Origin of the sequence: Nonomuraea sp. NPDC050478, from assembly GCF_044458265.1 — a bacterium.
Classification (GTDB): Bacteria; Actinomycetota; Actinomycetes; order Streptosporangiales; family Streptosporangiaceae; genus Nonomuraea; species Nonomuraea ferruginea.
This window is the reverse complement of sequence record NZ_JBITHT010000001.1, coordinates 364,121-479,463: the sequence shown is the minus strand read 5'-3', so window position 1 is coordinate 479,463 and position 115,343 is coordinate 364,121. Positions and strand designations below refer to the sequence as shown.

Annotated in this window: 99 protein-coding genes (1 of these 99 cut by a window edge); 52 read left to right on the top strand and 47 right to left on the bottom strand. The window is 71.2% G+C overall.

Going from position 1 to position 115,343, the window contains the following annotated elements; translation table 11 throughout:
* A protein-coding gene (locus ACIBF7_RS02255; protein ID WP_271275992.1) for a glycoside hydrolase family 6 protein crosses the window boundary here: on the bottom strand, window positions 1-1,322 show its 5' portion. Its footprint begins 1,030 nt before the window's first position; only the first 1,322 of its 2,352 coding nucleotides appear in the window; the start codon lies at window positions 1,320-1,322; the stop codon falls past the left edge of the window.
* Between the two features lie 296 nt (window positions 1,323-1,618).
* On the opposite strand from ACIBF7_RS02255, the gene ACIBF7_RS02250 reads away from it, so the two are divergent.
* Genes ACIBF7_RS02250 through ACIBF7_RS02240 form a run of 3 tightly spaced genes read left to right on the top strand, consistent with a single transcriptional unit; the run spans window position 1,619 to window position 8,651 of the window.
* On the top strand, window positions 1,619-4,549 hold the full coding sequence (locus tag ACIBF7_RS02250; protein WP_397196703.1) for a glycoside hydrolase family 48 protein: 2,931 nt from the start codon (window positions 1,619-1,621) through the stop codon (window positions 4,547-4,549).
* A complete protein-coding gene (locus ACIBF7_RS02245; RefSeq protein ID WP_397196173.1) occupies window positions 4,546-7,071 on the top strand; it encodes a glycoside hydrolase family 9 protein in 2,526 nt (841 codons plus the stop codon). Before ACIBF7_RS02250 ends, ACIBF7_RS02245 begins: the two co-directional genes overlap by 4 nt.
* Window positions 7,068-8,651, top strand: coding sequence for a cellulase family glycosylhydrolase (locus ACIBF7_RS02240; protein WP_397196172.1), 1,584 nt, complete (start codon window positions 7,068-7,070; stop codon window positions 8,649-8,651). The genes ACIBF7_RS02245 and ACIBF7_RS02240 overlap by 4 nt, the downstream gene beginning before the upstream one ends.
* A gap of 192 nt (window positions 8,652-8,843) precedes the next feature.
* On the opposite strand, the gene ACIBF7_RS02235 is transcribed toward ACIBF7_RS02240, so the two are convergent.
* Both ACIBF7_RS02235 and ACIBF7_RS02230 read right to left on the bottom strand, forming a co-directional pair.
* Window positions 8,844-9,380 carry a hypothetical protein gene (locus tag ACIBF7_RS02235; RefSeq protein WP_148035557.1) on the bottom strand — a complete coding sequence of 179 codons (537 nt, stop codon included), beginning with the start codon at window positions 9,378-9,380 and terminating at the stop codon, window positions 8,844-8,846.
* A gap of 22 nt (window positions 9,381-9,402) precedes the next feature.
* Complete coding sequence (locus ACIBF7_RS02230; protein ID WP_219542788.1) at window positions 9,403-10,473, bottom strand: lytic polysaccharide monooxygenase; 1,071 nt, start codon at window positions 10,471-10,473, stop codon at window positions 9,403-9,405.
* Between the two features lie 225 nt (window positions 10,474-10,698).
* Between ACIBF7_RS02230 and ACIBF7_RS02225 the strand changes: the two genes are divergently transcribed.
* Complete coding sequence (locus ACIBF7_RS02225) at window positions 10,699-11,778, top strand: cellulose binding domain-containing protein (protein WP_397196171.1); 1,080 nt, start codon at window positions 10,699-10,701, stop codon at window positions 11,776-11,778.
* Here ACIBF7_RS02225 and ACIBF7_RS02220 read toward each other — a convergent pair whose 3' ends face one another.
* The 5 genes from ACIBF7_RS02220 to ACIBF7_RS02200 form a co-directional block, all read right to left on the bottom strand.
* On the bottom strand, window positions 11,779-13,050 hold the full coding sequence (locus ACIBF7_RS02220) for a serine/threonine-protein kinase (protein ID WP_148035554.1): 1,272 nt from the start codon (window positions 13,048-13,050) through the stop codon (window positions 11,779-11,781). It abuts the gene before it with no gap.
* Window positions 13,037-14,008 carry a LacI family DNA-binding transcriptional regulator gene (locus tag ACIBF7_RS02215; RefSeq protein ID WP_148035553.1) on the bottom strand — a complete coding sequence of 324 codons (972 nt, stop codon included), beginning with the start codon at window positions 14,006-14,008 and terminating at the stop codon, window positions 13,037-13,039. The genes ACIBF7_RS02220 and ACIBF7_RS02215 overlap by 14 nt, the downstream gene beginning before the upstream one ends.
* 192 nt (window positions 14,009-14,200) lie before the next feature.
* On the bottom strand, window positions 14,201-16,351 hold the full coding sequence (locus ACIBF7_RS02210) for a transglycosylase domain-containing protein (protein ID WP_271278484.1): 2,151 nt from the start codon (window positions 16,349-16,351) through the stop codon (window positions 14,201-14,203).
* 100 nt (window positions 16,352-16,451) lie between these two features.
* The gene (locus tag ACIBF7_RS02205; RefSeq protein ID WP_187281515.1) at window positions 16,452-17,111 is read right to left on the bottom strand and encodes a TrkA family potassium uptake protein; all 660 of its coding nucleotides are present in this window, start codon (window positions 17,109-17,111) and stop codon (window positions 16,452-16,454) included.
* Window positions 17,104-18,462 carry a TrkH family potassium uptake protein gene (locus ACIBF7_RS02200; protein WP_397196170.1) on the bottom strand — a complete coding sequence of 453 codons (1,359 nt, stop codon included), beginning with the start codon at window positions 18,460-18,462 and terminating at the stop codon, window positions 17,104-17,106. Before ACIBF7_RS02200 ends, ACIBF7_RS02205 begins: the two co-directional genes overlap by 8 nt.
* A gap of 182 nt (window positions 18,463-18,644) precedes the next feature.
* Between ACIBF7_RS02200 and ACIBF7_RS02195 the strand changes: the two genes are divergently transcribed.
* Entirely contained in the window at window positions 18,645-19,550 is a 906-nt protein-coding gene (locus ACIBF7_RS02195; RefSeq protein WP_148035551.1) for a sulfotransferase, read from the top strand.
* A complete protein-coding gene (locus ACIBF7_RS02190; protein WP_397196169.1) occupies window positions 19,547-20,710 on the top strand; it encodes a glycosyltransferase family 4 protein in 1,164 nt (387 codons plus the stop codon). The genes ACIBF7_RS02195 and ACIBF7_RS02190 overlap by 4 nt, the downstream gene beginning before the upstream one ends.
* A 17-nt stretch (window positions 20,711-20,727) precedes the next feature.
* Here the strand turns inward: ACIBF7_RS02190 and ACIBF7_RS02185 are convergent, their stop codons facing one another.
* The 5 genes from ACIBF7_RS02185 to ACIBF7_RS02165 form a co-directional block, all read right to left on the bottom strand.
* Window positions 20,728-21,681 carry a sporulation protein gene (locus ACIBF7_RS02185; protein ID WP_219542794.1) on the bottom strand — a complete coding sequence of 318 codons (954 nt, stop codon included), beginning with the start codon at window positions 21,679-21,681 and terminating at the stop codon, window positions 20,728-20,730.
* A 3-nt stretch (window positions 21,682-21,684) separates the two neighbouring features.
* Complete coding sequence (locus ACIBF7_RS02180; RefSeq protein ID WP_397196168.1) at window positions 21,685-22,119, bottom strand: STAS domain-containing protein; 435 nt, start codon at window positions 22,117-22,119, stop codon at window positions 21,685-21,687.
* Between the two features lie 84 nt (window positions 22,120-22,203).
* Window positions 22,204-23,925 (bottom strand): HAD hydrolase family protein, encoded by a 1,722-nt coding sequence (locus tag ACIBF7_RS02175; protein WP_397196167.1) that lies wholly within the window; start codon window positions 23,923-23,925, stop codon window positions 22,204-22,206.
* 43 nt (window positions 23,926-23,968) lie between these two features.
* Window positions 23,969-25,177, bottom strand: coding sequence for an MFS transporter (locus tag ACIBF7_RS02170; protein WP_397196166.1), 1,209 nt, complete (start codon window positions 25,175-25,177; stop codon window positions 23,969-23,971).
* Window positions 25,178-25,300: 123 nt separating this feature from the next.
* Window positions 25,301-26,200 (bottom strand): endonuclease/exonuclease/phosphatase family protein, encoded by a 900-nt coding sequence (locus ACIBF7_RS02165; RefSeq protein WP_397196165.1) that lies wholly within the window; start codon window positions 26,198-26,200, stop codon window positions 25,301-25,303.
* 230 nt (window positions 26,201-26,430) lie between these two features.
* On the opposite strand from ACIBF7_RS02165, the gene ACIBF7_RS02160 reads away from it, so the two are divergent.
* Complete coding sequence (locus tag ACIBF7_RS02160; protein ID WP_364229226.1) at window positions 26,431-27,024, top strand: redoxin domain-containing protein; 594 nt, start codon at window positions 26,431-26,433, stop codon at window positions 27,022-27,024.
* A gap of 3 nt (window positions 27,025-27,027) precedes the next feature.
* Window positions 27,028-27,882: a cytochrome c biogenesis CcdA family protein gene (locus ACIBF7_RS02155; protein WP_397196164.1), complete on the top strand. Its 855-nt coding sequence runs from the start codon at window positions 27,028-27,030 to the stop codon at window positions 27,880-27,882.
* A 42-nt stretch (window positions 27,883-27,924) separates the two neighbouring features.
* On the opposite strand, the gene ACIBF7_RS02150 is transcribed toward ACIBF7_RS02155, so the two are convergent.
* On the bottom strand, window positions 27,925-28,665 hold the full coding sequence (locus ACIBF7_RS02150) for an SDR family NAD(P)-dependent oxidoreductase (protein WP_397196163.1): 741 nt from the start codon (window positions 28,663-28,665) through the stop codon (window positions 27,925-27,927).
* 52 nt (window positions 28,666-28,717) lie between these two features.
* Here ACIBF7_RS02150 and ACIBF7_RS02145 point away from each other — a divergent pair, with 52 nt between their 5' ends.
* The 4 genes from ACIBF7_RS02145 to ACIBF7_RS02130 all read left to right on the top strand — a co-directional run bounded on the left by ACIBF7_RS02145 (window position 28,718) and on the right by ACIBF7_RS02130 (window position 30,937).
* Window positions 28,718-29,062: a helix-turn-helix domain-containing protein gene (locus ACIBF7_RS02145; protein WP_364229232.1), complete on the top strand. Its 345-nt coding sequence runs from the start codon at window positions 28,718-28,720 to the stop codon at window positions 29,060-29,062.
* A gap of 7 nt (window positions 29,063-29,069) precedes the next feature.
* Window positions 29,070-29,597 (top strand): GNAT family N-acetyltransferase, encoded by a 528-nt coding sequence (locus ACIBF7_RS02140; RefSeq protein ID WP_187281511.1) that lies wholly within the window; start codon window positions 29,070-29,072, stop codon window positions 29,595-29,597.
* Window positions 29,594-30,076, top strand: a complete 483-nt coding sequence (locus ACIBF7_RS02135) for a metallophosphoesterase family protein (RefSeq protein ID WP_397196162.1) — start codon at window positions 29,594-29,596, stop codon at window positions 30,074-30,076. The genes ACIBF7_RS02140 and ACIBF7_RS02135 overlap by 4 nt, the downstream gene beginning before the upstream one ends.
* Window positions 30,077-30,151: 75 nt before the next feature.
* On the top strand, window positions 30,152-30,937 hold the full coding sequence (locus ACIBF7_RS02130) for a hypothetical protein (protein ID WP_397196161.1): 786 nt from the start codon (window positions 30,152-30,154) through the stop codon (window positions 30,935-30,937).
* Between the two features lie 4 nt (window positions 30,938-30,941).
* Here ACIBF7_RS02130 and ACIBF7_RS02125 read toward each other — a convergent pair whose 3' ends face one another.
* A complete protein-coding gene (locus ACIBF7_RS02125) occupies window positions 30,942-31,169 on the bottom strand; it encodes a hypothetical protein (RefSeq protein ID WP_397196160.1) in 228 nt (75 codons plus the stop codon).
* A gap of 73 nt (window positions 31,170-31,242) precedes the next feature.
* Window positions 31,243-32,922 carry a cytochrome c oxidase subunit I gene (ctaD, locus tag ACIBF7_RS02120; protein WP_397196159.1) on the bottom strand — a complete coding sequence of 560 codons (1,680 nt, stop codon included), beginning with the start codon at window positions 32,920-32,922 and terminating at the stop codon, window positions 31,243-31,245.
* Window positions 32,923-33,065: 143 nt separating this feature from the next.
* On the opposite strand from ctaD, the gene ACIBF7_RS02115 reads away from it, so the two are divergent.
* The 5 genes from ACIBF7_RS02115 to ACIBF7_RS02095 all read left to right on the top strand — a co-directional run bounded on the left by ACIBF7_RS02115 (window position 33,066) and on the right by ACIBF7_RS02095 (window position 37,289).
* Window positions 33,066-33,575, top strand: coding sequence for a SigE family RNA polymerase sigma factor (locus ACIBF7_RS02115; RefSeq protein ID WP_397196158.1), 510 nt, complete (start codon window positions 33,066-33,068; stop codon window positions 33,573-33,575).
* On the top strand, window positions 33,572-34,759 hold the full coding sequence (locus ACIBF7_RS02110; protein WP_397196157.1) for a hypothetical protein: 1,188 nt from the start codon (window positions 33,572-33,574) through the stop codon (window positions 34,757-34,759). Before ACIBF7_RS02115 ends, ACIBF7_RS02110 begins: the two co-directional genes overlap by 4 nt.
* Before the next feature lie 56 nt (window positions 34,760-34,815).
* Window positions 34,816-35,634, top strand: a complete 819-nt coding sequence (locus ACIBF7_RS02105; RefSeq protein ID WP_219542808.1) for a DUF1206 domain-containing protein — start codon at window positions 34,816-34,818, stop codon at window positions 35,632-35,634.
* Between the two features lie 49 nt (window positions 35,635-35,683).
* Window positions 35,684-36,193, top strand: a complete 510-nt coding sequence (locus ACIBF7_RS02100) for an STAS domain-containing protein (protein WP_148035533.1) — start codon at window positions 35,684-35,686, stop codon at window positions 36,191-36,193.
* 85 nt (window positions 36,194-36,278) lie between these two features.
* Window positions 36,279-37,289, top strand: coding sequence for a chemotaxis protein CheB (locus ACIBF7_RS02095; RefSeq protein WP_271278468.1), 1,011 nt, complete (start codon window positions 36,279-36,281; stop codon window positions 37,287-37,289).
* Between the two features lie 56 nt (window positions 37,290-37,345).
* Here ACIBF7_RS02095 and ACIBF7_RS02090 read toward each other — a convergent pair whose 3' ends face one another.
* Window positions 37,346-38,860, bottom strand: coding sequence for an N-acetylmuramoyl-L-alanine amidase (locus ACIBF7_RS02090; RefSeq protein ID WP_148035531.1), 1,515 nt, complete (start codon window positions 38,858-38,860; stop codon window positions 37,346-37,348).
* Between the two features lie 187 nt (window positions 38,861-39,047).
* Between ACIBF7_RS02090 and ACIBF7_RS02085 the strand changes: the two genes are divergently transcribed.
* Window positions 39,048-41,012, top strand: a complete 1,965-nt coding sequence (locus tag ACIBF7_RS02085) for a family 10 glycosylhydrolase (RefSeq protein WP_397196156.1) — start codon at window positions 39,048-39,050, stop codon at window positions 41,010-41,012.
* Here ACIBF7_RS02085 and ACIBF7_RS02080 read toward each other — a convergent pair.
* From ACIBF7_RS02080 to ACIBF7_RS02050, 7 genes are all read right to left on the bottom strand, one after another.
* Entirely contained in the window at window positions 40,999-41,595 is a 597-nt protein-coding gene (locus tag ACIBF7_RS02080) for an AAA family ATPase (protein ID WP_148035529.1), read from the bottom strand. The two genes, ACIBF7_RS02085 and ACIBF7_RS02080, sit on opposite strands and share 14 nt — an antisense overlap.
* 39 nt (window positions 41,596-41,634) lie before the next feature.
* Window positions 41,635-43,005: a sulfatase-like hydrolase/transferase gene (locus ACIBF7_RS02075; RefSeq protein ID WP_397196155.1), complete on the bottom strand. Its 1,371-nt coding sequence runs from the start codon at window positions 43,003-43,005 to the stop codon at window positions 41,635-41,637.
* Between the two features lie 10 nt (window positions 43,006-43,015).
* Window positions 43,016-43,822, bottom strand: coding sequence for a carbohydrate ABC transporter permease (locus tag ACIBF7_RS02070; protein ID WP_397196154.1), 807 nt, complete (start codon window positions 43,820-43,822; stop codon window positions 43,016-43,018).
* Window positions 43,822-44,703: a carbohydrate ABC transporter permease gene (locus ACIBF7_RS02065; RefSeq protein ID WP_219542813.1), complete on the bottom strand. Its 882-nt coding sequence runs from the start codon at window positions 44,701-44,703 to the stop codon at window positions 43,822-43,824. Before ACIBF7_RS02065 ends, ACIBF7_RS02070 begins: the two co-directional genes overlap by 1 nt.
* A complete protein-coding gene (locus tag ACIBF7_RS02060; protein WP_397196153.1) occupies window positions 44,700-45,965 on the bottom strand; it encodes an ABC transporter substrate-binding protein in 1,266 nt (421 codons plus the stop codon). Before ACIBF7_RS02060 ends, ACIBF7_RS02065 begins: the two co-directional genes overlap by 4 nt.
* 17 nt (window positions 45,966-45,982) lie before the next feature.
* On the bottom strand, window positions 45,983-46,984 hold the full coding sequence (locus ACIBF7_RS02055; RefSeq protein ID WP_148035526.1) for a LacI family DNA-binding transcriptional regulator: 1,002 nt from the start codon (window positions 46,982-46,984) through the stop codon (window positions 45,983-45,985).
* A gap of 167 nt (window positions 46,985-47,151) precedes the next feature.
* Window positions 47,152-48,003 carry a LysR family transcriptional regulator gene (locus ACIBF7_RS02050; protein WP_271280298.1) on the bottom strand — a complete coding sequence of 284 codons (852 nt, stop codon included), beginning with the start codon at window positions 48,001-48,003 and terminating at the stop codon, window positions 47,152-47,154.
* Between the two features lie 93 nt (window positions 48,004-48,096).
* On the opposite strand from ACIBF7_RS02050, the gene ACIBF7_RS02045 reads away from it, so the two are divergent.
* Window positions 48,097-49,059 carry a DMT family transporter gene (locus ACIBF7_RS02045; RefSeq protein ID WP_397196152.1) on the top strand — a complete coding sequence of 321 codons (963 nt, stop codon included), beginning with the start codon at window positions 48,097-48,099 and terminating at the stop codon, window positions 49,057-49,059.
* On the opposite strand, the gene ACIBF7_RS02040 is transcribed toward ACIBF7_RS02045, so the two are convergent.
* On the bottom strand, window positions 49,034-49,435 hold the full coding sequence (locus ACIBF7_RS02040) for a hypothetical protein (protein ID WP_148035523.1): 402 nt from the start codon (window positions 49,433-49,435) through the stop codon (window positions 49,034-49,036). The two genes, ACIBF7_RS02045 and ACIBF7_RS02040, sit on opposite strands and share 26 nt — an antisense overlap.
* A gap of 28 nt (window positions 49,436-49,463) precedes the next feature.
* Window positions 49,464-50,693 carry a serine hydrolase domain-containing protein gene (locus tag ACIBF7_RS02035; RefSeq protein ID WP_333485721.1) on the bottom strand — a complete coding sequence of 410 codons (1,230 nt, stop codon included), beginning with the start codon at window positions 50,691-50,693 and terminating at the stop codon, window positions 49,464-49,466.
* A 245-nt stretch (window positions 50,694-50,938) separates the two neighbouring features.
* On the opposite strand from ACIBF7_RS02035, the gene ACIBF7_RS02030 reads away from it, so the two are divergent.
* The 4 genes from ACIBF7_RS02030 (at window position 50,939) to ACIBF7_RS02015 (ending at window position 54,613) form a co-directional block, all read left to right on the top strand.
* A complete protein-coding gene (locus ACIBF7_RS02030; RefSeq protein ID WP_397196151.1) occupies window positions 50,939-51,682 on the top strand; it encodes a helix-turn-helix domain-containing protein in 744 nt (247 codons plus the stop codon).
* Window positions 51,683-51,733: 51 nt separating this feature from the next.
* Complete coding sequence (locus ACIBF7_RS02025) at window positions 51,734-52,294, top strand: TetR/AcrR family transcriptional regulator (protein WP_397196150.1); 561 nt, start codon at window positions 51,734-51,736, stop codon at window positions 52,292-52,294.
* 67 nt (window positions 52,295-52,361) lie between these two features.
* Window positions 52,362-54,062 (top strand): alpha/beta fold hydrolase, encoded by a 1,701-nt coding sequence (locus ACIBF7_RS02020; protein WP_397196149.1) that lies wholly within the window; start codon window positions 52,362-52,364, stop codon window positions 54,060-54,062.
* 11 nt (window positions 54,063-54,073) lie between these two features.
* The gene (locus ACIBF7_RS02015) at window positions 54,074-54,613 is read left to right on the top strand and encodes a DinB family protein (protein ID WP_397196148.1); all 540 of its coding nucleotides are present in this window, start codon (window positions 54,074-54,076) and stop codon (window positions 54,611-54,613) included.
* Window positions 54,614-54,620: 7 nt separating this feature from the next.
* Here ACIBF7_RS02015 and ACIBF7_RS02010 read toward each other — a convergent pair whose 3' ends face one another.
* Window positions 54,621-54,980: a helix-turn-helix domain-containing protein gene (locus ACIBF7_RS02010; RefSeq protein ID WP_148035518.1), complete on the bottom strand. Its 360-nt coding sequence runs from the start codon at window positions 54,978-54,980 to the stop codon at window positions 54,621-54,623.
* An 89-nt stretch (window positions 54,981-55,069) separates the two neighbouring features.
* On the opposite strand from ACIBF7_RS02010, the gene ACIBF7_RS02005 reads away from it, so the two are divergent.
* Window positions 55,070-55,921: an SDR family oxidoreductase gene (locus ACIBF7_RS02005; protein WP_397196147.1), complete on the top strand. Its 852-nt coding sequence runs from the start codon at window positions 55,070-55,072 to the stop codon at window positions 55,919-55,921.
* Between the two features lie 89 nt (window positions 55,922-56,010).
* On the opposite strand, the gene ACIBF7_RS02000 is transcribed toward ACIBF7_RS02005, so the two are convergent.
* Entirely contained in the window at window positions 56,011-57,042 is a 1,032-nt protein-coding gene (locus ACIBF7_RS02000) for a LacI family DNA-binding transcriptional regulator (RefSeq protein WP_271277603.1), read from the bottom strand.
* Window positions 57,043-57,388: 346 nt separating this feature from the next.
* On the opposite strand from ACIBF7_RS02000, the gene ACIBF7_RS01995 reads away from it, so the two are divergent.
* The 6 genes from ACIBF7_RS01995 (at window position 57,389) to ACIBF7_RS01970 (ending at window position 65,297) form a co-directional block, all read left to right on the top strand.
* On the top strand, window positions 57,389-59,146 hold the full coding sequence (locus ACIBF7_RS01995; protein ID WP_397196146.1) for an ABC transporter substrate-binding protein: 1,758 nt from the start codon (window positions 57,389-57,391) through the stop codon (window positions 59,144-59,146).
* A 65-nt stretch (window positions 59,147-59,211) separates the two neighbouring features.
* Window positions 59,212-60,207 (top strand): ABC transporter permease, encoded by a 996-nt coding sequence (locus ACIBF7_RS01990; RefSeq protein ID WP_271277605.1) that lies wholly within the window; start codon window positions 59,212-59,214, stop codon window positions 60,205-60,207.
* Window positions 60,204-61,088, top strand: a complete 885-nt coding sequence (locus ACIBF7_RS01985; RefSeq protein ID WP_148035513.1) for an ABC transporter permease — start codon at window positions 60,204-60,206, stop codon at window positions 61,086-61,088. Before ACIBF7_RS01990 ends, ACIBF7_RS01985 begins: the two co-directional genes overlap by 4 nt.
* The gene (locus ACIBF7_RS01980) at window positions 61,085-62,026 is read left to right on the top strand and encodes an ABC transporter ATP-binding protein (RefSeq protein ID WP_148035512.1); all 942 of its coding nucleotides are present in this window, start codon (window positions 61,085-61,087) and stop codon (window positions 62,024-62,026) included. Before ACIBF7_RS01985 ends, ACIBF7_RS01980 begins: the two co-directional genes overlap by 4 nt.
* Complete coding sequence (locus tag ACIBF7_RS01975) at window positions 62,026-62,901, top strand: ATP-binding cassette domain-containing protein (protein WP_148035511.1); 876 nt, start codon at window positions 62,026-62,028, stop codon at window positions 62,899-62,901. The genes ACIBF7_RS01980 and ACIBF7_RS01975 overlap by 1 nt, the downstream gene beginning before the upstream one ends.
* 11 nt (window positions 62,902-62,912) lie before the next feature.
* Window positions 62,913-65,297, top strand: coding sequence for a glycoside hydrolase family 2 protein (locus ACIBF7_RS01970; protein ID WP_397196145.1), 2,385 nt, complete (start codon window positions 62,913-62,915; stop codon window positions 65,295-65,297).
* On the opposite strand, the gene ACIBF7_RS01965 is transcribed toward ACIBF7_RS01970, so the two are convergent.
* Window positions 65,284-66,216 (bottom strand): RDD family protein, encoded by a 933-nt coding sequence (locus ACIBF7_RS01965; RefSeq protein WP_397196144.1) that lies wholly within the window; start codon window positions 66,214-66,216, stop codon window positions 65,284-65,286. The two genes, ACIBF7_RS01970 and ACIBF7_RS01965, sit on opposite strands and share 14 nt — an antisense overlap.
* 14 nt (window positions 66,217-66,230) lie before the next feature.
* On the bottom strand, window positions 66,231-67,646 hold the full coding sequence (locus ACIBF7_RS01960; RefSeq protein ID WP_397196143.1) for a pyridoxal phosphate-dependent decarboxylase family protein: 1,416 nt from the start codon (window positions 67,644-67,646) through the stop codon (window positions 66,231-66,233).
* Between the two features lie 123 nt (window positions 67,647-67,769).
* Between ACIBF7_RS01960 and ACIBF7_RS01955 the strand changes: the two genes are divergently transcribed.
* Complete coding sequence (locus tag ACIBF7_RS01955; protein ID WP_397196142.1) at window positions 67,770-68,801, top strand: LacI family DNA-binding transcriptional regulator; 1,032 nt, start codon at window positions 67,770-67,772, stop codon at window positions 68,799-68,801.
* A 3-nt stretch (window positions 68,802-68,804) separates the two neighbouring features.
* On the opposite strand, the gene ACIBF7_RS01950 is transcribed toward ACIBF7_RS01955, so the two are convergent.
* Window positions 68,805-70,028: a hypothetical protein gene (locus ACIBF7_RS01950; RefSeq protein ID WP_271277615.1), complete on the bottom strand. Its 1,224-nt coding sequence runs from the start codon at window positions 70,026-70,028 to the stop codon at window positions 68,805-68,807.
* Complete coding sequence (locus ACIBF7_RS01945; protein WP_271277616.1) at window positions 70,025-71,125, bottom strand: ThiF family adenylyltransferase; 1,101 nt, start codon at window positions 71,123-71,125, stop codon at window positions 70,025-70,027. Before ACIBF7_RS01945 ends, ACIBF7_RS01950 begins: the two co-directional genes overlap by 4 nt.
* A 495-nt stretch (window positions 71,126-71,620) precedes the next feature.
* Here ACIBF7_RS01945 and ACIBF7_RS01940 point away from each other — a divergent pair, with 495 nt between their 5' ends.
* On the top strand, window positions 71,621-74,641 hold the full coding sequence (locus ACIBF7_RS01940) for a BTAD domain-containing putative transcriptional regulator (protein WP_397196141.1): 3,021 nt from the start codon (window positions 71,621-71,623) through the stop codon (window positions 74,639-74,641).
* On the opposite strand, the gene ACIBF7_RS01935 is transcribed toward ACIBF7_RS01940, so the two are convergent.
* Complete coding sequence (locus ACIBF7_RS01935; protein ID WP_397196140.1) at window positions 74,625-76,115, bottom strand: alpha-N-arabinofuranosidase; 1,491 nt, start codon at window positions 76,113-76,115, stop codon at window positions 74,625-74,627. The two genes, ACIBF7_RS01940 and ACIBF7_RS01935, sit on opposite strands and share 17 nt — an antisense overlap.
* Window positions 76,116-76,324: 209 nt before the next feature.
* On the opposite strand from ACIBF7_RS01935, the gene ACIBF7_RS01930 reads away from it, so the two are divergent.
* From ACIBF7_RS01930 to ACIBF7_RS01905, 6 genes are all read left to right on the top strand, one after another.
* Window positions 76,325-77,656: an extracellular solute-binding protein gene (locus tag ACIBF7_RS01930; RefSeq protein ID WP_397196139.1), complete on the top strand. Its 1,332-nt coding sequence runs from the start codon at window positions 76,325-76,327 to the stop codon at window positions 77,654-77,656.
* A complete protein-coding gene (locus tag ACIBF7_RS01925; protein ID WP_219543052.1) occupies window positions 77,656-78,576 on the top strand; it encodes a carbohydrate ABC transporter permease in 921 nt (306 codons plus the stop codon). Before ACIBF7_RS01930 ends, ACIBF7_RS01925 begins: the two co-directional genes overlap by 1 nt.
* On the top strand, window positions 78,573-79,406 hold the full coding sequence (locus tag ACIBF7_RS01920) for a carbohydrate ABC transporter permease (protein WP_397196138.1): 834 nt from the start codon (window positions 78,573-78,575) through the stop codon (window positions 79,404-79,406). Before ACIBF7_RS01925 ends, ACIBF7_RS01920 begins: the two co-directional genes overlap by 4 nt.
* Before the next feature lie 49 nt (window positions 79,407-79,455).
* Complete coding sequence (locus ACIBF7_RS01915) at window positions 79,456-80,586, top strand: monooxygenase (RefSeq protein ID WP_148035499.1); 1,131 nt, start codon at window positions 79,456-79,458, stop codon at window positions 80,584-80,586.
* A 106-nt stretch (window positions 80,587-80,692) separates the two neighbouring features.
* Entirely contained in the window at window positions 80,693-81,148 is a 456-nt protein-coding gene (locus ACIBF7_RS01910; protein WP_397196137.1) for an ATP-binding protein, read from the top strand.
* Between the two features lie 698 nt (window positions 81,149-81,846).
* The gene (locus ACIBF7_RS01905) at window positions 81,847-82,107 is read left to right on the top strand and encodes a CopG family transcriptional regulator (protein ID WP_148035497.1); all 261 of its coding nucleotides are present in this window, start codon (window positions 81,847-81,849) and stop codon (window positions 82,105-82,107) included.
* Window positions 82,108-82,199: 92 nt separating this feature from the next.
* Here the strand turns inward: ACIBF7_RS01905 and ACIBF7_RS01900 are convergent, their stop codons facing one another.
* From ACIBF7_RS01900 to ACIBF7_RS01875, 6 genes are all read right to left on the bottom strand, one after another.
* A complete protein-coding gene (locus ACIBF7_RS01900) occupies window positions 82,200-82,574 on the bottom strand; it encodes a hypothetical protein (RefSeq protein ID WP_148035496.1) in 375 nt (124 codons plus the stop codon).
* A 947-nt stretch (window positions 82,575-83,521) separates the two neighbouring features.
* A complete protein-coding gene (locus ACIBF7_RS01895) occupies window positions 83,522-85,774 on the bottom strand; it encodes a catalase (RefSeq protein ID WP_271277624.1) in 2,253 nt (750 codons plus the stop codon).
* 120 nt (window positions 85,775-85,894) lie between these two features.
* Window positions 85,895-86,500 (bottom strand): VOC family protein, encoded by a 606-nt coding sequence (locus ACIBF7_RS01890; RefSeq protein WP_148035494.1) that lies wholly within the window; start codon window positions 86,498-86,500, stop codon window positions 85,895-85,897.
* A 36-nt stretch (window positions 86,501-86,536) separates the two neighbouring features.
* A complete protein-coding gene (locus tag ACIBF7_RS01885) occupies window positions 86,537-87,661 on the bottom strand; it encodes a class I SAM-dependent methyltransferase (RefSeq protein ID WP_271277625.1) in 1,125 nt (374 codons plus the stop codon).
* A gap of 123 nt (window positions 87,662-87,784) precedes the next feature.
* Window positions 87,785-88,624: a DUF1996 domain-containing protein gene (locus tag ACIBF7_RS01880; RefSeq protein WP_148035492.1), complete on the bottom strand. Its 840-nt coding sequence runs from the start codon at window positions 88,622-88,624 to the stop codon at window positions 87,785-87,787.
* Window positions 88,625-88,634: 10 nt separating this feature from the next.
* The gene (locus tag ACIBF7_RS01875; protein WP_271277849.1) at window positions 88,635-90,323 is read right to left on the bottom strand and encodes a discoidin domain-containing protein; all 1,689 of its coding nucleotides are present in this window, start codon (window positions 90,321-90,323) and stop codon (window positions 88,635-88,637) included.
* Window positions 90,324-90,539: 216 nt separating this feature from the next.
* Between ACIBF7_RS01875 and ACIBF7_RS01870 the strand changes: the two genes are divergently transcribed.
* Complete coding sequence (locus ACIBF7_RS01870) at window positions 90,540-91,379, top strand: polysaccharide lyase (protein WP_271277848.1); 840 nt, start codon at window positions 90,540-90,542, stop codon at window positions 91,377-91,379.
* A gap of 3 nt (window positions 91,380-91,382) precedes the next feature.
* Here the strand turns inward: ACIBF7_RS01870 and ACIBF7_RS01865 are convergent, their stop codons facing one another.
* The 4 genes from ACIBF7_RS01865 to ACIBF7_RS01850 form a co-directional block, all read right to left on the bottom strand.
* A complete protein-coding gene (locus tag ACIBF7_RS01865) occupies window positions 91,383-94,616 on the bottom strand; it encodes a helicase HerA domain-containing protein (protein ID WP_397196136.1) in 3,234 nt (1,077 codons plus the stop codon).
* A complete protein-coding gene (locus tag ACIBF7_RS01860; RefSeq protein ID WP_364229315.1) occupies window positions 94,613-95,284 on the bottom strand; it encodes a hypothetical protein in 672 nt (223 codons plus the stop codon). The genes ACIBF7_RS01865 and ACIBF7_RS01860 overlap by 4 nt, the downstream gene beginning before the upstream one ends.
* Window positions 95,285-95,287: 3 nt before the next feature.
* Window positions 95,288-96,337 (bottom strand): DUF559 domain-containing protein, encoded by a 1,050-nt coding sequence (locus ACIBF7_RS01855; protein WP_364229317.1) that lies wholly within the window; start codon window positions 96,335-96,337, stop codon window positions 95,288-95,290.
* A 67-nt stretch (window positions 96,338-96,404) separates the two neighbouring features.
* Window positions 96,405-97,193 (bottom strand): intradiol ring-cleavage dioxygenase, encoded by a 789-nt coding sequence (locus ACIBF7_RS01850; RefSeq protein WP_364229319.1) that lies wholly within the window; start codon window positions 97,191-97,193, stop codon window positions 96,405-96,407.
* 140 nt (window positions 97,194-97,333) lie between these two features.
* Between ACIBF7_RS01850 and ACIBF7_RS01845 the strand changes: the two genes are divergently transcribed.
* The 9 genes from ACIBF7_RS01845 (at window position 97,334) to ACIBF7_RS01805 (ending at window position 107,217) form a co-directional block, all read left to right on the top strand.
* Entirely contained in the window at window positions 97,334-97,831 is a 498-nt protein-coding gene (locus tag ACIBF7_RS01845) for a hypothetical protein (RefSeq protein ID WP_364229321.1), read from the top strand.
* Complete coding sequence (locus tag ACIBF7_RS01840; protein ID WP_397196135.1) at window positions 97,831-99,237, top strand: hypothetical protein; 1,407 nt, start codon at window positions 97,831-97,833, stop codon at window positions 99,235-99,237. The genes ACIBF7_RS01845 and ACIBF7_RS01840 overlap by 1 nt, the downstream gene beginning before the upstream one ends.
* Before the next feature lie 98 nt (window positions 99,238-99,335).
* Window positions 99,336-100,574 (top strand): VWA domain-containing protein, encoded by a 1,239-nt coding sequence (locus tag ACIBF7_RS01835; RefSeq protein ID WP_397196702.1) that lies wholly within the window; start codon window positions 99,336-99,338, stop codon window positions 100,572-100,574.
* Window positions 100,575-100,584: 10 nt separating this feature from the next.
* Complete coding sequence (locus tag ACIBF7_RS01830) at window positions 100,585-101,700, top strand: AAA family ATPase (RefSeq protein ID WP_148035483.1); 1,116 nt, start codon at window positions 100,585-100,587, stop codon at window positions 101,698-101,700.
* On the top strand, window positions 101,697-104,408 hold the full coding sequence (locus ACIBF7_RS01825) for a hypothetical protein (protein ID WP_364229327.1): 2,712 nt from the start codon (window positions 101,697-101,699) through the stop codon (window positions 104,406-104,408). Before ACIBF7_RS01830 ends, ACIBF7_RS01825 begins: the two co-directional genes overlap by 4 nt.
* Before the next feature lie 147 nt (window positions 104,409-104,555).
* Complete coding sequence (locus ACIBF7_RS01820) at window positions 104,556-105,224, top strand: sensor domain-containing protein (RefSeq protein ID WP_397196134.1); 669 nt, start codon at window positions 104,556-104,558, stop codon at window positions 105,222-105,224.
* Window positions 105,225-105,241: 17 nt separating this feature from the next.
* Complete coding sequence (locus tag ACIBF7_RS01815) at window positions 105,242-105,904, top strand: AIM24 family protein (RefSeq protein ID WP_187281504.1); 663 nt, start codon at window positions 105,242-105,244, stop codon at window positions 105,902-105,904.
* A 68-nt stretch (window positions 105,905-105,972) separates the two neighbouring features.
* The gene (locus tag ACIBF7_RS01810; protein WP_364229331.1) at window positions 105,973-106,455 is read left to right on the top strand and encodes a hypothetical protein; all 483 of its coding nucleotides are present in this window, start codon (window positions 105,973-105,975) and stop codon (window positions 106,453-106,455) included.
* A gap of 39 nt (window positions 106,456-106,494) precedes the next feature.
* Window positions 106,495-107,217 (top strand): hypothetical protein, encoded by a 723-nt coding sequence (locus ACIBF7_RS01805; protein WP_271277835.1) that lies wholly within the window; start codon window positions 106,495-106,497, stop codon window positions 107,215-107,217.
* A 111-nt stretch (window positions 107,218-107,328) separates the two neighbouring features.
* Here the strand turns inward: ACIBF7_RS01805 and ACIBF7_RS01800 are convergent, their stop codons facing one another.
* Together ACIBF7_RS01800 and ACIBF7_RS01795 are read right to left on the bottom strand one after the other, a co-directional pair.
* On the bottom strand, window positions 107,329-107,889 hold the full coding sequence (locus ACIBF7_RS01800; RefSeq protein ID WP_148035478.1) for an alpha/beta fold hydrolase: 561 nt from the start codon (window positions 107,887-107,889) through the stop codon (window positions 107,329-107,331).
* A 4-nt stretch (window positions 107,890-107,893) separates the two neighbouring features.
* Window positions 107,894-109,156, bottom strand: a complete 1,263-nt coding sequence (locus ACIBF7_RS01795) for an FAD-binding oxidoreductase (protein ID WP_397196133.1) — start codon at window positions 109,154-109,156, stop codon at window positions 107,894-107,896.
* Between the two features lie 137 nt (window positions 109,157-109,293).
* On the opposite strand from ACIBF7_RS01795, the gene ACIBF7_RS01790 reads away from it, so the two are divergent.
* The 3 genes from ACIBF7_RS01790 to ACIBF7_RS01780 are packed head-to-tail and all read left to right on the top strand — an operon-like array spanning window position 109,294 to window position 113,656.
* Window positions 109,294-112,269: an ATP-binding protein gene (locus ACIBF7_RS01790; protein ID WP_397196132.1), complete on the top strand. Its 2,976-nt coding sequence runs from the start codon at window positions 109,294-109,296 to the stop codon at window positions 112,267-112,269.
* A 16-nt stretch (window positions 112,270-112,285) separates the two neighbouring features.
* The gene (locus tag ACIBF7_RS01785) at window positions 112,286-112,864 is read left to right on the top strand and encodes a TetR/AcrR family transcriptional regulator (RefSeq protein ID WP_271277832.1); all 579 of its coding nucleotides are present in this window, start codon (window positions 112,286-112,288) and stop codon (window positions 112,862-112,864) included.
* A gap of 57 nt (window positions 112,865-112,921) precedes the next feature.
* A complete protein-coding gene (locus ACIBF7_RS01780; RefSeq protein ID WP_271277831.1) occupies window positions 112,922-113,656 on the top strand; it encodes an SDR family NAD(P)-dependent oxidoreductase in 735 nt (244 codons plus the stop codon).
* Window positions 113,657-113,658: 2 nt separating this feature from the next.
* Here ACIBF7_RS01780 and ACIBF7_RS01775 read toward each other — a convergent pair whose 3' ends face one another.
* Entirely contained in the window at window positions 113,659-114,192 is a 534-nt protein-coding gene (locus ACIBF7_RS01775) for a GAP family protein (RefSeq protein ID WP_397196131.1), read from the bottom strand.
* A 181-nt stretch (window positions 114,193-114,373) separates the two neighbouring features.
* Between ACIBF7_RS01775 and ACIBF7_RS01770 the strand changes: the two genes are divergently transcribed.
* Window positions 114,374-114,838: a hypothetical protein gene (locus ACIBF7_RS01770; protein WP_187281503.1), complete on the top strand. Its 465-nt coding sequence runs from the start codon at window positions 114,374-114,376 to the stop codon at window positions 114,836-114,838.
* 18 nt (window positions 114,839-114,856) lie between these two features.
* Here ACIBF7_RS01770 and ACIBF7_RS01765 read toward each other — a convergent pair whose 3' ends face one another.
* Window positions 114,857-115,303, bottom strand: coding sequence for a DUF4383 domain-containing protein (locus tag ACIBF7_RS01765; protein ID WP_148035472.1), 447 nt, complete (start codon window positions 115,301-115,303; stop codon window positions 114,857-114,859).
* Window positions 115,304-115,343: the final 40 nt, after the last annotated feature.

Genomic DNA, 115,343 nt, shown 5'->3' with positions numbered 1-115,343 from the left:
ATGGTCAGCGGTGAGGCGCCGTTGGCGGCGTCCTGCCTGACCGCCTCGTCCAGGTGCTCGCGCAGGCTCATCGCGGTGGCGGAGCCGGCGATGGCGGCGGTCCGGTCCATCCAGACGGCGGTGGAGATGTTGGCCACCGCCGCGCCGCCGGGCTCGGCCGCGGCCTTGGCCGACCAGTCGGGGTTGACGTAGCCGGTCGCTCCCGCGTACGGGTTCTCGACGTGCGTCGGGTTGGTGCCGCCGTCGTCGTCCGCCTCGGTGGCGGTGACGGTGCGGGAGGTCAGGCCGGTGGAGGCCACGGTGAAGGTGCGGGTGCCCGCCGTGGTGTCGGAGTCCTGCGCCGCGGCCAGGGTCACGGTCTGCGGGGTGTTCCAGTTGTCCGGCGTGAAGGTGCGCGTGGCGCCGGCGGAGACGGTCAGGCTCGTGTCGCCGCTGCCGGCGGTCGTGGTGACGGTCACGTTCGCGGTGGGCCTGGCGGCCAGCCGGACGGTGAACGTGGCGGTGCCGCCTTCCGGCACGGTCACGGACGTGGGCGTGACGATCAGCGACTGCTCCTGCGTGGCGTCGTCGTCCACCTCGCTCGCGTTGACGCTCGCCGAGGTGACGCCGGTGCCGCCCACGGTGAAGACGGCGGTGCCGGAGACGGTGTCGGCGTCCTGCGCGGCGGCGAGCGTAACGGTCTGCGGGGTGTTCCAGTTGCTCGGGGTGAAGGTGAGCGAGGCGCCGGAGGAGACGGTCAGGTCGGTGTCACCGCTGGTCCTGGTGGTGCTCACGGTCACGTTGGAGGAGGGGGCGGACGAAAGGCGGGCGGTGAAGGTGGCGGTGCCGCCCTCGGCGACCGCGACCGAGCTGGCGGAGGTGATGACCGAGGGGGTCACGCCGCCGGGCCCGCCACAGGTGGTGCCGTTCACGGCGAACGACGTCGGGTTCGGGTTGGTGCCCGACCAGGTGCCGTTGAAGCCCACCGAGATGCTGGCGCCGGTGGCCAGGCTGCCGTTCCACGGCATGTTCCGGCCGGTCATGGTGGTGCCGGACTGGCTCCAGGAGGCGCCCCAGCCGTCGGGGGTGTAGCGCTGGGTGGTGGTCGGGAAGTCGAAGGTCAGCGTCCAGTTGCTGAGCGGGTCGCCGAGGTTCTTCAGCGTGATGCCGGCGGTGAAGCCGCCCTGACCCGGACTGGAGGTCCACGTGTTGGGGGTGTACACGACGTCGCAGGCGACCGCGGCGTGCGCCGCCGTGGTCTGCCCGGCGACCAGGCCGAAGGCCGCGACGAGGGTCGCGGTCGCGGTCACGGCCCATCTGCGCAGGCCGCGTGGGATCTTCACGAGTCATCAACTCCAGGGGGACAGAGGCTGACTGGGAGCGCTCCCAATGGTGCAACCGGTCCGCCAGGGTGTACAGCCGACGACACTCCGCGAGCCCCGTCACGCCGTCGCACGCTCGCCGAACGCCCCTTAACCGGCGTGAAACTTTCATGCCACGCCACCAGGTGAGAGGAAATACCGGCGTCACGCGGAGGGCATTTCGTTGACATCGCCTCCACGGCGCAACGCACAATCCCCATGGGAGCGCTCCCACCCCCTACTCCCATGGAGCAACCGTGATCCGTAGACCCCGTTCGATGCTCGCACGCCTGGCCAGGAGGCTCGCCGCACCCGCGGTCCTGGTCCTCGTGGCGGGCACCACCACCGTACTCGCCCAGGCGCCCGCCAGCGCGGCCGTCGCCTGCCAGGTGTCCTACACCTCCAACGACTGGAGCAGCGGCTCCAGCGGCGGCTTCACCGCGGCCATCACCATCGAGAACCGCGGCGACCCGCTCAGCAACTGGACGCTGACCTTCGACTTCCCGACCACCACCCAGCGCTACCAGCAGGGCTGGAGCGCCACCTGGAGCCAGTCCGGCACGCGGGTCACGGCGCAGAACATGCCGTGGAACGGCAACCTGGCCACCGGCGCCAGCACCTCCATCGGCTTCAACGGCACCTGGTCGGGCAGCAACCCGGCACCGACCTCGTTCGCGATCAACGGCACCACCTGCGGCGACACCGGGCCCGTCAACGACCCGCCCACGGTCTCGCTGACCTCGCCGAACGCCGGGCAGAGCTTCACCGCCCCGGCCACCGTGCCGATCGCCGCGACCGCCGCGGACGCCGACGGCACCGTCGCCAAGGTCGACTTCTACCAGGGCAGCACGCTGCTGGGCACCGACACCAGCGCGCCCTACACCTACAACTGGCAGAACGTGGCGGCCGGGAACTACTCGATCACCGCCAGGGCGACCGACGACGACGGTGACACCACCGTGTCGTCCCCGGTCGGGATCACCGTCACGTCGACCAACACACCGGCGCTCCTCGTCAGCCCGCTCAGCCTGGCCGTGCCCGAGTCGGGCGACGCCTCCTTCTCCGTCCGGCTCTCGGCACAGCCCTCCGGCAACGTGTCCGTGACCACCGCGCGGGTGAGCGGCGACACCGACCTGACCGTCGGCACCGGCGCGACCCGCACGTTCAGCACGTCGAACTGGAACACCGCGCAGACCGTGACGCTCAACGCCGCCGACGACGCGGACGACGTCAGCGGCTCGGCCGTGTTCCGGGTCAGCGCCAGCGGCTACGCCCCGGTCGAGGTCACCGCCACCGAGGTGGACGACGACGGGACCGGCGGCGACAACGAGTACATCCAGCGCTTCACCGAGATGTACAACGACCTGCACGACCCCGCCAACGGCTACTTCTCGCCCGAGGGCGTGCCGTACCACTCGGTGGAGACGTTCATGGTCGAGGCGCCCGACCACGGGCACGAGACCACGTCCGAGGCCTACAGCTACTACCTGTGGCTGGAGGCGGTCTACGGGCAGGTCACCGGTGACTGGACGAAGTTCAACGACGCCTGGGCCTCCATGGAGAGATACATCATCCCGGCCACCGCCGACCAGCCGACGAACTCGTTCTACGACCCGTCCAAGCCGGCCACGTACGCGGCCGAGCACACCAGCGTCAGCAACTACCCGTCGCAGATCGAGCAGGGCGTGAGCGTGGGCAGCGACCCGATCGCGGGCGAGCTGCAGAGCGCGTACGGCACCCGTGACATCTACGGCATGCACTGGCTGCTCGACGTCGACAACACCTACGGCTTCGGCCGCTGCGGCGACGGCACCACCAAGCCCGCCTACATCAACACCTACCAGCGCGGGGCCGAGGAGTCCGTGTTCGAGACCATCCCGCAGCCGTCGTGCGACACGTTCGAGCACGGCGGGCCCAACGGGTTCCTCGACCTGTTCATCAAGGACTCCTCCTACGCCAAGCAGTGGAAGTACACCAACGCCCCCGACGCCGACGCCCGCGCCGTGCAGGTGGCGTACTGGGCGCTGACCTGGGCCAAGGCGCAGGGCAAGGAGTCGCAGATCTCCGCCACCGTGGCCAAGGCCGCCAAGATGGGCGACTACCTGCGCTACTCGATGTACGACAAGTACTTCAAGCAGCCCGGGTGCACCAGCCCGTCCTGCCCGGCGGGCACCGGCAAGAACGCCGCCTCCTACCTGATGTCCTGGTACTACGCCTGGGGCGGCGCGACCGACGCCAACGCGGGCTGGGCCTGGCGGATCGGCTCCAGCCACAACCACGCCGGCTACCAGAACCCGTTCGCGGCCTGGGCCCTGTCGAACGTGGCCGAGCTGCGGCCGCGCAGCTCCACCGGCGCCAACGACTGGAGCACCAGCCTCACCAGGCAACTGCAGTTCTACACCTGGCTGCAGTCGGCCGAAGGCGGCATCGCGGGCGGCGCGACCAACAGCTGGGAAGGCGACTACGGCACCCCGCCGAGCAACCTGCCCAAGTTCCACGGCATGACCTACGACTGGCAGCCCGTCTACCACGACCCGCCGTCCAACCAGTGGTTCGGCTTCCAGGCCTGGACCATGGAGCGGGTGGCCGAGCTGTACAACGTGACCGGCAACGCCGACGCCAAGCGGCTGCTCGACAAGTGGGTCACCTGGGCGCTCGACAACACCACGGTCGGCAGCGGCGGCGACTACCAGATCCCGTCCACGCTGCGCTGGACCGGCGCGCCCGAGGGCAACTTCAACGCCACCACCGGCATGCCGCCGGCCAACCCGAACCTGCACGTCGAGGTCGTCAACCACACCCAGGACGTGGGCGTCGCCGGCTCCTACGCCAAGGTGCTCATGTACTACGCGGCCAGGGCGAACCACGCCGAGGCCCGTGACACGGCCAAGGCGCTGCTCGACGCCGTGTGGGAGAACCGCGACGACAAGGGCGTCTCGGTCGAGGAGACCAAGGCCGACTACCAGCGCGTCGACGACCCGGTCTACGTGCCGCCGGGCTGGACCGGCACCATGCCGAACGGCGACCCGATCAACTCCAACTCCACGTTCCTGTCGATCAGGTCCTTCTACGAGGACGACCCCGACTGGCCCGAGGTCCAGGCGTACCTGGACGGCACCGGGCCGGTGCCCACGTTCAACTACCACAGGTTCTGGGCGCAGGTCGACGTGGCCGTGGCCCTGGCCGAATACGGGCGGCTCTTCCCATGATCAGCCGCACCCTCCGGAGGGCCGCCGCCGTCGCGGCGGCGGCCCTCGCCCTCCCGCTCCTCGCCGTACCGGGCGCCCAAGCTTCGGCGGCCCCGGCGTTCGCGTACGGCGAGGCCCTGCAGAAGTCGCTCTGGTTCTACGAGGCCCAGCAGTCGGGCGAGCTGCCCGACTGGAACCGGGTCGGATGGCGGGGCGACTCCGCGACGGACGACGGCGCCGACGTCGGACGCGACCTGACCGGCGGCTGGTACGACGCCGGCGACCACGTCAAGTTCGGCTTCCCGATGGCGTTCTCCGCCACCATGCTGGCCTGGGGCGCGGTCGAGTACCGCGACGCCTACCAGGACTCCGGCCAGCTCACCCACCTGCTGAACAACCTGCGGTGGGTCAACGACTACTTCATCAAGGCCCACCCGTCGCCGAACGTCCTGTACGGCCAGGTCGGCAACGGCGGCACCGACCATGCCTGGTGGGGCCCGGCCGAGGCGATGTCCATGGCGCGTCCCTCGTACAAGATCGACGCGTCGTGCGGCGGGTCGGACCTGGCGGGCGAGACGGCGGCGGCGATGGCCGCCGCGTCGATCGTCTTCCGGCCGACCGACCCCGGCTACGCCGACACGCTGGTCACCCACGCCAGGCAGCTCTACACCTTCGCCGACACCGTGAGAAAGGAGTACAGCGACTGCATCACAGACGCCCAGAGCTACTACAACTCCTGGAGCGGATACACCGATGAGCTGGTCTGGGGCGCGATCTGGCTGTACAGGGCAACGCAGGACTCGACCTTCCTGACCAAGGCCGAGTCGCTCTACGACAGCCTGGGCACCGAGCCCCAGACCTCCATCAAGTCGTACAAGTGGACCATCGCCTGGGACGACAAGTCCTACGGCACCTACGTGCTGCTGCACAAGCTGACCGGCAAGCAGAAGTACCTCGACGACGCCAACCGCTGGCTCGACTGGTGGACGGTCGGGGTGAACGGCTCCCGGGTGGCGTACTCGCCCGGCGGCCAGGCCGTGCTGGACCGGTGGGGGTCGCTGCGGTACGCGGCCAACACCGCCTTCGCGGCGCTCGTGCACAGCGACTCGATCACCGACGCCACCCGTAAGGCCCGCTACCACGACTTCGCGGTACGGCAGATCGGCTACGCGCTCGGCGACAACCCCCGCAACTCGTCCTACGTGATCGGGTTCGGGAACAACCCGCCCAAGAACCCGCACCACCGCACCGCGCACGGCTCGTGGACGGACCAGCTCTCCTCCCCGGTGGAGACCCGCCACACCCTGTACGGAGCGCTCGTCGGCGGGCCGCCCGACCCCAACGACGCCTACACCGACAAGCGTGACGACTACGTGATGAACGAGGTCGCCACCGACTACAACGCGGGCTTCACCAGCGCGCTCGCCCGGCTCTACCGCGAGTACGGCGGGCCGCCGGCGGCGGGCTTCCCCACCGAGGAGACGCCCGACGGGCCGGAGATCTTCGTGGAGGCCGGGGTCAACGCCACCGGCGCGAACTTCACCGAGATCAAGGCCATCATCCGCAACCGGTCGGCCTGGCCCGCCCGGGTCCTGGACGACGGGTCGTTCCGCTACTACTTCACCCTCGACGGCGCGACCACGGCCTCGCAGATCACCGTGTCGTCCGCGTACACCCAGTGCGCGGCCCCGACGCTGCACGCGGCCGGCGGCAGCACGTACTACGTGTCCGTCGACTGCTCCGGCCAGCGCATCGCCCCGGCGGGACAGTCGCAGCACCGCAGGGAGATCCAGTTCCGCATCGCCAGCTCCGGCACGTGGGACCCGGCCAACGACTGGTCCTACCGCGGCGTGACCACCACGCCGGGCGCGACGCCGGTACGGGTCGACAACATCACCCTCTACAGCGGCGGCACCAAGATCTGGGGCCAGCCGCCAGGACCCGAGGAGGAGGACGACACCCCGCCCGGCAGGCCGGGCACCCCGGCGGCTTCCGCGATCACCGGCTCCACCGCCAGGCTGACGTGGAGCGCCGCCACCGACAACGTGGGCGTCAGCGGTTATGACGTCTACCTGGAAGGGGAGAAGGCGGGAACCGCGACGGGCACGACCTTCGACCTGACCGGGCTCACGCCCGGCACCGGCTACACCGCGTACGTCGTCGCCAGGGACGCGGCCGGCAACACCTCTCCGCCGTCCGGCAGCGTCACGTTCACCACCACCGACGAACCGGCCCCGACCGGCGGCTGCACCGCCGCGTTCAAGGTCGTCAACTCGTGGAGCGGCGGCTACCAGGGCGAGGTCACGGTGAAGAACGCCGGCACCTCGCGGATCACCGGCTGGGCCGTCTCCTGGACCGGCTCCGGCGCCATCACCCAGATCTGGGGCGGCAGGCACACCGCGTCGGGCTCGACCGTCACCGTGCGGAACGAGACCTGGAACGGCTCCCTGGCCCCCGGAGGCACCACCACGTTCGGCTTCCTGGCCAACGGCGGCGGTGTCGTACCCGACCCCATCACCTGCACCACTGAGGGCAGCACATGAGATCACGCCTCGCCGCCCTGGCGGCGCTCATCCTCCTCCCGGTCGCCCTGATCAGCCAACCGGCGCACGCCGCCGTCGGCATCCACGTCAGCGGCGCGAACATCGTCGAAAGCGGCGGACAGAACCTGATCTTCCGCGGCACCAGCCACGCCCACACCTGGTACACCAGCCAGACCCAGTCCTTCCGCGACATCAAGTCGCTCGGCGCCAACGCCGTGCGCGTGGTGCTCAGCGGCGGCCGGTGGACCCCCAACAACACCGCCGACGTGGCCAACGTCGTCTCCCTGTGCAAGCAGAACAAGCTGATCTGCGTCCTGGAGAACCACGACACCACCGGGTACGGCGAGCAGAGCGGCGCCTACACCCTCGACCAGGCCGCCGACTACTGGATCAGCGTCAAGTCCGCCCTGGTGGGCCAGGAGGACTACGTCGTCGTCAACATCGGCAACGAGCCCATCGGCAACAACGCCGTCACCCCGGGCTGGGCCGCCGCCACCTCGGCCGCGATCCAGAAGCTGCGGACCAACGGCTTCGACCACGCGCTCATGGTCGACGCCCCCAACTGGGGCCAGGACTGGCAGTTCGGCATGCGCGACAACGCCAGGACCGTCTTCGACAGCGACCCCGACCGCAACGTGATCTTCTCGATCCACATGTACGGGGTCTTCGACACGGCCGCGGAGATCACCGCCTACATGGACGCGTTCAGGACCGCCGGGCTGCCGCTGGTCGTGGGCGAGTTCGGGCACAACCACTCCGACGGCAACCCCGACGAGGACACGATCATGGCCCAGGCCGTGAGCCGCGGCCTCGGCTACTTCGGCTGGTCGTGGAGCGGCAACGGCGGCGGCGTCGAGTACCTCGACCAGGTCACCAACTTCGACGTCACCCAGCTCACCTCCTGGGGCCAGCGGCTCTTCAACGGGACCAACGGCATCAGGGCGACCTCCCGCGAGGCCGCGATCTACGGCGGCGGCGGCCCGGTCGACACCACCCCGCCGTCCACCCCCGGCACCCCGTCGGCGTCGAACGTGACCGCCACCGGCGCCCGCCTGACCTGGACCGCCTCCACCGACAACGTGGGCGTCACCGGCTACGACGTCTACCGCTCGGGCGGCACGCTCCTCGGCCAGACGGCCACCAACGCGATCACGCTCTCCGGCCTCACCCCGTCCACCGCCTACCAGGTGTACGTGCGGGCCAGGGACGCGGCGGGCAACCAGTCCGGCTCGTCCCCGAACGCCTCGTTCACCACCCAGCCCGGCAGCTCGGGCGGCGGCTGCTCGGTGGCTCCCACCGTGCAGAGCCAGTGGGGCGACGGGTACGTCGTCCAGGCCGGCGTCACCAACACCGGCACCTCGGCCGTGACGGGGTGGACGGTGACGTTCACGCTGCCCGCAGGCCACCAGATCACCGGCTCCTGGAACGCCACGGTGTCCGTCAGCGGCCAGACCGTGACCGCCAGGAACGCCGGCTACAACGGCAACCTCGGCCCCGGCGGCAGCACCAGCTTCGGCTTCCAGGCCGGTCGGCCCGGCGGCCAGACGAGCGTGCCGTCCGGCTACACCTGCGCCACCTGACCACCCCGTTCCCCGCCCGAGGAGGTGAGGCCCCACCCCGATGAAGTGAACCGCCCCTGCGAACCATCCCGCCCGGATGGCGCGAACGCGGCCGGCCCAGAAGAGAGTCCTCCCCACTCCCCGCCGGCCGCGTTCGCGTGCGGGCCACCGCCTCCCGCGGTGCCCGCCCGCTCCTTCTCGCAGTGCTCGTTCCTACTTGGCCTGCTCGAACCTCGCCCGCGCGGCTTCCAGCGCCTCGTCGTCGCCGAAGTCGGCGAACGCCTCCTCGTGCAGGCGCTCCGGGATCAGCTCCCTGACCCGCTGCGGGTAACCGGTGCCCGCCATGGGCACCTGTACCTCCGCGTGGTGGCCGAAGTGCACCGCGAGCGGCCCGGCGGCCCGTACGGACGTCTTCCAGTCCGTGCCGGGGCCGGTGATCGCGCACATGTGCCGGGCGTACACCCACTCCACCTCGGTCACGCTCCGCGCGTCCTCGGGGGACACGCCGAACGGCTCGACAGCGCAGATGATCTTCCCGGCGTCCTCTTCGAAGTGGTGCCCGTGGTGGAGGTGCTCCTCCTGCGAGGCGCTCTCCAGCAGCACCGTCACGCGGGCGGTGAGCTCCTCGGACAGGTCCTGCGGCAGGTCGCCCTGCCGCAGGACCGCGAAGAGCGACGTACCCGCGATGGCGGCCACGACCACGGCGGCGACGGCAAGGAAGCCGCGCCGCCGGGCCGGGGGTGTTCGCACGTCCTCCAGCATCAGCCTGCCTCTACGGGCTCGTGCAGGTCAGCGTCGGGACGGGGCTGGGCACGCTGCCCGTGGCGTTGAAGCCGAACGTGGTCGAGGCGTTCGGCGCCAGTTGCCCGTTGTACGACACGTTCTTGGCCACCACGTTGGGCGGTTGCCCGGTCAGCGTGGCGTTCCACGGCGCTCCGGCGAAGCCCTGGCCACCGGAGTACGTCCAGGACACCGTCCAGCCGTTGAGCGGGGTGGTGCCGGTGTTGCGGACGGTCACCTCGCCCTGGAAGTGGCCGGCCCAGCCGGTGTCGGTGGCGCGCAAGGTGGCCTGGCAGTCCGCGTCGGGGTCCGGGGTCGGCGTGTCCGACGGGCCGGGGCCCGGGCCGGGAGAGCTGCCGCCCGGGCCGACACCGGTGACCTCGCCGTTGCCGCCGTCGAAGACGACGTCCGAGCAGCTGTAGAAGTTCTCGTTGCTGTCGGAGCGCTTCCAGTGGATGAACAGGATGTGGTCGCCGCTCTTGCCGGCGGGGAGCGTGGAGTTCCAGTAGTAGTAGTTGAGCCCGCCCACGCCGCCCGACTGCGGCGGGTTGCTCACGGTGCCGAACTTCTCCAGGTCGGCCCAGCGCAGCGGACCGTTCGCGTTCCACCCGTTCTTGGTGATGTACAGGTCGAACGAGCCCGGGTGGGCCGCCCAGTTGCTGTGCCGGATCTGGATGTTGGCGCCTGACGTCAGGTGGGTCTTCGGCCAGTCGTTGCGCACCGCGTTGTAGGCGCTGAAGTCGTACGGCCCGCCGGTGCCGCCGCTGCAGATCTGGCCGTCGGGGATGAACCCGCTGGTCCGGCCCGCGCCGTCGGAGCGCAGCACGGCGAACCAGTTGTAGAGCGGGGTGGTGCCGCTCTGGGCGACGGCCGCGTCACAGGCGGGGTTGTACGGGTCGATCGCGCCGTTGTCCCGCAGGCCGTCCTGCCAGCACAGGAAGGTGCGGCTGCCGGGGAACATGGTGACGCCGTGGGCCTGGGCCGACTGGGGGATGACGAAGGCGGTGACGATCATGACTAACGCCGCAGCGGCCGCCAGTGCCGCCGAACGCATGACTCTCATGAAGAAGATTCCTTTGCTCGCATGACAGAGGAACCCACCACGACCCGCCCGCCCGGCAGCTTTCGCGTGGTCGCATTACAACATGTCCGGACTTCGTTCGACAACATCGAGTGAAACTTTCAGCCCGTACCGCCGCCGCTTTCCCCTGGTGGAACACCCTGCCGCCGCCCGCGCGCACCGGGTCGGGGTTGCCCTGGCCGCCGCGGGCTCGTGATCCTGACGGCCATGAGACGCGTGCACATCCCCCTGGCCCTCGCGGTCCTGCTGGCCGCGTTCGCGTTCGCCGTCCCCGCGCACGCCGCGCCGGTCATCTGCGAGAAGTACGGCTCGGCTCAAATCCAGAACGGCCGCTACATCGTGCAGAACAACGTGTGGGGCGCGAGCACGGCCCAGTGCATCGACGTCAACCAGAACGGCGGCTTCACCGTCACCCAGGCGGCGCACAACAACGCCACCAACGGCGCGCCCGCCGCCTACCCGTCCATCTACGCCGGGTGCCACTACGCCGCCTGCACCACCGGCAGCGGCCTGCCCGTGCGGGCGGACGCGAGCGGGTTCCGCAACCTGCGCTCCAGCGTCAGCATGAGCTATCCGGGCAGCGGCACCTGGAACGCCGCCTACGACCTGTGGTTCGACCCCACCCCGCGGACCGACGGGCAGAACACCGGCGCCGAGCTGATGATCTGGCTGAACCACCGGGGCTCCATCCAGCCGATCGGCTCCCGCGTCGGCACCGCCAACCTGGCAGGCGGCACCTGGGACGTGTGGTTCGGCAACGTCGGATGGAACGTCATCTCCTACGTCCGCACCTCGCCGACCAGCTCGATCGACTTCGCCGTCGACACGTTCTTCTCCGACGTCGTCGCCCGCGGCTACGGCCAGCGCTCCTGGTATCTGACCAGCGTGCAGGCCGGGTTCGAGCCCTGGGTGGGCGGCGCGGGGCTGGCCGTCAACTCCTTCGCCGTGACCACCTCGGGCGGCCAGGACCCGCAGCCGGGCGGCTCCTGCCAGGCCACCGCCACCACCCAGGGCCAGTGGGCCACCGGGTACGTCGTCCAGCCCGTCACGGTCGTGAACCGCGGCTCCTCGCCGATCTCCGGCTGGCGGGTCACCTTCACCCTGCCGGCCGGCCACGCCATCACCGGCTCCTGGGGCGCCCAGTTCTCCACCAGCGGCCAGACGGTGACCGTCACGAACTTCCCCTACAACGGCAACCTCGCCCCGGGCGCGAGCACCACCTTCGGCTTCCAGGCCGCCAAGCCCAGCGGGAGCTCCGCCCTGCCGTCCGGCTACACGTGCGCCTGATCAGGGTGAGCGGCGGGCGGCGGTGATCTCGTTGAGGCTGATCTCCAGCTGGGTGCGGCAGGCGGGGGCGAGCCGGCCCTCGCGCTCCCGGTCGGCCAGCTTCCGGCGCAGGCCGGCCAGGAGCGAGTCCTCCTGCCCCGGGGACACCAGCGCCCCCCGCAGCACCTGCTTGAGATCCAGCGCCACGTCACCGCCGAGCGCGCCGCACACGTCGGAGCCCTCCAGCGTGGCGTGGAAGCCGTCGACCGCCTGCCGGACCGTCCGCCCCTCGGCCGGGGAGCGCTCCATCGACGGCATCGAAGCGGACGGCATCGACGTGGACGGCAGCGACGCCACGGGCGAGGCCGGCGGCGACGCCGTCACCCCGGGGGGCATCGCGTCCCGGGGCAGCTCCATCAGCGCCACCAGCGACAGCGCGAGCACCCCCGCTCCCGCCACGGCCAGGCCGCGCCGCAGCCGCTTGGGCAGGCTGAGCGCGGCCGTCAGCGCCGCCGCGACCTCCGCCGCCTCCGGGCGGCGGGCCGGCTCAGGGTCGAGGCACCGCTGGCAGAGCAGCGCGATCGCGTGCGGCGCGCCCGGCGGGCGCGGCGGCGGGTACGGGCGGCGCGCCGTCTCCAGCTGCTCCCACGTGGTCTCCGGGTACGGGGTACGCCCCTCGATCATGGTGAACAGCAGCACGCCCAGCGCGTACACGTCCACGGCCGGATGGGTCGGCGCCCCCGCCAGCCGCTCGGGCGCCACGTACGGCGGCGTGCCCCGCTCGTCGTCGGGGTCGCCCGCCCAGGCGGCGATGCCGAAGTCGAGCAGCTTCAGCCCGTCGCCGGTGAGCAGCACGTTCTCGGCCGTGACGTCCCGGTGCACGAGCCCGCGGGCGTGCCCGGCGGCCAGCACGCGGGCGGTCCGCATGGCGACGGCCGCCGCCTCCGCCCACGGCAGCGGCCCCCTCTCCAGGCGCTCGGCCAGCGGCACCCCGTCGAGCAGCGGCATCACGACGAAGGCCGCGACCTCCCCGCTGGTGGTCACGGCCTCGCCGTAGTCGTAGATCTCGATGGCGTCCGGATGGATGAACCGGGCCGCGGCCCGTGCCTCGCTCCGCGCTCTCACCCGGTCGCCGAGGCCCGTCTGCAGGGACGAGCACTGCACCTTGACCGCCACCATGCGGTGCAGCGACTGGTCGAAGGCGCGCCAGATGACGGACATGCCGCCCCGGGCCAGCGGGTCCAGGAGCAGGTACCTGCGGGCCAGGATGTCGCCGGGTTCATGCCGAGTCACGGATGACCAGTTCTGTCGGGAGAATCGGATCGATCCCTGTCGTTCCGGACAGTAGCAACCTGGTCGCGATGGTGGCCACCTCCTCGACAGGCTGGCGTACGGTCGTGAGCGCGGGGTTGGTGTGCCGGGCGACCGGGGCGTCGTCGAACCCGATCACCGCCACGTCGGCCGGCACCCTGCGGCCGGCCCTGCGCAGCGCCTGCATCGCCCCGGCGGCCATCAGGTCGGAGGCGGCGAAGACCGCGTCCAGGCCGGGTGCGTGGCGCAGCAGCCACTGCATGGCGTGGGTGCCCGAGGCGGCGGTGAAGTCCCCGTACGCGACGGGCACCTCGGCCACGCCCGCCTCCCGCAACGTCTTGACCAGGCCGTCGAGCCGGTCCCTGGCGGCGGGCAGCGAGGGCGGGCCGCCGATGGCGGCCACCGACTTGCGGCCGGTGAGCAGGAAGTGCTCGGCGGCCTGGCGCCCGCCGTCGTAGTTGTCGACGTCGGCGAACGGCAGTTTCAGGTCATGCGGCGGCCGGCCGATGTTGCGCACGGTGATGCCGGAGGTGCAGAGCTTGATGGCGAGGGGGTGCCGCTCCCTGGCGCCGACGAGCAGCACCGCGCCGGACAGCGTGGGCAGGACGGACGAGGTCGGGTTGACCGTGGTGATGGTCAGATGGGTGCCGTTCTCGGCGACGACGGCCCCGCTGGCGGACAACAGCCGGGCATAGTACGGTTCGGAGAATAATCGCGGCAGATGGTCGCAGATGACCGCGGTGATTCCCGTCACCGGGTTTCTGGAGACCGATCCTCTGGGCGCCCGCTGCCGCACGTATCCCATCCGGGAGACGGCTTCGTAGACCTGGCGACGGGTCGACGTGCTGACCCGGACCGAGCCGGTGAGCACGCGGGAGGCGGTGGCGGGGGAGACCCCGGCGGCCGCCGCCACCTGGGCCAGTGTGGGCTGCTCGGACATGATCGACACCTCGCGCCGAAGATCCCTGGGAGCGCTCCCACGTTATCAATGTTTCGCCGCGGTTAACAGGCCCTCTGTACTGCACTGTTAGTACCCAGTAAAGAAAAGCGCAGGTGAATGGGGTCAAAGTGAGCGCAGAGATTTCGGAGACATTTCGCGGAGGGGACACCGGGGCGTCCCCTCCGCGTGTCGTCAGTCCTGGCCGGTGCCGATGGAGACGTCGTTGTCGGAGTCGATGTCCCGCAGCTCGTTCGGCTCCTCACGGTCGCGCTGGACCGGCGCGCAGCTCGACCCGCAGCCGCCGAACCTGGCCGTGTCGAGCGGGTGGAAGTCCGTCGCCTTCGTGCCCTTCAGCGCGGCCAGCATGGTGTCACGCCAGATGGGGCCCGGGATGCTGGCGCCGAAGACCGAGCCGTAGTAGCGGCCGCCGATCGTGACGTTGTTCAGCTTGTACTTCTGCGAGCCGCGCGGGTCGCCGATGCTGACCGCGCCCGCCAGGTCCGGGGTGAACCCGGCGAACCAGGCCGTCGCCTGGGCGTCGGTGGTGCCCGTCTTGCCCGCCGCCGGGCGGCCGATGCCGCCGACGCCGCGCATCGTGCCCTTGGTGAACACCCCTTCGAGGATGTTCGCCGCGGCGTCCGCGACCTCGGGGTCCATCACCTGCTTGCACTTCGGCTCGTACTTCTTGACCTTGCCGTCGCGGTCGGTGATCTCGGTGACGACCATCGGCTCGCAGTACTTGCCGCGCGCCCCGATCGCCGCGTAGGCGTTGGCGACCGTCACCGGGTCCATCTCGTTGATGCCGAGCGTGAACGTGGAGTATTCCTGCAGCGGCAGGCCGTCGGAGCGCTTGATGCCCAGCGACTTGGCGGTCTTGATCGTGTCGCAGAGCCCGACCTCCTCCTCCAGCTTCATGAAGAAGGTGTTGACCGACTGCCAAGTGCCCGTCTGCAGCGTCTTGAAGCCGCCCGACCCCTCGTCGTTGGTGACGGTGTGGGACGGGTCGCCGATGTTCTCGCCCTTGCAGTTCTTGAACGTCGAGTAGCCGGAGGCGCGGTAGCCGGCGCCCACCGAGAACCCGTCGTTGACCTTCATGCCCTCCTTGAGGCCGGCGAGCAGGGTGAAGGTCTTGAAGGTCGAGCCGGCCTGGAAGCCGACGCCGCCGCCGTGTGCCGCGTCGGCCACGACGTTGTACGACATCTCGTTGCGCTTCTTGGAACGGCCGTAGGTGCGGCTCGCGGCCATCGCCTTGATCTCGCCGGTGCCGGGCTCGACCAGGGCCTCGGAGGCGACCGGGTTGTCGGAGGCGTGCACCCACTTCTTGATCGCCCGCTCGGCGGCCCGCTGCATCTTGGGGTCGAGCGTGGTCTTGATCGTCAGGCCGCCCCGGTTGAGCAGCTGGGTGCGCTCCTTCTTGGTCTTGCCGAAGACCGGGTTGTTGAGGATCTCGGCGCGCACGTACATGCAGTAGTACGGGTACGGGCTCGCGCCGCAGCCGCCGGGCAGCGGGGTGCCCTTGTAGCCGAGCTTCTTGGCCTTGGCCTTCTCCAGCTCCTCGTCGGTGATCTTGCCGAGCTCGTGCATCCGGTTGAGCACGACGTTGCGCCGCTCCAGCAGGCGGGTGCGCTGCTGCCTGCCGAGGTTGGGGTCGGTGCGGTTGGGGTCCTGCACGGCTCCGGCGAGGGTGGCGGCCTGGACCAGGTCGAGGTCCTTGGCCGAGACGCCGAAGAACCGCTTGGCCGCGGCCTCCACGCCGTTCGCGCTCGCGCCGAAGTAGGCGATGTTGAGGTACTTCTCCAGGATCTCGTCCTTGGTGTACTTCTCCTCGACCCCCATCGCGTAGCGCAGCTCGTTGAGCTTGCGCGCGTAGCTGGCCTCCAGCGCCTTGGCCTTCTCCTCGTCGGTGACGGCCGAGTTGAGCAGCACCTGCTTGACGTACTGCTGGGTGATGCTGGAGCCGCCCTGGGCGATGCCGCCGGAGGTCAGGTTCTTGGCCAGGGCGCGCAGCGTGCCCTCGATGTCGATGGCGCCGTGCTCGTAGAAGCGGAAGTCCTCGATGGCGATGATGGCCGTCTTCATGACCTCGGAGATCTCGTCGAGCTTGACGACCTCGCGGTACTCCTCGTAGAACTGGCCGATCTCGTCGCCCTTGGCGTCCAGGAGCGTGGTCTTCTCGGCCAGCGGCGGCTCCTTCAGGGTCATCGCCTTCAGGTTGAGCTCTTCGGCCGTGTTGACGAACATCGCGCCGGCGCCGCCGACGGCCGGGAGGGCGATGGCGGCGGTCAGCACGCCGGCGGCGGCCGCCGCCCCCACGAGCCGCACGATGCCCGATCCCCAGTCCATTCAGAGAACCTCCCCGATCTACCAGCCCTTGCCAAAACCCTATAGCCACGGTAATGGCCAGAAATCCGTCCGTTTACCAACTCACAGGCAGGCGGCCGGCTCAGGTCAGCTCGGAGAAGCGCTCGATCTGATCGCTGCGGCCGGAGACGAGGATGATGTCGCCGTACGACAGCTCGGTGTCAGAGGTCGCGTACGTGAACTCCTCGCCTTCCTTTTTGACCGCCACTATTGTGACGCCGTACTTGCGCCGAAGGTTCGATTCGCCCAGTGCGACGCCGACGTACTCCTTGGGCGGCCGGGTCTTGATCAGCGCGAAGTTCTCGTCCACCTCCATGTAGTCGAGCATCCGTCCGCTGACCAGGTGGGCCACCCGCTCGCCCATGTCGTGCTCGGGCAGCACGACGTGGTGCACGCCGACCCGGCTGAGTATGCGGCGGTGCTGCTGGCTGACGGCCTTGGCCCAGATGTCGTCGATTTCCAGCTCGACCAGGAGGGACGCGCTCAGGATGCTGGCCTCCAGGTCGCCGATGGCGACCACGGCCCGGTAGAAGTCGGCCACGCCGAGCTGCTGCAGCGCCTCCAGGTCGGTGGCGTCGGCGGTGGCCAGGTGCGTGATGTGCCCGGTGAGCCCCTGCACGATCCTGGGCCGGTTGTCGATGGCCAGCACCTCGGTCCCGCGTCTGGTGAGTTCGAGCGCCAGCGCGGAGCCGAACCGGCCGAGGCCGATCACCACCACGGGGTCATTGCGTTGGTCAGCCAACGATCATCCGCTCCTCGGGTAGTTCGTAACGCCGGGCGCGTTCCTTGAGCGCCAGGGCGGAGCCGATCGTGAGCGGGCCGATCCTGCCCACGAACATGAGCACGATGAGCAGCACGTGCCCGGCGGGCGGGATCTCATTCGTGATCCCTGTCGTCAGGCCCGCCGTGCTGAACGCCGCGATCACCTCGAACAGCACCTGGTCCAGCCCGTGCGGGGTGAGCACGAGCAGCACGTAGGTGCAGAAGGCCACCAGGGCCGCGCTCATCGCGGTCACCACCACGGCCTGGCGCTGCGCGGTGTCCGGCACCTGGCGGTGACGGACGTTCACCCTGGGCTCGCCGCGCAGCTCGGCCCAGATGACGAAGGCCAGCAGGCCGAGCGTGGTCACCTTGATGCCGCCGGCGGTGCCGGCGCTGCCGCCGCCGATGAACATCATCACGTCGGTGAGCAGCCAGCTCGACGGGTGCAGCTCGCCGGTGTCGATGCTGTTGAACCCGGCCGTGCGCACCATGGCCGACAGGAAGAACGCGGCCAGCAGCTTGCCGGAGTCGTCCAGCCCGCCGAGGGTGCCGGGGTTGCGCCACTCGGTGGCCAGGTAGACCAGCGTGCCCAGGACCAGCAGGAAGAGGGTGGCGTAGACGGTGATCATGGTCAGCACGCTCCACCTGCCGGGGTGCCGCCAGGAGCGCAGCAGCTCGAACACCACCGGGAAGCCGAGCCCGCCCACGATGACCGCGGCCGCGATCGTCAGGCAGATCCACGGGTCGCCGACGAACCCCATGATGTTGTCGGACCAGAGCGTGAAGCCGGAGTTGTTGAAGGACGAGATGCCGTGGAAGACGCCGAGGTAGAGGGCGCTGCCGAAGCCCTCCCCGTACCCGATCATGAACCGGGCGGTGAACACGGCGGCGGCGACGGCCTCGCACACCAGGCTGAACACCACGACCTTGCGCACGACCTTGCGCATGTCGGCCATGGTCGCCGTCTTGGTCTCGGCCTGCGCGAACAGCCGGGCGCGCAGGCCCAGCCTGCCGGACACCAGCACGGTGAAGACCGTGGCCAGCGTCATGATGCCGAGCCCGCCGATCTGCACCAGGCCGATGATGACCACCTCGCCGAACATCGACCAGTGCGTGGGGGTGTCGACGATGATCAGCCCGGTCAGCGAGACGGCGGCGGTCGCGGTCCACACCGCGGTCATCCAGGTGGTGGTCTGGCCCGGGGCGGTGGCGGCGGGCAGGGACAGCAGCAGGGAGCCCGCGAATATGGCGAGGCCGAAACCCACCGCGATCATCTGGGTGGGGTGCTGGTAGCCGCCGAAGAGGGCAGAGGCGGCCCGAACACGTCTCATGTGAATGTCAGGCTTCCCCGAAGAGGCTTTCCCGGCGGACCCGCGCCAGCGTACAGCGGATGAGGATAGCTGGTCCGAAACACCAAAACATTCCGGACGACCTGACCCTCACGCAAGTCCTAACCGGCAATGTCACCAGATTGCCAGGGAACTGCCAGGAAGTGTGGGTAGTCTGCGTCGCCATGAGCTGGCAGCGTAGAATCAACAAAGCGCTGGTCAGGTTCACCGGATTCCAGGTCAATCGAGTAGGGAACCAGGGGATTTCGACGGCGCCGTCGTCGGCTCCGGCCAGGGCGGCCTCCGCGAAGGCCACCGCCAAGGCCAAGCAGACCGAGGCCGAGATCAGGCCGCCGACCGACCCGAAGGCCGACCGGTTGCTGACCGCGCCGATCTTCATTATCTCCCCGGTGCGGTCCGGTTCCACCCTGCTGCGTTCGATCATGAACGCCCATTCGGACCTGCACGCCCCGCACGAGCTCCATGTGCGGCGCCTCAGAGTGGAGTTCGGCACGTCCCTGGCTGCGAAGGCAATGGAAGCGCTCGGCCACAACCAGGCCGACCTGGAGCACCTGCTCTGGGACCGCGTGCTCCACCGCGAGCTGGTACGCAGCGGCAAGCGGTTCATCGTGGACAAGACCCCGGCGAACGCGTTCGCCTACGAGCGGATCTCGACCTGCTGGCCTGACGCGCGCTACATCTTCCTCCTGCGCCACCCGGCCTCGATCGCCACCTCCTGGTACGAGGCCAGCCCCGACAAGCGCGACCGGGAGGAGGCCGCGGTCGACGCCCTGCGCTACATGAAGGCGGTCGAGAGGGCGAAGTCCGGGCTGTCCGGCCTGACCGTCCGCTACGAGGACCTCAGCGCCGAGCCGGAGCGGGTGACCCGCGAGATCTGCGAGTTCCTCGGCCTGGCGTGGGAGCCGGGGATGCTCTCGTACGGGGAGCAGGCGGTCATCCAGAAGGGTCTCGGCGACTGGCGGGACAAGATCCGCTCGGGCACCGTGCAGCCCGGCCGCGAGCTCCCGGACCCCGACTCGGTCCTGGACTCGCTGAAGCCGATGTGCCGGACCTGGGGGTATCTGGAGTGAAGATCCGCTACCTGATGCTGCACGCCTACGGCATGGGCGGCACCATCCGCACCGTCGTGAACCAGGCCAACGCCATGGCGAAGGCCGGTCACGACGTCGAGATCGTCAGCGTGGTCCGCCGCCGGACCAAGCCCCAGTTCGCCATCCACCAGGACGTCCGGGTCAGCGCCCTGGTCGACCAGCGCCAGGGCAGGCAGACCGACTCGCTCGCGCGCAAGGCGTGGCGCAGGTTCCGCGGCAAGATCGTGCCCCGCGGCGAGTTCGCGGCCGAATACTTCACCGAGCGCGTGGAGAAGGCGGCCATGGACTACGTCTCCTCGCTGCCGGACGGGATCCTGGTCACCACCCGCCCGGCGCTCAACCTGATCGCCGCCAGGCGCGCCCCCAAGAGCGTCGTGAGGGTGGCTCAGGAGCATATGAACCTGACCGCCTACCCCGACACGATCCGCCACGAGATCGCCCGCCACTACGGCAGCTTCGACGCCGTGGCGGTGCTCACGAGGACGAACCAGCTCGAATACCAGGAGATCCTGCCCGACACCAAGATCGTGCAGATCCCCAACGCGGTCCACAAGGTCGACCAGGTGCGGTCCACCCAGCAGAACCCCGTCGTGGTGGCCGCCGGCCGGCTGGTGCCGCAGAAGGGGTTCGACCTGCTCGTCAAGGCGTTCGCCGAGGTGGTGGCCGACCATCCCGACTGGAGGCTGCGCATCTTCGGCAACGGCCCGCGCGAGGCCCGGCTCCGGGCGCAGATCGACGAGCTGGGCGTGGGCGACAACATCGCGCTGATGGGCCGCACCGACCGGCTCGACGACGAGCTGGCGGCGGCCTCGGTCTACGCCCTCAGCTCCCGCTTCGAGGGCCTGCCGATGGTCATGATCGAGGCGATGACGCACGCCCTGGCCATCGTCGCCTTCGACTGCCCGACCGGCCCGCGCGACGTGCTCACCGACGGGGTCGACGGGCGGCTGGTGCCGCCGCGCGACGTCGACGGGCTCGCCGCCGCGCTCAAGGAGGTCGTCGGAGACCGCAGGCGGCGCCTGGAGATGGGCGCCGCCGCGGCCGCGACCGCCCGCGGCTACGCACCCGACGTGGTGATGCCGATGTGGGAGAACCTGTTCGCCGAGCTGACGAGGGGCGACCGGGTCGGCTCCCGCTGACCGCCGGGCGGCGGGGGTCAGTCTTCGCCTTCCTCCTCGTCGCCCTCGAAGGCCTCCTCGATCAGCTCAGCGGCGATCATCCCGCCGGCCACGCCCGCGGCCACGCCGACGGCCCCGGCCGCGATCGCGCCGCCCATGCCGCCGCCACCGCCGTGGTGGTGGTCATGGTGGTCATGGTGGCCGTGGTAGTGGCCCTCTCCGTGGCCGAAGCCCTGGTGCTGCGAGAGCCCGCCCAGCCAGTTGCCGAGCTCGGCCGCCCAGTCCATCCGCAGCGCCTCGTCGTGGCTCACCCGGAACCGGCCGATGGCGTCCGACCCGTAGTGGCCCGAGCGCCTGTCGGCCTCGATGACGATGTCCATGCCGACGGGGTCGGCGACGAACGTCAGCTCCGCCTCGGAGATCTGCCCGGGCGGGCCGTAGAACTCGATCTCCTGGTAGCACGGCAGCTCCTGCCGGACGCCGTAGATCTGCCCCATCTCCAGGTCGGCCGACTTGAACGCGAAGCCGAGCTGCAGGAATGCCTCCATGACCCGCTGCTGCGACGGCAGCGGCTCGACCGCGATCGGGTCGAGGTCGCCCTTGTCGACCGCCTTGGCGATGGCCAGCTCGGTGCGCACGCCGAGCGCCATCCCGGTCAGCGGCTGCCCCTGCACCTCGCTGAGCGGCGTCTCCCACGGCATCTCGGCCTCGAACGGGATCGTCCGGTCCTCGCCCTTGGCCAGGGTGAAGGGGCCGGAGACCCGGATCTCGTGCAGCACGGCCAGCCCCGTGTGCTCGTCGTCGCCGGCCTCGGCCTCCGCGCGGGCGACCAGGGCCAGCGTCACGTGCTCGATGCCGGCGTCGAACTCACCGCCCTTGAGGCGGACCTCACCCGCGAGGGCGCCCCCGGGGCGCACCCGGGGCGTGCTGAGGACCGTGTCGACCGACGGTGCTCCGACGCCGAACGCGCCCAGCATCCTTTTGAATACCACTGCTCACTCTCCGTTTCCGTACGGCAGGCGACCGTATCGGAAACGATCTTCGGTTTCCTCCGGTTCCCGGAAATCGGCATCACCCGACATCAGCTCGGCCACGATCTCCGCGACGCTGTCGCGTACCTCCACGCGCGCCAGCAGATCGGTCTGCCGCAGCACGCTCAGCAGGTGTTCGGTGGGCCGGATGAGGATCACCCGCCCGCTGCCCGTGGCCTCGATCCGCTGCAACGCCGTGCCCAGCACGCCGATGGCCGAGGAGTCGTAGAAGCGCAGCTCGCTCAGGTCGAACACGAGCACCGGCCCCGGCGACCAGCCCCACACCGCCTGGACGTGCGCGCTGAACCGGGCGCCTCCCGCGTGGTCGAGCACTCCGCCGGCCCGCAGGACCGTGCACCCCAGGTGGTGGGTCGTCTCGATCCTCAACCTGTCGGCCACGTCATACGGCTTCCCGCTGAGCGCGGTCTGCAACGCGACGGGCCCGGGGGTTCGCCAACTCTATCCTCCGGAGTAGGCCGCGGGTCAGGTGTCGTCGTGGTCCGGGTCGTACTTGGTCGGCTCGGCGGGCAGCGTGTAGCGCCGCTCGATCAGCTCGGCCACCCGGCGCAGGCTGTCGTCCGGCTCCTCCCGCTCCACCCGCCCGACCTCGCCGGCCAGCTCGGCGTCGCCCAGCTTCTCGCCGATCCAGGTCGAGTAGTCGCCCCGCCTCAGATGGAAGGCCCAGGTCTCGTCGTCCACGCCCTCGGCCAGCTCCACGAAGGTGTGCAGGTTGCGGGCCCGCAGGTTGAGCCGGTCCTCGGGGCCGGTGAAGTAGAAGCTCTTGCCCTTGGACATGGTGCCGGCGGCGTACTTGCGGCGGTGGCGGGTGCGGTGCGCGCGGGCCGGCGTCGGATGGACGAGCTGGGCGGTGTCGGCGGAGACGCGCCAGAGCGCCGCACCCTCGGCCGCCTCGCCCTCCAGCGCGGGGGTGTCCCGGCCGAGCGCGCCCGCGAACGCGCCCAGCGTCTCCCCGGGCTCGGGCCCGACCGCGATCACCCCGTCCACGAGGTCCAGCGCGGCGGGGCTGAGAGCCTCCGGATGCACGGTGATCATCATCAGCGAGCCGAGGTCCCGTACGTCCTTGACCGGCACCTCCTGCACCTCGGCCGGCATCAGGTGGTGCGCCTCGTCCACGACGACGCAGTGCGGGTGGCCGAGCCTGGCCCGCAGCGCGACCAGGCGGGGCATCAGCTCCGCGAAGAACGCGGGCCGGTCGCGCAGCGGCATCCCGATCATGTTCACCACCGCGCTCTGGTCCGGCGACTCCAGCAGCCGCAGCACCTCCTCCGGGCCCGGCGGCCGGTCCGGCTCGCCCAGCACGGCCGCGCCGGCGAACTCCGCGTAGTCGCCCTCCGGGTCGATGACCACGCACTGGTAGCGGGCCTCGACGAGCCGCTCCAGCAGCGCCGTGGTGACCGTGGACTTGCCGCTGCCCGACGGTCCCGCCACCACCAGGCCGGTCCCGTACGGGCGCAGCCGCACCTCGCCGCCGGCCCCCTCGCCGAGCAGGACGTGGTGCCGCGGGATCTCCATCTCGTCCAGCTCGCCCGACAGCAACAGGTCAGCCAGCTCGGCCACGCCGTCGCCGTCCTCCCGGCCCAGCGGCAGGTCGCACTGGCGCAGCAGGGCCGGGACGGCGTTCGCGACGGCGGCGCCGCACTCGGCGGCGGTCAGGAAGGCGTGGTCGTTCTCCGCGTCCCCGACGGCCACCACGTTGTGGCCCGACAGGCCCAGCCGATCCAGCGCGGCGGCCAGGCCGCTGGCCTTGTTCACGCCGGGCGGCAGCACCATGACCGCGCCCTTGTTCCTGATCACCTGCAGCTCCAGGCCCAGCTCCCGGATCGCGTCCTGCACCTGGACGTCGTACGGCTCGCGGGTGGCCACGATCACCGATCCCACGCCGAGCGGGGTGACGCCCTCCCCGCGCAGCCGCTCGGCGAACTCCGGCGGCGGAGGGTCCGCGAGCGGTTCGCCGGAGCGCTGCCCCGGGTCGTAGAGCAGCGCCCCGTTCTCGGCCACGACCAGGTCGAACAGGTCGGCGTGCGGGAAGACGGTCAGCAGGTCGTCGAGCTCCCGCCCGGTGACCAGCAGCAGTTTCCTGCCCGAGCGGGAGACCCGTTCCAACGTCTTGATCGTGTGCTCGGCCACCTCACCGTGCCGGGCGAGGGTGTCGTCATAGTCGCAGGCGAGCACGTGATACCTCATGGGCGGCACGTACCCCTACGAAACCGACGCGAACGCGGCCCGGTCAGGCGGCCGGGGCCGGCTCCGGCTCCGCGGCCGCCCGCGCCCGGCGGCCGATGATCACCCATGCGGCCACGAGCAGGTACGGGACGCTCAGCAGGGCGAACATGAGCCCGTGCGAGACCAGGCCGGACGCGGCGCCGTAGACGCCGTAGACCGCCAGCGTGATCACGCCGGTGCCCAGGCCGGCCACCGAGGTGACGGTGGCGCGGCTCGGGCCGGTGATGCTGTCCTGCAGCCGGGCGTCGGCCACCACGCCCGCCAGCTGGAACACCCCGAACGCCGCCGCGATCGCCACGAACCCCGCGGGATGCCCGCTGAGCGCGCCACCGGCCAGGGCGACCGCCCCGGCCGCCAGCACCGCGCCGAACCCGCGCGCCCGCAACCGCCGCGCCCGCCCGGCCAGCAGGCCGCCGGCCGTGGCCCCGGCCCACACCAGCAGGTACACGGGCGGGATCGCCGTCTCCGGCAGCCCGGCCTCGATGCCGAGGAACGCCACGTACTCGTCCAGCGCACCCCACACGGCGGTGACGGTCGCGAGCAGGACCAGTCCGTGGAGCACCCGCCGGTCCCCGCGCGCCTCGGCCAGCCCGGCCCTCAGCACCTGCCCGTACGAGAGCTCCCCGTCGTCACCGGCTTCCCGGACGGGGGAGCGGTGCTCGGGGAAGGCCAGGGCGGTGGCGGCGGTGAGGAGGCAGGCCAGCACGCTGGCCACGCCCACCGCGGGGTAACCGCCGGCGGCGAAGACCGGGATGGCCAGCGCGATGGCCGCGGCGGTCGCCGCCATGCTTGCCGACGCCGCCCGGCCCATGACCTGCGCGTAGCGTGACGTCTCACCGGTGTGGGCGAGCTCCTCGTACACCAGGGCCTCGATCGAGCCCGAGCCGAGCGCGTCGCGCACGCCCCAGAGCACGAAGCCCAGCGCGAAGATCCAGTAGGACGGGAAGATCACCCACAGCGCGAACCCGGCGGCGGCGAGCAGCGGGCCGGCGAACAGGAGCAGGCGACGGGAGACGGAGTCGGCCAGCGCCCCGGAGGGCACCTCCAGCACCAGCCCCGCGACCGACCAGATGACGAACAACGAGGACGTCTCGGCCACGGACAGCCCGGTGTCGGTGAACAGCAGCGCGTAGACCGGATAGAGCAGGACGAAATCGTCAAGGAACGTGTAGACGTAGAGCGTGCGGACCAGCCGCTTGGCAGGCGGTGACATGCGTGAGGCCTTCCGAAGGGAACGAACGGGGGACGCGACTGCCTGCCTGCGCGGCGGCCCGCGAGCCCTTCGGCCTCTGGTGATGCATCAATGTCGCCAGGTCATGCGCCCGATTCTAACCCGCTATGACGGCAGCCGGAGCTCCGCGAACACCCCCCGGTGATCGGTGCCCGGCACGTCCAGCACGTCGAAGGAGCTCACCCCGGCGCGCTCGTCGACCAGGATGTGGTCGATCGTGATGAACGGCGGCAGGCCGCGCCGGTTCGGCCAGGTCGGCGTCAGGCCCGCGCCGGCCTGGTGCGCGGCGTCGGCGTAGCCGCGGCCGAGCAGGTCGCGCATGGCCCGGTGGTCCAGGCTGGCGTTGAAGTCGCCGGCCAGGATGCGGATCGCGTCGCCGCCGGGCGCGGGGAAGGACTCCATCGCCCGGTTCCAGCCGTCCACCATCCGGCCGAGCGGCGGGTTCGGGTGCACGGCGACCACTTCGACGCGCCGGCCGCCGGGCAGGGTCATGGCCGCCGCGGGCATGTTGTGGCCGACCGGGGTGAACAGGCCGGGCAGCTCGGTGAGCGGGTGCCTGCCGTAGAGGCCGCTGCCCGCCGCGTCGTGCTCGTCCTGCAGCACACGGTGCGGCATCAGCTCGTCCAGCCCGGCCGCGTCCAGCGCCGCCACCTGGCGCGTGGTCAGCTCCGTCGCGGCGAACACGTCAGGGCGCAGTTCCCGTACGAGGTCGACCACGGTACGCGGGTCGGCGCGGCCGAACAGGTTGACCGCCAGCACCTTGTACGGGGTGCCGCCGGTGGCCGGTTCGCCCGCCGGGAACGCCCTGGGCGCCACGGCGGCGGCCATCACCAGGCTCGCCACCAGGGCCACGACCGCCGCCGGGCGGTTCCGTCTGACGAGGGCCGCGGCCAGCAGCAGGGCCAGCGCGGCGCCGTACGGGGTGACGGTCATGAGCTGGGTCAGGAACGATCCAGACTCCAGCCCGCCGGCCCTGACCACGGCCCAGACGGTCAGGAAGGTCACGGTGAGCCAGGAGACCCACCGCCTGCGCGGTGAGTGTCCACGAGGCGGCGGGCCTCCGCCTGACGCCTGCTTCGCCTCGACGGTGATGTTCAACCCTTGCCGCCCGATTCGTGCGAGATCAACCTTTTCGTGGTGAGCCTAAACGCTGACGGTCGGCGGACCGCGCCGGGCGGGGCGGCGTCATCAGCTCGTAAGGTTCTCGGCGGCACCGCGTGCCTAGCCTGGTGGGCGTGAACAGAGCTGGCATGGCGGCCGTCATCACCGCCGCGACACTGACCCTGGCCGCCTGCGGCGCGGCCGCCCCTTCCGACCCGATGGGGACCACGTCCGCCGCGCCCTCCGATGAGATGAAGAGCACGGATCAGATGAAGAGTGCCGATCCGATGAAGAGCGCGGATCCGATGGAGAGCGGGTCCACGCCCGCGGCGCTGCGGTTCAGCGCGAAGACCCTCGACGGGAAGGAGTTCGAGGGCGGCAGCCTGGCCGGCAAGCCCGTGGTGTTCTGGTTCTGGGCGCCGTGGTGCACCAAGTGCCGGTCGGACGCGCCCGCGGTCAAGGCCGCCGCGGCCGCGCACCCTGACGTGGCGTTCGTCGGCGTGGCGGGGCTCGACACGGAGGCCGCGATGAGGGAGTTCGTCGAGAGCACCGGCACCGGCGGGCTGGTCCACCTGTCGGACGAGAAGGGCGCGGTGTGGACCAAACTGGGCGTCGCCCAGCAGTCCGTGTTCGTCTTCATGGAGCCCGGCGGCGGCACCACGAAGGTCAACGGCCCGCTGGGCCGCGACGGCCTCGACGCCGAAGTGGCCAAGATCAAGGCCGCCTGAGCCATGACGGATCTGCCGATCGCGCTCGCCCTGACGGCGGGCACGGTGGCCGCGTTCAATCCGTGCGGGTTCGCGATGTTGCCCGCGTACCTGTCGATGCTGGTCGCGGGCGAGCCGCCGCGCGGCGCGGGCGGCGTCTGGCGGCGCGGCCCGGTGGTGCGCGCGGTGATGCTGTCGGCGGCGATGACCGCCGGGTTCGTGACCGTGTTCGGACTGTTCGGGCTGGTGGTGACGCCGCTGGCGGCGGTGGCCGGGACGGTCCTGCCGTGGGTGACGATCGTGATCGGGATCGTCCTGGTGGGGCTGGGCGGCTGGCTGCTGGCCGGCCGGTCGCTGTTCGTCCGCGTCCCCGGGCTGGCCGCCAGGCCCGCCATGTCGGCGCGCTCGCTCTACGGCTACGGGATCGCGTACGCGGTGGCCTCGCTGTCGTGCACGGTGGGGCCGTTCCTGGCGGTGACGTCGGCCTCGCTGACGAGCGGCGGGGTGGCCGGAGGGCTGGCGGTCTTCGCCGCGTACGCGCTCGGCATGGGACTGGTCGTCGCCCTGCTGTCCCTGGCCGTGGCGCTGACCAGGGAGGCCGTCCTGTTCCGGGTGCGCCGGTCGCTGCCGCACGTGTACCGGCTGAGCGGGGTCCTGCTCGTCCTGGCCGGCCTGTACGTGACCTACTACGGCTGGTACGAGCTGCGGGTCTTCGGCGGCGGCGACCCGGACGACCCGGTCGTCGGCGGGGTGACGGCGGTGCAGGGGACGATCTCGGGCTGGTTGGAGACCGTCGGCGCGGTGCCGGTCGCGGGGGCCGCCGCGGCGCTGGTCGCCATCCTCCTGATCAGGTCGAGGCGGGCCCGCCGTCCGGGGTGAGCCCCGGTCAGGTGGGTGGGGCGGCCGTCGAGTGAGCCCCGGTCAGGTCAGGTCGAGGCCGCCGTCCACGGTGAGCACCTGGCCGGTGAGCCAGGTCGAGGCGGGGTCGGCGAGCCGGACGATCCAGGTGGCGACCTCCTCGGGGGTGCCGCGCCGGCCGAGTGGGACGCGGCGGGCCTCGTCCTGCTTGATGCGCTCGACCTCCGGCCCCGGCAGCCCCGCGCGGGCGAGTGCCCGGCTCTCCGTGGGGCCCGGAGCCAGCGCGTTGACCCGCACCCCGGCCAGCTCCAGCGCCCAGCTCCGGGTGAGCTGCTCCAGCGCGGCCTTGGAGGCGGCGTAGTGCGAGCCGCCCGGCAGCGGCCGGTGCCCGTAGGTGCTGGAGACGTTGACGATGGAGCCGCGGGAGCGCAGCAGGTGGGGCAGCGCGGCCTTGGCCAGCAGGCTGGGCGCGATCACGTTCAGCTCGAACAGGGCACGCGCCCGGTCCGCGTCGAGCCGCTCCAGCGGCATGACGGCGGTGGCTCCGGCGTTGTTGACGAGCACGTCCAGGCTGCCCCACCGGTCGGCCGCCGCCTGGACGACCGCCTCCGGCGTGCCCGGCGTGGCGAGGTCGGCGGCGAACGGGACGATGTCCCGATGCCGCCGGGCGGTGCGGTCGAGCTCGTCCTGATCGCGGCCGACGCCGAGCACCCGCGCGCCGGCACGGGCGAACGCCACGGCCGTCGCACGCCCGATGCCGGAGCTGGCCCCGGTCACGATCACGGACTTGCCGTCCAGGTCCATGGCCCTCCCTTGTTCGATGTTCGTAGAATGTCGAACAAGCTACCATGGGGGCGTGAAGCGAGCCTCGCACCCCGCCGCCGACGAGCTGAGGCTCGTCGCCGCGATGGCCGCGCTCAGCGACCCCATCCGGATCGGGCTGGTGCGGGTGCTGTCCGACGGCCGCGAGCGCGGCTGGGGCGAGCTGCGCGCGCCGGTGGCCAAGTCCACGCTGAGCCATCACCTCAAGGTCCTCCGCGACGCCGGCATCACCCGTACCCGCCAGGAGGGCACCCGCTGCTACGTCACGCTGCGCCGCACCGACCTGGACCGGCGCTTCCCCGGGCTGCTCGACGCGGTGCTGGCGGCGGCGGAGGGCGAGGATGTGGGCGACCAGGTGGGGCTCGCCGGCCACCGATAATGGGGTGGTGGAGCGACTCGACGGCCCCGGCTGCGTGACGATCTCCGGCGAGATCGCCGGCCTCTACCGGCAGTGCTTCTCCGTGCCGCCCTGGTACGAGACCGAGGAGGACTTCGCCGCCTTCCCCGGCAAGCTCGCACGCGACGCCGAACGGCCCGGCTTCGCCGCGTGGATCGAGCGTGACGGCCACGAGCTCGTGGGCGTGTGCTTCGGGTGGCCGACGCCTGACGACCTGTCCGGCAACGCGATCTACGAGGAGCTCCAGCGCAGTTGCGGCCCGGAGGTCGTGGCCGGGTTGACCAGGGGCGCGTTCGAGGTCGTGGAGCTGTTCGTGGGCCCCGGCGCCCAGGGCCGGGGGATCGGGCGGCGGCTGCTGGACGCGGCGGTGGCCGGGTGGCCGCGGGCCTGGCTGCTCACCTCGCCGCGGGCTCCCGCGGCCCGCTTCTACCGGGCGCTGGGCTGGCGGCGGGTCGGCGCGCTGCCCGAGCGGGCCCTGGAGGTGCTCGTGCTGCGGACGGGTAGGGACGTGGCGTGAGAGTGGTCGTGCTGTCCGACACGCACGCGCCGCGCCGCTGGAAGTCGTGCCCGCCGAGGGTGGCCGAGCTGCTGGTGGGCGCCGACGTGATCCTGCACGCCGGTGACGTGTGCGTGCCCTCCGTGCTCGCCGAGCTGGCCGCGTACGCGCCCGTGCACGTGGTGAAGGGCAACAACGACGGGCCCGACCTGGACGCGCCCGAGACGCTGGAGCTCGACCTGGGCGGGCTGCGGGTCGGCATGATCCACGACAGCGGCCCGGCGCGGGGACGGACGGCCCGGATGCGGCGGCGGTTCCCGGAGGCGGACCTGGTGGTGTTCGGGCACTCGCACATCCCGCTCGACGAGTCCGGTGACGGGCCGCGCATCTTCAACCCCGGATCGCCGACCGACCGGCGCCGCCAGCCGCACGGCACCGTGGGGGTGCTGCGCGTCGAGGGCGGCGCGCTGGTCGAGGCCGAGATCGTCCCGGTCACCTGAGCACGGGTTTGTCTGTCACGCCCGAGCGGTATGTCGATTACAGAAAGTGACAGATCGACTGCAAGGCGGCTCGATATGGACAGAGCGCGACAGATCGCGCAGGCCGTGCTGTACGAGTGCCACCCGTACCATCGGCTGCTGGACGACCGGTACCTGCGCGGACTCCACCCCGAGCCCTACGCCGGCGGGCGGGCCGGTCTCTCCTGGATGATGCAGACCCAGTGCCTGGTCGAGGCCGCCCCCGCCGACACCGTGGACGTGCACGTACGGTTCCTGCAACTGGTCAGCCGCGAGGTGGCGCGGGCGCGCGGCGGCGAGCTGGAGCCGGCGGCCGAGCTGACCGTCGACGGCGCCCGCTACGTCTCGGGGCTGGAGGCGCGCGAGCGCGAGGCGGCCGTGTCGGGGCTGACGCTCGCCGACCTGGCGGCGGCGGCGTACACGATGCGCGTCGACGTGCCGGGCGACCAGGAGGCGGTCTGGCTGATCGACGCCCGCGGCCGGGCCGGGGCAGTGCTGCGCTGCTGGGAGACCCTGCACGGCCAGGCCGTGGTGCGCGCGGAGCCGCTGCGCGACCGGCTGTTCAGGCTGACGGTCAAGGTGGCCAACACCACCGACTGGCGGGGCGAGGATCGGGCGGAGGTGCTCAGGCACACGTTCGTGTCGGCGCAGAGCGTGGTGCGCACCCACGGCGGGCGGTTCGTCTCCCTCCTGAACCCGCCGGCCGAGCTGCGCCCGCTGGCCGAGGGCTGCCGCAACATCGGCACCTGGCCGGTGCTGGTGGGGGAGGTCGGCGAGCGGCACACGATGCTGTCGGCCCCGATCATCCTGCGCGACCACCCCCGGCTCAGCTACGCGACGTAGCCGGTCAACCCGGCGCGCGTTCGGCGGCGATCACCAGCACGATGCCCAGGGCGGCCAGGGCGAGGTTGGCGAACAGCTCGTAGCCGGTCAGCACGTCGATACGGGGAATGATCACCCGGTTGAAGAAGTTCAGGAAGAAGCCGAAGAACGGCTGGACGGCCACGTGGTCGATGGCCCCGCTGATGCCCTGGAGCGCCAGGACGAAGCCGACGATCTGGATGGCTTTGCGCATGGCCCGACGCTAGTGCCCGGCCGCGGCCCGGCGGATCGGCCTTAGGGATGCTCAGGACCGACCGAAGTATGTGTCACGCCTCGATCTCGTCCCGCTTGGGGTAGGTGTGCGGGTAGTGCAGGTCGAACGCGGGCCGTTCGGAGCGGATCGGCGGCATGAAGGAGAAGTTGTGCCGCGGCGGCGGGCAGCTCGTGGCCCATTCCAGCGAGCCGCCGAACCCCCAGGGGTCGTCCAGCGTCACCCAGCGCGGCTTGCGCTGGGTGATCCACACGTTGTAGAGGAACGGCAGCGTCGACAGCCCGAGGATCGCCGCGCCGACGGACGAGATCTGGTTGAGCAGGGTGAACCCGTCGCCGGGCGCGTAGTCGGCGTAGCGGCGCGGGAACCCGGCCCAGCCGAGCCAGTGCTGCACCAGGAACGTGGTGTGGAAGCCGATGAACAGCAGCCAGAAGTGGACCTGGCCGAGCCGGTCGTCCAGCATCCGCCCGGTCATCTTGGGCCACCAGAAGTAGAACCCGGCGAACATCGCGAACACCACCGTGCCGAACACCACGTAGTGGAAGTGGGCCACCACGAAGTAGGAGTCGGTGACCTGGAAGTCCAGGGGAGGCGAGCCCAGGATGACGCCGGTGAGCCCGCCGAGCAGGAAGGTGATGAGGAACCCGACGGCGAACATCATCGGGGTCTCGAAGCTCAGATGTCCCCGCCACATGGTGCCGATCCAGTTGAAGAACTTCACCCCGGTCGGCACCGCGATCAGAAAGGTCATGAACGAGAAGAACGGCAGCAGCACCTGCCCGGTGGGGAACATGTGGTGCGCCCAGACGGTCATCGACAGCCCGGCGATGGCGATGGTCGCGCCGACCAGCCCGATGTAGCCGAAGATCGGCTTGCGCGAGAAGACCGGGATGACCTCGGTGATGATGCCGAAGAACGGCAGCGCGATGATGTAGACCTCGGGATGGCCGAAGAACCAGAACAGGTGCTGGTAGAGGATCGGCCCGCCGGCCGCGGGGTCGTAGACGTGCACGCCGAACTTGCGTTCGGCCTCCAGGGCCAGCAGCGCGGCGGCCAGCACCGGGAACGCCATGAGCACCATCATGCTGGTCAGCAGCACGTTCCAGGTGAAGATCGGCATCCGGAACATGGTCATGCCCGGCGCGCGCATGCAGATGATCGTGGTGATGAAGTTGACCGAGCCGAGGATGGTGCCGAGCCCGGCCAGCACCAGCCCCATGATCCACAGGTCGCCGCTGATCCCGGGCGAGTACGTGGCCGACGACAGCGGGGTGTAGGCGAACCAGCCGAAGCTGGCGGCCCCGCCGGGGGTGAGGAAGGTGGACGCGGTGATGAGCCCGCCGAACAGGAACAGCCAGTAGCTGACCATGTTGAGCCGGGGGAAGGCCACGTCCGGCGACCCGATCTGCAACGGCATGATGACGTTGGCGAACCCGGCGAACAGCGGCGTGGCGAACAGCAGCAGCATGATCACGCCGTGCATGGTGAACAGCTGGTTGTACTGCTCCGCGTTCACCAGTTGCAGCTCGGGCCCCGCCAGCTCGGCCCTGATGATCATGGCCAGGATGCCCGCGAACAGGAAGAACATGAAAGACGTGATCAGGTACAGGTAGCCGATCACCTTGTGGTCCGTGGACGTGAGCCACTTGGTGATGACCGCGCCCGTGCGACGGCCGTGGACCGGGGCCGGCGGCGAAGTCGTCGGCTCCTCGTCTCTCGGCTTCTGGATCGTCACCCTGGTTCCCCCTCGGCAGGCGCTCCGTAAAGAACCAACTACCCTCCGTGTCGCCACGGTAGGCCCAAGAAAGTGATGGCTTGCGGCATAGCGGGCCCGGGTTCGCGGCGTCTCAGTGGTGACAGTCAATCCCTGGAGGTGACGTGGACGCCGAAGACGAGCGCGGCTTCCGCGAGTTCGTCTCCGCGCGGTCCCCCGCGCTGATGCGGCTCGGCTTCCTGCTCACCGGTGGCGACCAGCACGCGGCCGAGGACCTGGTGCAGGCGGCGCTGGCGAAGCTGGCGAGCAGATGGCGGCGGGTGGACGCACCGGAGGCGTACACGAAGCAGATCATGTACCGCCAGCAGGTCAGCTGGTGGCGGGCGGCGGGCCGGCGGGTCGAGGTGGTCCGCGGCGCGGTGCCCGACCTGCCCGGGCGCGACCGTACCCATCAGAGCGAGCTCCGCGTGGTGCTGCGCGCCGCGCTGGCCAAGCTCACCGCCAGGCAGCGCACGGTCCTGGTGCTGCGCTATTTCGAGGACCTGCCGGATCACGAGGTGGCCCGCCGGCTCGGCTGCTCGGTCGGCACGGTACGCAGCACCGCGCACCGGTCGCTGGCCCGGCTGCGTGAGGTCGCACCCGAACTCGCCGAGGAACTGGAGGCCGCGAAATGACCAGGCTGCTCCGCGAGACGATGGAGGAGTGGGCCGGGCAGGCCGAGGTGCCGCACGACCTGGCCGATCGGGCGCTGCGGAGGAGGCGGCGCGGCCTGCTGCCCGCCGGCGCCGCGCTGCTGGCCGCGGCGGTCATCGCGGCTGTCGCCGTGTTCGTGACCGTCCAGCCGCCAGGCCCCGTGCTGCCGGCCGTGACGGTCACGCTTCCGCCCCGGCCCTCGCCGGCGCCCACGGACGTGCGGGCGGACCCGGACCACGGGCGGCCCACGAAGCTCGTGGCCGCCGGAAATCTGGCGGTCGGCGCGTACTACACCTTGCGCAGGGAGAAGGGGGAGAACGGGCTGGACCACGTCCGGCGCACCTGGCACCTGTACGACCCGCGTACCGACAGCTACGAGGAGACCCCCTGGGCCTGGGTGGACGTCGCCCCCGGCATGCGGGTCGCCGCCGTGGTCCAGGGCGACCTGCTGGGCGACCGGATCGGCGTCATCGACCTGGACACCCGGCAGTTCCTCTCCTGGATCCAGCTCGGTCGCCGGGCCGGGCACGTCGCCTGGTCGCCCGACGGCACGAAACTGCTGGCCACCACCTATTCCTCCTACCCCGACGAGCTGCCCACCGACGGGGTCGCATGGCGGCGGAAGGACAGCCCGCGCATCGGCTACTACCTGATCGACGTGCCGACGGGCCGGGCCGAACACCACGCGCTGCCGCCGCTGCCCAGCACGGACGGTCCGCCGAGCAACTCCAACGGCAGGCAGGACCTCGGCTGGAGCCTCGACGGCTCGCTGATCTGGGGGCCCACCATGATCTCCTCCCCGGAGCGGGTCTACTACGGCCTCGACGGCCGGCCCGCGGAGCCGCCGCCCGGTGAGGCGTTCAACCGCCACGGTGAGTCGAAGATCTCGCCCGACGGCCGGCTCGAACTCGGCCCGGACGGACTGCCCACGGCGATCATCGAACGGCGCACCGGGAAGGTCGCCGGCAGCCAGAACGTGCTCCAGCTCATCGGCTGGGCCGACGACGAGCACGTCATCGCGCTCGGCTGCGCCGGAGGGTGCGAGAACGAGTTCCGCAACGGCCTGGTGCTCGTCAGCGTCGACGGCCGCACCACGGTCCCGCTCACCGGCGTTCAGGAGAGCCAGGAGGACGGCAGCTGGAGGTGGGTGCTCACACCCCGGTGACTGATCGCCCCGATTCTGGGCACTTTACGGTCCTTTCAACTTCCGAGGAGGATCCCGTGAACACTGCGCAGAGCGCGGGGCGGTCAGCGGAGGCCGCTGCCCGGCGAGCGGCTGACCACCCGGCCCTGGACCGGCTGGCCCGGGTCGGGCTGGCCTGCCGCGGCGTGCTGTACGCGTTGATCGGTGTGCTGGCGGTCCAGATCGCCCTGGGCAGCGGCGAGGAGGAGGCCGACAAGGGCGGCGCCATCACCACGGTCGCGGAGCTGCCGTTCGGGGCGGTGATCCTGTGGGTGATGGTCGTCGGCTTCGTGGCGCTGGCCCTGTGGCAGGCGTCCGAGGCGCTGTTCAGCCACCAGGAGAAGCTCGACAGGGCCGAGTCGGCCGGCAGGACGGTGGTCTACGGACTGATCGTGTTCACCCTGCTCAGCGTGCTGCTGGCCGGGCGCGCCGCGTCGGAGGACGAGAAGTCGCAGGACGTGACCGGCATGCTGCTCGACCTCCCGGCCGGCGAGTGGATCGTGGGCGCCGTCGGCCTCGGCGTCATCGCGCTCGGCGTCTACTGGGTGCGGCAGGGCGTCACCAAGAAGTTCCGCGAGGAGCTGGACCTCGGGCGGATGTCGCCCCGGGCCCGCTCGGTGATGGAGAAGCTGGGCATGGCCGGCTACGTGGCCCGCGGCGTCATCGCCGGGCTCGCCGGGTTCCTCGTCATCCAGGCGGCGATCACCCATGACCCGGACAAGGCCGGAGGCATCGACCAGGCGCTGCGCTCCTTCGCCGACACTCCCGTCGGACCTTGGCTGCTGATCGCGGTCGCGCTCGGGCTGGTGCTGTTCGCCGGTTACTGCTTCGGCGAGTCCCGCTGGCGCCGCACCTGAAGGAGCGCAAGCGCACGGCGGTGCCGAGAAGTCGAAGGAGAGGCCGGACATGTACTTGTCGGTTCACTTGAAGCCGATAGCGGACACCACGATGGTCGTCGCCCTCGCGGGTGAGCTGGACGCGATGACCGTCCCGATCCTCTCCGAGACGCTCGAACCGCTGGTCGCGTCCCCGGCCATGTGCGTCGTCGTGGCGGCCGGTGATCTCTGGTTCTGCGACCTGAGAGGGGTGAGCCGGCTCGTGGCCGCCCGCCGGGGCCTGCGGGTCAAGGGCGGCGACCTGTTCCTCGCGGAGGCGAGCCCGGCGCTCCGCCGGCTCATCTCGCTCATGGAGAAGGGCCGGAGGTCGCCGCTGCCGGTGTTCGACACCCTGCCCCAGGCGCTGGCCGCCTGTGGCGTGTGCGCGGAGCCGGCGCCCCCGGGACCTCGTCACCTGCCGCTGCTGCGCGGGCTCCCGGCGCGGCCTGTCACGGGCCGGCGGCGCGGCACGATGCCGCCCTCGGCACCCGGCCGATCACCCTCCGCCCGGAGCCGCTGCGCGAGCGGGCCGGGCCCCTGAGAGGCCATGGAGTCGCGCGTACGGATGGCCGGGCAGGCGACCGCTTCGCACGCATAAGCCCGCGCCTGCGGGACAGGGGGAGAAGGTGTGGACAGTAGGACGAGACACGATCGTGGTGGCGGCCTCCGCCGGAGGAGTGGAGGCGCTGCGGACGCTGGTCGGATCGCTGCCCGCTGATCTCCCCGCCACGGTGCTCGTGGTGCTCCACCTGCCGCCCCAGGGCGGCGGCGTGCTGGCCGGGATCCTCGACAGGGCGGGTCCGCTCAAGGCGGTCCCGGCCGAGGACATGCAGGAGTTGCGCCGGGGGCGGGTCTACGTGGCCAGGCCCGATCACCACCTGCTCGTCCACGAGGGCAAGGTCCGGCTGTCACGCGGCCCCCGGCACAACGGTCACCGCCCCGCGGCCGATCCGCTCTTCATGAGCGCGGCGCTCGACGCGGGGGAGCGGGTGGCCGCCGTCGTGCTGAGCGGCATGCTCGACGACGGCGTGCGAGGGTGCGTCGCGGTGGACCGCAGAGGAGGCGCGGTGGCGGTGCAGGATCCGGGCGAAGCGGCCTTCCCCGGCATGCCGGAGGCGGCCGTCGCCGCGGTCCCGAACGCGCCGTCGCTTCCCGTACGGGAGCTCGCCGACTGGCTGGTGCGGCAGAGCAGAACGCCTGTCATCACGGAGGCCAGGATGGACGACACGGAGATGATGCGGGAGGTCGGGCGGTTCCTGAGCGAGGAGCCCGCCCTGGCGGAGCCCGGTGGCACCCTCTCCGGACTCGGCTGCCCGGAATGCGGCGGTCCGATGTACGAGCAGAGGGACGAGGGCCTCGCGCGCCTCGTCTGCCGGGTGGGACACGCCTGGTCCGACGAGAGCCTGGTCGGGGCCCAGTCGGACGCGGTGGAGAGAGCCCTGTGGATCGCCATCCAGCGGTTGGACGAGCGGGTGCGGATCCTCGGCCGGATGGCGCGGTCGGCGGAGGAGCACGGCGGGAAGCACTCCCACGGCTTCATCCGGAAAGAGGCGGCGCGGACGCGTGAGGCCGTGGAGACCATCCGCATGGTGCAGGCCCGCATCAGCGGAGGCGACGACAGCCTGCTCCTGTCCTGAAGGAGGGCCTGACGGGGAGCACCGGCGCGGCGCTTCCCGTCAGGCGCGGGTGAGATCTAGATGCGGGAGATGCGCACGGCGTCGGCGATCACGTAGCCGGTGCCGCCGGTCCACCGGCTGACGCCCACGACGTTCTGCGTGCCGGCGTTGAGCTGGAAGGTGCCGATGCTCCGCCAGGCTCCGCCACCGGAGCGCTGGTCGACGTAGACGGTCTGGTTGCCGCCTGCCGCCGCCACGATGTACGGGGCCGAGCTGTTGTATCCGGGATCACTGGGATACCAGACCTCGATCCGGTACGTGCCGGCGCTGGGGATGGCCGCCGAGTACCAGGCCGGGTCGCTGGCGGCCACCGGGTCTGCGAACCGGTAGTCGGCGCCGTGCCGCTGGCTGGAGTACGCCGAGGTGCCCCAGTTGGTGCTGGCGGTGAACTGGGAGCTGGCGTTGTCGACCGTGGTGGTCCAGGTCGGCGGGTTGGTGGTGCCTCCGTTCACGTAGTTCATGTACGTGGTCCAGTTCCAGTGCGGACCCGGGTCGGTGTGGGTCGCGCCGGGCACCTCGTTGTGGCCGATGATGCCGGTGCGGTTCTTCGGCACGCCGTACTTGTCGGCCAGGTGGCGGGTCAGCGCGGCCGAGGAGCGGTACATCGCGTCGGTGAACCAGGACGCGTCGTTGACCCAGCCCTCGTGCTCGATGCCGATGGAACGGTTGTTGTAGGTGGAGTTCCCGGCGTGCCAGCCGACGTCCTTGTCACGCACCATCTGGGTGATGGCGCCGTTGGACGACTTGACCACGTAGTGCGCCGAGACCTGGGCGGCCGGGTTCTGGAACCAGGAGATCGTGCCCGCGTAGGAGCCCTGGGTGACGTGGATGACGATGCGGTCGATGTTGTAGCTGGTCTCGCGGTTGGACACCCGGTAGTTGCTGGAGGAGGCGGCGACCCAGGCGGCCGGCGGGTAGTCGGGGCTGGCGACCGCGGCCTGCGCGTTGAGGTCGCGGGCCTTGGCCAGGTCGCCGCGGTCGGCGGTGACCTCCTGCGGCTCGACGGTCACGCCGCGGGCCTGGAGGCCGAGGCCGAGCATCTCGTAGACGGCGTCGGCGTACAGCCGGGCCGTCTCGGGCGAGGAGGCGTGGCCGTACTCGGCGACCGCCTTGTACCAGCGGCCGGCGTCCTTCCTGGCGGCCTCGTCGAGGCCGAGCTTGTCGGCGTACGAGCGCAGCACGGCGGCGGCGCCGAGGATGTTGGCGGCGTCGTCCTTCTTCAGCGTGGCGGCCGGCTGCCCGGTGAGGGCGGCGGCTTCGGCGAGGGTCTTGTTGGTGGGGTTGTCGACGAGGTGCATGAGCCCGTAGCCGCCGCTGGCGCTGGGCTCGCCTGCGTGGCCGTCGAGGTGGGTCTCCGCGTAGCCGAGGGCGACGAGCAGGTCGCGGGGGACGTCGTGGGCGGCGGCGGCCTTGGCGAAGGCGTCCGACAGCGGGGTGCCGCGCTCCGCGAGGGCCGGCTGGACGGCGAGGACCAGGAGGGTGGAGAGGGCGGCGGCGACGAGGGCTACTAATCGGGTGCGTACCAGTGTCATGAGAACTCCACTCTGGGGGGTACCGCACGCACAGTAAGGGACTTTCATGACAGATGTCGATAATTGACATTACTCAGGTATTAAAGGAAACTTTCCGCCCGCGCGTCGGCGGCCCGGCAAAGTTGGGCCCCCGCGAAAGCTGTGAAAACTATTGCACCCTGATGACGATGCGCTGAAACTAATCTTCGTGACCACGCTCCTGCGCCTCGTCCTGGTAGCACTCACTGCCGCGCTCGGCACCCTCGTCGTCCCGGCCGCCCCCGCCGCCGCCGTGACCGCCCACGCCGCCTGCGCGACCGATCCGGCCACCCCCAAGCGCCAGCTCCGGGCGATGTGGATCTCCAGCGTCGCCAACATCGACTGGCCCAGCCGGACCGGCCTGAGCGTCTCCGCCCAGCAGGCGGAGTTCCGCGCCTGGCTGGACCTGGCCGTCCAGCGGCGCATGAACGCCGTGGTCGTGCAGGTCAGGCCCACCGCCGACACGTTCTGGCCGTCCTCGCTCGAACCGTGGTCGCAGTGGCTGACCGGCGCCCAGGGCGGCAACCCCGGCTACGACCCGCTCGCGTTCATGGTCACCGAGGCGCACAACCGCAACCTGGAGCTGCACGCCTGGTTCAACCCGTACCGGGTGGCCAACCACGCCGACCCGAACCAGCTGGTCTCCTCGCACCCGGCCCGCCGCAACCCCTCCTGGCGCTTCGCCTACGACGGCAAGCTCTACTACAACCCGGGCCTGCCGCAGGTGCGCGGCTTCATCGAAGACGTGATCATGGAAGCGGTCACCAGGTACGACATCGACGGCGTCCACCTCGACGACTACTTCTACCCGTATCCGGCCAGCGGCCAGACCATCCCGGACTCGGCCGCGTACGCCCAGTACGGCGGTGGCTTCGCCAGCGTGCACGACTGGCGGCGGGAGAACGTCAACCTGCTGGTACGCGAGCTCGACCAGCGCATCCACGCGGCCAAGCCGCACGTGGCCTTCGGCATCAGCCCGTTCGGCATCTGGCGCAACTCCGGCACCGACCCGCTCGGCTCGGCCACCTCCGGCCTGCAGTCGTACGACGCCATCTACGCCGACACCCGCCGATGGGTGAAGCAGGGCTGGGTCGACTACATCGCGCCGCAGCTCTACTGGCACATCGGCTACTCCGTCGCCGACTACCGGGTGCTGATCGCCTGGTGGGCGGACGTGGTCAGGAACACCGGCGTGCGGCTCCTGGCCGGCCAGGCCTCCTACCGGGCCGGGGTGAGCAGCCACGGCGCCGACTGGCAGGACCCGGACGAACTCAGCGACCACCTGCACCTCAACCGGCAGCACCCCGAGGTGGCCGGCGACATCTTCTTCAGCGCCAAGGACGTCAGGGCCAACCGGATCAACTCCTTCTCCATCCTCGCCGCCGCCCACTACGCGAAACCGTCGCTGCCGCACCCCCGCGGCACGGCCGCCGCCCCCGCCGCGCCCGCCATCACCTCCGCCACCCGCGGCTCGACCGGCGTGTCCCTCGCCTGGAACGGCGGCGGCACCGCCTACGCCGTCTACCGGGTGAACGGCACCCCCTCGGCCGCCGACCCGTGCGCGTTCGCCGACGCCCGCAACCTGCTCGGCACCACCCGGTCCAGGACGTTCACCGACACCACGGCCGCCGCGGGGACCGCCTACACCTACTACGTGACCGCGCTCGGCCGCACCCACCAGGAGAGCGCGCCCAGCGCGGGCCGCGCGGTGACCGCCTCGGGCGGCGGGTTCTCCGTCACCGTGGACAACGCCGACGCCGCCTTCACCGCCGGCGCCAACTGGGGCTCCTCCGCGTTCTCCGCCGAGCGCCACGGCGCCGACTACCGCTTCGCCGACCCGGTGGCCGCCAGCGACCCGGCCTGGTTCCGGGCGAGCATCCCGAGCGCGGGCACGTACCGCGTCGAGGTCTGGTATCCGGGCAACGCCGGGTACAACAGCGCGACCCCGCACATCGTCGCGGCCTCGGGCGGCAACCAGACCGTCACCGTCGACCAGCGCACCGGCGGCGGCGCCTGGCGGAGCATCGGCACCTTCTCCCTGAACGCGGGCACGTACAACGTGGTCGGCGTGAGCCGCTGGACGACGACGGCCGGTTACGTGATCGCCGACGCGGTGCGCATCACTCGAATCTGATGCCCGCCAGCCGCGCGGCGGTCTCCCGGTCCAGCACCCGGGCCGTGGCCGCCGGGGCCGGGTCGCCGGCCCGGACGCGGGCGAGCAGCGCCGCGCAGTGGCGCCGGTGACGGGCGAACGTGCGCCAGGGGACGACCCGGCCCCTGGCGCGCTGGCCCGCCATCGCCGCGCCGGCGGGCACGTCCAGGATCACCAGATGGAAGCCCGCGCCGGCGCGGCGGGCCAGCCGGGCGAAGCCGCGCAGCACCAGCGGGCCGCAGCCCCGGTTGTGCGCGACCACCGACTCGCCCCGCCCGAGCGCGGCCCGGATGCGCCGGATGTGCGTGACGAACACCACGGCCGTGCGCACCGGCTTCGGCGCCCAGGCGAGCGCGGCAGCCCAGCGCAGCCGGGACTGCATCGAGTCGACGACCGTCGCGCCACCCGCCCTGACCGGGGAACTCTCGGCTCCGGTCAGGGGGTAGAGGCGGCCCAGCAGCGTCGACTTGCCCGCCCCCGGCAGCCCGGTGATGATCACCAGGGAGCCCGCGGGGTAGCACAGCGGCTCGGCCGCCTTCCTGGCGGAGGGAACCGGGGCGGTCAAAGGCGCACATCCTCCCAATAGGACGGGAGGAGTATAGGGCTACGAACCACCCGGGCGCTGGTGACCGAACCTGACGGGTTCGAGCCCGCCGAGCCGCACGACCGGGTCGGCCAGCACCCTCTCCTCCGCCTCGCGCTCCACGGCCGGCTCGATCACCGGCTCGGTCTCGCCCGCGGCTGCCATCCTGCGCGCCAGCCGCTCCCGCAGCCCGGCCGCCTCCTTGACGTGGGAGCGCAGCCCGGCCAGGTTCACCAGCTCGTGCGGGTCGCTGGCCAGGTCGTACAGGGCCTGCTCCCGGTAGCGGGGCGCGGCCCGGTCGTGCCAGCCGTCGGCGTCCTCGGCCACCACGTAGTACTTCCACCGTTCCGTGCGGATGCCGCGGCCCACCTCCGACTCGCTCACCTGGAAGAACACCTCCTCCGGCCAGTCGGCGCGGGCGTCGCGCAGCAGCGGCAGGAACGAGCGGCCCTGCATCTCCTCCGGCACCGGCAGCCCGGCCGCCTCCAGGAGCGTGGGCGGCAGGTCGATCGTCGACACCGGCCGTGCGATCGCGCCGCCGCCGTCGAAGCCCGGCCCGCGCAGCGCCAGCGGCACCCGCAGCGAGGCGTCGTGGCAGGACCGCTTGTACTCGTCGTTGCGGGTCTTGAAGTGGCTGCCGTGGTCGGAGGTGTAGGCCACGATCGTGTCGTCCAGCAGCTCCATGCTGCGCAGCGCGTCCAGCAGCCTGCCCAGCCCCTCGTCCAGCCGCTTGATCTGGCCGAGGTAGCCGCCCAGGTGCCGGTGCGCGGTGCCGCCCAGCGCGGCCAGGTCGGGCGGCAGCCAGCTCCCCTGGTAGCGCTCCTCGTACCCGTCGGGCGCCGGGTAGTTGTCCACCTCGTTCTGGTGGTGCGGCTCGATGAACGACAGGAACAGGAAGAACGGCTCGCGGCTATGGTCGGCGACGTAGCGGATCGCCGCGTCGACCAGCGCGTCCGAGCGGTAGCCCGGCAGGAACACCGGCTCGCCCGCGTCGTCGTAGGTGATCGTCCGGTAGGCGTCGGAGGTGAACTCCAGGATGTTGGACGCCAGCCAGCTCCGGTAGCCGCCGCGCTCGTCCGCCGGCACCGGATCCCGGCTGCCCAGGTGCCACTTGCCGAGGTAACCGGTGGCGTAACCGGCCGCGCCGAAGTGGTGGGCCAGCGTCCGCTCCTCCGGCGGCAGCACGATGCCGTTGCGGTAGACCCCCGTCGTGGTCGGGTAGCGCCCGGTCTGCAGCGCCGACCGGGCCGGCGCGCACACCGGCTGCGGGGTCAGCGCCACCGCGGCCTGCGTCCCGTACCTGGCCATGCGGTCGAGGTTCGGGGTGAAGGCCGGGCCGACGGTGTCCCACCGCTGCTGGTCGGTGAGGACGACGATCACGTTCGGGCGCACTCGATGACTCCTAACGAAGGCCGGTCAGCGCGATACCGCGCACGAAGTATCGCTGGCTGACGATGAACAGCACGGCGGTGGGGACGAACAGGATCACCGAGCCCGCCGCCGTGAGATGCCAGAGCGTGAAGTACTCCTGGTTGAACAGCGTGAGCCCGACCGGGATCGTCCGCATCTCCGGCGTCGTGGTCGCCACCAGCGGCCACAGGAACTCGTTCCACTGGAACACGAACGTGAACAGCCCCAGCACGGCCAGCGCCGGCCGGGTCTGCGGCAGGATGATCCGCCGGTAGATCGCGAACTCCGAAGCGCCGTCGATCCGGGCCGCGCTGATCAGGTTGTCCGGGATCGGCTGGATGAACTGCCGCATCAGGAAGATCCCGAACGCGTCCATCAGGAACGGGGTGATCAATCCCTGGTACGTGTTGATCCACCCGAGATGCGCCATGAGCACGTACAAGGGGATCATCCGCACGAAGAACGGCACCATGAGCGTCGCCAGCAGCGCCACGAACAGCGTGTTGCGCAGCGGGAAGCGGAACTTCGCGAACACGTAGCCGACCAGCGGGTCGAACAGCAGGTGGGCCAGCGTGATCGCGCCCGCCACGACGAGGCTGTTGACGATGAAGTCGCCGAACGGCGCCCGCTCGAACAGCTCGGCGTAGTTGCCCCACTGCGGGCTCTCCGGCACGATCACCGCCTCGGCCGCGAGCGTCTCCGCCTCCGTCTGCAGCGACAGCGAGAGCATGTAGAGCAGCGGCAGCACCATCACCAGCGAGGCGACGGTGAGCATCAGGTAGATCAGCGCGCGCCGCATCAGTACTGCACCTCCCCGCGCCGCCCGGCCCGCAGCTGGATCAGGGTGAAGGCGACGATCACCACCAGGAGCAGCACCGACTGCGCCGAGGCGTAACCGAAGTCGCGGGCGCGGAAGGCCACGTTGAAGATGTGGAACACCGACAGGTCGGTGGCGTCGCCCGGCCCGCCGTTGGTGATGATGTACGCCTGACCGAAGGCCTGGAGCCCCGAGATCACCGCCATCACCGACACGAACAGCGTCGTCGGCGCCAGCAGCGGCAGCGTGATCCGCCAGAACCGGTGCCAGCCGTCGGCCCCGTCGATCTTCGCCGCCTCGTGGAACGTCTCCGGGATGCCCTGCAGCCCGGCCAGGAACAGCACCATCGTGTAGCCCGCGCTCTGCCAGAGCGTGATCGCGGCGATGGTGAGCAGCGGATGCGTGTTGAGCCACTGCTGCTCGGGCAGCCCGACGGCGGACAGCGACCGGTTCAGCACGCCCAGCTCCGGGTCGAGGATGTTGCGCCACAGCAGCCCGACGATCGCCACTGACGTCAGGTAGGGCACGAGCAGCATCATCCGGAACGCCACCCGGCCCCGCAGCGGCCGGTCCAGGGCCAGCGCCAGGGCCAGCCCGAGCACGATCGACCCCGCCACCACCGCCACCGCGAACGCGACCGTCACCAGGAACGAGTGGCGCACCGACGGGTCGGCCAGGGCCTGGGCGTAGTTGCCCAGGCCCGTGAACCGGTCCGCCTGCGGCCCGGTCATCAGGCTCGTGGAGACCACGTTCCCGATCGGCAGGTAGAAGAACGCGGCGAAGAACAGGATCGCCGGCAGCAGGAACAGGTAAGCGGTGCGGGCGTACCTGGCCGACAGGGTGCGCGGGCGGAGCACGCTCACTTCAGGAAGCCCTTGGCCGTCTCGGCGAGGGCCTCGATCGCCTCCTCCGCCGGCCGGTTCTGGATCACCACCGACTGGTACATCTTCTTCAGCTCCTCGTCGAACCTGCCCGACTGGCCGGTCAGCCGGATCTCCTGGCTGGAGTCCTGGGCGTAGCCGAGCGCATCGGCGAAGGGCTTGATCAGCGGGTCGTTCCCCACCTCGGGCAGCTCGGCCCAGGAGACGCGCGGCATGAGCATGCCGACCTCCTCGGTGGCCGCCCGCTCGACCTCCAGGGCGGTGATGCGCTTGATGAAGTCCCACGACAGGTCGGGCCTGGCGGCCTTGGACGGCACGAGCAGGCTGGTGCCGGCCGCGTTGGTGGCCTGCCTGTCCTTCTTGAGCGGGGCGGCCAGGCCGAGCTCGATGTCGGGGCTGGTCTCCTTGATCGGGCCGAGGTCCCAGGGGCCTGTGATGATCATCGCGGCCCGCCCGGCGGAGAACAGCTTCTGCGGCCCCGAGTAGTCGGTGCCCGACACCGGCACCGGCGCCACCTTGTGCCTGTGCACCAGGTCGGCCTGGAACCGCATGGCCTCGACCGCCTTGTCACGCGGCGTCAGCACTTCCTTGGTGCCGGGGTCGTAGTGACGGACGCCGGCCTGCAGCAGCCAGGGGTTGGCGTAGGTGTGGTCCTGGTTGAGCGCGATGCCGTACACGTCACCCTTGGTGAGCTTCCTGGCCGCCTCCAGCAGCTCCTCCCAGGTGGTGGGCGGCTGGACGCCGGCGGCGTCGAGCATCCCCTTGTTGTAGAAGAGCAGGGTGCACGTCAGATGGAGCTGCACCCCGTACACCTGGCCCTGGTAGGAGTTGCGCTCGACCGTGACCGGCTGCCAGTCGGCGGGGAAGCCCATGGCGGCGCCGTCGCGGTCGACGTACTCCTGGAGCGAGCGGGCGTTGCCGGAGAGCGCGAACTCCTGCACCCACCCGCCGGGCTCCTCGACCACGTCCGGCACGACCCCGGAGGCGAAGTCGGCCAGCAGCCGGGTGCGCAGGTCGGGCCACTGGTACTTCTGGAAGTTGACGGTGACCTTGTTGGCCTGCTCGAACTCGGCGATCACCTTGCGGTAGGCCTGGTAGTCGTGGCCGGCGTTCCAGTAGACGGTGAACGTGCCGGGCTCGGCGCCCGGCGCGGGCGGGGCGCCCGCGCACGCGGACAGGATGGGTACGGTCGCGGCGGCGGAGGCGAGGCGGAGCAGGTCCCGGCGGGAAAGGTGGGGAGACATCTGCGTCGGTTTCCCTTCTAGGAGGAGCCCCTCCGCACGAACGTCCACGGGCGGACGATCTCGCGGGCGGGCGGTGGCTCCTCGGCCTGGAGCCGGTCGAAGAGCAGGCGGACGACGTCGGTGTAGTCGTGCCGGATGGGGCCAACGGTGCTGAGCTGGGGGTTGGTGATGAGGCCTTCGTCGATGTTGCCGACGCCGACCACCGCGACGTCGGCGGGCACGCGCAGCCCGGCGTCCCTGACCGCCCAGATCGTGCTGATCGCGGCCCGGTCGCTGGCGGCGAAGACGGCGTCGGGAGGGTCGGGGGAGCGCAGCAGACCGGTCGCCGCCTGGTAGGCGCTCACCCGGTCGTCGGCGCCCGACACCACGGTCCGCTGTTCGATCCCGTGGCGGTCGAGCGCCGTGTGGTAGCCGAGGAGCCGGCCGATCGGCCGGTCGCGGTAGAGCTCGTAGCGCTGGGCCAGGAACGCGACGCGCCGCCGCCCCTGGGCGATCAGGTGCTCCACCGCCTCGGCCGACACCTCGGTCTCCGGCGCCCGTACGACGTCGCAGCCGGGCGGCACGGGGCCGTTGCCGATCACGACGGTCGGCAGCCGGGCGGACACGACCTGGGCGAGCAGCTCCTCGGTGAGGTGGTCGCCGACGTTGTTGACGAGCACCGCGTCCGCGATGCCGCCGCGCAGCACGTCGACCGCGGCCACGGCGCGGGCCTCGGAGTAGACGGCCAGCGTGACGACGGAGTATCCGTGGCCGTCGGCCATCTCGTGCAGGTCGCGGGCCAGCCGCTCGTCGGTCGGCACCCCGCCGAACGAGCCCTGGACCAGGCACACCCGCTGCGTCCTGCGCCTGCGCAGGCTCCTGGCGGCCTGGTTGGGGGTGTAGCCGAGCCGGGCGGCGGCGTCGAGGACGCGCTGCCTGGTCTCGGCGCCGACGCGCCGGTCCCGCCCGCTGAGGACGTACGAGACGGTGGCGGTCGACACCCCGGCCAGCTCGGCTACCTGCTTGGCGGTGGGTCGCATGTTATACGTATAACGTAGTAATCCCTATATGTAAAGAGGGTTTTGGTGACCGCGCGATGATGCCCGATGCCTCTGCTGTACGAGGCGCGGTCCCGTACGATCCCGCTCATAGTTAATCGTTTAACACTCGCCGCGCTCCCTGTGAAGAGGTCGGCGGGAACTCGGCGTCAGCGCACGGTGTCCACGATCGCCTCCGCGGCGGGATGCCAGGGCCGGCCGGGCGGGCCGGTGAGCACCAGTCTCCTGGTGACCCGCTGGTCGAGCGGGACCAGGACGAGCCGGGTGTCGATCATCGCGGCGGTGAGGCCGGGCACGACGGTCACCCCGACGCCGGAGCGCACCATGGCGAGCAGCGTGCCCATCTCGCGGATCCGGTGCGTGGGCGTGAAGGGCACGCCTCCCCGCCGGAAGACCTCCCTGATGTGCGGCTCGCAGCCGCCGCACGACAGCAGGAAGGCGTCGTCCGCCAGGTCCGCCATGCTGACGGACGGTTCCCCCGCGAGAGGGTGGTCCCGGCGGAGCAGGGCGTGGAAGGCGTCCTCGCCGACGACCGCCCCGGCGCCCGGAGGCGGATCGACCAGCACGGCGAGTTCGACGGTGGAGTCCGCGAGCCAGTCGGCGACCTCGTCGTCCTCGCCCTCGAACACGGTGATCTCGACCTTGGGGAAGTCGGACCTCCAGCGGTTCAGCAGGCCGGGAAGGAGCCCTTGGCACACGCTCGGCGGGGCGGCCAGCCTGATGGCCCCGCTCGGCACGCCGTCCCGCCGCGCGACGAGGTCCTCGATGGCGACGGCTGCCGCGACGGCCGCGCGGGCGTGCGCGAGGATCCGTTCGCCGAACGCGGTGGGCCGCGGCCCGCCCTGGCGGAGCAGCACCGGAGTGCCGAGCGTCCGCTCCAGCGCGGCGACGGAGTGGGAGACGGCCGACTGGCTCACCCCGAGGCTGTCGGCCGCGGCGCCGAAGCCGCCTTCGTCCAGCACCGCCACGAACGCCTTCAGCTGCGCGATGTGCACCGTCATGAGCATCCTTCATGGCATCGGTGGTCCGACTTGTTGGACTCATGATTCCCGCGTGAGCAGGATGCCGTCCATAGCCACACCGAGGGAGGCCGGATGCGCTGGATGCCGGGGTTCGTGATGCTGTCGGTCATCTGGGGGGCGAGCTTCGCGCTGATCAAGATCGCGGTCGAGGCGGGGGTCCCGCCGCTGTGGGTCGCTTTCTGGCGGTGCTTCTTCGGCGCGCTGGCTCTCCTCGCGGTGTGCGCGCTCCGGCGCGAGCGCCTCCCCCGCGACCGCACCGTGTGGGGGCACGCGCTGGTGGTGGCCGCGCTGCTCAACGCGGTGCCGTTCACCTTCCTCGCGTACGGCGAGACGCTGGTGAGCTCGGTGCTCGCCGGGGTGTGGAACGCGACGACGCCGCTGACCACGCTGGTGTTCGTCATCCTCATGGTGCCGCAGGAGAGACCGACCGCCCGGCGCCTGCTCGGGCTGCTCGTCGGCTTCGCGGGGGTCCTCGTGGTCCTCGGGATCTGGCAGGGCGTGGACGGCGCCCCGGTGGCCGGGAGCCTCGCCTGCCTGGCGGCGACGACCTGCTACGGGGCCGGTTTCGCCTACACCCGCAGGTTCTACTCCGCGCGGGAGGGCTCCGCCGCCGCCCTGTCGGCCGTGCAGATCGTCTGCGCGACCGCCCAGCTGGCCGTCTTCGCTCCCCTCGGCGGTGGCGGCCCGTCCTGGCCGGGCGTGCCGGCCGCGGCGGCGCTCGTGGTGCTCGGCGCTGTCGGGACGGGTCTGGCGTACATCCTGAACCTGCGGGTGATCCGCTCGGCCGGGTCCACGGTGGCCGCCACCGTGACGTACGTGACCCCGGTGTGGTCGACGTCGCTCGGCGTGACGCTGCTCGGCGAACCGCTGGGCTGGAACGTCGTCGCGGGCGGGGTCCTCGTGATCGCCGGGGTCTTCCTCTCGCGCACGGACCGGGCGGCGCCTGGGGTCCTCTCCGGGTCCCGGCACGCCGCGTCCCGGGATCCGGAGAGGACCCCGGGACATCCCGTCAGCCGGCGTCGAGGGCTGCGGTGATCTTGCGGGCCATCTCCGCCATGACTGGGCCGGGCTCGCCTTCCTGTGCCCGGGCGGCTGCTTCGACGGCGATGAGGACGGTGTCGCGGAAGTCGCCGGCCGCCGCCGGATCCTGCCGCTTGAGCAGGCTCATGGCCTCCGTCAGGGCCGGCAGCACATGGTCGGCGAGCGCGGCCACGGACTTGCCGTTCAGGTCGATGTCTCTGGTCTTCTCGGCGAGCGCGTGCCCGACCGGGCCGGTCGCGGAGTACAGAGCGACGGAGCCGCCGGTGGCGACCTTGTGGGGCTTGCCGGAGGCGGCGGCCAGCAGCGAGACGGCGCCGTAGGCGGCGGTGCGCAGGGTGCGCTTGTCCTGGTCGGTGAGGGTGATGGACATGGTGGTGTGCTCCTTCGCGGGGTCGGTGTCAGTCGTCGATGGCCTGGTAGAGCGTGGTCCAGAAGTCGTGGATCAGCCGCGCGGGATCCGGGACGGACAGCCCGACCTGGGTGAGCAGGATGCCGACGAGCCGGTTGTGCGGGTCGGCGTAGCTCGTGGTGCCGGTGCCGCCGTCCCAGCCGAACTGGCCGACCGGAGCGTAGTCGCCGCGGTAGGTGCGCACCGCCATCCCCACGCCCCAGCCGCCGTGCTGGCCCTGGCCGTGCGAGATGTGGACGTTGTCGACGGCCGTGGCGGTGCGGGCGGCGGTCTGCTCGGGCGTGAGCCGGTTGGTGGTCATGAGCTCGACGGCGGGCCGCGACAGGATCCGCCTCCCTTCGTGCACCCCGCCGTTGAGCAGCATCCGGAAGTAGGCGTGGTAGTCGTCGACGGTGGACACCAGCCCGCCGCCGCCTCCCTGGAACGCCGGCGGCTCGCTCCACCGCCCTCCCTTGGCCTCGTCCCACACCAGGAACTCGCCGGTCTGCGGGTCGGGGGCGTAGAGAGCCGGCAGCCGGTCGAGCCGGTCGGCGGGCACGTGGAAACCGGTGTCGTTCATCCCGAGCGGGTCGAAGACGCGCTCGCGCAGGAAATCCTCGAACGACCGGCCGGTGACCCGGGCCACCAGCACACCGAGCAGGTCGTTGCTGATCTGGTACTGCCAGTGCTCGCCGGGCTGGTGCATCAGCGGAAGCTCGCCCAGACGGCGCATCCACTCGTCAGGCTCGGGCATCGGCACCGGCAGGTTGGGCGTGAGCCCTCGCTCGAAGACCGCGTTCATGATCGGCGTGCCGAGCGCCATCATGTCCATGCCGAGCCCGAACGTGGAGGTCAGCAGGTCACGTACGGTGATCGGCCGCCGCGCCGGCACGGTGTCGTCCAGCGGGCCGTCGATCCGCCTCAGCACCCGCCGGTCGGCCAGTTCGGGCAGCCATGGCTCCACGGGGTCGTCCAGCCGCAGCCGGCACTCGTCCAGCAGCACCATCGCCCCCGCGACCGTGACCGGCTTGGACGTGGAGGCCATCCGGAAGATCGTGTCGCGGCTCATCGGCGCGCCGCCGTCGCGGTGCATCGTCCCGAGCGCCTCGACATGTGTCCGGCCGCCACGGCTGACCAGGGCGACGAGCCCGGGGATCTTCCCGGAGTCGACATGCTCGGCCAGCACCTCGCGCATCCTGCGTAGCCCTGCCGCGGAGAAGCCGCCGTTGCTGTGTTCCATCATCATCCCCTCGCTCACCGTCTGTTCGGAAATCTTTGAACACCTGGAAAGCTACATTGCATTCAAGAATCAGTCAACACAAAAAGGCATACATCTTTCCTGTTCAAGCAGGATCTAGATGCTTGCATTGCAATAAGGATGGAGCTGAACGCAATGAATGATCAAGCGGGCATTGCAACAGGCTCGGAGTGAATGCATACTGTGCAGCGAGCGCGCGCATGCCGGCGGATGGGAGACGAACACCGATGCCCGGAGGCAGACTCACTGACGAGGACCGTCGGCACATCGCTGAGGGGCTGGCCGAGGGGCTCGGATACGCGGAGATCGGCCGGCGCCTGGGGCGGCCCGCCTCGACCGTGATGCGGGAGGTCGCCCGCAACGGCGGGCCCGACGACTACCGTGCGGACCGGGCCCACGAGGCCGCGCGGCATCGTGCGCGCCGGCACAAGCCGTCCCGGCCGCCGGCGCCGCCGATCCCCGGCGACGACCACGGGCGTGATCCCCGAGCGGTGCTCGACTTCACGGAGTCCTTCACCGAGCTTCTCGTCCAGCAGGGGCTGCCCCGGATGGAGGCCCGGGTGCTGGCCTGCCTGTACATCACGGACTCCGGCACGCTCACCGCCGCCGACCTGGTCCAGCGGCTCCGCGTCAGCCCGGCGTCGATCTCGCACGCCATCGCCTTCCTCGAACAGCAGGGAATGCTGAGGCGCGAGCGGGTTCCCGGCGCGCGTCGCGAACGCTATGTCGTCGACGACGAGATCTGGCTCCCGAACCTCCTCGCGGCTCTGCGGATGAACGAGGCCCTGGCGGCCGCGTCACGGCGCGGGGCCGAGATCCTCGGGGTCACGACGCCGGCGGGCGCCCGCTTCGAGACCTCCGCCGAACTCCTCCTCCTCCTGAGCGAGGCCTTCCGGCAGGTCATCGAGCGGTGGCAGCAGAACCCGGCCCTCCGGGGCGAACGCGCGGACGGGCCCGGCGTGCGCAGGTGAGAACTGCCGGACGGTTGCGCTTTATATGAAGACCGGTCTATTTTCACTCGTGTGGGACGCAAAGGGGACCAGACGCGGGCGCGGCTGCTCGACGCGACGCAGGAGCTGATCGAGGCCGGGGGATACTCCGCCGCCGGGCTCAACCAGGTGATCGCCGCCAGCGGCATGCCCAGGGGATCGCTCTACTTCCACTTCCCCGGCGGCAAGGACCACCTGGTCGCCGAGGCGCTGCGGCGGGCCGGCCGGGAGATCGAGCAGGCCGTGCGTGACCTCGCGGACGCCGCCCCCGACACCGTCTCCCTGGTGACCGGCGTCATCCACCTGCTGGCCGACCGGCTGGAGGCGTCGGGCTGGCGCAAGGGCTGCCCGGTGGCCACGGTCGCCCTGGAGATGGCGGCCGGGAACGACGCGCTCCAGCAGGTCTGCGCCGAGGTCTACGACTCGTGGGAGGCCATACTCCGGGAGTGGCTCGCCGCCGGCGGGCACCCCGACGCTGACGACGCCGCCACGACCGTCCTGGCCCTGATCGAGGGCGCGCTGCTGCTGGCCAGAGCGCGACGCAGCCGCGAGCCTCTGGACCGGGCGGCACGGAAGGTCGCCGCCCTGCTGTGAACGACGGCCGGGACCGGCCGACCCATGCCTCAAAATATGTAGACCGATCTATTTGCAAGGAGTTGCCATGCGACCCGACTCGATCGTCTTCGGCGCCGCGGGGTTCGTCGGCCGTGCCCTGGTCGAGGAGCTCCTGCGGCGCGGCCACGGCGTCGCCGCCGCCGTCCGCGGCGGGGGAGACCGCCTGGCTTCCGCGCTCGCCGAACGCGACGTCCCCCTCGACGGCCTCCGCGTCGTGACCGCCGACATCACCCGCCCCGGCCTCGGTCTGGCGGACGACCTGGCAGACGTACGCGACGTCTACAACACCGCCGCCCGGTTCGCCTTCGGCCTGGGCGTCACGGAGGCGCGAGCCGTGAACGTCACCGGTGCGCTCAACGTCCTCGACTGGGCCGCCACCCTGACGTACCTGCGCCGGGTGGTGCACATCAGCGGATACCGGGTGAGCGGTGGCGGCGCCCCCGACTACCGCAGGCTGGGCGCCTACGAGGGGTCCAAGCGGGAGGGCGACACGGCGGTACGGGCCCGCGCCCGGGAGCGGGGCATCCCGCTGACCATCGCCAACCCGGCCACCGTGATCGGCCCCGGTCAGTTCATCGGCCTCGCCTCGCTGGTGTCCGACCTCTGGCGCGGCCGGCTGCCCGCCGTCCCGGGAGGCCCCGAGGTGTTCGTGCCCGTGGTCGACCTCGGCTATCTCGCCGCCTTCCTCGCCGACCTCCCCTCGGACGAGAGGACCGAGGGCAACGCCTACTGGGTGCTCGACGAGGAGACACCCCACCTGCCCGACCTCGTCAAGCTGATCGCCGCACACCTCGGAGTCCCGGCGCCGGAACGCACGATCCCGGTCGGGCTGCTGCGGCGCCTCCCCCGTACGATCACCGGAGCCGAGCCGGAGACCCTGTCCTTCCTGTCCGCGGACCGCTACGACACCGCCTCCGCCCGGGCCGTCGCCAGGCGTCCCATGCCCCCGGTCGGACCGGCGCTCAAGCGGTGGGCCGACGACCTCGTCGCCACCGGCTTCGGCACGTCGGCCCCGCCGCGCGGACCGTACGGGTTCCACCGGGTCGCGGGCAGCGCGACGTGGCTGACCGGGGAGCGCGAGCACCCGTCCCACGTCCTGCTGCACGGGCTGCCGCTCGACTCCGCGTCGTGGTCGCAGGTGGTCGAACGGCTCGACGCCCCCGTCCTCGCCGCCGACCTGCCCGGTCTCGGCCGGTCGTCCCCCGCCGACGGGCCTCTGGAGGACTGGCTGGCCGAGCTCCTCCGTACGGTCGGGAGCAGGCCCACGCTGGTGGCCCACTCCCTGGCGTGCGGTCCTGCCGTCCGTCACGCGGCGGCCCATCCCGACGACCTCGCCCGCCTCGTGCTGGTCGCCCCGGCGTTCCTCCAGGCTCCCGCCCCGTGGCCGCGGCGCTCCTCGCTCGCCGTCCCCGTGCTGCGGCGCATGACCTCCGCCCGGCTGGCCCGCGCGCTCGGCGTCCCCGAGAGCCCCGCCACCGTCAGCGCCGCCGCGAACCTCGCCCGCCCCGGTCACGCCCGCCGCGTCGTCGCCGCCCTGCGGGCCGCCCGCGCCGGCCTCGCGAGCACGCTGTCCCGGGTGACGGTGCCCGTGGACATCGTCGTGGGCTCGGCCGACCCGCTGGTCACGCCCGTGGACCGGCCGGTGACGGTGATCGAGGGAGCCGGCCACTACCCTCAGCTGACCCATCCGGACGACCTCGTCCACGCGCTCGCCGGCGCGGGCACACCGCCCAGAATCGGCCTCTAGACTCACCGATCATGACGAACATAGACGAGCAGGGCAGGCCGGAACCTCCTGTCAACGCCGACGAGACCGGCACCCTCCTGGGCTTCCTCGACTTCCAGCGTGCCACGTTCGAGTGGAAGATCGGCGGCCTGGACGCGGCCGGCCTGAACGTGACCGTCGCCGCCTCCTCGATGACCCTCGGCGGCATGATCAAACACCTGGCCTACGTCGAGGACTACTGGTTCTCGGTGTTCCTGCACGGCCGCGACGCGCACGCCCCGTGGGACGCCGTCGACTGGAAGGCCGACAGCGACTGGGACTGGCACTCGGCCGGCCAGGACACGCCGGAGCAGCTCATGGAGCTCTGGCAGGACGCGGTGGCCCGCTCTCGCGCCGCCGTCAAGGAGGCGCTGGCCGTCGGCGGCCCGGAGCAACTCGCCCGCCGCACCTGGCCCAACGGCGACACCCCCAACCTGCGCTGGATCCTGTGCCACATGATCGAGGAGTACGCCCGCCACAACGGCCACGCCGACCTCATCCGCGAGTCGATCGACGGCCTCACGGGCGAGTAGGCGACGATCAGCCCTTCGCGGAGTCGTACTCCTCGCGGGCTGTCTGGACGGCCGGGAGGCGGCGTTCGGTCCATTCGGCGAGGGAGCGGACCTGGGTGGCGGCTTCGCGGCCGAGGGGGGTGAGGGAGTAGTCGACGTGGGGCGGGATGACCGGACGGGCGTCGCGGCGGACGAAGCCGTCGCGCTCCAGGGTCTGGAGGGTCTGGGCGAGCATCTTCTCGCTGACCCTGCCGATCTCGCGGCGCAGCTCGCTGAAGCGGTGGGTGCGCTTCTCCAACGCCAGCAGGATGAGGACGCCCCAGCGGCTGGTGACGTGCTCCAGGACGAGCCGGTACGGGCACGTCTCCTCCGTGACCCTTACTTTCATGTCAGTACCTTACTTTGAAGTGTGTACTCCTTCCAGGGTGAGTTTCCTGCCTAAGCTGGGCGGAAACGGCAGAAGGGGTATCACGCATCATGAGTTTCGTCGTCACCGGAGCCACCGGACACCTCGGCGGCCTGGTCGTGGACGGGTTGCTGAAGGCGGGCGAGCCCGTCGCCGCCGTGGTCCGCGACAAGGACAAGGCCGCCCGTCTCGCCGAGCGGGGTGTGGAGGTGCGGGTCGCCGACTACGACGAGCCCGAGGCGTTGCGTGAGGCCTTCCGCGCCGGCGACAGGGTGCTGTTCGTCTCCGGCAGCGAGCCGGGGCGGCGCGAGCCCCAGCACCGCAACGTCGTCGAGGCGGCCCGCGACGCGGGTGTGGCGCTGCTCGCCTACACCAGCGTGCTCGGCGGGCCCGAGGCCGACTTCGTCCTGGCCGCCGACCACAAGGCCACCGAGCAGGCCATCCTCGACGCCGGGGTGCCGTACACGTTCCTGCGCAACGGCTTCTACCACGAGGTCTACACCGAGACCATCCCCCAGGCCCTGGAGCGCGGAGCCGTCACCGCCTCCGCCGGCGACGGGCGGATCGCCACCGCCTCGCGGGCCGACTACGCCGCCGCGGCCGTCGCCGTCCTCACCGGCGAGGGTCACGAGGGCAGGGCGTACGAGCTGTGCGGCGACACGGCGTGGTCCTTCGCCGAGTTCGCGGCCGAGTTGTCGAAGCAGTCGGGCCGAGCGGTCGAGTACCGGCCGCTGACCACCGAGGAACACCGGGGCCTCCTGCTCGGCGCCGGGCTGCCCGAGCCGGTGGCGGACCTGGTGGCCGACATCGACCGGGCGATCGAGCGCGGCCTGCTCACCCGTACCTCCGACGACCTGCGGCAGCTCACCGGCCGGCCCCCGACCCCACTCGCCGAGGCCATCACGAGCGCGCTCAAGGACTGACCCGAGCTCTCGATGTGCCCAAGCTGAGACCCCTTGGTCAGCTCGATGGCTGAGCTTGTTCCGCTTCGGCGGCCTCGTGGTCGGCAGGGCTAGCCAGGCCGCTGTGCGGCCGGGGGAGGGGCGGTGCTGCCGCGGGGGACGAGGCGGGGGGCCTGGTCGCGGATGGCCTCGACCTCCTGCCCTTCGATCAGTGACAGCAGCGCCCGCGCCGCGTGCGCGCCGTAGGCCGGGATGTCGCGGGTGAGCGCGCTGAGGGCGGGCCGGACGATCTGGGAGAGCGGCGAGTCGTCCCATGCCACGATCGACAGGTCGGCCGGCACCCGGAGCCGCAGCTCGTCGGCCGCCGACATGCCCGCGACCGCCATGATGTCGTTGTCGTACATGATGGCCGTCGGGCGGGTGGCGGCGCTCATCAGCCGGCGGGTGGCGTGGGCGCCCTCCTCGCCGGTGTAGTCGGTGTGCATGATCGTGTGCCACTCCAGCCCGAGCTCCCGGCAGGCGGCGGTGAACGCCTGGTCGCGCAGGACGGTGTGGACGAGGTCGGGCAGCCCGGCGACGCGGGCGACGCGCCTGTGGCCGAGGGCGTGGAGATACTCGACGGTCTCGCGGACGGCGGCGGCGTCGTCGGCCCAGACGGGGGTGAGCGCGCCGGCTTCGGACGGGTCGCCGAGGACGACGGCGGGCATGCCGAGCTCGTGCAGCGCCGTGACGCGGGGGTCGGAGAAGCGCAGGTCGACGAGGATGGCGCCGTCGACGCGGCCCTCGCCCCACCAGCGCCGGTAGACCTCGGTCTCCTGCTCGGGGGCGGTGACGACCTGGAGCATGAGGGCGTAGGAGCGGGCGGACAGCTCGGTCTCGATGCCGCTGATCAGCTCCATGAAGAACGGCTCGACGCCGAGGATGCGGGCGGGGCGGCACAGGGTGAGCCCGACGGAGCGGGCCTGCGCGCCGTTGAGCGCGCGGGCGGCGCTGTTGGGCCGCCAGCCGATCTCCTCGGCGATGGCCTTGATCGCCGCGCGCTTCGCGGGCGACACGCCGGGGCGGTCGTTGAGCGCGTAGGAGACGGCCACTTTGGAGACCCCCGCCCTGCGCGCGATGTCGGCGATCGTTGGTCGCTTCACCGAGCCCCCTGGATGTGAACCGGTTAGTCAGGTACGTGAACGCACCTTACTACCGGCGAGAGGGGCGCGCACCTGCGAAACCGTCCTTGGGAGCGCTCCCTCGGCTTAACCGGTCCTCCGAAAGCTGCATCTCAAACTCGTTACGACCCTTGACGCGATCGTCGCGCCGATTTTACCGTCGCGGTACTTATCCGGTTCAGCGACAAGCCGTCCGCGACATTTCGGGAGCGCTCCCACAAGGCAGCAGCGGACGGCCGTGCGGCGGCGTATGTCCCGGGCCGCCCAACGTTCGGGGGTTGGACAGACGGTCGACCTCCGCCGACGAGGCGGGGGAAGGAGAGCACAGATGCAGACCCGGGCGCGGATTCTCATACCGCTCCTCGCGGCGGGCCTGGCCGCAGCCGCCTGTACCGGTGGCGGCGGCACCGCCGCACCGACACCCGCGACCTCCCAGGCGGGCAGCCCGCCCGCCCAGGGCAACGCCGGCGCGCTGCCCCGCAACGAGACGCTGTACACGACCGGCACCCAGTGGGGCCCGCCGGCCAACTTCAACCCGATCCGCGAGTGGGACTCCGCCACCGGGACCAAGGGCCTGGTGTACGAGACGCTCTTCCACTACGACCCGAACGCGGGCAAACTCGTCCCCTGGATCGCCGAGAGCGGCAGCTGGACGGACGACAAGACGTACGAGGCCAAGATCCGCCAGGGCGTCACCTGGGCCGACGGCAAGCCGCTGACCGCCAAGGACGTCGCCTTCTCCTACGGCCTCGGCAAGATGGAGACCGTCCCGTTCCACAACATGTGGGACTGGCTGGAGAACGTGGAGGCGGTCGACGACCAGACGGTCCGCTTCTCCTTCTCCGAGGCCAACTACCAGGAGTGGGACTTCAACCTCTACAGCCGCGTCATCGTCCCCGAGCACGTGTGGACCGGCCGCTCCGAGGAGGACGTGCTCAACGGCGTCAACGAGAACCCGGTGGGCAGCGGCGCCTACAAGTACCAGAGCCACGACCAGGACCGCGTGGTCTGGGTCAAGCGTGACGACTGGTGGGGCAAGACCGCGCTCGGCATGGAGCCCAAGCCCAAGTACATCGTGGACGTGGCCAACCCGAGCAACGAGGTCGCCATGGGCATGCTGCTGCAGAAGGGCCTGGACCTCAGCAACAACTTCATGCCCGGCGTGGCGAACCTGATCAACGGCAACTTCGGCATCACCTCGTACTACGACGAGCCGCCGTACATGCTGTCCGCCAACACCGCCTGGCTGGTGCCCAACACCACCAAGAAGCCGATGGACGACCCCGCCTTCCGGAAGGCGCTGGCCACCTCGGTCGACGTCAAGAAGATCGTCGAGGGCGTCTACGGCAACCTGGTCAAGGCGGCCAGCCCGACCGGCCTGCTGCCGCAGTGGGACCAGTTCGTCGACCAGGCCGTGGTGAGCTCCGACGGCTTCACGTTCAACACCGACGAGGCCAAGAAGATGCTGGCCGACGCCGGATACCGCGACCGCGACGGCGACGGGCTGGTGGAGAACAAGGACGGCTCCAAGATCAGCCTGACCATCGAGGTGCCCACCGGCTGGACCGACTGGATGGAGGCGGCCCGGGTCATCTCCAGCAGCGGCAAGGCGGCCGGCATCGAGATCACCCCCGAGTTCCCCGACTTCAACGCCCTGGTGGAGAAGCGCGGCAAGGGCAACTTCGACCTGGTCATCAACAACGAGCGCCAGCTGTCCAGCAGCCCGTGGACCTACTACGACTACATGTTCCAGCTCCCGATCCGGAAGGTGCAGAACACCACCAACTTCGGGCGCTACGAGAACAAGGAGGCCTGGGAGCTGGTCCAGCAGCTCGACAAGGTCAAGACGGACGACGTCGAGGGGATGAAGGAGGTCATCTCCAAGATCCAGAAGATCCACATGGACGACATGCCGATCATCCCGCTCTGGTACAACGGCATGTGGGCCCAGGCCAGCAACGCCACCTGGAAGAACTGGCCCTCCGCGGCGGAAGGCGCCCCCAAGCACGCGCCCACGATGTGGCGCAACTGGATGGAGCTCGGCGGCTTCGAGACGCTGACGCAGCTCCAGCCGGCGGCCGGCTGACCTGACACAACGGCGCCCCCTCCGCCTGTCCTCCTGGGCGGAGGGGGTCCCTTGGGGAGATCTTCGTGCGCCAATACTTCGGCAGGAAACTGTTCATCTACGGCCTCACCTTCGTGGCCGCCGTCACGGTCAACTGGGTGATCCCGCGCTTCATGCCCGGCGACCCGGTCGCGAGCATGCTGGCCAGGGCCCGCGTCTCGCAGCCCGAGGCCGTCGAGGCGATGCGGGTCTACTACACCAACCTCTTCGGCTTCGACGAGCCGATCTGGCAGCAGTACCTGAACTTCTGGGGCGCGCTCTTCCGGGGCGACTTCGGCATCAGCATCTACGTCTTCCCGGTGCCGGTGACCGACCTGATCATGGGCGCTGTCCCGTACACGCTGGGGTTGATGATCCCGGCGGTGCTGCTCAGCTACTGGGTGGGCAACCGGTTCGGCGCGTTCGCCGCGCGCAGGAAGCTGCTGGACAACACCGTGCTGCCGGTCGGCTACGTCCTCACCGCGACCCCGTACATGTGGCTGGCCGTGCTGCTGGCCTGGGGGTTCGGCGTGGTGGCCGGATGGTTCCCGATCGCCGGCGGCTACAGCTTCTCGCTCACGCCGAGCTGGTCCTGGACGTTCTTCCTGGACCTGCTGCACCACTGGGCGCTGCCGTTCCTGTCGCTGTTCCTGGTGGCGCTGGGCGGGTGGGCGATCGGCATGCGCAACATGATCATCTATGAGCTGGAGTCGGACTACTCCAACTACCTGGCCGCGCTCGGCGCGCCGGCCAAGCTGATCCGCCGCTACGCCTACCGCAACGCGATCCTGCCCCAGATCACCGGCCTGGCGCTGCAGCTCGGCGTGCTGGTCGCGGGCGCGCTGGTCACCGAGATCGTCTTCTCCTATCCGGGGATCGGCAGCCTGATTCTCAAGGCGATCCAGAACCAGGACTTCTTCCTGCTGCAGGGCTCGTTCATGTTCATCGTCATCGGGGTGCTGGTGGCCAACTTCATCATCGACATCGTGTACGTGCTCATCGACCCACGCACGCGCACCGGGATGGCGGGAGCGCAGGCATGACCGCGACGACGGCACTGCCCACCGAGGAGCGCGTGGTGCGCCGCGAGGCGCTCTACTTCGCCGTACGGAACCCGAAACTGGTCATCGGCTTCTCCATCGTGCTCGTGCTCGCGCTGACCGGCCTGTTCGGGCCGGTCATCCTGGGGGTGGACGCGCCCAACGAGTACGTGGCGATGCCGATGCTGCCGCCCTCGTCGGAGTACTGGTTCGGGACGACCACGCAGGGACAGGACGTCTTCGTCCAGTTCGTGTACGGGCTGCGGACCACGATCCTGGCCGGCGCGATCGGCGGCGGCATCGCGGCCGTGATCGCCATGGTGATCGGGTTCGTCGCCGGTTACCGGGGCGGGATGGTGGACGAGGTGCTCAACATGCTCACCAACATCGTGCTGGTCATCCCGACCCTGGCCGTGCTGCTGATCATCAACGCCTACCTCGGCATCCGCAGCGTCGGCATGCAGGCGCTGCTCATCGGCCTCACCTCCTGGCCGTGGGCGGCGCGGGCGATCCGGGCCCAGACGTTCTCGCTGCGGTCCAGGGACTTCGTCGACCTGGCCAGGCTGAGCGGGGTCGGCACGCCCAGGATCATCGCGCGGGAGATCGCGCCGAACATGAGCTCCTACCTGTTCATGACGTTCATCCTGCTGTTCGGCAGCTCGGTGCTGATCGCCGCCTCGCTGGACTTCATCGGGCTCGGGCCCACGGAGGGCGTCTCGCTCGGGCTGATGCTGCAGAACGCGACCCAGTGGAGCGCGCTCCAGCTCGGCCTCTGGTGGTGGTTCGTGCCGCCGGGCGCGGCCATCACCGCCGTCGTCGGCGCCCTGTACGTGGCGAACGTCGGTCTGGACGAGGTCTTCAACCCGAAGTTGAGGGAAACATGAGTCTGCGGGTCAGCGAGCTGAGGGTGCACTACAAGACACTCAGAGGCGATGTGAAGGCGCTCGACGGGGTCTCCTTCACCATGGACGACGGGGAGATCCTCGGCCTGGCGGGTGAGTCCGGCTGCGGCAAGACCACGCTGGGCAAGAGCCTCATCCGCATGGACGGCCGGATGCGCCACGTCGGCGGCACCGTCGAGCTGGACGGCCGCGAGCTGCCGATCGGCGACGACCGGGCGATGAACGACTACCGCTTCCACGAGATCTCGCTCATCCCGCAGTACTCGATGAGCGCCATGAACCCGACCCGCCGGATCGGCAGGATGGTGACCGAGCTGCTCCGCTCGCGCGGCGTGACGCTCGACAGGAAGGAGCTGGAGAGCCGGATCGGCATGGTGGGGCTGCCGCGCGAGGTGCTCGACCGCTACCCGATCGAGCTGTCCGGCGGCCAGAAGCAGCGCATGGTCATGGTCATCTCCACGCTGCTCGACCCGGCGCTGCTGATCGCCGACGAGATCACCTCCGCGCTCGACGTGTCCACCCAGAAGGCGGTGGCCAAGGCGCTGCTCGGCTTCCGCGACGGCGGCTACGTCAAGAGCATGATCTTCATCACCCACGACCTGGCGCTGACCTCGCACATCGCCGACACGGTCATGGTGATGTACGCGGGCAAGCTGGCGGAGAAGGCGCCGTCGGAGAAACTGATCAAGGCGCCGAAGCACCCGTACACGAAGCTGCTGATCAACTCGCTGCCGGAGATCGGCGTCCGCTACGAGGAACGCAAGCTGGCCGGCATCCCCGGCAGCCCGCCGTCGCTGCTCAACCCGCCGCGGGGCTGCCGCTTCCGCGACCGCTGCCCGCTGGCCGGCGACGAGTGCGCCGAGGAGCCGCCGGTGAACGAGATCGAGCCCAACCACTTCGTCGCGTGCTGGAAGGCCTGATGCTGAAAGTCGAGAACGTCACCAAGGTCTACAAGGTCGGGACCTTCGGCGGGCGGACGCTGACGGCCGTGGACGCGGTGAGCTTCGAGGTGCGGCCCGGCGAGGTCGTCTCCCTCATCGGGGAGAGCGGCAGCGGGAAGAGCACGATCGGCAAGATGATCCTCGGCCTGATCCCGATGACCGGCGGGACGATCACCGTCGACGGCGTGCCCGTCAAGCCGGGCCGGGACTACTACCGGTCCGTCCAGGGCGTCTTCCAGGACCCGTTCAGCTGCTACAACCCGGTCTTCAAGGCCGACCGGGTGTTCCAGCTGATCAAGGACAGCTACTACCCGTCGGTCCCCGGCAAGGAGTGGACCGAACGGGTCCACTCGGCCATCGAGGACGTGCGGCTCAACCCGCGCGAGGTGCTCGGCAAGTTCCCCCACCAGCTCAGCGGCGGCCAGCTGCAGCGCCTGCTGATCGCCAGGGCGCTGCTGCTCGACCTGAAGCTGCTGATCGCCGACGAGATCACCAGCATGCTCGACGCCTCCACCCGCATCGACGTGCTCAACCTGCTCGCCGAGCTCAAGGGCCGCGGGCTGAGCGTGCTGTACGTGACGCACGACCTGTCGCTCGGCCACTACCTGGCCGAGCGCACGGTCGTGCTGCGCAGCGGCGCGGTCGTCGAGATGGGGCTGACGCACAAGGTGTTCGACGACCCCCTGCACCCCTACACCAGGCAGCTCCTGTCGTCCGTCCCCCGGCTGCACGCCCCGTGGGAGGACGCCCCGCCGGTGGAGACCTGCCTGTATCACGAGCGCGGCGCGACCGGCGGCCTGTACGAGGCCGAGCCCGGCCACCTCGTGGCCTGCGCCAAGCTCGACGACTGCTGAAGGAGAACCACGTGAGCTCGTACCGACCCCTGCACGACGGCTGGGTCCTGTCGGCCGCATCGGGGGACGTGCCCGCCACGGTGCCCCCCACGGTGCCTGCCACGGTGCCCGGTTGCGTGCACACCGATCTGCTCGCCGCCGGTCTCATCGACGACCCGTACCTGGACGACAACGAGAACCGGCTGGCCTGGATCGGCCGCACCGCGTGGACGTACACCACCGTGTTCTCCTGGTCGGGCGACGAGCACGAGCGCACGGACCTGGTGTGCGAGGGGCTGGACACGGTCGCCGAGATCGCCCTGAACGGGGTGCGCGTCGCCGCCACCGCCAACCAGCACCGCTCCTACCGGTTCCCGGTGCGCCACCTGCTGCGCGAGGGCGAGAACACGCTCACCGTCACCTTCGGCTCGGCGCTGGAGTACGCCGAGGAGCGGCGGGCCGCGCTCGGGTCCCGCCCCGGCGCTTACGAGGCGCCGTACGCGTTCATCCGCAAGATGGCCTGCAACTTCGGCTGGGACTGGGGGCCCGCCCTGGTCACCGCCGGCATCTGGCGCCCGATCGGGTTGGAGAGCTGGACCGGCGCCCGGCCGGCCGCGGTCCGCCCGCTCGCCACCGTCGCCGCCGACGGCTCGGGCCGGGTGGACGTGCACGTGAGCGTCGAGCGCGCCACCGAGGCGCCGCTCACCCTGGTCGCCGAGGTGGCCGGGGTCTCGGCGGAGGTGCGGCTCGCCGCCGGTCAGCGGACCGCCGTCGTGCCGCTGACCGTGCCCGAGCCCCGGCTGTGGTGGCCTCGCGGGTACGGGGAGCAGCACCGCTACGAGCTTGCCGTGCGGCTCGGGGACTCGTCGTGGACCGGGAAGATCGGGTTCCGGACGGTCGAGCTGGAACGGGAGGCGTTCAGGCTCGTCGTCAACGGGACGCCGGTGTTCGCCCGCGGCGTCAACTGGATCCCCGACGACTGCTTCCCGTCCAGGATCACCCGCGACCGGCTCGCCGCACGCTTCGGCCAGGCCGTCGGCGCGGGCGTCAACCTGCTGCGTGTATGGGGCGGGGGCCTGTACGAGAGCGAGGACTTCTACGACCTGGCCGACGAGCTCGGGCTGCTGGTGTGGCAGGACTTCCCGTTCGCCTGCGCGGCCTACCCGGAGGAGGAGCCGTTCCGGTCGGAGGTGGCCGCCGAGGCGCGCGAGCACGTGACCAGGCTCGCCCCGCACCCCAGCCTGGTGCTGTGGTGCGGCAACAACGAGAACCTGGAGGGGCACGCCGACTGGGGCTGGCAGGACGAGCTGGAGGGCCGGAGCTGGGGCGGCGGCCTCTACCACGACCTGCTGCCGTCGATCGTGGCCGAGCTGGACCCGACCCGCCCGTACATCCCCGGCAGCCCGTTCTCGGCCGACCCCGCCGTCCCGCCGCAGGACCCGTCCACCGGCACCATCCACATCTGGGACGTCTGGAACCGGGAGGACTACCGCCACTACGCGACCTACACGCCCCGGTTCGTGGCCGAGTTCGGCTTCCAGGGGCCGCCCGCGTACGCCACGCTCCGCCGCGCCGTCTCCGGGGAGCTGGCCGCCGACGCCCCGCTGGTGCTGCACCACCAGAAGGCCGACGACGGCAACGGCAAGCTGCTGCGCGGCCTCGGCGACCACCTGCCCGCGCCGGACTCCTTCGACGACTGGCACTACCTGACCCAGCTCAACCAGGCCCGCGCCATCACCTTCGGCGTCGAGCGGTTCCGCGCGCTGGCGCCGTACTGCATGGGCACGATCGTCTGGCAGCTCAACGACTGCTGGCCGGTCACCTCCTGGTCGGCGGTCGACGGCGACGGCAGGCGCAAACCCCTCTGGTACGCGCTGCGCCGCCTCTACGCCGACCGGCTGCTCGCCGTGCAGGGTTCCTCGGTGGCGGTGGTCAACGACTCGGGCACGGCGTGGCAGGGCTCACTACTGGTCACGCGCCTCGGGTTGGACGGGGAACCGCTGGCCAAGGACGTCCTGGAGGTCTCGGCGGAACCCCGGTCGGTGGCGCGGGCGCCGCTCCCGCCTTCGGTCGCCACCCCCGACGACCCTTCCCGCGAACTCCTCTCGGTCCGCCTCGGCGACTCGCGCACCCTGTCCTTCTTCGCCGAGGACCCGGCCGTGGCCTTCCCTCCGGCGTCCTACGACGCTTCCGCCGACCGGGTGGACGGCGGCTACCGCGTGACGGTCACCGCCCGCACGATCCTCCGCGACCTGGCCCTCTTCCCCGACCGCCTCGACCCCGCCGCGTCGGTGGACACCATGCTGGTCACCCTCCTACCGGGCGAGACCACCACCTTCCACGTCACCTCGGACGCCGCCCTGGACCCGTCGGCGCTCACCTCGCCCCCGGTCCTCCGCTGCGTCAACGAGCCGTGACCGAGGTGCCCAGCAGGCGGTCGTGCAGCATCCGCCCGTCCCGGTCCGCGAACGACCAGAGCGCGTCGGCGGCCAGCCACAGCACCCCGTACTCGGGCCACAGCACGGCGACGGGGAAGAGCAGCGCCCGCAGCGCCGCCTTCCCCGGCCCGGCGCCCTCCACCCGGAGCCCGAGCAGCCGTTTGCCGACGGTCGTGCCACGCGGGATCCACACGTACAGGAACAGCAGCGCCAGCAGGGCCAGATCCTGACCCACCGGTAGCGTCCCCGGCTCCCCGTGGGAGAGCAGCCCCCCGAAGTCACGGCTCTCGGGGAGCAGCGGCATCACCAGGCCGAGCGCCGCGCAGAAGATCACGTAGTCGGCCAGCAGCGCCGCCGCCCTGAGCCCGGTCCCTTCGGCGGCCTGGCCGGGACGGCGCGGCATGCCGAGCGAGGCGGCCAGCACCAGCAAGGCCGCGAGCAGGTAGCAGACCTGGTCACGCCCCCAGCAGTCAGCCATGGCCACGAACCACTCCGGGCTGAGAACAGTGAGCGAGAAATCAGGCGCGGTGACCGGCCCCGCCGCCGCCACCGCCACCAGCCCCCACGCGATCCGCCGCCCCGCCGCCTCCGGATCGCCCTGCCGCAGGCAGCCAAGGAACCCGGCCAGCACCAGCACCGCCGGGAGCGCGTACCAGTAGGCGACTTCCGCGACCGCGCCGAGGTCGCCGACCAGCGGCGACAGCACCGGCGTCGGCTTCGAACCGCTGTAGAGGCGGACCATGCCGTAGACGTCGCCGTGCTCCTCGAAATCCTCCAGCCCGGCCCACTCCAGCGTTTGCAGCGGTTCCGGCGCCGCCCACTCCTCCCACAACCACCACGTGGGCAGGAGAGCGATGAAGACGGCGGCTGCCCAGGCGGCACGGGATAACGGAAGCACGACCGCAAACCGTACTAGCTATAGATCACCGACAGAAAACGCACCAGGATCGCCTCCCGCAGCTCGGCCGGGAGCGCGTCCAGCACGGCGTTGACCACGGCCATCCGAGGCTGCCCGGACCCAGGCCGCAGATCCACCCCCACCGAGGCGGCCAGCTCCGAGAAGGTGGCGTCGTCCAGCGCGTCCAGGTCCAGCCCGGTGATCAGCTCCACCAGCCCGTCCGGGACAACCGGAGGCCCGAGCCGCCGGGCGGCCTCCGCCGACTCGGCGATCACCTTCAGCATCGCGTCCACCCCGGCCAGCGTCACCCCCGTGACCGTGATGTGCAGGTTCGCCGGGATCCCGGCGTACGAGAGCTGCGGCTGCAGGAACCACCCGCGCGCCCGCGCCTCGTCGGCGAGCACGAACACGTCCACGTCGTCGGAGGTGAAGGCCACCAGCGTCGACCCGGAGCCCAGCACCCGCAGCCCGCCGATCCCGGCCAGCCCCGCGCGCAGCCGGTCCGCCGCCTCCAGCGTGGCCCGCCCCAGCTCGACGTACCCTTCCCGGCCGAGCGCCTGCAGAGTCGCCCACGCCCCGCCCAAGGGCCCCGCCGACCGGGAGCTCTGCACGGTCGCGTTGATGATCGTGTAGCCGGGCCAGGCCGCCGACGCGAAGTACGCCCGCCGCCGCATCGCCGGGTCGGCGAACAGCACCACCGACGCCCCCTTCGGCGCGTACCCGAACTTGTGTAAATCACAGGAGATCGACGTCACCCCCGGCACCGACAGGTCGAACGGCGGCACGTCCGCGCCCGCCTCGCGCAGCCACGGCAGCAGCCAGCCGCCCACGCACGCGTCCACGTGGCAGAACACGCCCGCCTCAGCTGCGATCGCCGCGATCTCGCCGACCGGGTCGATCACCCCCTGCGGGTACGAGGGAGCGGACGCGACGACCAGCACCGTGTTCTCGTCCATCGCCGCCGAGACCGCCCGCACGTCGGCCTTGAACGTCCCCAGGTCCACCGGCACCGGCCTGACCTCGACCCCCAGGTAGTGGGCCGCCTTGTGGAAGGCCGGGTGGGCGGTGACCGGCAGCACCAGGTTAGCCCGGGGCCGGGAGGCCGCGTCGCGGGCCGCCTTCACCGCCAGCATGATCGACTCGGTGCCGCCGCTGGTGAAGATGCCGTGGCCGCCGCCTAACAGGTCCGCGACGGCGCCGACGACCTGCTTCTCCATCTCGACGATGCTCGGGAACGCCGTCGGGTCCAGGCAGTTGACCTCCAGCATCGCCGCATAGGCGCGGGCCGCCGCGTCGTGCACCTCGGGCCGCCCGGTGTCGTACACATAGGAGGTCACCTGGCCGCCGCGCACGGGCAGGTCGTGTTCGGTGAGCCGGGCGAGCTCGGCCAGCAGGTCCTCGGCCGTCTTCCCGATACGGGGCAGGTTCAATGGTCCTCCTCAGCGGCCGAACCTAATTCTGTTATTCGGTTCCGTCAATCGTCCGATGGAAAGGCAGCGCGAAACCGGCTTTGCCTCCCTGTTAGCGTTATTGCAAATCTAGGGGGTGAGCGCATGGCCGCTAAAGGGGACGAATCCGAGGCCCCGCGCAAGCCCGCCGTGCTGGGCGACGTGGCAGCACTGGCGGGGGTCTCGGCGATGACGGTCTCGCGGGTGCTCAACGCACCGCACCGGGTGCGGGCGGAAACCCGCGAGCGCGTGCTCGCCGCCGTACGCGAGCTCGACTACTGGCCCAACCTGGCCGCCCGCCAGCTCGTCACCGGCCGCTCGGGCGTGCTCGGCGTGGTCAGCATCGACACGACCCTGTACGGTCCCGCGTCCACCCTCTACTGCATCGAGCAGACCGCCAGGCTCAGCGGCTACAGCGTCAGCATCGCCAGCCTGAGCCTGCTCAGCAGGCGGTCCATCGAGGAGGCGGTGCGGCGGCTGCGCGCCCAGGCGGTCGACGGCGTCGTCATCCTCGCCCCGCACGAATCCGCCGCCGACGGCCTGCGCCACCTGCCGCGCGACCTGCCCGTGGTGGCGGTCGACGCCGGTGAGGACATCCCCGTCCCCGTCGTCACCGTCGACCAGCGCGCCGGGGCGGCCAGGGCCACCCGCCACCTGCTCGACCTGGGCCACCGGACCGTCCACCACCTGGGCGGGCCGGTCGACTGGCTGGACGCCAACTACCGGATCGACGGCTGGCGGCAGGTGCTGGAGTCCTCGGGCCGCCCGGTCCCCGAGCCGCTGCGGGGCGACTGGAGCCCGCGCTCCGGCCACGAGCTCGGCCGGCGCCTGGCCGACGACCCCTCGGTGACGGCGATCTTCGTGGGCAACGACCAGATGGCGCTCGGCCTCATGCGCGCCCTGCGCGAGGCGGGCCGCCGGGTGCCGGACGACGTGAGCGTGGTCGGGTTCGACGACATCCCGGAGGCGGCCTACTTCTGGCCGCCGCTGACGACGGTCCGCCAGGAGTTCGGCGAGGTCGGCAGGCACGCCTTCCACCTGCTGCTCGACCGCATGGCCGGCCACACCGAGCCGGCCCGCCGCCTGGTCGAGCCCCAGCTGGTCGTACGCGAGAGCACCGGCCCCGCCCCCGGCTGACCCTCAGCGGCGGAACCAGTGGGGGTGCGACTTGACGAAGGTGACCAGGAACAGCGTCTGGATACCGCCCTCGACGAGCAGGAAGAGGCCGCCGTCGACGCCCAGCAGCACTGGCCCGCCGTTCAGGCTCTCCCAGACGGCCACCAGGGCGCGGAAGAGGGCGGTCACGATGATCGGCAGGGTGTAGACCGCGAACATGCCGAGGGCGATGGCCGCGCTGGGCACGAGCAGCACCGCGTAGATCCGCACCGCTCGCCGTTCGCGGGCCGACAGCTCGGCGCTCGGGTCGGCGGGTGGTCGCGCCCGCTTCACGACGGTGACCACTCGGCGGAGCAGGTAGCGGGCGTAGTCGAGCCCGTCGCCGAACAGGTTGCGGCAGCGCAGGAGGTCGGCGAGCACGAAGTAGAAGTCGGTCCGCATGTAGACGTGCAGTTGTATCGGCACGCTCAGCATGATGACCAGCGCGAGGGTCCGCAGGAACGCCGCGGCTCCCTCAGGCGGGTTCGCGTGGGCGAGCACGAGCATGAGGATCGCGAAGAGGAAGAGGTCGCAGGCGGTCCCGGCCAGGTAGACGCGGTAACGCGAGCGCCTCGGCACCGACCAGATCGCGGTGACGTCCGTCTGCACGACCAGGTTGTGCAGCCGGGTGCCGAACCCGATGCGCGCCGGGGTGCCGAGCGACCGCGCGGCCGCCAGGTGCATCAGCTCGTGCAGGCTGATCACCACCGAGAACATCGCCGTGTTGACCAGCGTCGTCAGTCCGACGTAGTCGCTCCAGAAGAAGTCCTGGTACACCGGGACCAGATCAGGCCGGCCGAACAGGGCGACGAGCGCCGCGCCGACCACGACCGCCCACAGCACCCGCATCGGGAGGCCGAAGAGCCACCGGACGTGCCTTTCGGCCAGCCAGGGCAGGTGAGCCGGCGGGGCCTGCCCGGCCGGATCCGGCAGGTCCGCGCCGTTCAGCCGGGCCACGAAGCCGAGGTCGACCAGTGCCTCAACGAGCTGCACGACATCGAGTTCGACGTCGTGCTCGTCCTCGATCCTGCGCTGGACCACGCCGATCGGGAGGCCGTCGCCGAGCAGGCGGATCGCCTCGCCGTAGAGGGCGGGCAGGCTGACGAACTCGCCGAGCTCCGGCCGCCCGACGATGACACCGTCCGGGTCGTCGTCCGCCTGGATGCTGAGCGGACGCAGCCGGACGGTGCCGGTCGTGTCGACGGTCATCCGCCGGCCGGGCCGCAGGCGGGACAGTCGTCCTGGCGGACCACGTCCACGGCGTAGACGTGGTCCCACACCGCGAAGTTCCAGTGGAACATCCGGCCGCGCGCCTGGGTGCTCAGGCCGCCGAGGTGGTAGATGATCTCCAGCGCGCACAGGTGACCGCTGATGTTGGCGCTGGCGGCGATCACCGCGTTGGGCCACGACTCGTGGGTGATGAGATCCCGCTGCCCGGTGGCCTGCTTCTTCCGGTCCTCGTCACCGCGCATGCAGCGCCAGCACCCGGTCTCGCCCGGGTGGAAGGAGCCGACCACCGCCATCGGCCCCCCGTAGAAACTGACGAACCACGGCGTCCCGGTACGCAGTGCCGCCTCGTTCGTCCAGATCTTTATGTCCGGATCCGGCTCGTCGGCACAGAGCACGAACACGTCGCAGTCCGCCATCAACGCAGCTATGTCGTCGGTCCCGGTCGCCTTGAGTTCGCTGCCCGTCACCTTGACCAGGCTGTTCATCGCGCGCAGCCGGGCGACCGCCCGCTCGACCTTGGACTCGCCGATGTCCTGCTCGGTGTAGAGGAGCTGCCGGGTCAGGTTGGATTCCTGCACGTCGTCGAAGTCGGCCAGGTGAAGGGCGCCGATGCCGCTCGCCACCAGCCCGGCCGCGACGGCGGATCCGGTGCCGCCCACGCCGAGCAGACCAACCTTGGCCTGCTTGATCTTCGACTGGACGGTGTAGGGGGACTCCCGCGGGACGGTGTCGATCCAGGAGTAGAAATGGCGGGCGCGCGCGTACCTCTCCAGCTCCCTTGCGGAGAGATTGGCGGGAGGCTCCGCCTCGGCGTCCTCGATGAACCCCTCGGAGATGAGCGCCTCGACGATCTCGCGGACGTTCTCCCGCTCCACCTCCGGGCTGTCCGCCACGAAGTCGGCGCAGATCTGCTCGATGTCCCGGGTGCCGTCCATGAGGGTGAGGATCCGCGCGATGCTTCCCTCGGCGTCGTCCTGCAACTCCGTGGCCACGCCGTACTGACCGAGACTGATTCTTATCCGGCCGTCCGGGAAGACCGTGGGCAGATGAACGTGTTTCAGACGAGGCTTCCGCATGAATGCACTCTTTCTCCATAGAAGGCCGGAGCCGATCGCGGCTCGATCGGCTCCGGCACGTCATCCGGGTTCACGCACTGAAGTGCTCGCGGATAACGGTGGTCTCGATCTTCTCCAGCTTGCGGACCTTGAGCTCAAGCTTCTTGGTCTCCTTCTTCTGCTTCTCCATGTTCACCTCCCGGTGTTTTCCGGCGCCGTCGAATTGAATCCGTAAGGATGTCCAGAATCTACGAACCGCTGCCATGGCCGCACTACATCACCGACGGTGGCGGGTACGTGACGGCGGCGAAGCGGCCACCGAACAGGCCGTCCCCACGAACGGGCAGGTAGATCACGACCTTCCGGACACGTCCGGAAAGCCCTTTGCGCCCGGCACGGCGACGACCTAAAATCGGCACGCCAACCCGTCGAGCCGCACCCCCCAGCGAGCATGACCGAGCGGCAGATCACTGCCGGCGATCTCCTCTATGAATGTCCAGGGCGGAGCGACACTGGATGCGTTTCGAGATCCTAGGCCCACTCCAGGTGATCCAGGACGGCCGGCACCACTTTCTCGGCAACGCCCGGAAATTACGTATGCTGCTCGCCGGTCTCATCTCCAGGGCCGACCAGCCGGTCTCCAGCGATTTCCTGTCCACCGTTCTGTGGAATGACCGGCCGCCGGTCTCGGCGCGCAGCAATCTCCAGTCGTACGTGCATCAGCTCCGCGTCCAACTGGGCGCGGAGCGACTGCTGAGAAAGCCGGAAGGATATCTGCTCGTCACCCACGGCGAGGTGGACGCGGCGCAGTTCCGGAAACTCGCGGCGGAGGGGTCGGCGGCTTTCGACGGAGGAAACCACGAATCCGCCGGTCGCTGTTTCCGGCGCGCCCTGGATCTGTGGCGGGGGCCCGCGTTCGCGGAATTCCTCGATTCCGGGCCGATCGCGGAGGAGGCGCTGTCCCTCGAACAACTCCGGCTCACCGTCCACGAACGCTGGGCGGAGACCGAGCTGGCCCTCGGGCGGCACGCGGAGGCGGTGACCGAGCTGCGCGAGGTGGCCAAGGCCCACCCCTACCAGGAGAGCTTGCACGCTCTCCTCATGCTCGCCCTCTACCGGTCCGGCCGTCAGACGGAGGCCCTGGAGACCTACGCCGCCGTCCGCGACCTGCTCGCGGACGAGCTGGGGCTTGAACCGAGCCCCGTGCTGCGCCGCGTGCACGAGGCGATACTCCGCGGCGACGAGCGGATCGACCTGCCCGCGAGGCCGGGCGCGTGGCCGTCGACGGGAGGCGCTGTGGTGCCTCGTCAGCTCCCGCCCACGGTCGCCGACTTCACCGGCCGGGACGACGAGGTGGCGACGCTCAGGGACGCCCTGTCCCCCGGTAGGCGCCAGGCGCTGACGATCTGCGCGATCTCCGGCATGGGCGGGGTCGGCAAGACCACGCTCGCCCTGCACGTGGCGCATCAGCTCGCGGGCGCGTTCCCGGACGGCCAGCTCTACGTCGGCTTCTCCGGCGCCGACGACCGCACCGCCGTGGCCCGGGCGCTGGAGTCGATGCTGCGCGCTCTCGGCGTCGGGGGAGCCGCCGTCCCGGAGTCGGTCGGCGACCGCACGGCCCTCTACCGGTCGCTCCTGGCCGGCAAGCGGATGCTCGTGGTGATCGACAACGTGGCCGACGAATCGCAGGTCAGCCCCCTGCTGCCGGGGTCGGGCACCTGCGGCGTGCTGATCACCGGCCGTCCCCGGCTGGTGGGCCTGGCCGGCGTCCGGCACCTGCGCCTGGACGTCTTCCGGCCCGCCCAGGCGATCGAGCTGCTGGCCCGGATCACGGGGCCGGAGCAGGTGCGGGCCGCGCCCTCGGAGGCGAGCGAGATCGTCCGGCTCTGCGATCACCTGCCGCTCGCCGTCCGTGCCGCGGGGGCGCGCCTGGCCTCCCGGCCCGACTGGCCCCTCTCCCGCATCGCGGAGCTCCTGCGCGACGAGCGACGCCGCCTCGACGAGCTCTCGGTCGGAGACCTCACCGTACGGGCCTCGCTCGGGCTGAGCTACACGGCACTGTCGCCCTCGGCCCGGCGCCTCTACTACCTGCTCAGCGTGCTGCACACCCCCGACTTCGCGGGCTGGGTCGCCGCGGCCGTGCTCGACACGTCCCCGGAGGAGGCCGAGCGCAGCCTCGGCGAGTTGCTGAGCGCCAACCTCCTCACCGTCGCGGGCGTCGACCCCGCCGGTCAGTCCCGTTACCGCTTCCACGACCTGATCCGCCTGCACGCCCGCGACCGCGCCGACGCCGAAGCCGCCCCGCACGAGATCCACGAGGCCGTGACCCGCGCGCTCGGCGGCTGGCTGGTCCTCGCCCGGCGGGCCGACACCGGGCTGCCCGGCAGGGTCTTCCCGACGCTCCCGGCCGAAGGCGTGACGCACGAGCCGCACGTCCGGATCTCCGATGCCTGCGCCTGGTTCGAGGCGGAAAGAGGCGCGCTCCGGGCCGCGGTGGCGCAGGCCGCCGCGCTCGGCGCGCACGACCTGTGCTGGCAGCTCGCCGATGCGACCGTCAACTTCTTCGAGCTGCACGACTACTACGACGACTGGGAGTCGACCAGCCGGCTCGCGCTGGAGGTCTGCGAGCGCGCCGGGGACGCGCGTGGCCGCGCCTTCATGCTGCGCGACCTCACCGAGTGCCTGCGCATGGGGCCCCGGCACGCCGAGGACGAGGCACTGGAGCACGCCCTCTCCGCGGTCGCGCTCTTCGAGAGCCTGGGCGACGTCCACGGCGAGGTCGACGCCCGGATCCTCGCCGGCACCGCGTTCCTGGTCAGGGGAGAGCCCGGCAAGGCCGTGGCCTACCTCGACGCGACGCTGGCGAAGGCGAGGGACGCCGGCTACGTGCTCGGTCAGGTCGAGGCCGAGTGGCAGCTCGGGTACGGCCACCGGGTCCTGGGAGACTCCGAGCGGGCCGGCGTCCACCTGGAGGCCAGTCTGCGACTGGCCGAGGACGTGCCCCTCCCGTCGCAGCTGTGCCGGATCCACAGCCTGCTCGGGATCGTACGGCGGGAAAGGGGCAGCCTCGTCGAGGCCGAGGCGCACTTCACGCGCGGCGTGACGCTGGCCCGTTCGCTCCGGAGCCTGAGCGACGAGATCACCATCTTGCCGCACCTCGGCATGACCTACGTCAAGCTGCGCGACCCGCGGGCCAGGGACGTGCTCGGCCGGAGCATCCGGCTGGCCCGCCGGTGGAGGGCGCGATTCCAGGAGGCCACGTCGCTGGGCGCGCTCGGCGAGCTCGAAGCGGCCGAGGGCCACCACGCCCTCGCCGTCGCCCACACCGTCGCCGCCCTCGAGATCTGGCGCGAGCTCGCCAGCCCCTTCCACGAGGCGCAGACCCTCAAGTCCCTCGGCGCCCTGCACGCGGCCGCCGATCCGGACCAGGCCCGTACGGCCTGGAGCGCGGCCCGGCGGCTCTTCGCGCAGCTCGACAACCACACCGAGGTGAAGGAGCTCACGGCGCTGCTCGAAACCGTCAGGACAGGTGGATGACGTTCCAGCTCACCGGGGGGAGGAGGACGCGCATCGGGTCCTGTTCCACGTTCTCGTTGGGGCGCGGGGCCACCCGGTCGGGGTCGTCGGCGGTGTTGCGGGCGTAGACGTCCGGGCCGGTGAGGGTGGTGGCGGAGGTGATGCGCGCGCCGCCGAGGGCGCGGGCGTCGATCTCCAGCGAGAGCGGCCCGTCCGTGGCCCGGTTGACGGCGAAGATCGTGACGCCCTCGTCCGCGTGGGTGGCGACCGCGTGCAGCAGCGGCACCTCCCCGTACTGGGCGGTCTCGTACAGGGGAGAGACCGGCTCGACCCGCAGCACGTCGCCGGCCGCGTGCCGGCTGGCCTGGGCGAACGGGTGGAAGGTGGTCTGCCGCCAGGCCCGCCCGCCCGGCTCGGTCATGATCGGCGCGATCACGTTGACGAGCTGGGCCAGCGAGGCGGCCGTCACCCGGTCGCTGTTGCGCAGCAGGGTGATGAGCAGCCCGCCGAAGGCCACCGCGTCCGCCAGGTGGTAGTGGTCCTCCAGCAGCGGCGGCGCCACCGGCCAGTCCCGCGGCGGCTCGGCCGCCTGGAAGCGCGACAGGTACCAGACGTTCCACTCGTCGAACGAGATGTCGATCCGCTTGCGCGACTTGAGCCGGGCCCCCACGGAGTCGGCGGTGGCGACGACCGAACGGATGAAGTACTCCATGTCGGTCGAGCAGGCCAGGAAGCTGCCGAGGTCGCCGTCCTTCTCCTCGTAGTAGGCGTGGCACGAGATGAAGTCGACGACGTCGTACGTCTCCTCCAGCACGGTCGACTCCCACGCGCCGAACGTCGGCATGGTCGAGCCGGAGCTGCCGCACGCGACCAGCTCCAGGCCGGGGTCGACCATGCGCATGGCCCTGGCGGTCTCGGCGGCCAGCCGGCCGTACTCGCGGGCGGTCTTGTGGCCGGTCTGCCAGGGGCCGTCCATCTCGTTGCCGAGGCACCACATCCGGATGTCGTGCGGCTCCTTGGCGCCGTTGGCGGCGCGCAGGTCGGACAGCGCGGTGCCGGACGGGTGGTTGCAGTATTCCAGCAGGTCGAGCGCCTCGGCGATGCCGCGGGTGCCGAGGTTGACCGCCATCATGGGCTCGACCTCCGCCTTGCGGCACCAGCGCACGAACTCGTCGACCCCGACCTCGTTCGTCTCGGTGCTGTGCCAGGCCAGGTCGAGCCGGCGGGGGCGGCTCTCCTTGGGGCCGATGCCGTCCTCCCAGCGGTAGCCGGAGACGAAGTTGCCGCCGGGGTAGCGGACGGTGCTCACGCCCAGCTCGCGGGTGAGGTCGAGGACGTCGCGGCGGAAGCCGTCCTCGTCGGCGCCCGGGTGGTCCGGCTCGTAGACGCCGGTGTAGACGCACCGGCCCAGGTGTTCGACGAAGGTGCCGAAGGTCCGGCGCCGCACCGGCGCCACCCGGAACGCGGGATCGATCGTGAGGCGGGCGTCGTGCACGGGGGGCTCCTCGCGGTTGGTGGTGCTCCAGAGATTGTTAGCGTTATCAACCCGCGAGGTCAAGGGCACGGCAAGCGCTTGCCGCACAAACCTTGACAGCGTGCTTGTTACCGCTAACACTCGGGTAACCCCGCCGAAACATGACCCATAGCCACCCCAGTGCCCCTTGGTGTTAGCGAGAACATTCCTCGGCGAAGGAAGAGGCCACTGTGCAAGACCCCCCAGCCATCACCCGCCGGCACCTGCTCGGCGGAAGCCTTGCCCTCCTCGGCGCCGCCGCCTCCGGCTGCGCCATCCCCGTGGGACTCGGTTCGTCCCAGACCCGCGTGAAGTACTGGCACTTCCTCGGCGCGAGCGACGGCATCATCATGAACCAGATGGTCGGCGCGTTCGCCCGGGACAACCCCGGCGTCTTCGTCGAGGAGAACGTGCTCGCCTGGGGCGAGCCGTACTACACGAAGATCGCCATGGCGGGCGCCGGCGGCCGGTCGCCCGACGTCGCGACCTTCCACCTGGCCAGGCTCGCCGGCATCGGCGCGGGCGAGATCCTCGACCCCATCAACGTGGACCTGCTGACCGAGGTCGGCCTCCGGGCGGCCGACTTCAGCCCGCCCATCTGGGAACGCGCCCACTACCAGGGCACGCTGTACGCGGTGCCGTTCGACGCGCACCCGATGGTGCAGTACTACAACACCGACCTCTGCGGGCGGGCCGGCCTGCTCGGCGCCGACGGCAAGCTGCGACCCACCACCGGCGCCGACCAGCTCCTGGAGCAGCTCCGCAAGGCCAAGGAGGTGCTCGGCGGCAAGCCGCCGCTGGTCTTCGACGCGCTCGGCCTCGGCACCGTCGGCCCCTGGCGGGTGTGGTACTCGCTGTACCCGCAGAGCGGCGGCACCCTGCTCTCGGAGGACGGCGGCCAGGTCACCATCGACGACCAGAAGGCGCTGGAAGCACTGCGGTTCATGCGCCGGCTCGGCGAGGAAGGGCTGTGCGACCCCACCACCGACTACGGCGCCTCGGTGGCCAAGTTCACCAACAGCGAGGCCGCGTTCCTGTGGAACGGCGACTGGGAGGTCACCGGCCTGAAGGAGCGCAAGACGCCGTTCAGCATGACGCGCTTCCCCAGCGTGTTCGGCAGCGGCGCCGCCCAGGCCGACTGCCACGTGTTCGTGCTGCCGCACCAGCGCGACCGCGACCCCGAGGTGGAACGGGCGACCTACCAGTTCATCGCCTACCTGGTGAAGAACAGCGCCGACTGGGCGGTGGCCGGCCACGTGCCCTCCTACCTGCCCGCCCTCCAGGAGCCCGACTACCTGGCGCTCCAGCCGCAGTCGGAGTACCGCTCCGTCATCACCGACGTCGCCCTCGACCCCCAGGTCTGGTACACCGGCTCGGCCTCCCGGCTGTGGATCGAGTTCGGCGGCGCGTTCTCCCCGGTCATCAGCGGTGAACGCACGCCGGAAGAGGGGCTGGCCAACGCCAAGGCGGCGCTGAGCCGGCTGATGTCCGCCCCGAACCCCTTCCCCGCCGAGGAGCGATGATGACGACCACCGTCGCCGCCCCCGCCACCACAGCCCCCGCCGCCAAGGCCCAGGTCAAGCGGAGCTGGACGCAGCACGGGCTGCTGTTCGTCGCGCCCTTCCTGCTGGTCTACGTCGCCTTCCTCGTCTGGCCGACGCTGCTCGGCCTGCGCATGAGCTTCACCGACGTCAACATCGCCGGCAGCAACGACCGCTTCGTCGGCTTCTCCAACTACGCCGAGGCGTTCGGCGACCCGCGCATGTGGCGCTCGCTGTGGAACACGCTCGTCTTCACCGTGCTCAGCACGGTCCCGCTGGTGCTCCTCGGCCTGGGCCTCGCCCTGCTGGTGCACAACCTGCGGTTCGTGCAGTGGCTGTGGCGGCTGTCGTTCTTCGGCCCCTTCCTGCTGCCGTCGGCCGTGGTGTCGATCCTGTGGCTGCAGATGATCTACCCGCCCGAGTACGGCCTGCTGAACGGCACGCTCGGCACCGACGTCCTGTGGCTCGGCGACCCCGGCACGGCCATGTGGTCGGTGGTGCTCACCACCGTCTGGTGGACGGTCGGCTTCAACTTCCTGCTCTACCTGGCCGCCCTGCAGTCGATCCCGCAGCACCTGTACGAGGCCGCCGCCATCGACGGGGCGTCCGCCTGGGACAAGCTCAGGTCCATCACGCTGCCGATGCTCGGCCGTACGACGGCGCTGATCGTCGTGCTGCAGCTGCTGGCCTCGCTCAAGGTGTTCGACCAGATCTACCTCATGACCGGCGGCGGGCCCGAGGACGCCACCCGGCCGATCATCGAGTACGCCTACGACGTCGGCTTCACCGGCTACCGCATCGGCTACGCGTCAGCCGTCTCCTACATCCTCTTCGTCCTGATCGTCATCGTCTCCCTGGCGCAGCTCCGGCTGTTCCGCAAGCGCGCGGAGGTCTCCTCATGACCAAGCGGTTCAGCGTGAGCCAGCTCGTCCTGCTGGTGGTCGCCTCGGTGCTGGCCGTCATCTGGATCGCCCCGATCGCCTGGGCGGTGGCCACCTCGCTCAAGCCCGAGGACGAGACCACCAAGCTGCCGCTGGAATGGTTCGGCAGCACCGTCACGCTCGACGCCTACGAACTCGTGCTGGGCACCGGCGGCATCATCACGTGGGCCGTCAACTCCACGGTGACCGCGGTGATCGTCACGTTCCTGACCGTCCTCTTCTCGGCGATGGCCGCGTACGGGTTCGCGCGCACCCAGTTCAAGGGGCAGCGGGCGCTGCTGGGGCTGATCCTGGCCGGGATCATGGTGCCGCCGCAGGTGCTCATCGCGCCGCTGTTCGCCGAGATGGTGTCGCTCGGGCTGGTCGACACCTGGTGGGCGATCATCCTGCCGCAGGTGGCGGCGCCGCTGATCGTCTTCATCCTGTACAAGTTCTTCCAGGACGTGCCGCCGGAGCTGGAGCAGGCCGCGTTCGTGGACGGGGCCGGCCGTTGGCGGGTGTTCTTCACGATCGTGCTGCCGCTGTCGCGGCCGGTGCTGGCCGCGGTGTCGATCTTCACGTTCATCACCACGTGGAACAACTTCCTCTGGCCGTTCCTGGTGTCCACCGACCCGAACACGATGACCCTGCCGGTCGGCCTGGCCAACGTGGTGCAGGGCACCTTCGGCCTCCGGTACGCGCAGATCATGGCCTCGGTGGTGCTCGCCGGACTGCCGCTGATGGTGGTGTTCGTGCTGTTCCAGCGGCAGATCGTACGCGGCGTCGCGCACACCGGGCTGGGGGGTCAGTAGCTCCTCTTTAGGGGGTGCCCGGCGCGGCCCCATGGGCCAGGGTGGAAGCATGACGCGACTGACCCGTACGGCGTCCGCCCTGGCCGCGGCCGTGCTGCTGGCCGCCTGCGGCGCGACGGCCACGACGAGCCCGTACGAGCCCGGCACGGGCCACGCGGGGCACGGCGCGCACGACCCCGAGCCCTCGCCGCTGCGCGACGGCGAGCGGTTCATGACCCTGGGCATGCCCGAGCCGTACACCCCGGCGCCGCCGAACGGCGGCACCGACGACTACCGGTGCTTCCTCATCGACCCGGGGCTGGAGGAGCAGGTGTTCCTGACCGGCGCCCAGTTCCTGCCGCAGAACACCGAGCTGGTCCACCACGCGATCTTCTTCAGGGTCGGCCCGGAACACGTCGCGGAGGCCGAGCGGCTCGACGAGAGCACGCCCGGCCAGGGCTACACCTGCTTCGGCGACGGCGGGGTCGCCGCCGCGTGGGTGGCCCACTGGGCGCCCGGCACTGACGAGGTGCTGCTCGACCCGTCGCACGGCTACGCGATGCCGCCGGGCAGCCGGCTCGTCATGCAGGTCCACTACAACACGCTCGGCGTGGAAGGGCGGCCGGGCACCGACCGGTCCGGGATCCGGCTGCGGGTGACCGACCGGACGCTCCAGCCGTTCGACACCGTCCTCTTCTCCGCCCCGATCGAGCTGCCCTGCACGCCCGAGGAGTCCGGGCCGCTCTGCGACCGCGCCGCCGCGGTGCAAGACCTCGGCCGCAGGTTCGGCGAGAAGTCGCTCGACCAGGTCGACGCCCTGGCGCAGCGGTGCGGCCGGCCGGAGCCGGGTCCGACCCAGCACTGCGACCTGCCGGTGGAACGGCCGGCCAGGATCCACGCCATGGCCGGTCACATGCACCTGCTGGGCCGCGCCATCAAGGTGGAGGTCAACCCCGGCACGCCGGAGGCGCGGACCCTGCTCGACGTGCCCGCGTACGACTTCGACGACCAGGCGTTCCGGCCGCTGCCCGAGCCCGTCGCGGTCGGGCGGGGCGACGTGGTCCGGGTGACCTGCACCCACGACGCCGGGCTCCGCGCCAAGATCCCGCAGCTCCGGGAGCTCGACCCGCGCTACGTGGTGTGGGGCGACGGCACCGCCGACGAGATGTGCCTCGGGATCGCCGTCGCCTCGGCCACCTGACCCATGCGTGACGAAGATGTCACGCCCAGGCGACACCCCGGGACTCAACCTGCCGTGCTCCTGTCTTCGTACAGTCTGAAAACGGCGTCCTCGGGAAAGGCCCGTCATGACCACGCTGCGCCCAGCTCCGCACAGCCGCTCGCAGGACGCGTGGCCGCTGCCCGGCGACGCCCAGGCGGTGGCCACGGCCCGCGCCACCGCCCGGAAGGCGCTGGAAGGGCTCGGCGTGGACCCCGAGCTGGTCGACGACGCGGTGCTGATGATGAGCGAGATCGTCACCAACGCGCTGCTGTACGGCGATCCGCCGTACGAGATGGCGGTGAGCGCCGATCGCAGGGAGATCGTCTGCGGGGTGGTCGACAGCGGCCCGCCGCTGCCCGCGCCGCGCACCCCCGGCAGCGGCGACGAGCGCGGCCGGGGGCTGCACATCGTGGCCATCCTGTCGGAGGGCTTCTACGGCTGCCACCCGCAGCGCTACCTCACCTGGCCCGACCGGCTCGGCAAGGCCACCTGGTTCGCCCTGCCCCGCACTCCGGAAACCGACGGCGGCTTCCGCATCTAGCGGCATACTCCACGGCCGCAGGGTCCCCGGTGGGGGTAGGGGCAGGGGCCCTGCGGCTTGGAACGTTCTACTCTCGCCGGTCGAACACTTCGCCGAGCCTGAACGCGTCATCCCTCGCACTCGGCAGAGCGTGGTCCACGACCACGCTGTCAGGCCGGGGGTCGGCCTGTTTGTCGCCGGCGCTTCCCGTGCCGTCGCACGCGGGACACCTGTCTGACTTGTCCCTGGGAGAGCCCTGGGCTTGGGTCATCCAACCTCCTCCAGCCAGGATCCATGACCTACCTGCAGTAGGCCCCCACCTATGAAGCGAGCCCTCCCCAGGCCCCGCACGTACGCATCGTGCACGGCGATGGTGTGTTCTCGCCCCCGCTCAGGCTGGATGAAAGCCGTCGACGGTTGAGTGAATGTTACAGCAACCGTACGTAGGTGGTGATGAACTGGATCATACGCTCGACTATGGTTCGAGTGCTGGGCATACTGAATCTTCCTCACTTCTAGCAGCGTAAACTCCGACAAAAGCCACAAAAAGTGTGTAATATATGACTGTCTTCGTCCGAATCAGAGGGCGTGGTCGGGCGGTTCATCATGTGGATTTCATGTGGATCGATAACATGCATCGTGTGGTAGCGGGTACATGACGGGTTGTAGTCAAAATCTTCCTGGAAGGCCCTTACTGGAGCAGGCTGGAGGTATGGCGAGTGGCGCAAGATCGTGAGCAGGAGCTCGCAGAGGTGAAACCCAAAGAGGCGAAAAAGGGGTTCGTGCGTCTGTCCATAAACCTGAGCACGGAGACGATGGACATCCTGAGGAGGCTGATCGAGGCCAAGGGCCTGTCCATCACCGATGGTGTCCGGCGTGCGATCAAGGTTTGGCAGTTTGTCGAGGAGCAGACCGAGAAGGGCAACGAGCTGGCGGTCATCGAGCCCAACGGAGACGTGCGGAAAGTGCTGGTGCTCTGACGGGTTTCTCGCCCGGGAGCCCTGAATGCTGAGACTTACTGCGAGCTCACTATCCTCCACGGCTGCGGAGGATAGTGAGCACATGGGCTGAATTACTCTCTGCTCTGCGCCCCGAAGTAATAGCCCACGATGAGCGAGACGATGGGCGCGATCAGCTCCCTCGCCTTGTTGACCTCTTCGATCGTTTCCTTCGGCTCCGGCAGGAGCGCGGCGGCGACCGGGCTCGCGACCATCGAAAGCGTGAAGAGGACCAGAAGAATAGTCATGATCCACTTACGGTTCCGGATCGCGCTCTTCTCACGCATCGCCAGTCGCAGGGCGTCCTTCCCCTCCTCGCTCGGCAGGGTCCGGTCGACGATCACCTCTTCCGGCTCGGGAGCGTCGGCCACGTCGTCAGCTATGCCGGTGCCGTGACAGCGCGGGCAGACGTCTTCGCCCGCGCCCTGCGGGTCGTGCGACTCGGGCACTTTCGCCTCCTACTGTCTCCCGAGGCGGACTCCGTCGTCCGCCTCTCGCCCCCGGACACCCATGCACCGATGTTACATCGATGTGTCGAATCTACGCCTTTGATGTGTATCGGATCAACATCTCGACCATAGTGAATGTAGTGCGGGTATGGATGAATGCCGTACCGGGCCTTGCATTCCTGGGGAGCTGGCCCATAATGGGGCGTGGATGTGGATCCTAGGTTGATATCAGGGGGTCCCCATCAGCTTGGGGTGGTGGTGCAGGAGAGGTGGGTCCACCTCGGGAGAATGGGGAGGGAAGGGGCATGAACATCAATCACAGCTCGACGCGAGGGTTAGGAGGGGTCTGGTTACGCCCGCCCCTTTCACCGCATTCGTATGGCAGTGGCTCTCGCACGTCCACCGACGATGGGAAGAGCCTGCTTATGTCTGATCCGCGGTGTACCGACGGCCGGGCCGCAGGCGCCGGCCAGAACGCCTCTCACGCGCCTCCCTCATTCGTGCGCCTCACGGTGAACGTGGAGCGGGAGACCATGCGGACCCTGCAGCGGCTCGCTGAAGCCAACAGAGTGTCCCTGACCGACGGAATCGGTCGCGCTGTGACGATGTGGGAGTTCTTGACCGATCAGGTCGCGCAGGGAAACAGAATCGCGCTGATCCATCCCGGAGGAACGATCCAAACACTGGACATGAGGTAGTCCTCTGCCGGCGCCGGAGCAGCGGGCCGGCCGAACCTGCTCTTCCGGATACAGGGCCGGTGACCTGCCCGCCTTGTGGCGGGCAGGTTCGCCGTGGGACGCTCACCCCGGCTTCGAGGGGAGAAACCGCTGTGAACGTGGGTCTGCCGGAACTGCTGATGCTCGTCTTCATCTTCCTGCTGATCCCGGCTGCCGTGGCCGGGCTGGTCGTCGTGCTGGTCAAGCGGGCCGGCAAGCGGCGCTAGCTGATCAGGTCAGGGCGGCCGCGGCGGGGAAGCGGTCCCAGACCCGGTGCGCCGCCAGGAGCTGGAGTGTCTCCCGCAGGACCGTCGGGCCGTCGTCGCCGAGGAGCACGCCCGGGGCCTGCGTGGGAATGCCCGCCTGGGTGAAGACCTGGGAGGCCGTGCCCCAGCCGCCGATCGGCTTGGCGTGCCGGTAGGCCTCGGTGATCAGCAGCAGCACGCGCGGGTCGACCGCCGCGTCCGAACCGCCGCCCGCCTTCGCGTCGCGGGCCCCGTACGCGTCCTTGCCCGGTGCGGGGGCGCTCGCCACCAGCAACGCGTCGAACTCGACGGAGCGCGCGGTGACGAACGTGCGCTGCACCGGCAGCGTCCCGCCGAGCATGCCGCCGGTCGGCGCGATGATCAACGGCACCATGCCGCCGTCGAGCACCGCTTGGCGGACGTCGCCGACCGCCGCCGCGTCGTCGTCGCCGGCGACGATGCCGATGATCCGGCCGTCGGCCGGCCAGGTCCGCCCGACCTGGGACAGCGCCGGGCTGGGCCGCGGGTCCGCCAGCGACTCCGACCCGGCCGGCGCGGGCAGCCCGAGCCCCTCGGCGACCTGTTCGCACAGGACCGGGTCGATGTTCGCGAGCACCCGCAGGTATCGCTCCTTGATCGCCTGCTCGTAGCACTTGGCCAGCTCGAAGGTGTAGGCCGCGATGGTGTGCTCGCGCTCGACCGGCGTCAGGCTCAGCCAGAACAGCCGCGCCTGGCTGAAGTGGTCGGCGTACGACGCGGGCGCCTCGCGCACCTTCCGGCCGGACACCTGCGTGGGCACCTCGACGTACCCTCCCTCGGCCGCTCCCGCCGTGAAGGGGCAGCCGCCGTCGAGCGAGTTCGGCCGGTACGGGGCGACGCCCCGGTGCACGGCCGTCTGGTGGAAGCCGTCCCGCAGCATGTCGTTGACGGGGGCGTGCGGCCGGTTGATCGGGATCTGCGGGAAGTTGGGCCCGGCCAGCCGGGTGATCTGCGTGTCGAGGTACGAGAACAGCCGCCCGGCCAGCAGCGGGTCGTCGGTGACGTCGATGCCGGGCACCAGGTGGCCGACGTGGAAGGCGACCTGTTCGGTCTCGGCGAAGAAGTTGGACGTGTTGCGGTTGAGGGTGAGCAGGCCGATCGGCTGGACCGGGGCCAGCTCCTCGGGGACGATCTTCGTCGAGTCGAGCAGGTCGATGCCTTCGAACATCTGCTCCGGCGTGTCGGGGAAGACCTGGATGCCCAGCTCCCACTCCGGATAGGCGCCCGCCTCGATCGCGTCGAAGAGGTCGCGCCGGTGGAAGTCCGGGTCCACGCCGTTGAGCAGCTGCGCCTCCTCCCAGACCAGGGAGTGCACGCCGAGCTTGGGCTTCCAGTGGAACTTGACCAGCGTGGTCGCACCCTCCGCGTTGACCAGGCGGAAGGTGTGCACGCCGAAGCCCTCCATCATCCGGTAGGAGCGCGGGATGCCGCGGTCCGACATGTTCCAGATCGTGTGGAAGGTGCCCTCGGTGTGCAGGCCGACGAAGTCCCAGAACGTGTCGTGCGCGGTCTGCGCCTGCGGGATCTCCCGGTCCGGGTGCCACTTGGCGGCGTGGATGACGTCGGGGAACTTGATCGCGTCCTGGATGAAGAAGATCGGGCAGTTGTTGCCGACCAGGTCGAACACGCCCTCGGAGGTGTAGAACTTGGTCGCGAAGCCACGCGTGTCGCGCACGGTGTCCGCCGAGCCGCGCGAGCCGATCACGGTGGAGAACCGCACGAAGACCGGCGTCTCGACGTCCTTGGCGAGGAAGGCGGCCTTGGTGACGTTCGAGGCGGCGCCGTAGCCCCGGAAGACGCCGTGCGCCCCGGCGCCGCGCGCGTGCACGACGCGCTCGGGGATGCGCTCGTGGTCGAAGTGCATGACCTTCTCGCGCAGGTGGTGGTCCTGCAGCAGAACCGGGCCGCGCGGGCCCGCCTTGAGCGAGTGGTCGGTGTCGGGCAGCCGGAGCCCTTGGGCGGTCGTCAGGTATGCCCCGCCTTGAGCAACCTTGTCCTGCGGAACGCCGGTGGGCCGGCCGGTGGGGGAGAAGGTGTCCGGCCCGCTCTGGTCCGGCTTGGGCGGCAGCGGCTCCCGAGGCTCCGTGGGCTCCTCCAGCGACGGCGGCTCGCTGTTGGGGACGCCGGGGATCTCGGCGGGCCCGCCGCCGGTCACCGCGTCGACGACCTTCTCCACGGTCGACTTGATCGGGTGCTCCATGGTCTCTCCTTGGCGTGAGGCTGCGTCGCCGGGTGCCGGGCGTACGCAGACTTCCCCACGCCGGAGGTCGCCACGCGGAGTTTACGGTGCTTACAGGCGAATCCGGTCAGGTGTTGGGCCTCAACGTTCCAGGGTGATGCCCTCCCGTCGCAGGTCCTCGATGACGCCGTCCACCAGCCGGGTGCTGACCGTGTGCGTCAGCCTGCCGGTGTCGCGGAGCTCGCGGGCGGCGGGCACCGGGTCGGGGTCGGCGAACAGCCGCTCGTCGGTGTAGTCCACCGGCCTGCCGGTCGCGTCGAGCGCCCACCAGGAGGCCTCCAGGGCGATGCCGTTGGGGTCGCTGAAGTAGATCGAGCGCAGGAAGCCGTGGTCGATGACGTCGGTGACCTCGCAGCCGTGCTCCTTGAGCCGGTCGCGCATCCGTACCAGCGCGTCCTCGTCGGGCAGGTGCAGGGAGAGGTGGTCGAACTGGGCGGCCTTCGCGTACGGGACGCCGGCCGGTTTGGCGAAGCTGTCGAGCTCCTGGTCGGCGTACTCGAAGAAGGCGATGGTGCTGCCGACGCCGACCTCGAAGAAGTAGTGCTTGAACGCGGGCACGGCCAGGGTGGCGACCAGTCGCGCGTCCAGGACGCCGTGCCAGAACCTGACGGTGGCGTCCATGTCCGCGGTGATGAGGGCGAGGTGGTGGACGCCACGCCAGTGCACCGTTTCCGGGGTTGCAGCCATGGCCCAACAGTACGCCTTTCAACTACCTCCGGGTAGTCACGTCCCGGTGAGATCCAGCGGCGCGGACTTGGTGGCCGCCGGCTCCGCGCGCAGGCGGCGGACCTCGCGGGAGCCGGACCAGCGGGTGATCGCCTCCTCGTCGGCGAAGGCCATCGCGCGCAGCATGTTGCCCCCGTCCGTGGCCTGCACCGTGCGGCGCAGCCGCGCCCGCAGCGACTCCGGCAGGTTGGTGGTGCGGGCCTCGATCGTGTCGCCGTAGAAGGGGGCGTAGCCCGCCCCCGCGAAGCCGGTACGGCGCAGCAGCACCGGGAGCGTGTCGGCCGAGTAGAACATCAGGTGGTTCTTGGTGAAGCCGCTCCACGCCGACTCGTACGCCTTGAGCAGCAGCGAGTTGGCGTTGACCGTGAGGATCATCAGCACCCCGCCCGGCGCGAGCAGCTCGCGGAACCGGCGGAAGTCGTCCACCGGCCTGGGCAGGTGCGCCAGCACCGACCAGAGGGTGATCACGTCGAAGCCGCCGGCGGCGATCTCCGGCACGTCCTCCGGCGCGCCCAGGTACGCCCGTCCCCGGGTGAGCCGCTCGTTGGCCTGCGCGACCGAGTCGGGCGACAGGTCCACGCCGACCGCGTCGAAGCCGCGCTGCTCGGCCAGCTCCAGGAAGAGCCCGGCGCCGCAGCCGAAGTCGAGCAGTCGCCGCCCGGCGCCGTCGTCGAAGACCGGGGAGAACGCGTCCATGGTCAGCTGGTAGCGGCGCTGCCGGTTGGCGGCGTACTTGCCGGTCAGGAACTTGCTGTAGCCCTTGGCGTACAGGTCGCCGAGCCGCTCGGGACGGATGTTCGGGTTGCGGTAGAGGAACCCGCAGGAGGGACAGCGCACCACGTGGTAGCGCCACTTGCCGTCCTCGCCCACCGGCTCGTACAGCGGCTGCATGCGCGGCTCGCCGCAGAGCGTGCAGTCGATGAACTCCTCGATCTCGCCCAGCGGCATGCGTGCCTGGTAGTCCTCGGGCTCCACGATCGGCGAGCGTCTCAGCAGCCTGCGCCACTGCGCCTCGCGGATCAGCCGCTCTCCGGGGCGTACGTAGACCCGCTGCCCCCAGGGCACCTTGTCGTAGCGCGAGCCGTAGACCAGCTTGCCGAGCAGCCGTCGAGCCGAGACCATCGCACACCCCTAACGCAGACCGTTTGCGCGGGTATTGCCCTGACTATTCCATCGCTACCGCCAGCAAACCATCCCCAAACGGCCAAGGCGGGCGGGCCGCTGGAGACGGCCCGCCCGGGGAGGTCACGACGGCCTGCCGTCGGCCCCGCACTTGATGATCGGCCGGATGCAGTCGCGTACCCGGCGCTCCAGCTCGGCGACCGGCCAGGCGTTGAAGAAGTCGCCGTGCATGGTGTAGCCGCCGCCCGAGGCCAGCCGGAACCCGGACGGGTCACCGCTGACCGGGTAGCGCAGCACCTGGCGGAGCTTGGGCACGGGCACCGGGTGGCTGCTCGGGCAGTCGTCGCCGACCGGGTAGGCCATGTGGCTCTTGTGGTCGGGCGAGTCGAGGTCGCGGCCGTTCCAGCACTGCGGGAAGTCCAGGTACGACTCCAGCATCGTGCCGGGCGGGCAGGTGACGAAGTCCTTCGAGGCCGGCACGTGCCCGGCGTGCAGGCAGGACCAGCGGGCGATGGTGGAGTCGCCGGGCCCGGTGGCGCGCGCGTTGCCGGCCACGATCCGCAGCCCCAGGGGGAACGGCTGGATGCGCGCGGTCACGTCAGGCCGCACGCCCTCGCCGAGGTAGTAGAACGTGGTGATCGTCGGCTCGACCGGCGTGCCGTTCCGGTAGAGCGTCGGCACCCAGTAGGAGGACCTGTCCACCGACGGGTTGCAGTTGGTGGCGCCGCGCTGCAGGTCGGCCAGCGTGGTGTGGGCGTTGGTGATCCGGCTGCCGAAGAAGCTGTGCATGTGGGAGGCGCCGGGCAGGCCGGGGAAGATGATCGGGTCGTCGGGCAGCCGGTGGCTGTAGGGGCAGTCGGCGAGGAACTCCGCCACCCGTACCGGTTCGGCCTGGGCGGGCTGGACCGACAGCGGCGCACCCATCAGCACCGCGAGCACGGCGAACAGGCGTAACAGTCTCATGGCGGGGTCCTCACTGGTAGACGCGCACGTAGTCGACGAGCATGCGGGCGGGAAACGGGGTGGAGGCGTCGGGCGGGCCGGGCCAGTCGCCGCCGACGGCCAGGTTGAGGATGATGTAAAACGGGTGGTCGAAGACCCACGGGCCGCGCGTGCGCTCCACCTCTTCCTTGCTGAGGGTGACGACGGTGCGGCCGTCGAGCGTGTACGTGATGCCGCGGCTGTCCCAGTGGGCGGCCCAGACGTGGAAGTCGTCGGCGAGGTCGGCGCCGCCGGGCAAGGTATAGGAGCCGCCGATGCCGCCGCCTCCGTTGTAGGCGGGCGCGTGCACGGTGGAGTGTGACGTGCGGGTGTCCTTGCCGAGCACCTCCATGATGTCGATCTCGCCGTTGTACGGCCACGGCCGCCCGGTCAGGAAGTCGGCGCCCATCATCCAGAACGCCGGCCACAGCCCGTTGCCCCTGGGCACCTTGATCCGGGCCTCGACGCGGCCGTAGGTGAAGTGGAACTTGCCGCCGGTGTTCATCCGGTGGGAGGTGTACTGGCAGGTGGCGCTGCCGGTGAGCGGGTCACGCGGGCAGGCGGAGCCCGGGGTGGCCTGCTTGCGCGCCTCCATCACCAGCCGGCCCTGGCCGTCCAGGGCGGCGTTGCCGTTGTCGGTGTAGTACTCCAGCTCGTTGTTGGGCCCGGTGCCGGGATCGGCGGTCCACTTGGCCGGATCGGGCCTGGCGCCCGCCGGGCCGTCGAACTCGTCCTGCCAGACGAGCCGCGGCGGGTCGGCCGGGTCGGGGGCGGGGGACGGTGGGGTGATGGGCGCGCCGCCGGTGCCGTACACCTGGAACTCCCAGAGGCTGTAGCCGTACGAGGTCGCGCGCTGCGTCCCGTACACGCGGACGTAGCGGCCGGTTCCGCTCACGGTGAGCGTCTGCTTGAAGCCGGTGCCCGACGTGGTGGAGTAGATCGTGGTCCAGGCCGAGGCGTCGGGCGAGACCTGGATCTGGAACGCGCGGGCGTAGGCCGGGTCCCACTGCAGCACGACCCTGGTGATCTGGGCGGTCGCGCCGAGGTCGACGTAGATCCAGCCGGGGTCGGCCCAGGCGGCGGTGGCCCACCTGCTGGCCGGGTCGAGGTCGAAGGCGCGCGCCGGGGTGCACTCCCAGCAGGTGGAGTCGTGCTGCGAGGAGGAGGCGACGCCGGGCCTGCCGTAGGAGAGCAGCCGCTCGCCGCTCCCGGTGCCGTACACCTGGAACTCCCAGAGCGAGTAGCCCCACGGGGTGGCCCGCTGTGTCCCGTGCACGCGGACGTACCGGCCGGTGCCCGACACGTCGATGGTCTGGGTGCCGCCGGGGCCGGACGTGGTGGTGTGGACGGTGGTCCAGGCGCTGCCGTTCGCGGACACCTGGATCTGGAAGGCGGTGGCGTGGGCGGCCTCCCAGCGCAGCACCACCTGGGAGAGCGCGGCGGACGAGCCCAGGTCGACCTGGATCCACTGCGGGTCGGAGAAGGCGCTGGACCAGCGGGTGCCGGCGTCGCCGTCGACGGCGGCGGAGGCGGGGAAGGCCGCGCTCTCGGTGGAGGAGGCGGTGGCGGGCCTGCCCTGTGACAGCAGGGCGGCGGCGGCCTGGGCGGGCAGGGCCGCGAGGAGGGGGGCGACGAGGGCGAGGACGAGTGTGACGAGCGTCCCCAGGCGGGGTGGACTCACGGAGGTCTCCTCAGGGAGCGAGGGGGGAGCGCTCCCTAAAGTGAGGGTGATGGTGTCAGGAAAATCTGTCAAGTCGCCTGTCAGCAGGAAGGGAGTATTAAGGCACAGAGTGGAGCAGATCGGAGAGCGCTCTCCCATCCTCACGGCATACCGGGTCCATACCGACCGCTGGCAAGCTGCCGCGGGATCTCAGGTCACGGAGAGGACTTCACGCACATGGGAAAGCCCCGACAGATCACGGCGGCGGCGCTCGCCGTCGCCGGTCTCACGACGGCGGGCGCTCCGGCCCCCGCGTCCGCGGAGCTCGCGGCGGCGGCGCCGTTCCGCGTCGACTACGAGAACGGGGCGCACCCCAAGGTGGGCCTCAACGAGTGCTGCAGCCACTCGATCAAGGTCGACGACCTGCCGAGGACCGGCGAGTACGCGGTACGCAGCGTGCTGAAGTACGGTGACCCGAAGGTCGCGGGCAGCACCCGCGCCGAGAGCCACACCCTCCACGCCAAGGAGACCCACTTCCGCTCCGGCGACACCGTCTACTACGGGTTCAGCGTCTACCTCCTGAGCACCTGGCAGCGCGACTCCAGGGAAGACATCGTGTTCCAGTGGAAGCCCTGGAGCGACGCGTGCGAGACCGGCAAGTTCCCCAGCGCCTTCCTCAGCGTGCAGCCCTCCGGGAAATGGCGGCTCCGGGTCAACTCCGACGGCAACGCCTGCTCCACCCCCGAATCCGTCCGCAAGACCAGCTTCGACCTGGCCGACGTGAAGCCAGGGCAGTGGCACGACTTCGTCTTCAGGTTCACCTGGAGCCACGGCAGCCAGGGGAAGATCGACGGCTGGTACCAGACCCACAAGAACCCCGGATGGCGCAAGGTCCTGACCGCCGGCGGCCCCAACACCTTCAACGACGACAAGACCACCAGCGGCTACCTGAAGTGGGGCATCTACAAGCCCGCGTGGGCCTCCGGGAAGACCGACGTCGACAGCCGCACGATCTTCCACGACAACATCGCGGTGGGCAGGACCTTCAGCGAGGTCAACCCGGCGTCCACCCGCTAGCCGTCAGCGGGCGGCGCGGGCCAGCACCTCCTCCGTCGTCAGCGGCGCCCTCGGGTGGTGGCTCAGGCACATCGGCGCCCGCGCCTTCACGAAGGCGCTCCCCTCCAGCGCCACGTAGAACTCGCCCGAGCTCAACCGGGCGATGTCCGGCGTCGAGCCGCCCTTGGCCCGCGCCATCTCCTTGGCCGCCTCGATGTGCACCGGCGCGTTCAGCAGGCCGAAGAACTGGGTGGCGGCGTTGCCGGGGATCTGGTTGTGCAGACCCTTGGGCGCCTGGGTGGCGAACACCAGGCCCAGACCGTACTTGCGGGCCTGCGACGCCAGCGCCAGCGTGCTGTGCGTGCAGGCCGTCACCCGGCCACCGCCGGGGGCGAACGTCTGCGCCTCGTCCATCACGAACAGCCCGCCCAGCGGACGGTCGCCCGCCGGGTTCCTCCTGATCCAGGCGAACAGCGCCATCTGGAGCTGGCTGACGAAGCTCTGCCGCTGCTCGTCGTTCGGCAGCCCGACGAAGCTGATCACCGAGACGCGCGCCCGTCTGCCCGGCGACGGCGTCAGCAGCACGCCGGGGTCCACCGGCTCGCCACCGCCGCCGAACAGCGGGTCGTTGTCCATCGCCGCCTGCAGCGACTGCGCCAGGTCGGCCGCCAGCCGGGGGGCGTCGGCCAGCTCGCTCACCCCGTCGGGCAGGTCGGCCAGCAGGGCGACGAACCCCCTGAGGCTCGACCCGCCCCCGCGGCCGTAGTGCTCCAGCGCCTTGCGCAGCACCGCCCGGCCCAGATCCGCCTTCTTCGTCCGCGCGTCCACCTTCACCCGGGGCGCGATCGACGCCACCGCCGACTCCACCGCCTCGGCGAACTCGTCGGGGTCACCGGCCACCCCGGCGAAGTCCGGCAGCGGCTGGAAGCTGAGCGGCCTGCCCGCCGCGCGCCTCGGCGTCCAGACCACCACCTCGGTCCCGGCCAGGTAGTCGGCGGCCTTCCCCGCGTCCCCGTCGAGCCAGCCCTGCGGCCGCTCCGGCCACCGGTCGCCCAGCCTGGCCAGGTCGTTGTTCGGGTCGAGCACGATGGCCGACACGCCGTGCATGGCGCACTCCTCGACCAGCCGCCTGATCAGCACCGTCTTGCCCGAGCCGGAACCAGCGAAGATCGCCGCATGCTTCCGCAACGCCTCCAGCCGCACCTGGACGGGCTGCCCGCTCCCGACGGCCCTCCCCAGGGGGACGTGGGGGGTGTCCTCACGGGATGGCGAGGGCGCCAGGGGACCGTGGGATGAAGGGGACGCGTCCTCTCTCCGTACGGCGGCGTCATCGGACGGAGCAGGCGCGGGGCCCGTCGGACCTGTCGGCCTCTCCTGCTCTTCGGCACGCCCGACGGCGGGATCGCCGGTCCTCAGGCCGTCGTCCCGGGTCGCGGGCGGGACGGTCCGGACGTCCGCCAGGGCCTCGGCCAGGAAGGTGACCGCGCGGGTGGGACGGCGGGAGGCCAGCCACGACGCCAGCCCCGGCGGGTTCTCCGCGCGCAGATGCCTGAGCGCCGCCAGGACGCGCAGGTCGGTGTCGGTGAAGGACAGGGTCCTTCCGCCCGCGCGCTCGAAGGCGGCGACCACCTCCCGCGTCCGCGCCCCCTTCGACCACTCCTCGTTACGCAGCAGGAACAGCCGCCGCTTGGGCACCTCGGCGTCCAGACCGGCCGCCACCGACGCCTTGCGTATCCGGTTGAGCGCCGAGACCGCGTGCTCGGCGGTGATCGCCCGGAAGGCCCAGTGAGCCTCGTCCTCCGTCGTCTCGTCCAGCGTGAACCGCAGCCGCGCGTGCAGGGGCGGCTTGGCGCTGGGCGGCGGGTCGACGCTGAACGCCTGGCCGTCCTCGCCCTGCTCGGTGATCCACGCCGCCAACCCGGCCGCCAGCAGCGCGGGCATCAGCACGTCCTCGGTGGCGCCGTTCACGTCAGGGGCTTCCCCGGCGTCGCGGAGTGTGGCGAAGCGGGCGTCCAGCCCGGCGAGCGCCGCCGCCTCCGTGACGGCTGCGGGCTCCTCGACCGGAGGCTGCGGTCGCGCGGTGAGGCTGGTCAGCTCCGACACCTCGCCGCTGAGCAGGCATGCCCGTACGTGCTTGTCGATCGTGATGAGCAACTGCCGCGCGGTGAACCCGGGCGCCTCGTCGAACGCCTCCGGCCGCACGGGCCAGGTCGGGTACGGCGGCTCGACCCCGGCCGCCCCGTACTGCACGCCGAACCGCTTGGCGACCAGCTCGCGCGCGGTCTCGGGGTCAGGGATGGTCATGAGCTGCACGGCCGTACGGAACCGGTCGCGGACCGTGTCGACCGCCTCCCGCTCGACGAGCGTCCAGGTCTGGGGGATGCACGAGACGACCGTCATGGTGCGCCTGGTCACCTCGCGCAGCGCCATCAGGCCGCCGGCGATCCGCTCCAGGAGCAGCTTGTCGCCATGGCCGTCATCCGTCACGGTGTCGGTGGAGATCCTGGACTGGGCGATCAGCGGGTCGATCTGGTCCACCGCGATGATCGTCGGGCCGGTGAGCGCCAGCAGGTGGGAGACGTCCCTGACGATCTCCTGCGGCGACTTGTTGATCGGCCGGATGCCCCAGCGGACCCGGTCGCCGGTCTCGCCCTCCGGCATCGCGTACAGGAAAGCCTCGCCGAGGTCCTGCAGGGCCGGGTCGGGGGAGGCGTAGAGCACCAGCGCCCGCGCGGTGTCCTGACACTCGCGCCCGACCTTCTCGTCCATCGCCCGCAGCGCGTGGACGAACGCGTCGAGCTCCTCCCTGGACAGGGTCTTCTTGCCGGTGACGGCCCTGCGCGCCATCCGGGACAGGTCGGCGCGTGCGGCCAGCCGCGACAGGAACGCCCTGAGCTGCGTCTGCCCGCCCTCGCCCGGCCGGGAGAAGCTGTCGAGGAGCGACACCATGACGCTCTCCCAGAACTCCTTGGCATCCAGCAGCCCGACCAGCACGAAGTAACCGCCCTGGCGCTGGGTCACTTCGCGCAGCCAGCCGAGCAGGTGGGTCTTGCCGGTGCCGCGCTGGCCCTGCAGGACCACGCCGATCGGGCTCGTCTCCCGCTGGCCGCCGGCCTCCGCCAGGCCGTCGAGCAGGATCTTCGCCGAGTGCCCGTGCAGCCCTTCGACATGGAACGCCGAGGGCCGCCAGACGTCGTCGGCGCCCTCGGTGTAGTTGAAGCTGAGCGCGGTGAGCGCCTCGGTGCCGGGCCCTGTCATGCTTCCCCGATCCACAGCAGGTGCTTCTCCTGACCCCCGATGATCACCCCGGCTTCCCGGTCCGCGGGCGTGAGGATCTTCTGGTTGGACTCGGGGACGATGTTCACGTCCGGCAGCCGTTCCAGCCGGACGAGCGCGGCGTCGACCTCGTCCCTGGGCGCGTCGCCGAGCAGGGGACGCAGCCAGGCCAGCCCCACCCAGGAGCCGGGCAGGGGCGCGAGCCGCGCGTACGCGGCGCGGATCCGCGCCTCCAGATCTCCTGGTAGCAGCCCGACCGGCTCGGCCACCGGGGCCTCATCACCAGGCGGAGCGGTTTCCAGGGGCGTGGACACGTCGGCCAGTCGCAAGCCGGAACGGTCCATGTACTTCCGCAGCCAGCCCTGCAGGCCACGGGCGATCACCTTCGGCGAGCCGGTCATCGCGGGAAGCGCTCCGGCTCGCAGGTCCTCCTCAAGGCGAGCCCAGCCGCTGTCCGTGAGCATGTGCACGTATGTCCGGCCCTGCCGCCAACTGTCGACCAGTTTCAGCTCGTTGAGCTTGAGACGTCTCTTGCCGTCGATGGTCAGGCCGTGCCGCTCCTTGAGGTCGGGGTTGGAGATCTCGGCGTTCTCCTCGGCCAGCGCCATCAGCGCGGCGAATTCAGGGAGCGACAGCTTTCGCTCTGACATGTTTCATCCTTCTTGAGAGACTCGACGGTTCCGCAGGAAAAGCTCGATGTGACGGACCACGGCCTGGGGATCGGTCAGCACCTGGACATCGGTGAACCGGAGCACGGCGTAACCGGCGATCTGCAGGCGCACATCACGGGCGCGGTCGGTGGTGAACTTGTCCAGCTCGCGGTGATCCGGCCCGTCCAGCTCGACGACGCACCACTCGTCCTGCCACACCAGGTCGGCCCGTACCGGAGAGGCCAGGGCGCAGGGGTGGATCGTCTGGTTCCAGGCCCGGCCGGCGGCCCACGCGCACCCGCTCAGCGCGGCCTCCAGCGCGTGCTCCGCGGCGCTCGCCGGGTGCGGGCGGCCGGCGACGGGCGGGTGGCCGGTCCTGCCCGGGGTGATCTGCTGTTCGGGACGGGAGGCGGCCTGGGCCGGTGCTTCCGCGACGAGGACGGTCTCCACCCGGTCCACGGCGGGGAGCGGTCCCGAGAGCCAGATGCCCAGCCCGGCGCGGTGCGCCAGCCACTCGCCCGCTGCGACCAGGGCTTCCTGACCGGCGGGCGACAGCCCTTCCGGCACGTCCACCAGGAGCGCCGCGCCGGGCCTGGAGAAGGCGGCGGCCAGCGCCCTGGCCAGCCCCGCGGCCCGCACCTCCGGCGGGAACCCGCTGGGCCGGATCTCGGGGGAGAGGCTCGCCCGCAGGTCCGGGAGCCGGCCGGGGCGGGCGCGCAGGGCGCGTTCCGCCAGCTCGGCGAGGAACGGTCCGAAGTGGGCGCTGGTGGCGGCGGTGCGGAGGGCGAGGGTGCGTACGGCGGCCAGGCCCGCCCCGCCGGGCCCGTCGATGCCCTCGGCGTCCGGCAGCCAGGCGGGGAAGAGGCCGAGCACCGTGGCGTCCAGCTCGTCCAGGATCGCGGAGGCCAGCGCTTTCGGGGAGCGCGCCTCCCGGGCGGTGCAGGTGAGGATCGCGGGGGCCTCGCGGGGCAGCGAGTCGACGGCGAGCGGCAGCGGACCGGCGCCCTCCAGGCGCACGACCTTGCCGGTCGGTAACGCAGCCCAGGACCGCACCGCTCGCCCCCGTCGTCAGCCGGACTCGGACAGTGGTGGCGACGTTATACGCCACCCCGCGCGGCTGTCACCCGCTATCGCCGTCCGGGTCCGCGGCGAGCACGATCGCGCCCACATAGCCGTCGCCGTCGGGGGTGACCTTCATGAGCATCTCGTCCCGGAAGATGCCGTCGCCGTCGTTGCGGGTGTCCCGCTCGCCCCGGGCCGCGTACGGCCGCCCCGCCAGGACCCGGTCGTTGAGCGCCTCGTCGAACATCATCTGCGTGGTCAGCACCCGGGCGTCGCTGACGTGCACCATCGCGTGGATGTGCACGCAGCGGCCCCGGTACCAGCCGGGCCAGATGGTGGTGAACTCGACGACGCCGTCGGCGTTCGTGACCTGGGCGCCGCGCAGGTAGCGCTCGTCGTCCTGCGGGTCGAGGTCGGGCGACGAGACCGAGAGCGCGCCGCCGCCTCGGGACATCGCCTCGGCGCCCGAGTAGAGGCCGCCCGCGTCGCAGTGCCAGATCTCCACCACCGCGTCCTTGATCGGCCGGCAGCTCCCGCTGTCCTGCACCTTGACGGCCACCCGCAGCCGGACGCCCTCCCGGTCCTCGCGGATGTCGGCGCGGACCTTGTCGGCGTCGAAGTAGTACGGCCCCGCGGTGGTGGCGGGGGTCAGCGTGCAGGTGTTCGCGCCGTCGAAGAGCGAGGTGAGGTCCTGGGCGGTGGTCGTCTGAGGGGTGACGGACTCGCCGGTGGAGGTGGTGACCGGCTGCCCCGTGCACGCGGCGATCAGCCCGCCGAGCCCGAGAGAGCCGATGCCCGCGATCATCCGCCGCCTGCTGACGCGCTGCCCTTCATGATCGTGTCCCATATCGATCCCTTCGATGGGGTTTCGACGTTAGGTGAGTCACATGAAGGTCTGCTGAGAGAGATCCACCGGTCTTTGTCGGTGAGGTTCGCTACATTCCGGTTCCGTTGATCATTGCCGAGCCCGGCTGGAGGTCGTTGACCGTGCCCGCTGACCCGACCGTGTGGGAGCTGAGCAGCGTGACGTGCGTGGTGCCGCCCGTCCAGCCGCGCAAGCTGGCCAAGGTGCCGTTCGTCGAGCTGGCCGACGGCAGGCTGCAGGGGGTGGTGTCGAGCGGTTCCGACATCGCTCGCGTGTACGTCTCCTCGATCGCCGCCGGATCCCACGACTTCAACTGCAGCACCAACAACAACCGCCCGTGCGGCGGTCTCTACGGCTCGCTCTGCAAGCACCTGCGGTCGCTGGTGGACGAGGCGGTCGTGCAGTACGGAGCGGAGCGGGTCGCCCGATACCTCCGGGTCGAGGGGGCCGAGACGGTGGCCTCCGGGGCCGACCTGGCGGCCAGGCTGGGCGGGCAGCAGGAGTCGCAGCCGGCGGCCGTGGTGTTCAGCCGGTTCCTGCGCCACCTGGGCTACCTGGAGCTGCCGGTCACCACGGCGCCGCTCGCGGAGATGCACTGGTTCCCCGGGACGGTGCGCTGATGCTCGGGATGCAGCTGAACGACCTGGTCGGCGGGCTGCCCGACGGCCTCGCCGAGGCGCTGGAGCTGGTCGACGGCTTCGACGACGCGCTGTCCCACGGCTTCGGCCGGGTGGGCGAGCAGCGGGCCGCGGCGATCGCCGCGCTGGCCGGAGCGGTGGCGGCGACGCCGCTGGGCGACCGGGTGGCGGAGGCGGCCGCGAAGGTGTCGGCCGGATCGGTGAGCGGCGAGCACCTGACGGCCCTGGCCGCCGCGCGGTCCGCCCTCCTGGGCGCCGCCCACGACGCCCTCCTGACCCGGCTGGACGAGTCGCTGGGCAGGACGAGGTCTCCCTCCGGCCCGCCCGCCGCCGGTGACTCGTCCGTACCGGGAAATCTGCTCGTCGGGTGCCGGTCGTGGCTGTACGAGCTGGCCATCACCGGGTGGCGGGGAGTGGGGCACGATCTGGCCGCCGCCGGTGACCAGGCCATCGAGGCCGTGCTGGCGGAGCCGGGGGCGCGCCGGCTGGCGGTGCTGCTCGACGGGCTGGCCGCCGAGCTGCGTGACTCCTCGCCGGTGTCCACGATGGAACGGCTGCCCTTACGGCGCTGGGCCGACCTGTGGACGCGGGCCACGCTGCTGGCCGAGCCCGGCTGGCCGGGGTCGGGGGAGGGCGCCGAGACGGTGTCCGGGCGGTTGCTGCCGCTCGGGGCGGACGTGCACGAGCACGGCACCGCCGTCCAGGTGCAGGTGCACGCGGTGCTGGAGCCCGCCGGCGGCGGGACGTCCCGGCTGGTACGGGTGAGCGTCGCCGCGGGCAAGGTCGACACCATCACCGGGCCGGCCGTGTGGGGGCTGTTCCAGGCGTATCCGGTGCTGCTGGCGACGCTGGCCAAGCATCTGGCCGCGGAGATCGACGGCATGCCGTTGCTTCCCGGCGGCGACCTGGTCTGGCAGGAGGAGAAGGCCACCGCGGCCGAGCTCACCGACCCGTTCGCCACCGCCCGGGTGCTGCTCGCGGGCGCGGTGGCCGGGGAGACCCCGCCGCTGGACCGTCACCCGGCGCGCGTCGCGGAGCCGGTCCTGGTGGAGGGATACAAGGCGGCCAAAGCCGGGCGCGGGGTCACGCTCACGCTCGACGGCGCCACCTTGCCGTTCGCCACCGGGCGGCTGCCGGGGTGCGGGCCGCTCACCCCCGAGTTGCTCGCCGCCTCCACCGCGTGCGTCGGGTTGCTGCGCTGGGACGCCGGGGGGTGGCTGCTGCAGCCGCTCGCCGTCCAGGCCACGGTCAAGAAGAAGCCGGTCGCCGCGCACAACGGCGACTGGGCGCTGGGCACCACCGACCCCAAGGCGGCCAAGGCGCTGGCCAAGACGGGCGACCCGGTCGGCGTGCTCCGCGAACGAGCGGGACGGCTGCTGCGCAAATGACCACCGACCACAACCCCACCGGCGACGCGACCGCCCACGGCGACGCGACCGCCCACGGCGCCGCCGAGGCGAATCGGCGGCAGGTGCTGCTCTGGCGGATGCTGGCACGCGTGTTCGGCGCCGACGAGCAGCCCGCGCTGGAGTCCGCGAGCGTCGCCATCGTCGAGGACCTCGGGCTGCCGGCCCAGCTGCTCGACCCGTCCGTGTCCGTGGACAACCTGGTGCAGCGCTTCCCCGAGCTGGGCCCCGAGTTCCGCGGCCTCATGACGGGCGACGACGACCGTGACCGCGCCCGTACCGCGGCGCTCGCCGCCAAGCTGCTGCTCAACCTGTTCGCGACCGGCACGGGCGACGTCACCGCCACCCGGCTGGCCGCCTGGCAGCAGGACGCGGGCTGGTTCGAGCAGGCGCTCGGCTGCGAGGCCGGCGAGCTGCGCGCCCAGCCGGGGCAGAGCGAGCTGGGAGGGATGCTCGCCGGGCTGGAAGGCGACCTGGTGCGCCGGATGCGGCTGCGCGAGGTGCTCGCCGACCCCGCGCTGGCCAGGCAGCTCACGCCCAGCATGTCGCTGATCGAGCAGCTGCTGCGCGACAAGTCCAACCTGTCGGGGGTGGCGCTGGCCAACGCCAAGGCGCTGATCCGCCGGTTCGTGGACGAGGTCGCCCAGGTGCTCCGCACCCAGGTGCAGCAGACGAGCGTGGGCCCCGTCGACCGTTCGGTGCCGCCCAAGAGGGTCTTCCGCAACCTCGACCTGGACCGGACGATCTGGAAGAACCTCACCAACTGGAACGCCGAGGACGAGCGGCTGTACGTCGACAAGCTCTTCTACCGGCACACCGCCCGCCGCACCACCCCCGCCCGCCTGATCGTGGTCGTCGACCAGTCGGGCTCGATGGTGGACTCCATGGTCAACTGCACCATCCTGGCCTCGATCTTCGCCGGGCTGCCCAAGGTCGACGTCCACCTGATCGCCTACGACACCAGGGCGCTCGACCTGACGCCGTGGGTGAGCGACCCGTTCGAGGTGCTGCTCCGTACCAAACTCGGCGGCGGCACGAACGGGACGGTCGCGATGACCCTGGCCCGCCCCAAGATCGTCGACCCGCGCAACACCGCGATGGTGTGGATCTCGGACTTCTATGACAACCGTGAACTGCAGCGCGACTTCGAGAGCGTGCACCGCTCAGGGACCAGGTTCATCCCCGTCGGGTCGGTGACCAGCTCGGGCCATCAGAGCGTGGACCCGTGGTTCCGCCAGAAACTGAAGGACCTGGGCACGCCCGTCATCTCGGGAAACATCAACAAACTCGTGTTCGAGCTCAAGAGCTTCCTCACCTAGGAGATACGCCATGACCGATGAGATGCTGCGTGCCCCCGCCGAGGCCAAGTACGCCGAAGAGCTCGACTGGCTGGAGTCGGTCGACGACGGGCCCAAGCCGTTCTCCTGGCGGCTCAGCCCGCGCATGGTCCGGCTGTTCGTGCTCGGCTCCGAGCGCTCCGACGGCCTCGACCGGGAGATCAAGCAGAAGTGGTTCGGCGACCGGAGTTTCGTCGAGCGCGCCATCGTCACGCTCGCGTCCGACCGCGGCCTGCTGCTGATCGGCGACCCCGGCACCGGCAAGAGCTGGCTGGCCGAGCTGCTGTCGGCGGCGATCTGCCGCAACTCGACGCTGGTCGTGCAGGGCACCGCCGGCACCACCGAGGACCACATCAAGTACTCGTGGAACGTCTCCATGGTGATCGCCAAGGGCCAGTCGCGCCAGTCGATGATCCCGTCCCCGATCATGACCGCGATGGAGCAGGGCGTGATCGGCCGGTTCGAGGAGCTGACCCGCTCCACCAGCGACGTGCAGGACGCGCTGATCTCGATCCTGTCGGAGAAGTACGTGTCCATCCCCGAGCTGGACGACGACAACATCGTCTTCGCCAAGCCCGGCTTCTCCATCATCGCCACCGCCAACAGCCGCGACCGGGGCGTCAACGACCTGTCGTCGGCGCTCAAACGGCGCTTCAACTTCGTCCGCATCCCGGTCGTGACCAACAAGCGGAGCGAGGCGGAGATCGTCCGCTTCCGCACCACCGAGCTGCTGCGCAGGCACCGCATCGAGCTGGAGGTGCCGCCGTCGCTGCTGGACATCCTGCTGCAGAGCTTCGCCGACCTGCGCGCCGCAGCCCAGTCGGCGACCAGCGACGACGAGAAGCTGGAGTCGGCGCTGTCCACCGCCGAGCAGATCGGCGTGCTGGAGGACGCGATCCTGCACAGCAACTTCTTCGGCGACAGCACGCTGCGGGCTTCGACGCTGGCCGGGTCGCTGGTCGGCTCGCTGGCCCGGCGCAGCCCCGAGGACCTGGCCATACTCAACAAGTTCTGGCACGGCGTGGTCGAGCCGCGCAGCAAGAAGGACGGCGGCGAGTGGCAGGGCTTCCTCGAAGGCGGCCGCCAGGCGATCGCCACGCTCTCATGAGCCCGTTCGCCGCGCTGCGCGAGCAGCTGCACGCCGCCGCCGAAACCTTCGCCGACGGGCCAGGCGCGCTCTCCGGCATCCTGTCGGGCCTGGTCGACGACGTCGACCGGGCGCTGGCCGAGCCGCTGGAGATCTTCCCGGTCTGCCACCACTCCCCGGCCTCGGCGCTGGCCATGGCCAGGAGGCTGCGCGAGAAGCAGCCCGAGGTCGTCTACCTGGAGCTCTGCGAGGACCTGCGGCCGGTGCTCGACGAGCTGCGCAACTGCCGGCTGCCGGTCGCGCTGCAGGCGTTCGCCACCGAGCTGGACGGCTTCCCCGAGGGCTGGGGCCCGCTCAACGTCGTCGCGCCCATCACCGAGGCGTCCGCCGAATACCAGGCCATCGCGTACGCGCTCGACACTCCCGGCGTGGAGCTGGTGCTGGTGGACCGCTCGGCCGACCACGTCTACCAGTGGCTGCCGCAGGAACGTCCTGACGAGTCCGTCGGCATCGAGATCGGCGACCTGCGGCCCCGCTTCGCCGAGCTGGAGCAGCACCTGCTGCACCACGCCAAGGTCCGCCACTGGTCCGAGTGGTGGGACCAGTACGTGGAGCAGCCGCTCTCCGGGGCCGACTACGCCACCTACCGGCAGGTCATGGTGCTGATCGGCAGCCTGTTCCGGCGGCTGACCCCGGAGGACTCGCCCCGGCTGGCCGGCGACGAGGAGCGCGAGCGCCACATGTGGACGCGCATGCGCGAGCACCTGGCCGCCTCCGGTGCCGACCCCGGGCGCTGCCTGTACGTGTGCGGCGCCTTCCACGCCGCCAGCCGGGTCGAGGAGTTCGGCCTGCACGCGGCGGAGCCCGCCTACGAGGTCACCCCGCGCACCGGCACGACCTGGCAGTACGGGATCGTCCCGGCCAGCCACTCGGCCGTCGAGGCCCAGTTCGGGCTGGCACCCGGCTCGGTGTCGATCGCCGCCGCCACCTACGCCAAGGCGGTCACCCGAGGCGGCGTCAAGACCTACCAGCTCAAGGGCCGGCAGGCGACGACGAGGCCGCGCAAGGCGGCTCCGGCCGCGGAGGGGCCGGTGACCGACCGGCTGACCGGATTCCTGTCGAGCCCGCCCGCGCTGGACGCGCTGGACGAGGCCGAGCTGCTCGGCTGGTGCGTCGACATCGTCCGGCTGGCCCGCCGCAACGGCTACCTGGCCAGCACCGCCGACGCCATCGCGGTGTTCGAGACGTCGATCCTGCTGGCCGGGATGCGCAACCGCGCCAGGCCCACCCCGTACGACTTCCAGGACGCGGCCGTCACCTGCATCGAGAAGGACGCCGTGCCCGGCCGCAGGGACGTCGCGCAGCTCTGCGAGATCCTGCTCGGCGGCGACCGGATCGGCGAGGTCGGCTACGCCGCGCTGCCGCCGCTCGCCCAGGACGTCTACGACCGGCTGGAGCCGCTCGGCGTCGACGTGCGGAAGCGGGCCGTGCACCGGGTGCTGCTCGACTTCGGCACCGACCCCGAGCTGGAGCCCTGCTCCCACCTGCTGTGGATGCTGCGCCGCCTGATGCCGGACGGCGCGGTACGGCCGATCATGGGCAACCGCGCGCTGGGCGAGCGGTCCAGGCAGGAGAGCTGGGACGTGGCCATCGGCCACCACCAGCGCGCGCTCATCGAGCTCGGCTACGAGGGCGTCACCGTCGAGCAGGTGCTGGAGCAGCGGCTGCGCAAGATGGTGACGGATCCCGAGGCCACCGCCGCCGTCGCGCTGGAGGCGGTGGAGGAGTCCATCGTGCTCCTCGGGAGCCGCCGGTTCACCGAGGAACTCGGGGCGCGGGCGGTGGAGCTGCTGGCGGCCGAGCGCACCGTCGACGACGCGCCCGACGTGCTGCGCCGCATCCGCCGGCTGCTCACGCACTACCGGTCCGCCGAGCCGGCGCTGCCCGCCTGGGTCGAACGGTTCGTCACCACCGGATACGCGCACTACTGCACGCTGCTGCCGAGCGCCTTCGTGGCCGACGACACCGGGGTGCGGCAGGTGGCGGCCATGCTGGGGTTCCTGTCCGGGATGGAGAGCCTGGCGATCTCGCTCGGCTGCGACCGCGCCCAGCTGGAGCTGGCGGTCAAGCAGTCGCACCCGGAGACGCCGGGCAAGGTCGCGCTGCTGTGGGCGGCCAGGTTCCAGCTCGGCCTGCTGTCGTCGGCGGAGCTGCGGGCGCGCTGTGCCGAGCTGCTGGCCAACCCGCTGGTGGTGCCGTCGTTCCCGCAGTACCTGAGCGGTTTCGTGCAGGCGCTCGAACCCGCGCCCGCGCTGACGCCGTTCGTGGTCGAGCTGATCTCCGACGCCTTCGCGACCCTGCCCGACAGCGTGCTGCTGCCCTGGCTGCCCAAGCTCATCACCACCCTGAAGGACGAGGCCGCCGAGCTGGTGCCGGTTCTCGTACGCGAAGCCGGACGGACATTCCCCGGCACGCTCGCGGCGGTGGACGCGTGGACCCCGCCATGGACCGCCGCGCCCGCCCCGACTCCCGTCCCCGCCCCGGCGGGCGGCCCGGTCACGAACCTGCTCGCCGCCCACCCGGCCACCACCGACGCACTCGCGGCCCTGCTGGGCTGCGACGGCACCTGGCAGGCCACCGGGGCGACCGGCCCCGGCCCGGCAGGTGATCTCCTGACCCGCCACCCGGCGGCGGCCGACGCACTGGCAGGCCTGCTGGCACCGCGTTGACGACAGCGGGGAGCCCGGTGGCGGCCGTGCCGTGCTGACAAGCCGTGCTGTGGAGCGCTGACCGCCACGGGGGTAGGGATAGCCCTACCCCCGTTCCGCCTGCTCGCGGGACTGATTCGGCCGCCGCCGATCCGTAGCGTTGCCGGTATGACGACCCTCCAGCAGCGCATCGCCGCCGACTCCCGCTACCTGCTCCTGTCCTTCCCCACCGTCCTCGTCACGTTCCCGCTGGTCGTCGCCGGTGTCTCCGCCGGGCTGGGCGCCGCCGTCGCGTTCGTCGGACTGCCCGTGCTGGCCGCCACCGCCGGGCTCGCCAGGAACGTCGCCGACGTCGAGCGGGCCTCCCTGCCCGGCGTGCTGGGCCACCCCGTCGCCCGTCCCCGCTACCGCGAGGCGCCCGTCTGGGCCGGTTGGTTCCGCCGGATGATGAACCCGCTGACCAGCGGTCAGGCGATCATGGACCTGCTGCACGTGATCATCGCCTTCCCGATCGCCGTCGCCGGGTTCGTGGTGGCCGCCGTCTGGTGGGTGGGCACGCTGGCCGGGCTGACCTTCCCGCTGTACGGGTGGATCATCGCGGGCATCCCCGGGGCCGTCGAGACAGGGCTGCCCGACCTGCTCGGGTTCGGCGCCAGCCCGGCGCTGTTCGTGGTCTGGAACACCGTGATCGGCCTGCTGTTCGCCATCACCCTGGCCCCCGTGCTGCGCGGAACCGCTCTGGTGAAGGCGAGCCTGGCCGAGCTGATGCTCACCCGGCCCGCTCTCGCGCGCCCCGCCGCCGCGCCGCATATCGTGGACCAGAGGATCCCCGCCTGATCTTGAAGGGTAAACCCGTGCGCAGCCCAATCTTCGGCAACCTCGACACCCAGCAGCTCCCGCCCGGCTTCGCCCTGCAGAACGGCAAGATGCTCCGGGTCGAGCTCCCCGAGGTGCTCGCCAAGCAGGGGTCGATGGTCGCCTTCCAGGGCAACTGGGACTTCGACTACGAAGGCTCCGGCGGGCTGGGCAAACTGTTCAAGAAGGCCATGACCGGCGAGGGCGCCTCGCTCATGCGGGTGCGCGGGCAGGGCGCGCTCTACCTCGCCGACAACGCCGACGACATCCACCTGTTCTACCTCGAGAACGAGGGCCTGACCGTCAACGGCCGCAACCTGCTCGCCTTCCAGCCGCAGATCAGCTGGGACATCCAGCGGGTGCAGGGGGCCGGGGTCGCGGCGGGCGGGCTGTTCAACACCACGCTCACCGGCACCGGATGGGTCGCCGTCACCACCCACGGCACCCCGGTCATGCTCGACGCGAGCCGCATGCCGACCTTCGCCGACGGGCAGTCGGCCGTGTGCTGGAGCGCCGCCCTGCACGTCGGCGTCAACCGCACCTTCAAGGCCGGCGCGCTGATCGGCCGGGGCAGCGGCGAGGCCATGCAACTGGCCTTCCAGGGCCAGGGTTTCGTCCTGGTCCAGGCCAGCGAGGGCCCGCTGGTGCCGAAGCCCGCCTGACGACACCGGCGCGGCCGAGGCAGCCGGTGCCAAGTCACCCGCAAGCCGCGGTCGCCATTCTGTCCCGCATGGGAAACTTCCCGCGGATCGTCCTGATCCTGCTCTGGCTGGCGGTCTGCCTGGCGCCGATCCCGGTGGCGGTGCCCGACTACCTGCTCACGCTCGGCCACACCGGCACACCCGGGACGCTCACGGTGGTGTCCTGCGAGTCGCTGGGCCGGGGCCGGTACGACTGCCGCGGCCGGTTCGTCCCCGACGACGGCGGCCGGCCCGTGATGGTGGCGACCTCGCCCGACTCGGACGCGGGCGACGTGACGCACGCCCGCCTCACCCCCGACGGCACCCGCGCGCTCCCCGACGGGCTCAAGGGCGTGCTCGCTGTCTCCGCCGTCCCGGCCGCCGGGCTCGCCGGCCTCGGTTTCCTCCCGTACGTGCTCGCGTACTGGTGGGGTGGGCCGAGGGCGCGCAGGCGAGCGGTCACGGTGGGGATCGTGACCACCTCGGTGGGCCTTCTGACCATGGTCGTCGGATTGGTGGCCGCGCACTCTTAAGGCACACACGCCGGAACCGGACCACCTCGACCGTCAACTGTGAGTAGTCGTCACGCAACCTACGCCGCACTCCTCTTCACCGAAGGAAAGGTCAAACTGGCGGTCATCACCGAGGTGCAACGTCAGCGCGACGACACCAAACACTGGACGTGGCTGGCCTACATCGCCAACATGCGTGCCCGCGACCGCTGTCAGGCGTTGCTGGTCGTCATCTGCCCCAACCGCGCCGTTGCCGCATGGGCGTCCCAGCACATCCAGACCGGCCATCCGGGCCTGGTCCTGCGTCCCTTCGTGATCGGCCCCGATAACACGCCCGTCATCACCGACGTAGCCGAGGCCGTCGGCAACATCGGCCTGGCGGCTATCGCTGCGATCACCCATAGTGAGAACCCGCAGATCAAAGCCATTCTCGCCACCCTGACAGAAGCTCTGGACCACATCGACCCGGAGAAGGCAGGACGCTACGCTGAGTATGTCACCGTGGCACTGGCGGGGGACGCGCAGAAAGAAATGGAGCGGCTCATGGCCACACAGACCTACCTCTACCAGGGCGAATATGCACAAAGCCTCATGGCGAAGGGTGAGGCCCGGGGTGAGGCCCGGGGTGAAGCCAAAGGGCTGCTCGTCGTGCTGGAGGCGCGCGGGTTCCGGGTGACCGAGGACGACCGGGATCGGATCATGTCCTGCACCGACATCAAGACGTTGGAAAGATGGCTGCAGCGGGCCGCGCTGGTCGACTCCGTGGACAAGCTCTTCGAGTGAGACACTCGGCCAGGGTTCTCCCACCGCCCAGGAGACGCTCCGCGTACTTCGGGTCACGCCGGCTCTCAGCAGCGGGCGACCGCATGGTCGGAGCCGGTGACCTGGGGAATCTCAGGTGGTGAAGCCGTCCTGCCGGACGCCTTCGGAGAGGACGGCCGCCAGCGCGGGGTTTCCGATGACGCGCACCGGCACCGTCAGCCACGTCCAGCGGGCGGCGGCGAGATCCGCCGGGATCGGCGCTTCAGCGTGGGAGACCAGTCGCCGCAGCGCGGCCTCGATGTGGGTGTCGGCCGCGCGGCCCTCAGCGTGGGAGTGATCCGGGCAGGTGGCGGGGACGAGGGGCCCCAGGCCGGCTATGGCGAGACAGGCGAGGGGCGGGAGGCGACGGGCGGCCTCCAGGGCGAGGACCGCCCCCGGACCCCACCCGGCCAGCGCCACGGTGCCCCCGACGGCCGTCAGGACCGCCAGGAGGTCCTCCACTTCCCGCGCCACCGCGTAAGGGGCGGTCGTCCCGCTGCCGCCGGTGCCCCGCCGGTCGTAGCGGTATACGGTGAAACGCTCCGCCAGCAGGGCCGCCGCCCGATCGGGGAACCCGGCCAGGACCACCGCAGGTCCCTCCCCGTCCGTGCGGTACGCGATGGACGTCCCGTCGCAGGACGTGACCCGGGGCACGACGTCACCGGGGCGCGATGTTGAGGTTGAGCCGGAACAGGTTGTCCGGGTCGTACGTACGCTTCACCTCGGCCAGCCGGGCGTGATCGGCTTCCCTGTACGCGTCCGCGACCCGGCCGGCGTCGGCCAGGAAGTTGAGGAACGTGCCGCCGGTCCCGTGCGGCGACAGCGCGTCGGCCATGCCGGGGAGCCGCTCGCTCACGATGACCGAGAACGCCGCGCCCCGATGCCCGACCGGCCCCGCGTCCGGGCCTGGACGGGACATCGCGCCGCCCCAGTGCCTGATCTCCACGGTGGCGTGCCGCCCGGCTTCCACCAGTGTGCCGATCACCTCGTCCGGCAGGTCGTGGAAGAAGTCGAGGTAGCGGGCCGGGGTGCCGCCCATGGCCGCGTCCGCGTACCGGACCGGCCGCACCTCGTCCCTGATCGCCGGCCCGGCCGCCTCCCACAGCGGCCGGAGCACCCGGTCGCCCCGCTCGGGCGCTCCCGCGTACATGGCCTTGATCCCGAACACCCGCTCGGTCCCGCCCGGCAGCGTGGTGAGCATGACCGCCGTGCTCACCTCGTCGGGGGCCTGCGCCGCCCAGGCGCGGTAGTGGGCCAGGGTCTCGGCCGCTCGCTCGTACGGGAAGAAGGCGATCCCGGCATGGACCAGGTTGACCGGGTAGAGCCGGAACTCCAGCGAGGTGACGATCCCGAAGTTGCCGCCCCCGCCGCGCAGCGCCCAGAACAGGCCGGCGTGCCGGTCGGCGTCCGCCGTTACGGTCCGGCCGTCGGCGGTGACCACCTCGGCGCTCACGACGCTGTCGGCCGCGAGCCCGTACCTGCGCGCCAGCCACCCGACCCCGCCGCCGAGCGTGTAACCCGTCACCCCGACGTCGGGCGACGACCCCGACAGCGGCGCCAGCCCGTACGCCGCGGCCTCCCTCAGCACCCGCCCCCACCGCACGCCGGGCCCGACCCGGGCCACCCGCCTCACCGGGTCGATCTCCAGGCGGTCCAGCGCCCCCGTCCGCAGCAGGATCCCGCCGTCGGCCGGCACGTGCGTCCCGTGCCCGGTGGACTGCACGGCCAGCGGCAGCCCGCACGTCCTGGCGGACACCAAGGCGGCCCGCACGTCCTCCGTCCGCGCCGCCTCCGCGACCATGACGGGCCGCGCGTCGACCGCCGGGTTCAACGACTGCCGGCCCAGCTCGTAGCCCTCGTCACCCGGCAGGTGCACGGCACCGGTGAAGCCGTCGATCCGGTCGGCGATGTTCGTCAGCATGATGCGTCCCTTCGGTGGTTGACCTGAACTCAGGCTCCTGCGGCACGCCCGCGGGGGGCATCCGTATAGACCACGGATCCACCACGGATTCACCGCCCACCCGCGCCCGTTCTGGCGCGGTGGGCGATGATGGGGCCGTGACGGGCGGAGGGATGTCGGAGCGCGAGGCCGAGGTGCTCGCGGCGCTCGGGCACCGCCTCACCAACGCGCAGATCGCCGCCCGCCTGCACATCTCCGTCCGCACCGTCGAGAGCCACGTCTCGTCGCTGCTGCGCAAGCACGGGGCCGCCGACCGCAAGGAGCTGGCCGCGCTCGCCCGGCAGAGCCGGACGGGGGAGCTGGCTGGGCTGCCGGCGGCGCGCACGAGCTTCGTGGGGAGGTCGGCGGAGCGCGCGGAGATCATCGCGGCCTTCGAGTCCTCCCGCCTGGTGACGCTGGCAGGGCCCGGCGGGGTGGGCAAGACCCGGCTGGCGGTGGCGGTCGCCGGGGCGGCGGCGCCGTCGTTCACACACGGCGGCGCGTTCGTGGACCTGGTGCCGGTGCGCGACGGGTTCGTGGCGGAGGCGGTGGCCGCGGCGCTCGGCGTGGCGGAGCGGCCGGGGCAGCCGCTGGAGGACGCGATCGCCGACCGGCTCGGGCGCGGGCGCGCGCTGCTGGTGCTGGACAACTGCGAGCACCTGCTCGATCCGGTGGCCGCGCTCGTGGACCGGCTGCTGGCGGTCTGTCCTGCCACCCGGGCGCTGGTGACCAGCCGCGAGCGGCTCGGCGTCCCCGGGGAGCGGGTCGTCTCCGTCGAGCCGCTGCCGCCGGGGTCCGACGCGGTCGAGCTGTTCCTCGACAGGGCGGGGGCCGCCGGGTTCGCCGCCGGACGGGACGTCGCCTCGCGCATCTGCGCCCGGCTCGACGGGCTCCCGCTGGCGATCGAGCTGGCCGCCGCCCGGGGGGCCGCGCTGGGAGCCGACGGTCTGCTGGCGGCGCTCGACGACAACCTGCGGTTGCTGGCGGGCGGGCGCGGCGGCGACCGGCGGCACCGGTCGCTCCGGACCGTGCTGGGCTGGAGCCACGACCTGCTGGAGGCGGACGAGCGCGCCCTGTTCCGGCGGCTGGCGGTGTTCGCCGGCGGGTTCGGCCTGGACGCCGTGGTGGCCGTGACGGGCGGCAGCCGGAGCGCCGCAGCCGACGTGCTGGGCAGGCTGGTCGACAAGAGCCTGGTCGTCCACCGCCGCGACGCCGGCGGCTGGCGCCTGCTGGAGACGGTCCGCGCCTTCGCAGCCGAACGCCTGGAGGAGAGCGGCGAACTCCCGGACGCCCGGCGGCGTCACCTCGCCTGGGCGGTCGAAACGGCCGACGCGCTCACCACCGCCCGCGCGGACGACCCCGACACCGCCTGGTGGGGCCGCTTCGACGCGGTGGCCGACGACCTGCGAGCCGCCCTCGCCACCGCGACGGGTGAATCCGCGAACGCCGCCGCGCTCCCGTCCCCCGAGGGGACGTTCGCGGCGGGGACTGCGGATGGGGGAACCGGCGCGGGCGCTGACGGGTCGGGCGTGGGGGAGAGTGCGGGCGCTCGCGTGGGCGTGGATAGGGCAACCGGCACGGACGCTGACGGGACGGGTGCGGGGGAGAGTGCGGGCGCTCGCGTGGGCGTGGATAGGGCAACCGGCACGGACGCTGACGGGTCGGGTGCGGGGGAGAGTGCCGGTGCTCGCGTGGGCGTGGATGGGGGAACCGGCACGGACGCTGACGGGTCGGGTGTGGTGGGCGTTGGTGGGGAGGCGCATCGGCTGGCTAGGCGGTTGGCGGGGCTGACGTATGGGCGGAGGTTTTTGCGGGAGGCTGTCGCGCGTTATGAGCAGGCGGCGGTGCTGGCTCCTGGGGATGGGGAGGCGGCGCGGGATCTGGCCGACGCCGCCGAGTGCGCGCTGGCGTTCGCGCGTGCGGGGCAGGCGTATCGGCTGCAGCTCGGCGCCGCGGAGAGGGCGCGGGCGGCCGGGGACGGGAACGCCGAGGCGGTGGCGCTGGCGCGGGCGGCGGTGATCGCCGAGAGGCATCCGGGGTTCGGGTTCGACGACGAGCCGGAGGAGGAGCGGGTGCGGGCGCTGCCGTCGGAGGCGGCCGCGGCGGGAGACCTGGACGATCCGTACGTGGCCGCGCACGTGGCGGCGGCGCGCGCCTGGAGCACCGGACGGCCGGACGTGGCCGGGCGGGCGCTGGAAGCCGCACGGGCCACCGGGGACCCGGTGCTGACCAGCTCCGCGCTGGACGCCGTCATCTGCGCCGCCGACCGCGGGGGACGGGCCAGGGAGGCGTACCGGCTGGCAGGGGAGCGGCTCAAACTGCTGCCCGCCATGGACGGCGACGACCCGCGGACCGGTATCGAGATCGTCGACGCGCTGCACACCGCGTCCTTCTTCGCCGTCGCCGTCGGCGACCTGCACGGGGCACTGGAGGCGGCCCGGATGGCGGCGGACGACGACGTCACGGGCAGCCATCCCGCGCTGGCCGGCAGCAGGCTGGTGCCCCCGCTGGTGCTCGCGGGCGACTTCGACCAGGCGCTGGCGCGGGCGGCCGAGATGGTGGACGGCCAGGCGCGCGTGGACGCCCCGCCCGGACGGTGGATGGCTCCCGCCCTCGGCATGGTGGCACTGGCCCACGGCCTGCGCGGGGACGACACGGCATGCCAGGCGTGGCGGGCCCGCGCGATCGCCGTCGGCCACATCGGCCCGGCCTCCCGCTACGCCCCTCTGATCACCTTCATCGACGCCCGCCTCGCCATCCACCAAGCCGACCTCGCCCTCGCGCACACCTCGCCGCCGGCGGACGGCCCAGGGCGAGAGGGTGGCGGTGGGATGTTCGGGAGGTACGCGATCGCGGCGGTGGCGGAGCTGGCCGTGGTCCGCGGGGAGGCGGATGCCGCTGAGCGGGTGGCCGCGGCGAAGGCGGCGGGTGAGGAGAACGCGTGGGCCGCCGCCTGCCTGAAGCGGGCCCAAGGGCGGTTGCGGGGGGACCGGGAGGCGTTGAGCGAGTCGGCGGAGATGTGGGGGCGGATCGGGGCGGCCCATGAGCGGGAGGCCACACTCCGGTTGCTCAACTTGACCGATCGTTCTGGATAGAGCTAGGTTCTCCGGTATGGCGAGGAGCAAGGAGTTCGACCCCGACGCGGCGCTGCAGCGTGCGCTGGAGCTGTTCTGGGAGCGCGGTTACGAGGCGACCTCCATGGCCGACCTCGTGGCCCACCTGGGCATAGCGCGGGCGAGCATCTACGCCACGTTCGGCGGCAAGCGCGAGCTCTACCTCAAGGCCCTGGAGCGCTACCTGCACAACATGGACCCGGCCGTCCTGGACGCGCTGTCCCAGCCCGGCCCGGTGCTGCCGGCCGTGCGCGCGCTGATCAGGACGTACGCGGAAGAGTCCGGCGGCGACGACCGGCGGGGTTGCATGGTCGTGAACGCCGCGGTCGAGCTGGCGCCGCGCGACCCGGCCGCGGCCGCGTTCGTGGAGGCCAGCTGGAGCCACCTGGAGACGGTGCTGACCTCGGCCCTGACCAGGGCGCGCGCCCAGGGCGAGCTGGCTCGGGGCAAGGACCCGCGGGCCGTCGCCCGCATGCTGCTGGTGCTCATGCAGGGGATGCGGGTGCTCGGCCGGACTCCCGGCGGCGCCGCCCGGCTGGACGACGCCGCCGATCAGGCGCTGGCCGTGCTGGGCTGACGCGGCCTTTTTCATGCTCAAATTCTAGACCGATCGTTCTCGATAAAGGGGTTTGTCATGCAGGGCAAGGTCGTTCTCATCACCGGCGGTTCCTCCGGCATCGGCTACGCGACCGCCCGGGCGTTCGCGGCCGAGGGCGCCACCGTCGTGATCACCGGGCGGGACGAGGGGCGGCTCGCCGACGCGGCCAAGCGGCTCGCCGCCGACTGGATCGCCGCCGACGTCTCCAGCGCCGCCGACTGCGCCCGCATGGTCGCCACCGCCGCCGACCGGCACGGCGGCCTGCACGTCGCCGTCAACAACGCGGGCGTGCTGGGCCGCCCCGGCCCGCTCGCCGACCTGGACCCCGCCGGCTGGGCGGCCCTGCTCGGCGCCAACCTGACGGGCGTGTTCCACTCCATGAAGTACGAGATCGCGTACATGAAGGAGCACGGCGGCGGATCGATCGTGAACGTGGCCTCCAACATCGGCGCGCACCGCCGCATCCCGGGCATGGCCGCCTACGCCGCCTCGAAGGCCGGCGTCAGCGTGCTCTCCAAGGCCGCCGCGCTCGAGTACGCCGCCGACGGCATCCGGATCAACTCCGTCAGCCCCGGCGCCACCGACACGACCATGAGCTTCCTGCCGGGCGAGACCCCCGCCGAGCGGGACGCCAGGCTCGCGCCGTCGATGCCGCTCGGCCGCGTCGCCGACCCCGACGAGGTGGCCGCCGCCGTGCTCTGGCTGGCCGAGGCCCGGTCGAGCTTCGTCGCCGGCCACGACCTGGTGGTGGACGGCGCGGCCAGCGCCTGATCTCACCCTCCGGCGAAGAACAGGAAGGCCGCGGCGTCGCGGGCCAGCAGGAAGCCGGCGATGCCCAGCGTCCAGCCCACCGCCGACGCCGCGTGCCTGGCCAGCCAGGCGCGGAGCCGTACCAGCTTCGGCTCCACCCAGGCCGCGGCCGTCGCGCGCAGCCCGAGCAGCGCCAGCACCGGCACGAACATGAGGGCCACGTACGCGGCGAGCAGCGGCAGCCACTGACCGGCGGGGAGCGCCGCGGTCGTCATGATCCCGATGGCCGCGAGGTAGGGCACCATGGTGGCCACCTCCAGCGTTCCCGCCGTCAGCCCGAGCAGCACCATCGCCCGCGGCCCGCCCATCCGCGGCTCCAGCCGCGGGCCCTTGCCACGCTTGCCGTCGAAGCGGAAGCTCAGCGCGAACAGGCCCACGCCCAGCACGAGCTGCACCCAGTACGCGGCCTCGCTGTGCAGCGCGTCGCCGAAGTTCTCCATGGCTGTGGACAACCCGAGCATGAGGCCCACGCCGACGAGGTAGTAGAACACCGCCACCGTCGGTGGTCATGTCACCGATCCTGGCCGAGCGGCCTCGGTCGTCGCATCCTGCTCATGGCCGAAGAGGCGCGTACATCTTTCTGCCTACGGGGCCCGCGTTCCCGTACTCGCGGGCGCGTACGGGGGAGACAACCGCGGGGCGACGCCGCGCGCCGAGCCGTGCTCCTACCGTCGGACGATGAGGAAGACGAACTCTCTCGGAATGTCACCGGTCGCCGTCGCGGGGCTGGCCGCGCTCGGCGTGCCGCGGGTGATCGCGCACGATCTGGGGCTGGTCGGCCCGGTCGTCAACGCCGTGCTGGTGTTCCTGCCGGTCGCGATCTGGCTGGGCGTCGTGCTGTGGAGGCGGGTGCCGAACCCGTTCCTGACGCTGCTGGCGATCGGCGGCGCCTACGGGGTGCTGCTGGCGATCACCCACCAGCTGCTCTGGTCGTCGGCGTTCGGTGAGGACGCGCCGCGGCTGGGCGGCAACCTGGCGGGCGGGCTGTCGCCCGGCGCGGAGGAGGCGCTGATGCGGACGTTCGCGTTCGGCAGCAGCGTGTTCACCGGGGTCATGGTCGGGCTGGTCGTGGGCGCGGTCGGCTGGGTGCTGTCGCGCGCGGTGCCGGCGTTCCGGCCCCGGGGTCGCGAGACCGGGTCCTGAGGCCGGAACGGCGGGTGGTCAGCGGACGGCGTGCGGGCGGCGTCGCGCCAGGAGCAGCCCCAGGGCGATCATGCCCACGCCCAGGACCAGGTGGAGCCAGTTGTCCGCGTTGTTGACCGGCACGAAGTTCGCCGCGCTGTCGTGGTCGACCAGCATGCCGTAGATCCACAGCAGCAGGTAGACGACGCCGCCGCCGACGAGGAAGTTGCGGGCGCCCGACACCGTGCGGGCGAGCAGGATGCCGGCGACCCCGAACAGCAGGTGCACGATGTTGTGCAGGATCGACACCTGGAACACGCCCAGGAGCATCGCTTCCGAGTCGTGCGAGGCGAACTGGAGCTGGTCGTAGTCCGTGGTGATGCCGGGAACGAACCCCAGCACACCGACCAGCAGGAACACGGCTCCCGTGACGAGTGCCGCTAATTGCACGGGGGTCCGGGTGCCGGCTGTACGGGGGGTGTTCATAGGAGCTCCCTCGGGACGGGTCTCTTGTGGATCCGCCGTC

Coding starts and splice junctions, on each gene's coding strand:
- ACIBF7_RS02250 (WP_397196703.1), top strand. CDS start 1,619: ATGCTCGCACGCCTGGCCAGGAGGCTCGCCGCACCCGCGGTCCTGGTC.
- ACIBF7_RS02245 (WP_397196173.1), top strand. CDS start 4,546: ATGATCAGCCGCACCCTCCGGAGGGCCGCCGCCGTCGCGGCGGCGGCC.
- ACIBF7_RS02240 (WP_397196172.1), top strand. CDS start 7,068: ATGAGATCACGCCTCGCCGCCCTGGCGGCGCTCATCCTCCTCCCGGTC.
- ACIBF7_RS02230 (WP_219542788.1), bottom strand. CDS start 10,473: ATGAGAGTCATGCGTTCGGCGGCACTGGCGGCCGCTGCGGCGTTAGTC.
- ACIBF7_RS02225 (WP_397196171.1), top strand. CDS start 10,699: ATGAGACGCGTGCACATCCCCCTGGCCCTCGCGGTCCTGCTGGCCGCG.
- ACIBF7_RS02215 (WP_148035553.1), bottom strand. CDS start 14,008: ATGTCCGAGCAGCCCACACTGGCCCAGGTGGCGGCGGCCGCCGGGGTC.
- ACIBF7_RS02210 (WP_271278484.1), bottom strand. CDS start 16,351: ATGGACTGGGGATCGGGCATCGTGCGGCTCGTGGGGGCGGCGGCCGCC.
- ACIBF7_RS02200 (WP_397196170.1), bottom strand. CDS start 18,462: ATGAGACGTGTTCGGGCCGCCTCTGCCCTCTTCGGCGGCTACCAGCAC.
- ACIBF7_RS02195 (WP_148035551.1), top strand. CDS start 18,645: ATGAGCTGGCAGCGTAGAATCAACAAAGCGCTGGTCAGGTTCACCGGA.
- ACIBF7_RS02175 (WP_397196167.1), bottom strand. CDS start 23,925: ATGAGGTATCACGTGCTCGCCTGCGACTATGACGACACCCTCGCCCGG.
- ACIBF7_RS02170 (WP_397196166.1), bottom strand. CDS start 25,177: ATGTCACCGCCTGCCAAGCGGCTGGTCCGCACGCTCTACGTCTACACG.
- ACIBF7_RS02155 (WP_397196164.1), top strand. CDS start 27,028: ATGACGGATCTGCCGATCGCGCTCGCCCTGACGGCGGGCACGGTGGCC.
- ACIBF7_RS02150 (WP_397196163.1), bottom strand. CDS start 28,665: ATGGACCTGGACGGCAAGTCCGTGATCGTGACCGGGGCCAGCTCCGGC.
- ACIBF7_RS02130 (WP_397196161.1), top strand. CDS start 30,152: ATGGACAGAGCGCGACAGATCGCGCAGGCCGTGCTGTACGAGTGCCAC.
- ACIBF7_RS02125 (WP_397196160.1), bottom strand. CDS start 31,169: ATGCGCAAAGCCATCCAGATCGTCGGCTTCGTCCTGGCGCTCCAGGGC.
- ACIBF7_RS02110 (WP_397196157.1), top strand. CDS start 33,572: ATGACCAGGCTGCTCCGCGAGACGATGGAGGAGTGGGCCGGGCAGGCC.
- ACIBF7_RS02100 (WP_148035533.1), top strand. CDS start 35,684: ATGTACTTGTCGGTTCACTTGAAGCCGATAGCGGACACCACGATGGTC.
- ACIBF7_RS02090 (WP_148035531.1), bottom strand. CDS start 38,860: ATGACACTGGTACGCACCCGATTAGTAGCCCTCGTCGCCGCCGCCCTC.
- ACIBF7_RS02070 (WP_397196154.1), bottom strand. CDS start 43,822: ATGCGGCGCGCGCTGATCTACCTGATGCTCACCGTCGCCTCGCTGGTG.
- ACIBF7_RS02060 (WP_397196153.1), bottom strand. CDS start 45,965: ATGTCTCCCCACCTTTCCCGCCGGGACCTGCTCCGCCTCGCCTCCGCC.
- ACIBF7_RS02055 (WP_148035526.1), bottom strand. CDS start 46,984: ATGCGACCCACCGCCAAGCAGGTAGCCGAGCTGGCCGGGGTGTCGACC.
- ACIBF7_RS02050 (WP_271280298.1), bottom strand. CDS start 48,003: ATGACGGTGCACATCGCGCAGCTGAAGGCGTTCGTGGCGGTGCTGGAC.
- ACIBF7_RS02045 (WP_397196152.1), top strand. CDS start 48,097: ATGCGCTGGATGCCGGGGTTCGTGATGCTGTCGGTCATCTGGGGGGCG.
- ACIBF7_RS02040 (WP_148035523.1), bottom strand. CDS start 49,435: ATGTCCATCACCCTCACCGACCAGGACAAGCGCACCCTGCGCACCGCC.
- ACIBF7_RS02035 (WP_333485721.1), bottom strand. CDS start 50,693: ATGGAACACAGCAACGGCGGCTTCTCCGCGGCAGGGCTACGCAGGATG.
- ACIBF7_RS02030 (WP_397196151.1), top strand. CDS start 50,939: ATGCCCGGAGGCAGACTCACTGACGAGGACCGTCGGCACATCGCTGAG.
- ACIBF7_RS02020 (WP_397196149.1), top strand. CDS start 52,362: ATGCGACCCGACTCGATCGTCTTCGGCGCCGCGGGGTTCGTCGGCCGT.
- ACIBF7_RS02015 (WP_397196148.1), top strand. CDS start 54,074: ATGACGAACATAGACGAGCAGGGCAGGCCGGAACCTCCTGTCAACGCC.
- ACIBF7_RS02010 (WP_148035518.1), bottom strand. CDS start 54,980: ATGAAAGTAAGGGTCACGGAGGAGACGTGCCCGTACCGGCTCGTCCTG.
- ACIBF7_RS02005 (WP_397196147.1), top strand. CDS start 55,070: ATGAGTTTCGTCGTCACCGGAGCCACCGGACACCTCGGCGGCCTGGTC.
- ACIBF7_RS01995 (WP_397196146.1), top strand. CDS start 57,389: ATGCAGACCCGGGCGCGGATTCTCATACCGCTCCTCGCGGCGGGCCTG.
- ACIBF7_RS01985 (WP_148035513.1), top strand. CDS start 60,204: ATGACCGCGACGACGGCACTGCCCACCGAGGAGCGCGTGGTGCGCCGC.
- ACIBF7_RS01980 (WP_148035512.1), top strand. CDS start 61,085: ATGAGTCTGCGGGTCAGCGAGCTGAGGGTGCACTACAAGACACTCAGA.
- ACIBF7_RS01975 (WP_148035511.1), top strand. CDS start 62,026: ATGCTGAAAGTCGAGAACGTCACCAAGGTCTACAAGGTCGGGACCTTC.
- ACIBF7_RS01955 (WP_397196142.1), top strand. CDS start 67,770: ATGGCCGCTAAAGGGGACGAATCCGAGGCCCCGCGCAAGCCCGCCGTG.
- ACIBF7_RS01950 (WP_271277615.1), bottom strand. CDS start 70,028: ATGACCGTCGACACGACCGGCACCGTCCGGCTGCGTCCGCTCAGCATC.
- ACIBF7_RS01945 (WP_271277616.1), bottom strand. CDS start 71,125: ATGCGGAAGCCTCGTCTGAAACACGTTCATCTGCCCACGGTCTTCCCG.
- ACIBF7_RS01940 (WP_397196141.1), top strand. CDS start 71,621: ATGCGTTTCGAGATCCTAGGCCCACTCCAGGTGATCCAGGACGGCCGG.
- ACIBF7_RS01925 (WP_219543052.1), top strand. CDS start 77,656: ATGACGACCACCGTCGCCGCCCCCGCCACCACAGCCCCCGCCGCCAAG.
- ACIBF7_RS01920 (WP_397196138.1), top strand. CDS start 78,573: ATGACCAAGCGGTTCAGCGTGAGCCAGCTCGTCCTGCTGGTGGTCGCC.
- ACIBF7_RS01915 (WP_148035499.1), top strand. CDS start 79,456: ATGACGCGACTGACCCGTACGGCGTCCGCCCTGGCCGCGGCCGTGCTG.
- ACIBF7_RS01910 (WP_397196137.1), top strand. CDS start 80,693: ATGACCACGCTGCGCCCAGCTCCGCACAGCCGCTCGCAGGACGCGTGG.
- ACIBF7_RS01895 (WP_271277624.1), bottom strand. CDS start 85,774: ATGGAGCACCCGATCAAGTCGACCGTGGAGAAGGTCGTCGACGCGGTG.
- ACIBF7_RS01890 (WP_148035494.1), bottom strand. CDS start 86,500: ATGGCTGCAACCCCGGAAACGGTGCACTGGCGTGGCGTCCACCACCTC.
- ACIBF7_RS01885 (WP_271277625.1), bottom strand. CDS start 87,661: ATGGTCTCGGCTCGACGGCTGCTCGGCAAGCTGGTCTACGGCTCGCGC.
- ACIBF7_RS01880 (WP_148035492.1), bottom strand. CDS start 88,624: ATGAGACTGTTACGCCTGTTCGCCGTGCTCGCGGTGCTGATGGGTGCG.
- ACIBF7_RS01870 (WP_271277848.1), top strand. CDS start 90,540: ATGGGAAAGCCCCGACAGATCACGGCGGCGGCGCTCGCCGTCGCCGGT.
- ACIBF7_RS01865 (WP_397196136.1), bottom strand. CDS start 94,616: ATGACAGGGCCCGGCACCGAGGCGCTCACCGCGCTCAGCTTCAACTAC.
- ACIBF7_RS01860 (WP_364229315.1), bottom strand. CDS start 95,284: ATGTCAGAGCGAAAGCTGTCGCTCCCTGAATTCGCCGCGCTGATGGCG.
- ACIBF7_RS01850 (WP_364229319.1), bottom strand. CDS start 97,193: ATGGGACACGATCATGAAGGGCAGCGCGTCAGCAGGCGGCGGATGATC.
- ACIBF7_RS01840 (WP_397196135.1), top strand. CDS start 97,831: ATGCTCGGGATGCAGCTGAACGACCTGGTCGGCGGGCTGCCCGACGGC.
- ACIBF7_RS01835 (WP_397196702.1), top strand. CDS start 99,336: ATGCTGGCACGCGTGTTCGGCGCCGACGAGCAGCCCGCGCTGGAGTCC.
- ACIBF7_RS01830 (WP_148035483.1), top strand. CDS start 100,585: ATGACCGATGAGATGCTGCGTGCCCCCGCCGAGGCCAAGTACGCCGAA.
- ACIBF7_RS01825 (WP_364229327.1), top strand. CDS start 101,697: ATGAGCCCGTTCGCCGCGCTGCGCGAGCAGCTGCACGCCGCCGCCGAA.
- ACIBF7_RS01820 (WP_397196134.1), top strand. CDS start 104,556: ATGACGACCCTCCAGCAGCGCATCGCCGCCGACTCCCGCTACCTGCTC.
- ACIBF7_RS01810 (WP_364229331.1), top strand. CDS start 105,973: ATGGGAAACTTCCCGCGGATCGTCCTGATCCTGCTCTGGCTGGCGGTC.
- ACIBF7_RS01795 (WP_397196133.1), bottom strand. CDS start 109,156: ATGCTGACGAACATCGCCGACCGGATCGACGGCTTCACCGGTGCCGTG.
- ACIBF7_RS01785 (WP_271277832.1), top strand. CDS start 112,286: ATGGCGAGGAGCAAGGAGTTCGACCCCGACGCGGCGCTGCAGCGTGCG.
- ACIBF7_RS01780 (WP_271277831.1), top strand. CDS start 112,922: ATGCAGGGCAAGGTCGTTCTCATCACCGGCGGTTCCTCCGGCATCGGC.
- ACIBF7_RS01770 (WP_187281503.1), top strand. CDS start 114,374: ATGAGGAAGACGAACTCTCTCGGAATGTCACCGGTCGCCGTCGCGGGG.
- ACIBF7_RS01765 (WP_148035472.1), bottom strand. CDS start 115,303: ATGAACACCCCCCGTACAGCCGGCACCCGGACCCCCGTGCAATTAGCG.